The 110,258-nt window shown below is 72.3% G+C and carries 106 protein-coding genes and 8 tRNA genes (1 of these 114 running past the window's edge); 40 read left to right on the plus strand and 74 right to left on the minus strand.

Translation table 11 applies throughout. From position 1 onward, the window contains the following. Positions 1 to 161: 161 nt before the first annotated feature. The 3 genes from ACZ4XD_RS19250 to pgsA are packed head-to-tail and all read right to left on the minus strand — an operon-like array spanning position 162 to position 2,964. Positions 162 to 1,322 carry a glycosyltransferase family 4 protein gene (locus tag ACZ4XD_RS19250; protein WP_468043567.1) on the minus strand — a complete coding sequence of 387 codons (1,161 nt, stop codon included), beginning with the start codon at positions 1,320 to 1,322 and terminating at the stop codon, positions 162 to 164. Beyond that, the gene (locus ACZ4XD_RS19255; RefSeq protein ID WP_468043569.1) at positions 1,319 to 2,311 is read right to left on the minus strand and encodes a phosphatidylinositol mannoside acyltransferase; all 993 of its coding nucleotides are present in this window, start codon (positions 2,309 to 2,311) and stop codon (positions 1,319 to 1,321) included. The genes ACZ4XD_RS19250 and ACZ4XD_RS19255 overlap by 4 nt, the downstream gene beginning before the upstream one ends. After that, the gene (gene pgsA, locus ACZ4XD_RS19260) at positions 2,308 to 2,964 is read right to left on the minus strand and encodes a phosphatidylinositol phosphate synthase (RefSeq protein ID WP_042156930.1); all 657 of its coding nucleotides are present in this window, start codon (positions 2,962 to 2,964) and stop codon (positions 2,308 to 2,310) included. Before pgsA ends, ACZ4XD_RS19255 begins: the two co-directional genes overlap by 4 nt. Positions 2,965 to 3,237: 273 nt before the next feature. On the opposite strand from pgsA, the gene ACZ4XD_RS19265 reads away from it, so the two are divergent. Beyond that, complete coding sequence (locus ACZ4XD_RS19265) at positions 3,238 to 5,436, plus strand: elongation factor G-like protein EF-G2 (protein WP_468043572.1); 2,199 nt, start codon at positions 3,238 to 3,240, stop codon at positions 5,434 to 5,436. 185 nt (positions 5,437 to 5,621) lie between these two features. Then, positions 5,622 to 7,301, plus strand: a complete 1,680-nt coding sequence (locus tag ACZ4XD_RS19270; protein WP_468043574.1) for a hypothetical protein — start codon at positions 5,622 to 5,624, stop codon at positions 7,299 to 7,301. 49 nt (positions 7,302 to 7,350) lie between these two features. On the opposite strand, the gene ACZ4XD_RS19275 is transcribed toward ACZ4XD_RS19270, so the two are convergent. The 3 genes from ACZ4XD_RS19275 to ACZ4XD_RS19285 form a co-directional block, all read right to left on the minus strand. Next, the gene (locus ACZ4XD_RS19275; protein WP_468043576.1) at positions 7,351 to 8,556 is read right to left on the minus strand and encodes a YncE family protein; all 1,206 of its coding nucleotides are present in this window, start codon (positions 8,554 to 8,556) and stop codon (positions 7,351 to 7,353) included. Further along, entirely contained in the window at positions 8,556 to 9,356 is an 801-nt protein-coding gene (locus ACZ4XD_RS19280) for a polysaccharide deacetylase family protein (RefSeq protein WP_468043578.1), read from the minus strand. Before ACZ4XD_RS19280 ends, ACZ4XD_RS19275 begins: the two co-directional genes overlap by 1 nt. Before the next feature lie 101 nt (positions 9,357 to 9,457). Further along, entirely contained in the window at positions 9,458 to 10,015 is a 558-nt protein-coding gene (locus tag ACZ4XD_RS19285; RefSeq protein WP_042156938.1) for an HIT family protein, read from the minus strand. 61 nt (positions 10,016 to 10,076) lie between these two features. On the opposite strand from ACZ4XD_RS19285, the gene ACZ4XD_RS19290 reads away from it, so the two are divergent. Next, positions 10,077 to 10,724, plus strand: a complete 648-nt coding sequence (locus ACZ4XD_RS19290) for a potassium channel family protein (protein ID WP_468043580.1) — start codon at positions 10,077 to 10,079, stop codon at positions 10,722 to 10,724. A 55-nt stretch (positions 10,725 to 10,779) separates the two neighbouring features. Here the strand turns inward: ACZ4XD_RS19290 and thrS are convergent, their stop codons facing one another. From thrS to ACZ4XD_RS19305, 3 genes are all read right to left on the minus strand, one after another. Further along, on the minus strand, positions 10,780 to 12,759 hold the full coding sequence (gene thrS, locus ACZ4XD_RS19295; protein WP_468043582.1) for a threonine--tRNA ligase: 1,980 nt from the start codon (positions 12,757 to 12,759) through the stop codon (positions 10,780 to 10,782). Between the two features lie 112 nt (positions 12,760 to 12,871). Further along, positions 12,872 to 14,050: a hypothetical protein gene (locus ACZ4XD_RS19300; RefSeq protein WP_468043584.1), complete on the minus strand. Its 1,179-nt coding sequence runs from the start codon at positions 14,048 to 14,050 to the stop codon at positions 12,872 to 12,874. After that, complete coding sequence (locus tag ACZ4XD_RS19305) at positions 14,050 to 14,616, minus strand: DUF4365 domain-containing protein (protein WP_042156947.1); 567 nt, start codon at positions 14,614 to 14,616, stop codon at positions 14,050 to 14,052. Before ACZ4XD_RS19305 ends, ACZ4XD_RS19300 begins: the two co-directional genes overlap by 1 nt. 199 nt (positions 14,617 to 14,815) lie before the next feature. On the opposite strand from ACZ4XD_RS19305, the gene ACZ4XD_RS19310 reads away from it, so the two are divergent. Continuing rightward, complete coding sequence (locus tag ACZ4XD_RS19310; RefSeq protein ID WP_386685799.1) at positions 14,816 to 15,541, plus strand: exonuclease domain-containing protein; 726 nt, start codon at positions 14,816 to 14,818, stop codon at positions 15,539 to 15,541. A 114-nt stretch (positions 15,542 to 15,655) separates the two neighbouring features. On the opposite strand, the gene ACZ4XD_RS19315 is transcribed toward ACZ4XD_RS19310, so the two are convergent. The 4 genes from ACZ4XD_RS19315 to ACZ4XD_RS19330 form a co-directional block, all read right to left on the minus strand. Further along, positions 15,656 to 15,727, minus strand: a tRNA-Val gene (locus ACZ4XD_RS19315). 117 nt (positions 15,728 to 15,844) lie between these two features. Continuing rightward, entirely contained in the window at positions 15,845 to 16,306 is a 462-nt protein-coding gene (locus ACZ4XD_RS19320; RefSeq protein WP_468043587.1) for an SRPBCC family protein, read from the minus strand. 86 nt (positions 16,307 to 16,392) lie between these two features. Continuing rightward, a tRNA-Val gene (locus ACZ4XD_RS19325) sits at positions 16,393 to 16,464 on the minus strand. 54 nt (positions 16,465 to 16,518) lie between these two features. After that, positions 16,519 to 16,974, minus strand: coding sequence for a TIGR02611 family protein (locus ACZ4XD_RS19330; protein ID WP_468043589.1), 456 nt, complete (start codon positions 16,972 to 16,974; stop codon positions 16,519 to 16,521). Positions 16,975 to 17,163: 189 nt separating this feature from the next. On the opposite strand from ACZ4XD_RS19330, the gene ACZ4XD_RS19335 reads away from it, so the two are divergent. Both ACZ4XD_RS19335 and ACZ4XD_RS19340 read left to right on the plus strand, forming a co-directional pair. Next, the gene (locus ACZ4XD_RS19335; protein WP_003959770.1) at positions 17,164 to 17,577 is read left to right on the plus strand and encodes an SsgA family sporulation/cell division regulator; all 414 of its coding nucleotides are present in this window, start codon (positions 17,164 to 17,166) and stop codon (positions 17,575 to 17,577) included. Between the two features lie 225 nt (positions 17,578 to 17,802). Beyond that, on the plus strand, positions 17,803 to 18,369 hold the full coding sequence (locus ACZ4XD_RS19340) for a CGNR zinc finger domain-containing protein (RefSeq protein WP_468043592.1): 567 nt from the start codon (positions 17,803 to 17,805) through the stop codon (positions 18,367 to 18,369). Positions 18,370 to 18,390: 21 nt separating this feature from the next. On the opposite strand, the gene ACZ4XD_RS19345 is transcribed toward ACZ4XD_RS19340, so the two are convergent. Together ACZ4XD_RS19345 and ACZ4XD_RS19350 are read right to left on the minus strand one after the other, a co-directional pair. Then, complete coding sequence (locus ACZ4XD_RS19345) at positions 18,391 to 18,546, minus strand: hypothetical protein (RefSeq protein WP_181018640.1); 156 nt, start codon at positions 18,544 to 18,546, stop codon at positions 18,391 to 18,393. 68 nt (positions 18,547 to 18,614) lie between these two features. Continuing rightward, complete coding sequence (locus ACZ4XD_RS19350) at positions 18,615 to 19,073, minus strand: hypothetical protein (protein ID WP_468043595.1); 459 nt, start codon at positions 19,071 to 19,073, stop codon at positions 18,615 to 18,617. Positions 19,074 to 19,269: 196 nt separating this feature from the next. Here ACZ4XD_RS19350 and ACZ4XD_RS19355 point away from each other — a divergent pair, with 196 nt between their 5' ends. Continuing rightward, positions 19,270 to 19,800 (plus strand): DsbA family protein, encoded by a 531-nt coding sequence (locus ACZ4XD_RS19355; protein ID WP_468043597.1) that lies wholly within the window; start codon positions 19,270 to 19,272, stop codon positions 19,798 to 19,800. Positions 19,801 to 19,833: 33 nt separating this feature from the next. Here the strand turns inward: ACZ4XD_RS19355 and ACZ4XD_RS19360 are convergent, their stop codons facing one another. From ACZ4XD_RS19360 to ACZ4XD_RS19370, 3 genes are read right to left on the minus strand one after another with little or no spacing between them, the layout of a single operon-like run. Beyond that, positions 19,834 to 20,664 (minus strand): GNAT family N-acetyltransferase, encoded by an 831-nt coding sequence (locus ACZ4XD_RS19360; RefSeq protein WP_468043599.1) that lies wholly within the window; start codon positions 20,662 to 20,664, stop codon positions 19,834 to 19,836. A gap of 35 nt (positions 20,665 to 20,699) precedes the next feature. Further along, a complete protein-coding gene (locus ACZ4XD_RS19365) occupies positions 20,700 to 21,524 on the minus strand; it encodes an aminotransferase class IV (protein WP_468043601.1) in 825 nt (274 codons plus the stop codon). Beyond that, a complete protein-coding gene (locus ACZ4XD_RS19370) occupies positions 21,521 to 22,588 on the minus strand; it encodes a chorismate-binding protein (protein WP_468043603.1) in 1,068 nt (355 codons plus the stop codon). The genes ACZ4XD_RS19365 and ACZ4XD_RS19370 overlap by 4 nt, the downstream gene beginning before the upstream one ends. Before the next feature lie 177 nt (positions 22,589 to 22,765). Between ACZ4XD_RS19370 and ACZ4XD_RS19375 the strand changes: the two genes are divergently transcribed. The 5 genes from ACZ4XD_RS19375 (at position 22,766) to ACZ4XD_RS19395 (ending at position 23,228) form a co-directional block, all read left to right on the plus strand. Further along, positions 22,766 to 22,838 (plus strand) — tRNA-Gly (locus tag ACZ4XD_RS19375). Between the two features lie 35 nt (positions 22,839 to 22,873). Beyond that, positions 22,874 to 22,947 (plus strand) — tRNA-Cys (locus tag ACZ4XD_RS19380). A gap of 1 nt (position 22,948) precedes the next feature. After that, a tRNA-Val gene (locus ACZ4XD_RS19385) sits at positions 22,949 to 23,020 on the plus strand. Positions 23,021 to 23,050: 30 nt separating this feature from the next. After that, positions 23,051 to 23,122 (plus strand) — tRNA-Val (locus ACZ4XD_RS19390). Between the two features lie 34 nt (positions 23,123 to 23,156). Beyond that, positions 23,157 to 23,228, plus strand: a tRNA-Val gene (locus ACZ4XD_RS19395). A 64-nt stretch (positions 23,229 to 23,292) separates the two neighbouring features. On the opposite strand, the gene ACZ4XD_RS19400 is transcribed toward ACZ4XD_RS19395, so the two are convergent. The 3 genes from ACZ4XD_RS19400 to ACZ4XD_RS19410 form a co-directional block, all read right to left on the minus strand. After that, positions 23,293 to 23,580, minus strand: a complete 288-nt coding sequence (locus ACZ4XD_RS19400; RefSeq protein ID WP_468043605.1) for a TFIIB-type zinc ribbon-containing protein — start codon at positions 23,578 to 23,580, stop codon at positions 23,293 to 23,295. Positions 23,581 to 23,652: 72 nt separating this feature from the next. Continuing rightward, positions 23,653 to 24,702 (minus strand): phosphotransferase, encoded by a 1,050-nt coding sequence (locus ACZ4XD_RS19405; protein ID WP_468043607.1) that lies wholly within the window; start codon positions 24,700 to 24,702, stop codon positions 23,653 to 23,655. A 244-nt stretch (positions 24,703 to 24,946) separates the two neighbouring features. Then, entirely contained in the window at positions 24,947 to 25,156 is a 210-nt protein-coding gene (locus ACZ4XD_RS19410; RefSeq protein ID WP_468043609.1) for a hypothetical protein, read from the minus strand. 611 nt (positions 25,157 to 25,767) lie between these two features. Between ACZ4XD_RS19410 and ACZ4XD_RS19415 the strand changes: the two genes are divergently transcribed. Then, complete coding sequence (locus ACZ4XD_RS19415) at positions 25,768 to 27,087, plus strand: serine/threonine-protein kinase (RefSeq protein ID WP_468043611.1); 1,320 nt, start codon at positions 25,768 to 25,770, stop codon at positions 27,085 to 27,087. A 121-nt stretch (positions 27,088 to 27,208) separates the two neighbouring features. On the opposite strand, the gene ACZ4XD_RS19420 is transcribed toward ACZ4XD_RS19415, so the two are convergent. From ACZ4XD_RS19420 to ACZ4XD_RS19455, 8 genes are all read right to left on the minus strand, one after another. Continuing rightward, on the minus strand, positions 27,209 to 28,024 hold the full coding sequence (locus ACZ4XD_RS19420) for a TrmH family RNA methyltransferase (protein ID WP_190140855.1): 816 nt from the start codon (positions 28,022 to 28,024) through the stop codon (positions 27,209 to 27,211). 53 nt (positions 28,025 to 28,077) lie between these two features. Continuing rightward, on the minus strand, positions 28,078 to 29,310 hold the full coding sequence (cobA, locus tag ACZ4XD_RS19425) for a uroporphyrinogen-III C-methyltransferase (protein WP_468043613.1): 1,233 nt from the start codon (positions 29,308 to 29,310) through the stop codon (positions 28,078 to 28,080). 158 nt (positions 29,311 to 29,468) lie between these two features. Then, a complete protein-coding gene (cobT, locus tag ACZ4XD_RS19430) occupies positions 29,469 to 33,701 on the minus strand; it encodes a nicotinate-nucleotide--dimethylbenzimidazole phosphoribosyltransferase (protein ID WP_468043615.1) in 4,233 nt (1,410 codons plus the stop codon). Between the two features lie 236 nt (positions 33,702 to 33,937). Continuing rightward, complete coding sequence (gene cbiE, locus ACZ4XD_RS19435; protein WP_468043617.1) at positions 33,938 to 35,158, minus strand: precorrin-6y C5,15-methyltransferase (decarboxylating) subunit CbiE; 1,221 nt, start codon at positions 35,156 to 35,158, stop codon at positions 33,938 to 33,940. Positions 35,159 to 35,311: 153 nt separating this feature from the next. Further along, complete coding sequence (locus ACZ4XD_RS19440) at positions 35,312 to 35,947, minus strand: GNAT family N-acetyltransferase (RefSeq protein ID WP_468043619.1); 636 nt, start codon at positions 35,945 to 35,947, stop codon at positions 35,312 to 35,314. Between the two features lie 366 nt (positions 35,948 to 36,313). Beyond that, entirely contained in the window at positions 36,314 to 37,195 is an 882-nt protein-coding gene (locus tag ACZ4XD_RS19445) for a MetQ/NlpA family ABC transporter substrate-binding protein (RefSeq protein WP_078885881.1), read from the minus strand. Positions 37,196 to 37,265: 70 nt separating this feature from the next. After that, entirely contained in the window at positions 37,266 to 37,988 is a 723-nt protein-coding gene (locus tag ACZ4XD_RS19450) for a methionine ABC transporter permease (RefSeq protein WP_190841283.1), read from the minus strand. Then, complete coding sequence (locus ACZ4XD_RS19455; RefSeq protein ID WP_468043622.1) at positions 37,985 to 39,079, minus strand: methionine ABC transporter ATP-binding protein; 1,095 nt, start codon at positions 39,077 to 39,079, stop codon at positions 37,985 to 37,987. The genes ACZ4XD_RS19450 and ACZ4XD_RS19455 overlap by 4 nt, the downstream gene beginning before the upstream one ends. A gap of 675 nt (positions 39,080 to 39,754) precedes the next feature. Here ACZ4XD_RS19455 and ACZ4XD_RS19460 point away from each other — a divergent pair. Together ACZ4XD_RS19460 and ACZ4XD_RS19465 are read left to right on the plus strand one after the other, a co-directional pair. Continuing rightward, positions 39,755 to 40,123 (plus strand): hypothetical protein, encoded by a 369-nt coding sequence (locus tag ACZ4XD_RS19460; RefSeq protein ID WP_468043624.1) that lies wholly within the window; start codon positions 39,755 to 39,757, stop codon positions 40,121 to 40,123. After that, positions 40,116 to 40,568, plus strand: a complete 453-nt coding sequence (locus ACZ4XD_RS19465; protein WP_468043626.1) for a hypothetical protein — start codon at positions 40,116 to 40,118, stop codon at positions 40,566 to 40,568. Before ACZ4XD_RS19460 ends, ACZ4XD_RS19465 begins: the two co-directional genes overlap by 8 nt. Positions 40,569 to 40,687: 119 nt before the next feature. On the opposite strand, the gene ACZ4XD_RS19470 is transcribed toward ACZ4XD_RS19465, so the two are convergent. Continuing rightward, a complete protein-coding gene (locus tag ACZ4XD_RS19470) occupies positions 40,688 to 41,203 on the minus strand; it encodes a GNAT family N-acetyltransferase (protein ID WP_468043628.1) in 516 nt (171 codons plus the stop codon). A 321-nt stretch (positions 41,204 to 41,524) separates the two neighbouring features. Further along, on the minus strand, positions 41,525 to 42,661 hold the full coding sequence (locus ACZ4XD_RS19475; RefSeq protein WP_468043630.1) for a glycerophosphodiester phosphodiesterase: 1,137 nt from the start codon (positions 42,659 to 42,661) through the stop codon (positions 41,525 to 41,527). A 298-nt stretch (positions 42,662 to 42,959) separates the two neighbouring features. On the opposite strand from ACZ4XD_RS19475, the gene ACZ4XD_RS19480 reads away from it, so the two are divergent. Continuing rightward, entirely contained in the window at positions 42,960 to 43,628 is a 669-nt protein-coding gene (locus ACZ4XD_RS19480) for a lysophospholipid acyltransferase family protein (protein ID WP_042157001.1), read from the plus strand. 74 nt (positions 43,629 to 43,702) lie between these two features. Here ACZ4XD_RS19480 and ACZ4XD_RS19485 read toward each other — a convergent pair whose 3' ends face one another. The 6 genes from ACZ4XD_RS19485 to ACZ4XD_RS19510 all read right to left on the minus strand — a co-directional run bounded on the left by ACZ4XD_RS19485 (position 43,703) and on the right by ACZ4XD_RS19510 (position 51,431). After that, positions 43,703 to 45,673: a bifunctional metallophosphatase/5'-nucleotidase gene (locus ACZ4XD_RS19485; RefSeq protein ID WP_468043632.1), complete on the minus strand. Its 1,971-nt coding sequence runs from the start codon at positions 45,671 to 45,673 to the stop codon at positions 43,703 to 43,705. 232 nt (positions 45,674 to 45,905) lie between these two features. Next, positions 45,906 to 47,543 (minus strand): MFS transporter, encoded by a 1,638-nt coding sequence (locus tag ACZ4XD_RS19490; protein WP_468043634.1) that lies wholly within the window; start codon positions 47,541 to 47,543, stop codon positions 45,906 to 45,908. Next, positions 47,540 to 48,091: a TetR/AcrR family transcriptional regulator gene (locus tag ACZ4XD_RS19495; RefSeq protein WP_468043636.1), complete on the minus strand. Its 552-nt coding sequence runs from the start codon at positions 48,089 to 48,091 to the stop codon at positions 47,540 to 47,542. Before ACZ4XD_RS19495 ends, ACZ4XD_RS19490 begins: the two co-directional genes overlap by 4 nt. 119 nt (positions 48,092 to 48,210) lie before the next feature. Next, positions 48,211 to 49,653 (minus strand): argininosuccinate lyase, encoded by a 1,443-nt coding sequence (gene argH / locus ACZ4XD_RS19500; protein WP_468043638.1) that lies wholly within the window; start codon positions 49,651 to 49,653, stop codon positions 48,211 to 48,213. 89 nt (positions 49,654 to 49,742) lie between these two features. Then, on the minus strand, positions 49,743 to 50,936 hold the full coding sequence (locus tag ACZ4XD_RS19505) for an argininosuccinate synthase (RefSeq protein ID WP_468043640.1): 1,194 nt from the start codon (positions 50,934 to 50,936) through the stop codon (positions 49,743 to 49,745). A gap of 117 nt (positions 50,937 to 51,053) precedes the next feature. Beyond that, positions 51,054 to 51,431, minus strand: coding sequence for a DUF488 domain-containing protein (locus tag ACZ4XD_RS19510; protein ID WP_468043642.1), 378 nt, complete (start codon positions 51,429 to 51,431; stop codon positions 51,054 to 51,056). A 142-nt stretch (positions 51,432 to 51,573) separates the two neighbouring features. On the opposite strand from ACZ4XD_RS19510, the gene ACZ4XD_RS19515 reads away from it, so the two are divergent. Then, positions 51,574 to 51,647: transfer RNA gene (locus ACZ4XD_RS19515), tRNA-Pro, on the plus strand. A gap of 101 nt (positions 51,648 to 51,748) precedes the next feature. Here ACZ4XD_RS19515 and ACZ4XD_RS19520 read toward each other — a convergent pair. From ACZ4XD_RS19520 to argC, 7 genes are all read right to left on the minus strand, one after another. After that, on the minus strand, positions 51,749 to 52,234 hold the full coding sequence (locus ACZ4XD_RS19520; RefSeq protein ID WP_468043644.1) for an SAM-dependent methyltransferase: 486 nt from the start codon (positions 52,232 to 52,234) through the stop codon (positions 51,749 to 51,751). 147 nt (positions 52,235 to 52,381) lie between these two features. Then, entirely contained in the window at positions 52,382 to 53,467 is a 1,086-nt protein-coding gene (locus tag ACZ4XD_RS19525) for a mechanosensitive ion channel family protein (protein WP_468043646.1), read from the minus strand. A gap of 262 nt (positions 53,468 to 53,729) precedes the next feature. Continuing rightward, positions 53,730 to 54,272, minus strand: a complete 543-nt coding sequence (locus ACZ4XD_RS19530) for an arginine repressor (RefSeq protein WP_042157018.1) — start codon at positions 54,270 to 54,272, stop codon at positions 53,730 to 53,732. An 8-nt stretch (positions 54,273 to 54,280) separates the two neighbouring features. Next, positions 54,281 to 55,516, minus strand: a complete 1,236-nt coding sequence (locus tag ACZ4XD_RS19535; protein ID WP_468043648.1) for an acetylornithine transaminase — start codon at positions 55,514 to 55,516, stop codon at positions 54,281 to 54,283. Continuing rightward, a complete protein-coding gene (argB, locus tag ACZ4XD_RS19540; protein WP_468043650.1) occupies positions 55,513 to 56,442 on the minus strand; it encodes an acetylglutamate kinase in 930 nt (309 codons plus the stop codon). Before argB ends, ACZ4XD_RS19535 begins: the two co-directional genes overlap by 4 nt. Beyond that, positions 56,439 to 57,635 (minus strand): bifunctional glutamate N-acetyltransferase/amino-acid acetyltransferase ArgJ, encoded by a 1,197-nt coding sequence (argJ, locus tag ACZ4XD_RS19545; protein WP_468043652.1) that lies wholly within the window; start codon positions 57,633 to 57,635, stop codon positions 56,439 to 56,441. Before argJ ends, argB begins: the two co-directional genes overlap by 4 nt. Positions 57,636 to 57,699: 64 nt before the next feature. Further along, the gene (gene argC, locus ACZ4XD_RS19550) at positions 57,700 to 58,728 is read right to left on the minus strand and encodes an N-acetyl-gamma-glutamyl-phosphate reductase (protein ID WP_468043654.1); all 1,029 of its coding nucleotides are present in this window, start codon (positions 58,726 to 58,728) and stop codon (positions 57,700 to 57,702) included. 140 nt (positions 58,729 to 58,868) lie between these two features. Here argC and ACZ4XD_RS19555 point away from each other — a divergent pair, with 140 nt between their 5' ends. Genes ACZ4XD_RS19555 through ACZ4XD_RS19575 form a run of 5 tightly spaced genes read left to right on the plus strand, consistent with a single transcriptional unit; the run spans position 58,869 to position 63,049 of the window. Beyond that, entirely contained in the window at positions 58,869 to 59,429 is a 561-nt protein-coding gene (locus ACZ4XD_RS19555; protein WP_026169289.1) for an RNA polymerase sigma factor, read from the plus strand. Then, positions 59,426 to 60,250, plus strand: coding sequence for a zf-HC2 domain-containing protein (locus ACZ4XD_RS19560; protein WP_468043656.1), 825 nt, complete (start codon positions 59,426 to 59,428; stop codon positions 60,248 to 60,250). Before ACZ4XD_RS19555 ends, ACZ4XD_RS19560 begins: the two co-directional genes overlap by 4 nt. Before the next feature lie 32 nt (positions 60,251 to 60,282). Next, positions 60,283 to 61,092 carry an ABC transporter ATP-binding protein gene (locus ACZ4XD_RS19565; RefSeq protein ID WP_468043658.1) on the plus strand — a complete coding sequence of 270 codons (810 nt, stop codon included), beginning with the start codon at positions 60,283 to 60,285 and terminating at the stop codon, positions 61,090 to 61,092. Further along, positions 61,089 to 62,486 (plus strand): hypothetical protein, encoded by a 1,398-nt coding sequence (locus tag ACZ4XD_RS19570; RefSeq protein WP_468043660.1) that lies wholly within the window; start codon positions 61,089 to 61,091, stop codon positions 62,484 to 62,486. The genes ACZ4XD_RS19565 and ACZ4XD_RS19570 overlap by 4 nt, the downstream gene beginning before the upstream one ends. Further along, positions 62,483 to 63,049: a hypothetical protein gene (locus ACZ4XD_RS19575; RefSeq protein ID WP_468043662.1), complete on the plus strand. Its 567-nt coding sequence runs from the start codon at positions 62,483 to 62,485 to the stop codon at positions 63,047 to 63,049. The genes ACZ4XD_RS19570 and ACZ4XD_RS19575 overlap by 4 nt, the downstream gene beginning before the upstream one ends. Before the next feature lie 129 nt (positions 63,050 to 63,178). Here the strand turns inward: ACZ4XD_RS19575 and ACZ4XD_RS19580 are convergent, their stop codons facing one another. Then, a complete protein-coding gene (locus ACZ4XD_RS19580) occupies positions 63,179 to 63,370 on the minus strand; it encodes a DUF1059 domain-containing protein (protein WP_423665162.1) in 192 nt (63 codons plus the stop codon). 124 nt (positions 63,371 to 63,494) lie between these two features. Between ACZ4XD_RS19580 and ACZ4XD_RS19585 the strand changes: the two genes are divergently transcribed. The 3 genes from ACZ4XD_RS19585 to ACZ4XD_RS19595 all read left to right on the plus strand — a co-directional run bounded on the left by ACZ4XD_RS19585 (position 63,495) and on the right by ACZ4XD_RS19595 (position 66,072). Further along, positions 63,495 to 64,583 carry a class I SAM-dependent methyltransferase gene (locus ACZ4XD_RS19585; RefSeq protein WP_468043664.1) on the plus strand — a complete coding sequence of 363 codons (1,089 nt, stop codon included), beginning with the start codon at positions 63,495 to 63,497 and terminating at the stop codon, positions 64,581 to 64,583. A gap of 87 nt (positions 64,584 to 64,670) precedes the next feature. Continuing rightward, positions 64,671 to 65,420 (plus strand): helix-turn-helix transcriptional regulator, encoded by a 750-nt coding sequence (locus tag ACZ4XD_RS19590; protein ID WP_468043666.1) that lies wholly within the window; start codon positions 64,671 to 64,673, stop codon positions 65,418 to 65,420. A 199-nt stretch (positions 65,421 to 65,619) separates the two neighbouring features. Next, positions 65,620 to 66,072, plus strand: coding sequence for a YybH family protein (locus ACZ4XD_RS19595; protein WP_468043668.1), 453 nt, complete (start codon positions 65,620 to 65,622; stop codon positions 66,070 to 66,072). A gap of 19 nt (positions 66,073 to 66,091) precedes the next feature. On the opposite strand, the gene ACZ4XD_RS19600 is transcribed toward ACZ4XD_RS19595, so the two are convergent. From ACZ4XD_RS19600 to ACZ4XD_RS19620, 5 genes are all read right to left on the minus strand, one after another. Further along, on the minus strand, positions 66,092 to 66,454 hold the full coding sequence (locus ACZ4XD_RS19600; protein WP_468043670.1) for a DUF4333 domain-containing protein: 363 nt from the start codon (positions 66,452 to 66,454) through the stop codon (positions 66,092 to 66,094). 5 nt (positions 66,455 to 66,459) lie between these two features. Further along, positions 66,460 to 67,164 (minus strand): hypothetical protein, encoded by a 705-nt coding sequence (locus tag ACZ4XD_RS19605; protein WP_468043671.1) that lies wholly within the window; start codon positions 67,162 to 67,164, stop codon positions 66,460 to 66,462. Positions 67,165 to 67,383: 219 nt separating this feature from the next. Then, on the minus strand, positions 67,384 to 67,953 hold the full coding sequence (locus ACZ4XD_RS19610; protein ID WP_468043673.1) for a histidine phosphatase family protein: 570 nt from the start codon (positions 67,951 to 67,953) through the stop codon (positions 67,384 to 67,386). 43 nt (positions 67,954 to 67,996) lie between these two features. After that, entirely contained in the window at positions 67,997 to 68,449 is a 453-nt protein-coding gene (locus ACZ4XD_RS19615) for a GNAT family N-acetyltransferase (RefSeq protein WP_468043675.1), read from the minus strand. A 97-nt stretch (positions 68,450 to 68,546) separates the two neighbouring features. After that, on the minus strand, positions 68,547 to 70,052 hold the full coding sequence (locus ACZ4XD_RS19620) for an aminotransferase-like domain-containing protein (protein ID WP_468043677.1): 1,506 nt from the start codon (positions 70,050 to 70,052) through the stop codon (positions 68,547 to 68,549). On the opposite strand from ACZ4XD_RS19620, the gene ACZ4XD_RS19625 reads away from it, so the two are divergent. Together ACZ4XD_RS19625 and ACZ4XD_RS19630 are read left to right on the plus strand one after the other, a co-directional pair. Further along, complete coding sequence (locus tag ACZ4XD_RS19625) at positions 70,051 to 71,040, plus strand: DMT family transporter (protein ID WP_468043679.1); 990 nt, start codon at positions 70,051 to 70,053, stop codon at positions 71,038 to 71,040. The two genes, ACZ4XD_RS19620 and ACZ4XD_RS19625, sit on opposite strands and share 2 nt — an antisense overlap. 209 nt (positions 71,041 to 71,249) lie before the next feature. Next, positions 71,250 to 71,459 (plus strand): DUF1918 domain-containing protein, encoded by a 210-nt coding sequence (locus ACZ4XD_RS19630; protein ID WP_042157046.1) that lies wholly within the window; start codon positions 71,250 to 71,252, stop codon positions 71,457 to 71,459. A gap of 100 nt (positions 71,460 to 71,559) precedes the next feature. On the opposite strand, the gene ACZ4XD_RS19635 is transcribed toward ACZ4XD_RS19630, so the two are convergent. Beyond that, entirely contained in the window at positions 71,560 to 72,792 is a 1,233-nt protein-coding gene (locus ACZ4XD_RS19635) for a glycoside hydrolase family 10-like protein (protein WP_468043682.1), read from the minus strand. Between the two features lie 158 nt (positions 72,793 to 72,950). On the opposite strand from ACZ4XD_RS19635, the gene ACZ4XD_RS19640 reads away from it, so the two are divergent. From ACZ4XD_RS19640 to ACZ4XD_RS19665, 6 genes are all read left to right on the plus strand, one after another. Then, positions 72,951 to 73,808 (plus strand): 3-hydroxybutyryl-CoA dehydrogenase, encoded by an 858-nt coding sequence (locus ACZ4XD_RS19640; RefSeq protein ID WP_387246618.1) that lies wholly within the window; start codon positions 72,951 to 72,953, stop codon positions 73,806 to 73,808. A gap of 225 nt (positions 73,809 to 74,033) precedes the next feature. Continuing rightward, positions 74,034 to 74,504 carry a DUF4334 domain-containing protein gene (locus tag ACZ4XD_RS19645; RefSeq protein ID WP_468043684.1) on the plus strand — a complete coding sequence of 157 codons (471 nt, stop codon included), beginning with the start codon at positions 74,034 to 74,036 and terminating at the stop codon, positions 74,502 to 74,504. A gap of 109 nt (positions 74,505 to 74,613) precedes the next feature. Then, entirely contained in the window at positions 74,614 to 75,705 is a 1,092-nt protein-coding gene (locus ACZ4XD_RS19650; RefSeq protein WP_468043686.1) for an NAD(P)-dependent alcohol dehydrogenase, read from the plus strand. Between the two features lie 219 nt (positions 75,706 to 75,924). Next, positions 75,925 to 76,620 (plus strand): zinc metalloprotease, encoded by a 696-nt coding sequence (locus tag ACZ4XD_RS19655; protein ID WP_468043688.1) that lies wholly within the window; start codon positions 75,925 to 75,927, stop codon positions 76,618 to 76,620. Positions 76,621 to 76,700: 80 nt separating this feature from the next. Continuing rightward, on the plus strand, positions 76,701 to 77,783 hold the full coding sequence (locus ACZ4XD_RS19660) for a protein kinase family protein (RefSeq protein ID WP_468043690.1): 1,083 nt from the start codon (positions 76,701 to 76,703) through the stop codon (positions 77,781 to 77,783). Positions 77,784 to 78,147: 364 nt separating this feature from the next. Then, entirely contained in the window at positions 78,148 to 78,405 is a 258-nt protein-coding gene (locus ACZ4XD_RS19665; protein ID WP_042157058.1) for a hypothetical protein, read from the plus strand. 30 nt (positions 78,406 to 78,435) lie between these two features. On the opposite strand, the gene ACZ4XD_RS19670 is transcribed toward ACZ4XD_RS19665, so the two are convergent. From ACZ4XD_RS19670 to ACZ4XD_RS19680, 3 genes are all read right to left on the minus strand, one after another. Beyond that, a complete protein-coding gene (locus tag ACZ4XD_RS19670; RefSeq protein ID WP_468043693.1) occupies positions 78,436 to 78,966 on the minus strand; it encodes an NUDIX domain-containing protein in 531 nt (176 codons plus the stop codon). Positions 78,967 to 79,034: 68 nt separating this feature from the next. Then, on the minus strand, positions 79,035 to 80,372 hold the full coding sequence (locus ACZ4XD_RS19675) for a transcriptional regulator (protein WP_468043695.1): 1,338 nt from the start codon (positions 80,370 to 80,372) through the stop codon (positions 79,035 to 79,037). A 126-nt stretch (positions 80,373 to 80,498) separates the two neighbouring features. Next, entirely contained in the window at positions 80,499 to 81,086 is a 588-nt protein-coding gene (locus tag ACZ4XD_RS19680; protein WP_468043696.1) for a TetR/AcrR family transcriptional regulator, read from the minus strand. A 135-nt stretch (positions 81,087 to 81,221) separates the two neighbouring features. Between ACZ4XD_RS19680 and ACZ4XD_RS19685 the strand changes: the two genes are divergently transcribed. Continuing rightward, positions 81,222 to 82,154, plus strand: coding sequence for an oxidoreductase (locus tag ACZ4XD_RS19685; protein WP_468043698.1), 933 nt, complete (start codon positions 81,222 to 81,224; stop codon positions 82,152 to 82,154). Here ACZ4XD_RS19685 and ACZ4XD_RS19690 read toward each other — a convergent pair. The 8 genes from ACZ4XD_RS19690 to infC all read right to left on the minus strand — a co-directional run bounded on the left by ACZ4XD_RS19690 (position 82,135) and on the right by infC (position 91,291). Continuing rightward, complete coding sequence (locus ACZ4XD_RS19690) at positions 82,135 to 83,349, minus strand: PP2C family protein-serine/threonine phosphatase (RefSeq protein ID WP_468043700.1); 1,215 nt, start codon at positions 83,347 to 83,349, stop codon at positions 82,135 to 82,137. The two genes, ACZ4XD_RS19685 and ACZ4XD_RS19690, sit on opposite strands and share 20 nt — an antisense overlap. 380 nt (positions 83,350 to 83,729) lie before the next feature. Further along, the gene (pheT, locus tag ACZ4XD_RS19695) at positions 83,730 to 86,255 is read right to left on the minus strand and encodes a phenylalanine--tRNA ligase subunit beta (protein WP_468043702.1); all 2,526 of its coding nucleotides are present in this window, start codon (positions 86,253 to 86,255) and stop codon (positions 83,730 to 83,732) included. Further along, positions 86,255 to 87,379, minus strand: a complete 1,125-nt coding sequence (pheS, locus tag ACZ4XD_RS19700) for a phenylalanine--tRNA ligase subunit alpha (RefSeq protein WP_262041175.1) — start codon at positions 87,377 to 87,379, stop codon at positions 86,255 to 86,257. Before pheS ends, pheT begins: the two co-directional genes overlap by 1 nt. Before the next feature lie 190 nt (positions 87,380 to 87,569). Then, positions 87,570 to 88,730 carry a sensor histidine kinase gene (locus ACZ4XD_RS19705; protein ID WP_468043705.1) on the minus strand — a complete coding sequence of 387 codons (1,161 nt, stop codon included), beginning with the start codon at positions 88,728 to 88,730 and terminating at the stop codon, positions 87,570 to 87,572. A gap of 83 nt (positions 88,731 to 88,813) precedes the next feature. After that, entirely contained in the window at positions 88,814 to 89,668 is an 855-nt protein-coding gene (locus ACZ4XD_RS19710; RefSeq protein ID WP_468043707.1) for a TrmH family RNA methyltransferase, read from the minus strand. Positions 89,669 to 89,801: 133 nt separating this feature from the next. Then, a complete protein-coding gene (gene rplT / locus ACZ4XD_RS19715) occupies positions 89,802 to 90,185 on the minus strand; it encodes a 50S ribosomal protein L20 (protein ID WP_018087732.1) in 384 nt (127 codons plus the stop codon). 101 nt (positions 90,186 to 90,286) lie between these two features. Further along, positions 90,287 to 90,481 (minus strand): 50S ribosomal protein L35, encoded by a 195-nt coding sequence (gene rpmI / locus ACZ4XD_RS19720; RefSeq protein ID WP_016576627.1) that lies wholly within the window; start codon positions 90,479 to 90,481, stop codon positions 90,287 to 90,289. A gap of 123 nt (positions 90,482 to 90,604) precedes the next feature. Further along, complete coding sequence (infC, locus tag ACZ4XD_RS19725) at positions 90,605 to 91,291, minus strand: translation initiation factor IF-3 (protein WP_219819209.1); 687 nt, start codon at positions 91,289 to 91,291, stop codon at positions 90,605 to 90,607. A gap of 334 nt (positions 91,292 to 91,625) precedes the next feature. Between infC and ACZ4XD_RS19730 the strand changes: the two genes are divergently transcribed. Beyond that, on the plus strand, positions 91,626 to 92,006 hold the full coding sequence (locus tag ACZ4XD_RS19730) for a DUF1844 domain-containing protein (RefSeq protein WP_042157078.1): 381 nt from the start codon (positions 91,626 to 91,628) through the stop codon (positions 92,004 to 92,006). 91 nt (positions 92,007 to 92,097) lie between these two features. Here ACZ4XD_RS19730 and ACZ4XD_RS19735 read toward each other — a convergent pair whose 3' ends face one another. The 4 genes from ACZ4XD_RS19735 to ACZ4XD_RS19750 all read right to left on the minus strand — a co-directional run bounded on the left by ACZ4XD_RS19735 (position 92,098) and on the right by ACZ4XD_RS19750 (position 96,272). Beyond that, entirely contained in the window at positions 92,098 to 92,859 is a 762-nt protein-coding gene (locus tag ACZ4XD_RS19735; RefSeq protein WP_468043710.1) for an MIP family channel protein, read from the minus strand. 116 nt (positions 92,860 to 92,975) lie between these two features. Further along, complete coding sequence (locus tag ACZ4XD_RS19740) at positions 92,976 to 93,707, minus strand: SseB family protein (RefSeq protein WP_468043712.1); 732 nt, start codon at positions 93,705 to 93,707, stop codon at positions 92,976 to 92,978. 67 nt (positions 93,708 to 93,774) lie between these two features. Further along, positions 93,775 to 94,944, minus strand: a complete 1,170-nt coding sequence (gene mycP, locus ACZ4XD_RS19745; RefSeq protein WP_468043714.1) for a type VII secretion-associated serine protease mycosin — start codon at positions 94,942 to 94,944, stop codon at positions 93,775 to 93,777. Further along, on the minus strand, positions 94,941 to 96,272 hold the full coding sequence (locus ACZ4XD_RS19750; protein ID WP_468043716.1) for a hypothetical protein: 1,332 nt from the start codon (positions 96,270 to 96,272) through the stop codon (positions 94,941 to 94,943). The genes mycP and ACZ4XD_RS19750 overlap by 4 nt, the downstream gene beginning before the upstream one ends. 203 nt (positions 96,273 to 96,475) lie before the next feature. Here ACZ4XD_RS19750 and ACZ4XD_RS19755 point away from each other — a divergent pair, with 203 nt between their 5' ends. Next, positions 96,476 to 97,696, plus strand: coding sequence for an amino acid deaminase/aldolase (locus ACZ4XD_RS19755; protein ID WP_468043718.1), 1,221 nt, complete (start codon positions 96,476 to 96,478; stop codon positions 97,694 to 97,696). Between the two features lie 42 nt (positions 97,697 to 97,738). Here the strand turns inward: ACZ4XD_RS19755 and ACZ4XD_RS19760 are convergent, their stop codons facing one another. From ACZ4XD_RS19760 to ACZ4XD_RS19775, 4 genes are all read right to left on the minus strand, one after another. Further along, positions 97,739 to 99,010 (minus strand): HAD family hydrolase, encoded by a 1,272-nt coding sequence (locus ACZ4XD_RS19760; RefSeq protein ID WP_468043720.1) that lies wholly within the window; start codon positions 99,008 to 99,010, stop codon positions 97,739 to 97,741. Positions 99,011 to 99,122: 112 nt separating this feature from the next. After that, a complete protein-coding gene (locus ACZ4XD_RS19765; RefSeq protein WP_018087741.1) occupies positions 99,123 to 99,908 on the minus strand; it encodes a 3-oxoacyl-ACP reductase in 786 nt (261 codons plus the stop codon). A 92-nt stretch (positions 99,909 to 100,000) separates the two neighbouring features. After that, positions 100,001 to 101,380, minus strand: coding sequence for an aldehyde dehydrogenase family protein (locus ACZ4XD_RS19770; protein WP_468043722.1), 1,380 nt, complete (start codon positions 101,378 to 101,380; stop codon positions 100,001 to 100,003). A gap of 10 nt (positions 101,381 to 101,390) precedes the next feature. Further along, complete coding sequence (locus ACZ4XD_RS19775) at positions 101,391 to 102,758, minus strand: glutamine synthetase family protein (protein ID WP_468043724.1); 1,368 nt, start codon at positions 102,756 to 102,758, stop codon at positions 101,391 to 101,393. Positions 102,759 to 102,831: 73 nt separating this feature from the next. Between ACZ4XD_RS19775 and ACZ4XD_RS19780 the strand changes: the two genes are divergently transcribed. The 3 genes from ACZ4XD_RS19780 to ACZ4XD_RS19790 all read left to right on the plus strand — a co-directional run bounded on the left by ACZ4XD_RS19780 (position 102,832) and on the right by ACZ4XD_RS19790 (position 105,965). Next, a complete protein-coding gene (locus ACZ4XD_RS19780) occupies positions 102,832 to 103,563 on the plus strand; it encodes a FadR/GntR family transcriptional regulator (RefSeq protein WP_468043726.1) in 732 nt (243 codons plus the stop codon). Positions 103,564 to 103,695: 132 nt separating this feature from the next. Continuing rightward, on the plus strand, positions 103,696 to 105,162 hold the full coding sequence (eat, locus tag ACZ4XD_RS19785; RefSeq protein ID WP_468043728.1) for an ethanolamine permease: 1,467 nt from the start codon (positions 103,696 to 103,698) through the stop codon (positions 105,160 to 105,162). Between the two features lie 104 nt (positions 105,163 to 105,266). Continuing rightward, positions 105,267 to 105,965 (plus strand): gamma-glutamyl-gamma-aminobutyrate hydrolase family protein, encoded by a 699-nt coding sequence (locus ACZ4XD_RS19790; RefSeq protein WP_042157101.1) that lies wholly within the window; start codon positions 105,267 to 105,269, stop codon positions 105,963 to 105,965. Positions 105,966 to 105,988: 23 nt separating this feature from the next. Here ACZ4XD_RS19790 and ACZ4XD_RS19795 read toward each other — a convergent pair whose 3' ends face one another. Further along, a complete protein-coding gene (locus ACZ4XD_RS19795) occupies positions 105,989 to 106,921 on the minus strand; it encodes a LysR family transcriptional regulator (RefSeq protein WP_468043730.1) in 933 nt (310 codons plus the stop codon). Between the two features lie 86 nt (positions 106,922 to 107,007). On the opposite strand from ACZ4XD_RS19795, the gene ACZ4XD_RS19800 reads away from it, so the two are divergent. Then, positions 107,008 to 108,153, plus strand: coding sequence for a TDT family transporter (locus ACZ4XD_RS19800; protein ID WP_468043732.1), 1,146 nt, complete (start codon positions 107,008 to 107,010; stop codon positions 108,151 to 108,153). Between the two features lie 70 nt (positions 108,154 to 108,223). Here ACZ4XD_RS19800 and ACZ4XD_RS19805 read toward each other — a convergent pair whose 3' ends face one another. The 3 genes from ACZ4XD_RS19805 to ACZ4XD_RS19815 form a co-directional block, all read right to left on the minus strand. Further along, positions 108,224 to 108,961 carry a helical backbone metal receptor gene (locus tag ACZ4XD_RS19805; protein ID WP_468043734.1) on the minus strand — a complete coding sequence of 246 codons (738 nt, stop codon included), beginning with the start codon at positions 108,959 to 108,961 and terminating at the stop codon, positions 108,224 to 108,226. Positions 108,962 to 109,013: 52 nt separating this feature from the next. Next, positions 109,014 to 109,454 carry a hypothetical protein gene (locus ACZ4XD_RS19810; RefSeq protein ID WP_468043736.1) on the minus strand — a complete coding sequence of 147 codons (441 nt, stop codon included), beginning with the start codon at positions 109,452 to 109,454 and terminating at the stop codon, positions 109,014 to 109,016. A 246-nt stretch (positions 109,455 to 109,700) separates the two neighbouring features. Next, positions 109,701 to 110,258 carry the 3' portion of an ABC transporter permease/substrate binding protein gene (locus ACZ4XD_RS19815; RefSeq protein WP_468043738.1) on the minus strand. It continues 2,043 nt past the right edge of the window, so 558 of the gene's 2,601 nt are visible here — the last part of the coding sequence; its start codon lies beyond the right edge, outside the window; its stop codon occupies positions 109,701 to 109,703.

Raw genomic sequence — 110,258 nt, forward strand, 5'->3', positions numbered from 1 at the left:
GGGGGGGGTGGGGGGGGTGTGCGTCTTGCGTGGGAAGGACGAACCCCCCCCCCCCCCCCCCCCAGCCCCCGGAGGCCCGTCACCGCACCCACAAACCACCCGCCCGCCGCAGGCGCAACGGCGACAAACCACCACGGCGGGAAAGACAAAAACGTGGGAGGTCAATCCTTCGCCGGCCAGAGGCGATTCCGTGGGCCGACCCGCTCATCCGTGGCCACGGACGCCGCCCCGGTGGTAACCGTCTCGTATACGGCGAGGATATCGGCGCCAACAGTCGCCCAATCGAAGCGGCGCACATGCCGGGCGCCACGCTCACGCAGTTCGGCGAGGCGCGCCGGGGCACCGAGAAGTCGTACCGCCGCAGCGGCGAGCGCATCGGCGTCCTCGTTGGTGAAGAGTTCGCCGGCCTCGCCCTGGTCGAGGACCTGGGCGAAGGCGTCGAGGTCGCTGGCCAGGACGGGCGCCCCGGCCGACATTGCCTCCACGAGGATGATGCCGAAGGATTCGCCGCCCGTGTTGGGCGCTACGTAGAGGTCGACGCTGCGCAGCAGGCGGGCCTTGTCCTCGTCGCTGACCATGCCGAGGAATTCGACCCGGGAGCGCAGGTCGGCGGGCAGCTCCGCGACGGCCTCCGCCTCGTCGCCGCGGCCGGCGACCAGCAGCCGGGCGTCCGGTACCGCGGCGAGGATCGTGGGCAGCGCCTTCATCAGGACCGGCAGGCCCTTGCGCGGCTCGTCGATCCGGCCGATGAAGCCGATGGTCCGTCCCTGCCACTCGGCCTTGGGCTCGGCGGTGGCGAAGAAGTCGACGTCCACGCCGTTGGGGATGACCACCGCGTCGCCGCCGAGGTGTTCGACGAGGGTACGGCGGGCGTATTCGCTCACCGCGATCCGTGCGCTGATCTTCTCCAGCGCGGGCTGGAGGATCGGATACGCGGCGATCATCGCCCGCGAGCGCGGGTTGGAGGTGTGGAAGGTCGCCACGATCGGCCCCTGGGCCGCCCAGCAGGAGAGCAGGCCGAGCGAGGGCGAGGCCGGCTCGTGGATGTGGATGACGTCGAAGGCGCCGTGCTGGAGCCAGCGGCGGACCCGGGCGGCGGAGAGGAACCCGAAGTTGAGGCGGGCGACCGAGCCGTTGTACGGGACGGGGACGGCGCGGCCGGCGGAGACCACGTACGGCGGCAGGGGGGTCTCGTCGTCCGCGGGGGCCAGGACGGAGACGTCGTGGCCGAGGCGGATCAGGTGGTCGGCCAGGTCCCGGATGTGGAACTGCACGCCGCCGGGGACGTCCCAGGCGTACGGGCAGACGATGCCGATCTTCACACGGACTCCGTTCCGGAGGTTCCGGAGGTTCCGGAGGTCCCGGTGCCGCCCGGGGCGCCGGGCTGCTCGCGCGGTTCCAGGTCGGCGAGCCAGAGCCGCTGGAGCATGTGCCAGTCCTCGGGGTGGTCGGCGATGCCGGAGGCGAAGGCGTCGGCGAGCGCCTGGGTCATCAGGGCGGCCTTCTCGGCGCGGGTGCCGGTCTCGGGGACCTCGATCTCCGGGTGGACCCGGCCGCGCATGACGGGGGTGTCGTCGTACCAGAGGGTGACGGGCAGCAGCATGGCGCCGGTCTGGACGGCGAGTACGGCGGGGCCGGCCGGCATCTTCGTGGCCTCACCGAAGAACTTGACCTCTATGCCGGAGGCGGAGAGATCGCGGTCCGCGACCAGGCAGACCAGTCCGCCGGCCCGCAGCCGCCGGGCGAGCGTGCCGAAGGCGGCGCCGCCGGTGTGCGGCAGGACCTCCATGCCCAGGCCCTCGCGGTAGGCGACGAAGCGGTCGTAGAGGGTTTCCGGCTTGAGGCGCTGGGCGACGGTGGTGAAGGGGACCCCGAGTTTGGTGGTGACCCAGGCGCCCGCGAGGTCGTAGTTGCCCATGTGGGGCAGCGCCAGGATGACGCCACGGCCGCTTTTGAGCCCGTCCTCCAGGTGGTGCACGTCCTCGGGGGTGAAACCCGTCCTTATCCGGTCCTTGCTCCAGGCCGGCAGCCGGAAGGACTCCATCCAGTAGCGCATGTACGAGCGCATCCCGGCCCGGGACAGCTCGGCGAGCCGCTGCGGCGTGGCGTCCGGCACGACGCGGGCGAGGTTCGACTCCAGGCGGAGGACGCCCTTGCCGCGGCGCTTCCAGGCGGTGTCGGCGATCCGGCGGCCGAGGCGTACGGCAGCGCCCTCGGGCAGTTTCTTGACGGTGCTCCAGCCCAGCGCGTAGAGCGCCTCCGCCAGCTTCTCCGTATCGATCAACGGCCGGCCGTTCCTGCGCGGGCTCATGCGCTGTTCCCCCCTTGTGCCATGGCGTCGGCCTCGGCCGACTCCCGTCGTACCGTCACCACGCGCTGGCCCAGGGTGACGGCGCTGCCGATGCCGACGATCCACAGGGCGATCGGCAGCAGGATCTCGACGCCGGGCACCCCGAAGGCGTGCAGGCCCGACAGGCCGCAGGCGACCAGCGTGATGACCAGCCGCTCGGCGCGCTCCACCAGGCCGTTGACGTCCACCGGCAGCCCGATGGCCTCCCCGCGGGCCTTGGTGTACGAGACCACCTGGCCGCTGGCCAGGCAGAAGATCGCCATCCCGCAGAGCATCAGGCTGTCGCCCCGGCCCGCGTACCACAGGGCGAGCCCGCCGAAGATCGCCGAGTCGGCGACCCGGTCGAGGGTGGAGTCGAGGAAGGCCCCCCAGCGGCTGGAGCGGCCCAGCTGCCGCGCCATGTTGCCGTCGACGAGGTCGGAGAAGACGAACAGCGTGATGACGATCGTGCCCCAGAAGAACTCGCCCAGTGGGTAGAAGATCAGGGCGCCGGCCACCACGCCCCCGGTGCCGACCAGAGTGACCGCGTCCGGGCTGACGCCGATCCGGATGAGCAGGGCGGCGAACGGCGTGAGAACACGCGTGAAGAACGCACGCGCGTACTTGTTCAGCATGGCCTTCCCGGGAGTCGATACGGGCCGTGCGGTCTGACGGCCACCGGCGGGCCCATCGTAGCCAGGAGGTCACGGGGCACCACGAACGCATCGCGGCGCGGGGTGCGTCCCGCGGCTCGGCACCCCCGGCGCGCGCCGGCGGACGCGCCCGCGGGCCCCACCAGGGACGTCCGGGCCCTTGGGAGCACCGGGCCCGTGTGCCACGTATGGACGCGGCATGGCCGCGGTGGAAAGCTCGAATCACCGCAAAGTGTCGACCTGGAGGCGAGACACATGAGCGAGAAATCGAGTACACACCCGGGAGCCGCCGGCAGGGCATCAACGGCCGACCAGCCCACGGCCCTGCGCAATGTGGTGCTGGTCGGCCACAGCGGCTCGGGAAAAACCACACTGGTCGAGGCCCTCGCGCTGGCATCCGGCGCGGTCAACCGGGCAGGACGGGTCGAGGACGGCGGCTGCCTCTCCGACTACGACGACATCGAGCACCGGCAGCAACGCTCCGTACAGCTCTCCCTGGTCCCGGTGGACTGGGGAGAAGTCAAGATCAATCTCTTGGACACCCCCGGATACGCCGATTTCGTCGGGGAACTCAGGGCCGGTCTGCGCGCCGCGGACGCGGCCCTTTTCGTTGTCTCGGCGGCCGACGGCGTGGCCGGCGCGACCCGTATGGTCTGGGACGAGTGCGCGGCCGTCGGAATGCCGCGCGCGCTGGTCATCACGCACCTGGAGGCGTCCCGCGCCGACTTCGACGAGATGACCGAGCGCTGCCGCTCCGCTCTCGGCGGCGAGGACCCGGATTCCGTCCTGCCCCTCTACCTCCCGCTGTACGGGACGCCGGGCGCCGACGGCCACGCCCCCGTGCACGGCCTGATCGGCCTGCTCTCACAGCGGGTCTTCGACTACTCCTCCGGCGAGCGCACCGAACGCGCACCCACGGAGGACGAGCTGCCGCTGATCGAAGCGGCCCGCAACCGCCTCATCGAGGGCATCATCGCCGAGAGCGAGGACGAGTCCCTGATGGACCGCTACCTCGGCGGCGAGGAGATCGACATCAAGACCCTCATCGGGGACCTGGAGACGGCGGTCGCCCGGGGCGCCTTCCACCCGGTGCTGGCCGCGGCCCCGGCCGTCGAGGGCTCCAAACAGGGGCTGGGCACCGTGGAGCTGCTGGAGCTGATCACCGGTGGCTTCCCGACGCCCGTGGAGCGCGAGGCGCCGGCCGTGACCACACCGGACGGCGCCCCGCGCCCGGCGCTGAGCTGCGACCCCGACGGTCCGCTCGCGGCCGAGGTGGTCAAGACCTCCTCCGACCCATACGTCGGCCGGATCTCGCTCGTCCGCCTCTTCTCGGGCACCCTGCGCCCGGACGAGACGGTGCATGTCTCGGGCCACGGACTGCAGGACCGCGGGCACGAGGACCATGACGTCGACGAGCGGGTCGGCGCGCTGTCCACCCCGTTCGGCAAGCAGCAGCGCCCGCTGTCCAAAGCGATCGCCGGCGATCTGGCCTGTGTGGCGAAGCTGTCCCGGGCCGAGACCGGCGACACCCTCTCCGGCAAGGACGACCCGCTGCTGATGGAGCCCTGGACGATGCCGGACCCGCTGCTGCCGGTCGCCATCCAGGCCCACAGCAAGGCCGACGAGGACAAGCTCTCGCAGGGCCTGGCCCGGCTGGTCGCCGAGGATCCGACGATGCGTCTGGAGCACAACCAGGACACCCATCAGGTGGTGCTGTGGTGCCTGGGCGAGGCGCATGTCGATGTCGCCCTGGAGCGGCTGCGGACCCGCTACGGCGTCCAGGTGGACACGGTCGCGCACAAGGTGTCGCTGCGGGAGACCTTCGGTGCCCCCGCAGCGGGCCGCGGGCGGCATGTGAAGCAGTCCGGCGGACACGGCCAGTTCGCGATCTGCGAGATCGAGGTGGAGCCGCTGCCCGGCGGCTCCGGTATCGAGTTCGTGGACAAGGTCGTGGGCGGTGCGGTGCCCCGGCAGTTCATCCCGTCCGTGGAGAAGGGCGTACGCACCCAGGCCGCCCGCGGGGTCGCCGCCGGGCATCCGCTCGTCGACATCCGCGTCACGCTGCTCGACGGCAAGGCGCACTCCGTCGACTCCTCGGACGCCGCGTTCCAGACGGCGGGCGCGCTGGCGCTGCGGGAGGCCGCCGGTGAGGTCCGGATCGAGTTGCTCGAACCGGTGTCCGAGGTGAGCGTGATGGTTCCGGACGATTTCGTCGGCCAGGTGATGAGCGATCTGTCGGGGCGCCGCGGCCGGGTCGTGGGCACCGAACAGTCAGGGGCGGGACGCACCGTGGTGCGCGCCGAGGTGCCCGAGGTCGAGATCGACCGGTACGCCATCGATCTGCGCTCCCTCTCGCACGGCACCGGGCGGTTCTCCCGCGTCCACCTGCGGCATGAGCCGATGCCGCCGCAGCTCGCCGACAAGTGGCGGGAAGAGGCGGAGAACGGCGCATAGTTGACGGCCGATCAACCGTTGGAGCGGCCGCTGTCCTGCTCAACTCCTCTGGGCGGGACGGCGGCTGTACGCTGAGGCCCTGCCGTTGAACCGGGGTTCGACGCCAGGATGCGAGGTCACGGGCGCGAAGACAGGCTCTCAGCAGGTGTGCCGTCAGCAGAAGTCGGGAAGAGCCGCATCATTGGATGCGTGCGGTGTGGGGGGCGGTAGTGGCAGACGGCTTTGACTTCAGTCCCGGGGCGCAGGTCCCGCTTTCGGGGAGCGCCGGGCAGACGGCGGCGACCCAGGCGCTGGCCTCGGCCGCCTATCGGGACAGCCCGCTCGCCGATATCTCCAAGGCCGACTCGGAATCCGGCAAGTCCGCCATCAAGAAGCCCAAGCTGTCGCTGTTCGCGCCCAATCTCGGCGAGGCGTTCGCGCGTGCGGTGCAGGTGCGGATGCTCGGCGGCGGGCGGGCCGCGCTCATCCAGTCCTTCGGGACCGAGCCGCAGACCATCGTCGAGCACTGTCTGTCCGCCACCCGCATCCGCAAGCAGCGGGACGCCAAGCTGACGCTGCTGATGGTGCTGTTCGGGGTGCTGTTCCTGCCCGGTGTGCTGCTGTGGCTGGGCGTCTTCCAGCTGCGGAAGATGCTCTCCAAGGACGGCGCGGGCAGGGGCCTTTCCCTGATCGGCGGGGTGCTGCTGACGGTGTTGGGCGTCCTCGGCGTGTTCTTCATGATCAAGCTGCCGTTCAACGGCTTCTGGCCGCTGTACGCCCGCGGCGCGGTCGTCGCCCCGGTGGTCGGCTGGTGGCTGGCCAAGCAGATCTGCGAGAAGACCGCGGTGGCCATGCGGGAGTCCTGGAAGGGGCTGCTGGAGGGCGGCGGGGTGGCCGCGAAGATCCCCGAGGCGGTCCCGCAGGACCCGAACCAGATCGCCGCCGAGACCCTCCGCCAGAATCTCGCCAAAATCTCCGCCGAGCAGAACAGCAACGTCGTCTTCTACGCCGGCCCCAAGGGGATACTCGGCATGGGCACCCGCTGGGGCAGCTGGCAGCTCGCCGAGGAGCTCATCCCGGCGCAGGAAGGCAGCGAGATCCATCCGTTCCGCAGCTGGGACGTGATCCGGGCGATCCACGACAAGCTGCGGCTGCTGGAGCGCAGCCCGCTGCACACCGGCGGCTTCCCCACGCCGTCCGTACGCCACTGGATCGTCTCGCCGGTCGGTGAGAAGGCCGCCGCGGTCGCCCGCCCCGAGGGCAGCCATGTGGAGGCGTTCCAGATCCGCGGGCACGAGATAGAGCGGATCTGCAACGAGCAGCAGTTCGGCAGCGGCAACCGCCACTACCTCGGTGTCCAGTTCGTCCTGTGGGACGGCCAGTTGGTGATCACCCTCATGATCACTGTCACCGTGCTCCACGAGACGCTGCGCATCGAGGTGACCGGCCACGCCCTCGGCCCGGTCAACGGCCTCTTCACGACGAAGCCGGAGCCCAAGACCAAGGACGTCGCCAAGGTCGTCAAGTTCTGGGAGACCAAGACCCAGCAGCTCCCGCTCATCGAACCGCAGGAGGTGGTCCGGCTCGCCGCCCGCGCCCCGCTGACCTGGTTCCCGCCGGTGCTGGACTTCCTCGGCGGCAAGCTGACCCTGCCCGAGCCGTTCGGCCTGCGGCACGTCTGGGCCGACAAGCCCTGGCGGCACCGCTTCATGGCCGATGACGCGCTGCGTGCCGCGACCCCGGTGCTGCGCACGGTCCACTCCGCCGCGATGAGCGTCCTCAAGGAGAACGGCGTGGACACCGAGCGCTTCACCAACCGCTCCCTGGTACTCAGCGGCATGATCCAGGGCGTGGAGCCGCAGAAGGCGGACGAGTACAACGCTTAGGGCCTGATCCACGACAGGCCCTGGGTGACGGCCCCCTGGGGCGCACCGGCTAGCGGAAGATGCCGGTGTGCCCCAGGGAGTACCGTCCCGGCTGCGGGTAGACCGCCAGCCCGTGCGGGCCCTGGCCGACCGGGATCTTGGCGAGGGTCTTGCCGGTACGGGTGTCCAGCGCGTAGACCTCGGAGTTGTAGCGGCCGGACAGCCACAGCACCTTGCCGTCGGTGGACAGACCGCCCATGTCGGGGCTGCCGCCGCCGCGGATGTGCCATTTGTCGACGAGCTTGCCGGTCCGGAAGTCGAGCAGCGAGATGGAGCCCTCGCCGCGGTTGGAGACGTACATGTGCTTCGAGTCGCGGCTGACGTAGAGGCCGTGGGCGCCCTTGCCGGTCGCCATGAGCCGGGGCCGGTCGAAGCTGTCACCGTTGAGGACCCAGATGCCGTCGGCCGTCATGTCGGCGACGTACCAGGTCCTGCCGTCCGGGGAGATCTTCACGTCCTGCGGCATCGCGCCCTCGAACGGCAGCTTCTCCTGGCCGATGACCTTCATCTTCGCGGTGTCGACCTTGAGCAGCTCGCCGGAGAACTCACAGGAGACGATGAAGTACTTCCCGTCCGGCGAGAAGTCGGCGTGGTTGACGCCGCCGCAGTTGACCGGGAGCGTCTTGCGGACCTCCATGGTGTGCGGATCGCGGAAGACCAACTGCCGGTCCATGGAGGCCATCACGACCGCGTACTTCCCGTTGGGCGTGAAGTAGAGGTTGTACGGGTCGTGGACCTTGACGGGGTCGCCGGCCTTGCCGGTGGCCGGGTCGATCGGGGTGAGGTCGTGCCCCCGGTTGTTGTTGACCCAGAGCGTCTTCAGGTCCCAGGACGGCACGACATGCTGCGGCTGGACGCCGACCGGAATGGTCTCGATGACCTTGTAGGTCTTCGGGTCGATGACGCTGACCGTGTCGGAGCCGGTGTTGGGGACGTAGATCCGCGAGGGGAAGTCCTTGACCTGCGGCGCCAGCCTGCCCGGCCGGTCCGCCGCGTAGAGGTCGTGCTCGTCCAGCAGCGGCGGCATCCCGGGCAGGCCCGGCTTGGCGGCCTTGAGCGGTGCGCGCTCGACCGGCCGCGGGCCGTGCGCCGCCCGGTCGTTCTCGTCACCGCTGCCACAGCCCGCGGCCACCAGCGCGCAGGCCACGGCGAGCAGCGTGGCCCGGTGGCGCACGCGGGGGCTCCGACGGTCGTGGGTACGGTTCCGGTCAGCCATCAGGTCACTAGCTCCGTTGTCGTCACCGCGCGCAGACCGCGCCGGCGGAGGCCGTCGAGGATCGGGGGCAGCGCGGCCACCGTGCCGGCGTGCCCGAGGTGGAGGCTCACGACCGAGCCCGGCTCGACCGCGTCCAGGACCGTGCGCTGGACGGCGGCGGCACCGGGGTCGTTCGCGTCGAGGGAGTCCACGTCGTAGGAGAGGACGTGCGGATAGCCGGCCTTACGGGCCAGCTCGGTGACCAGCGGCGTGGCCCGCCGGGTCTGCGAGGGGCGGAACCAGCTGCCGATGGTCCCGGTGAGCTTGCGCAGCCGGTCGGCACAGCCGCTGATCTCGGCGTAGGCGTCGGCGGCCGGCAGGGCACAGATATCGCGGTGGTGCAGCGTGTGATTGCCCAGCTCGTGGCCGCCGTCGAGGATCCGGCGGGCCATCGCGGGCTGCTCGTCGAGCCAGTCGCCGACGGCGAGCACGGTGACCTGGGCGCCGGCCCGCTCGGCCTCGCCCAGCAGCGCGGTCGCCATCCTGGGGTCGCCCCGGCCGTGGAAGGTCAGTGCGACCGCCCGGCCGTTCCGCGGCCCGTGTTCGATCTGTACGGGCCGGCCGGGCACCCGGGTCGGCGGCCGGGCGGCGCGCACCGGGGCGGGCGAGGCGTGGCCCGCCCCGGAGGAGCCTGGCCCGCCGGCGGAGCGGACGGCTCCGGGGTCCTGGTCCCGCGTCGGGTCGCAGCCCGTCACCAGCGCTCCGGCGGCCGCGGCCGAGGCGGCCGCACGCAGCACGGAGCGGCGATCTAGGGAAGTCACCACCCCATTAGAGGGGCAACTAATCCGAATTAGGGCGATCTATCCGATTCGTCCGGTGCGTGTCGCCCCGGACACCCGCCCCGGAGCGGGCCGGGCGGACGCTACGCGGGCCAGGCGCGCGCGAGCATCGCCCGGGTGTCGGCGAGGAGTTGGGGCAGCACCTTGGTGTGGCCGACCACCGGCATGAAGTTGGTGTCGCCGCCCCAGCGCGGGACCACGTGCTGGTGGAGATGGGCCGCGATCCCGGCCCCGGCGACGGTGCCCTGGTTCATCCCGATGTTGAAGCCGTGCGCCCCGGAGGCGGTGCGCAGCGCGGTCATCGCCCGCTTGGTGAACTCCGCCAGCTCCGCGGTCTCCGGGCCGTCCAGCTCCGGGTAGTCGGCGACATGGCGGAACGGGACGATCATGAGGTGACCGCCGTTGTACGGATACAGATTCAGCACCGCGTAGACATGCTCACCGCGCGCGATGACGAGGCCGTCCTCGTCCGACTTCTCGGGGATGGTGCAGAACGGACAGCCGTCATCGGCCCCCGGGCCGGTCGGCTTGTTCTCCCCCTGGATGTAGGCCATCCGGTGGGGCGTCCACAGGCGCTGGAAGGCGTCCTGCGTCCCGACTCCGATCTGCTGCTCCGGCTCGCTTGTCATACGGGCCAGCATATGGCTTCGCCCGTTGGCACCGTGTCGTTGGGGCGGATACCCTGCCCCGCTCCGCGATGCTGTGCCGGTGGAAACGGACGCGCGGCTACAGGAGTGGGAGAGGCGCGCACAGCCGTATCTCCTCATCGCCTCGATGCTCTTTCTCACCTCCTACTCGATCCGGGTCCTGGTCCCCGGCCTCTCCCCCGGCTGGTACATCTTCTGGGAGACCCTCACGATCGTGAGCTGGGGTGTTTTCGTGGCGGAGTATCTGGCGCGGCTGACATTCAGCAGGGACCGCTGGCACTTCGTGCGCACCCGCTGGCTGGACCTGATCGTGACCGTTCTGCCGCTGCTGCGACCGCTGCGCATGATCGATCTGCATGAGCGGATGCAGCTGCGCCGGGCGGCACCCGGGCTCGGCCTGGAGGCGCGGGTGATGGCCTACTCCGGGCTCGCCGCGCTGCTGCTGGGCTACGCCGCCAGCCTGGCGGTCTACCACGTCGAGCAGTCCGCCCCGGACGCGAACATCCGCACCTTCGGTAACGCGGTGTGGTGGGCCGCTTCCACGCTGACGACGACGGGGTACGGCGATGCCACCCCCGTCACCGCGCGCGGCCGGGTGATCGCGGTGGGGCTGATGTTCGCCGGGGTGGCCCTGGTGGGCGCGGTGGTGGGCTCCTTCTCCTCCTACCTGCTGCGTCGCTTCCGGCAGGAGGGCGAGACATGACGCGGCCCCGGAGAGCCGCTCGCTCTCCGGGGCCGGGTGCTCGGTGCTCAGGCACTCACACCTGGACGCGGCGCTCCACGACGTCGAGGAGCTCGGCGATCGCCTCCTCGCGCGGAATGCCGTTCTTCTGCGAACCGTCGCGGTAGCGGAAGGACACCGCGCCATGGGCGACATCCTCGTCACCGGCGATGATCATGAACGGCACCTTGCTCTTCTGGGCGTTCCTGATCTTCTTCTGCATCCGGTCCGACGAGGAGTCCACCTCGATCCGCAGCCCCTTGGTCTTCGCCTCGGCGGCGAACTCCTGGAGGTAGGGGACATGCGCGTCGCCGATCGGGATGCAGGTCGCCTGGACCGGGGCCAGCCAGGCCGGGAAGGCGCCGGCGTAGTGCTCCAGGAGCACCGCGAAGAACCGCTCGATGGAGCCGAACAGCGCGCGGTGGATCATGACGGGGCGCTGCTTGGAGCCGTCGGCCGAGGTGTACTCCAGGTCGAACCGCTCCGGCAGGTTGAAGTCCAGCTGGATGGTCGACATCTGCCAGGTACGGCCGATGGCGTCCTTGGTCTGCACGGAGATCTTCGGCCCGTAGAACGCGGCGCCGCCCGGGTCCGGGACCAGCGGCAGGCCCTGCTTCTCGGCCACCTTCCGCAGTACCTCGGTGGCCTCCTCCCAGGTCTCGTCCGAGCCGACGAACTTCTCCGGGTCCTTGGTGGACAGCTCCAGGTAGAAGTCGGTCAGACCGTAGTCACGCAGCAGGTCGAGGACGAAGGTGAGCGTGGCGTCCAGCTCGTCCGCCATCTGCTCCCGGGTGCAGTAGATGTGCGCGTCGTCCTGGGTGAAGCCGCGGGCGCGGGTCAGGCCGTGCACCACACCCGACTTCTCGTAGCGGTACACGGTCCCGAACTCGAAGAGGCGCAGCGGCAGTTCACGGTACGAGCGGCCGCGCGCGTCGAAGATCAGGTTGTGCATCGGGCAGTTCATGGGCTTGAGGTAGTAGTCAATGCCCTCGTCGAGCTGCATGGGGGGGTACATGCCGTCGGCGTACCAGTCCAGGTGGCCCGACTTCTCGAACAGCTTCCCCTTGGTGGCGTGCGGGGTGTAGACGAACTCGTACCCCGACTCCTCGTGCCGCCTGCGGGAGTAGTCCTCCATGACCCGGCGGATGATGCCGCCCCTGGGGTGGAAGACCGCCAGCCCCGAGCCGATGTCCTCGGGAACGGAGAACAGATCCAGCTCCGCGCCCAGCTTGCGGTGGTCGCGCTTCTCCGCCTCGACGAGGAACTCCAGATGCGCCTTGAGCTCGTCCTTGGTCGGCCAGGCGGTGCCGTAGATCCGCTGGAGCTGCTTGTTCTTCTCGCTGCCGCGCCAGTACGCGGCGGCCGAGCGCATCAGCTTGAACGCCGGGATGGCGCGGGTGCTGGGCAGGTGCGGACCGCGGCACAGGTCCTTCCAGCACAGCTCGCCGGTCTTGGCGTCGAGGTTGTCGTAGATGGTCAGCTCGCCGGCGCCGACCTCGGCGGAGGCACCCTCGGCGGCGTCCGCGGCGGAGCCCTTGAGCCCGATCAGTTCGAGCTTGTACGGCTCGTCGGCCAGCTCCTCGCGGGCGGCGTCATCGCTGACCGCACGGCGCGCGAACTTCTGGCCGCGCTTCTGGATCTCCTGCATCTTCTTCTCGATGCGCTTGAGATCGTCCGGGTGGAACGGGGTCTCGACGTCGAAGTCGTAGTAGAAGCCGTCCTTGATGGGCGGGCCGATGCCGAGCTTCGCCTCCGGGAACAGCTCCTGCACGGCCTGCGCCATCACATGCGCGGTGGAGTGCCGCAGGATGTTCAGACCGTCCTCGGAGGTGATCTCGACGGGCTCGACCGCGTCACCGTCGGCGACCTCGTACGCCAGGTCCTTCAGCTCCCCGGCCACCCGCGCGGCGACGATGCTGCGCTCGCCCTGGAAGAGGTCGGCGGCCGTAGTGCCCGTGGTCACCACGCGTTCTTCCCGCTCGGAATCGCGCTGGATGGTCACACGGACGTCTGACACCGGTCTCTCCTGACTACTGTCTCTTCACGGCAGCGATTGCTGCGCAGCCGAATCGTACCGAGCCTGCGGACCCGACCGCGAAACGGTTTCACCACCCCCGGCTCGCACGGTGTCATTCCTCGGCACCGCACGCCTCCTCGAAGAAGTCGAGATTCTCCTGGAGCGACTTCAGCAGCCGGTCCCGCTCCGCCTCGTCGACCTGTACGGGCGTGACATCGCGGCCGCCGGTGATCCGCCGGAAGCCGCCGCGGCTCTCCAGCCGCCCGCTCACCCGCACCGGCAGTCCCACCAGGTGCGCATGCCCGGCGATCCGGTAGTCCTCCTCCCCCAGCGCGACCCGTACCTGGAGCACATCCGCTCCGGAGATCACCCGCAGCCGCACCGTGCCGGGGCCGCCCGGCCGCTCCCGGCGCAGCCGTACCACCGCACCGGTCACCCGGACCGGCAGCGACGGCTCCTCGCGGACATAGCGCTGGGCGGCCTGCTGGAGGGCGGGCAGATCGCCGGGCGAGAACTCCACCGGCTCGGGGCGGGCCGGGCAGCCGGCCGGGGCACCGGCCGCCGGCGACCACTCGACCGCGATCCGCGCCCCCTCCGCGTCCCGCACCAGGGCGATCAGCGCCTGGGCCAGCTCATGGCAGACCCCCAGCCCGACGGCCGCGTCGAAGGCCTCCATACCGCCGGTGGCCCGCTGGTAGTCGGTGGCGTCGCGGACCGCGTGCAGCGCCCGCTGGAGCCCGGCGACCGCCCGGCGGCCGCCGGAGACCGGCACGAACGCGGTCACCCGGCGCCCGGCCGCCGCCGGACCGACCAGCACCTGGTTCAGAAACCCCTCGGCCTGGCGTTTGTGCCGGGCGCCGTAGTACCCGGCCCGGCCGTACGTCCCCAGCGCCCCGGCGAGCAGCATCGAGCGGGCCGCGCCGCGCAGCTGCTCCTGCGCCACCCAGTGCGCGGCCCCCGAGCCGCCGTCGGGGACCTCGCGCTCCCAGCGGACCTCGTCGCTGGGCACCGCCAGCCCCATCAGCACCTCCCGGGCGGAGGGTGCGGCGCTCTGTGCCAGCGCCGCCAGCGCCTCCGCGAGCAGTTCCCCGCTGTCGGGGAAGCGGCGGTCGTGCGGGACCAGCAGGCTGGTGCCGGCCGCGCCGCCGGGCGGGGTCCACCGGGCGTAGTGGCCCGCGGCCCCGCCCCGGCGCCGCCAGCCGTGCCGGGCCAGCAGCGCGCCGAGCACCGCCGGGTCGAGCTGCGCGGGATCCAGCAGCCGCGCGTCATATTCGTCGGTCGGCCGGTACATCAGGGTCTCCCTCCCGCGCCGACGCGCGTCATGATCTCGCAGAGCGCTCGGTCGTCGAAGATCCGCGCGGTGGGGATCCGCACAGTGGTCCTGCGCCGGCCGGTCACCGGATGGCCGGCCAGGTTGATCCAGTAGCAGCAGTGCCGCAGTTCGAGGCGGTCGTGGCCGGCCCGCAGCCAGTCGTCCGGGGTCCGCGGGACCAGCATCACGACCAGGATCTTGTGCACCGTGACGGGCGTACGGGCCAGCTTCACCAGGTGGTCGTTGTCGAGCGTGAAGGCGAACGTCGGCCCCGGCGGGCGCGGGGCGGTCTGGTAGGTGCACTTGAGCTGCACCTTGATGGTGACCTCGTCGTCGACGGTGTGGCCGGGCGCGCCATGGCTGACGTGCCAGTCGATTCCGTTGTCCGGGAAGGGCTGCGCCAGCGAGCACCCGGAGGCGGCGGCGACCGCATGGAGATAGCCCACCTGAAGGGTCTCCATGCAGGCGGTGGTGGCGAGTCCGCCGCGCTGCGGGGTGGTCCGCTGAGGCAGCAGCCCGCCCGGTTCGGGCTGCGCGAGCGTCATCGCGGAGTGGCCTTCCGGGCTGTGCCGATCGATGCGGGTGGATGACGGGGAGCAGGCGGATCGCGTCGGCCCGTCCCTCTGGTTGTCTCCGCGTCAAGTGGTCCGCAAACAAAGACGGTTCGAGCCCCCGGCGGCTCGGGTATCACCAGCTCGGATGGCGTACGTGTCATCCCCCGTACGAGCGCGAGGAGTTGGGATGATGCCGTGCTGGTATGACGGTCCGCTTGCCGCCTTCGACACCGAGACCACCGGGATCGACGTCGAGCGCGATCGCATCGTCTCCGCGGCCCTGGTGGTCCAGGAGACACCGCGCTCCGCGCCCCGGATCACCCGCTGGCTGATCAACCCGGGCGTCGAGATACCGGACGCCGCGACGGCGGTGCACGGCCTGACGGCCGACCATCTCGCGCTGCACGGCCGCTGGCCCGCGCCGGTCCTGGAGGAGGTCGCCCGCGCCCTGGCCGCCCAGTCGGTGGCCGGCCGGCCGCTGGTCGTGATGAACGCCCCGTTCGATCTCACCCTCCTGGAGCGCGAGTTGAAGCGGCACCGCGCCAGCTCGCTGAACGCCTATCTGGGGGGCCACCCGCTGCGCGTCCTGGACCCCCATGTCCTCGACAAGCACCTGGACCGCTATCGCAAGGGCCGCCGTACGCTCACGGATCTGTGTGCGCACTACGAGGTCGAGCTGACCGACGCCCATGAGGCGGCCGCCGACGCGCTCGCCGCGCTGCGGGTGGTCCGGGCCCTGGGGCATCGCTTCGCCGAGCGCCTGGAGGGGCTGCATCCGGCGGAGCTGCACACCCGCCAGGCCGTCTGGTACGCGGCCCAGGCCCGCGGACTTCAGGCGTGGTTCGCCCGCAGCGGCAATCCGGAAGTCGTTGATCCGCACTGGCCGCTGCGCCCCGAACTCCCGGCGGCGGCCTGATCCCCCCTCAGTAATTCCGCCGGGCGGCAAAGGCACCGGGCGGAATTCCCAAGGGGGCACTCTTCCAACAAAAAGAACCGGGCCGCTTTTTGGCGGCCCGGTTCTTGATCCCGGTGGGCGATACTGGGTTCGAACCAGTGACCTCTTCGGTGTGAACGAAGCGCTCTCCCACTGAGCTAATCGCCCGGGTGTCGGCGAGGTTTCCCTCGCGAACGAGCAGAACAATACAGGCCGCCCGGGGCTTCCATCAAATTCCTGTTCCCCGGCGGCCCCGGGCCGCCGCGGCCGGGTGCCCGGCGCCCCTCATCCGCGGGCCAGCCAGGCCGCCAGCCCGCGCCGCCCGGCCCGCATCATCAGCGCGTGATTGGCGAGGAACAGCGGCCGCCCCAGCAGCGCGAACCGCCGCAGCAGCGGCTTGCGGACCTCGACGTCCTGCTCGAAGACGGCACGGGTGCCGCCGGCGCCGGGCACCACCGTCCAGCGCGCCCAGCCCGCCAGATCCCCGCGCATCGTCATCTCCAGCACCCCCGCACCCGGATCCCGTACGCGCTCGCTCGCCACCACCGTCAGGTCGTACGGCAGCAGGGAACGGAACCGGGCGGTGCCGCTGCGGTCGTCGAGCGGGGTCACCTCGCGGACCTGCGGCCACCACTGCGGATACGCCTCGGCGCGTTCGAGGACGGCGTAGACGACGGTCGGTGAGGCGTTGAGCAGCCATACGCTGCGGAAGCGGTACCGGTGCAGTCGACGGGGCCAGTCGGGCATGATCCCAGTGTGCGCCCCCGGGCGCGGCGCCCGCCCAACAACTGCGAGGGCCCGGAGACTTGATGTCTCCGGGCCCTCGTCCGGGGTGGGCGATACTGGGTTCGAACCAGTGACCTCTTCGGTGTGAACGAAGCGCTCTCCCACTGAGCTAATCGCCCGGGCGCACCGCCAACATTACCGCACGTCGGCGGGCACTTCTGACCACGCCTCGGTCACTCGGAGACGTTCCACGGCATCGCGAGGCCGAACTTCCACACGTAGACCGCGAGCGCCGCTGCGATGATCACCAGGCCGATGGTGGTCAGGATGATGTTGCGCCGCCGCACCTTGGGGTCCAGCGCCCGCTGGGCCGCTTCGGTGACCTTGCGCTTGGTCCAGCGCAGCACCAGCTGCGCCCAGACGAACTCCGTCGCCCAGATCGCCATGCCGCCGAAGATCACCAGCCAGCCCGGCCCCGGCAGCGGCAGCATGATCACGCCGGCCACCACGACCGCGAGACCGACGACGAAGACTCCGACCTGCCAGCTGACATGCAGCGGCCGGGAACTCTTGATGAAGTGCGGCGCCCGCGAACCGAGCGGCTTCTCGGCCGGCTCCTCGGCCTGCTTCCCGGCCGGAGCGGCGTCCCCCTCCACCGTTCCCAGCCCCCCGTTACTCTGCGTATTCATACCTCCCAACTTACCGGACGCGACCGTCCGCCGGAATTACCGTCGGGGACGATCTCGCAATCCGCCGGAAGAGGTACCTGAAGCCACACAAAACCGTCAGAGGGGTTTACAACGGCACCGTAGGTGGCATGTCGATTTCGCCGACGTGCGAATCCCCGAGCGCACACTGAGCGAAAGGCCCTGGCGCTTATGAACACCACGGTCAGCTGCGAGCTGCACCTGCGCCTCGTTGTGTCGAGCGAGTCCTCACTGCCTGTACCCGCGGGCCTGCGGTATGACACGGCCGATCCCTATGCCGTGCATGCCACCTTCCATACCGGAGCCGAGGAGACCGTCGAGTGGGTTTTCGCCCGCGACCTCCTCGCCGAGGGCCTGCACCGGCCCACGGGCACCGGAGACGTCCGCGTATGGCCGTCCCGGAGCCACGGACAGGGTGTTGTCTGCATCGCCCTGAGCTCCCCGGAAGGCGAAGCCCTGCTCGAGGCGCCCGCGCGGGCTCTCGAGTCGTTCCTCAAAAGGACCGATGCCGCCGTACCGCCCGGTACGGAGCACCGGCATTTCGATCTCGACACCGAGCTCTCCCACATCCTCGCGGAGAGCTGAGACGCAGACCGGTTACCGAAAGCACCCACCCGCTCACACTTGCGCCCGTCCGACTCGGGGAGACGGCGCAGGACCGACAAGTTCACACGGCACACTTCGGCGTCGTCGCCGCGGACCCACCGCGGAGTCGGCGCTGAAGCTTGTTCGAGGCGCTAGAGTCGGCCACCATTCGGCCACCCACGGGGGCGGTACCCGTCCGGCCCCACCCTGCCAGGGAGCGGAACCGTGCTCATCACCCATGACACCCGGTGCGCGCTGGACGCGGTCGTCGATCTGCTGAACACCGCCCCGGAGGGCGAAGGCCCCGGGGCCCCGGACAGCCTGACCGATCTCGCGGCCCTGGAGGACTTCGTCCGGCGCAACGCCATCAGCGGCGTGGGCGCGCTCGGTGCCGGCGACCTGGCCACCGTACGGTCCGTCCGCGCGCGCTTCGCCCGGGTTTTCGCGGCCGCCGACGACCGCACCGCGGCCGAACAGCTGAACGCGCTGGTCGCCTCGGCGGGCACCACTCCGCAGCTGACCGACCACGACGGGTACGACTGGCATGTCCACTACTTCGCGCCGGGCGCGTCGGTCGCCGATCATCTGGCCGCTGACGGCGGGATGGCGCTGGCCTTCCTCGTCGTCGCCGGGGAGCGCGAGCGGCTGCGGCACTGTGAGGCGCCGGACTGCCGGCATGCCTTCGTCGATCTCTCCCGGAACCGCTCCCGGCGCTACTGCGACAGCCGTACCTGCGGAAACCGGCTGCATGTCGCGGCCTACCGGGCACGGCGGCGGGAGGCCGCGGGCTGAGCGGCGGCGCGGCGGCCGGCCTCACAGGAGGAAGAGGTCGTGGACCGCGCCGAGAAGGAGCAGAAAGCCGATCACGGCGAGGAAGAGCATCAGCGGCGGCTGGGACAGCGCGAACAGACAACCGCGTGGTCGGGGGGACGGGGCGTCGTCTTGGGCGAGGGCGCACTCATCGTTCATCTCGCGCGCATCATGACGCAGATGATCGTCCGAGTGCGCCCGATGGACGCCTCAGCAGCGGTAGTTCATCAGATCCCGTGCTTTTTCAGGATCGCTTCGATGTCCGAGAAGTCATCCTTGGGGGCGCCGCCCTTGGCCGGCGCGGCCTTCCCCTTGGCTGCCGGCTGCGCCGCCGCGCGGCCCGCGCCGAGGGAGGGGGCGGAGGCGGCGGGAGCCACCGCGTCGGGCGTGCCGGCCGCCGCGGCCCGGCGCTCCTTACGGCTGCCGACCCCGCGGCGGCGCTCCACCGCCCTGGTGGTCATGAACAGCACGAACGAGAGGGCGAGCACGCCGAAGCCGGCCCAGACCGTGGGCTTGAAGACGATCCCGGCGAGCCAGTCGATGACGCCCGTCATCACCAGTCCGATGGGGATCAGGGAATAGGCGGCGATGCGGGTCGCGGCCAGGAACCGCTTGCGGTATGCCGTGATCGCGGCGATGCCCAGGCCCGCCGCCGACACCGCGGCACAGACGGTCGAGGTCAGCATCCGGTCCTCCTGCCGATGGATGGGTGAGCAGGCAGTCTGCTCCCTTCCATCCTGCCTTGTCCCGGCACGCGGGGGCCATGTTCCGGCCCGGCCTCAGGGACATCTCGGGGTCGGGGTCCTTCCCAGGTCCCGGTTCGGCCGCCGGTCCGGGGTACCTCGCGGGACCAGCCGTGGGAAGACTGGAAGACTGGCTCTCATGAACGACGCCACCACCCCGTCCCCCGCCCGTCCCGTCCGCCCCGTGCTGGACGTGTGGTGCGAACTCCAGTGCCCGGACTGCCATGCCGCCCTGGAGGACCTGCGGGCGCTGCGGGAGCGCTACGGCGACCGGCTGGACATCCGGCTGCGCCACTTCCCGCTGCCGAAGCACCCGCACGCCTATGTCGCCGCGCAGGCCGCCGAGGAGGCCATCGAGCAGGGCCAGGGCTGGCCGTACATCGAGGCGGTGCTGGCGCGGACCGAGGAGCTCGGCAAGCGCGGGGACAAGCTCCTGCTGAAGGTCGCCGGCGAGCTGGGGCTGGACACCGAGGAGCTGGACACCGCGCTGATCGACGGGCGGCATCTGCTGATCGTCGACGCGGACCAGGCCGAGGGCAAGGCCATCGGCGTGACCGGGACCCCGACGTATGTGATCGGCGGCGAGCGGCTGGACGGCGGCAAGAGCCAGGAGGGGCTGCGCGCCCGTATCGAGGAGATCGCCGACCGGCTGCTGGCCGAACAGGACTGAGCCCGGGACCTCACCGGCCCTCGGCGAGCCCGCTCACAGGATCGGCTTCCACAGCAGATAGCCGGTGGGCCGGTAGCCCAGCGAGACGTAGAGACCCAGCGCCGGGGCGTTGCCCGCGTAGACGTTCAGACCGAGGCTGGTGCGGCGCGCCGCCAGGCTCTCCCGCTCGGCGATCCCCATCAGGGTGCGGCCGTGGCCCTGCCCGCGGTGCCCGGGGGCGACCCGCACATCGACGACATAGCCGCCGGGCTGGTCCGGCATCCGCAGGGCGACCCAGATGCTGCCGACGTCCGCGCCGCCGTGGGCCAGGACGCGCAGCGCCTGGTGGGGAGTCTCCGCCCCCTCCGGGAGCAGGGCGCGATGGCCGGCGGCCGCGGTCTCCTCGGCGCGCTCCCGGGCCATTCCCTGGCCGGTCTGCGTGCGGATGTGCTCGGCGAGCGCGGCGTCCCGCCAGGCCGGGTACTCCGCCTCGCTCAGCGCGCGGTCGGTGCTGCCGTCGGGCAGCGGGGGCGCGGCGGTGAGGTGCTTGCTCATCATGCGGCTGCGCTCGGTGTAGCCCAGCGCCGCCGCGAGCCGCCCGGCGGCCTCGGCGTCGGCCGGTACGGTCAGCTCGATCTGCCGGCAACGCCAGCCGCGCAGCACCTCTTCCGCGGCGAGCGCGGCGACCGTGGCGCGGCCCCGGTGCCGGTCCGGCTCGTCGATGACCAGCTCCGCGATCCGGCCGGCCGTGGGGCCGAACCGGGCGTCCGTCGTCAGCCGTATCCCGCCGACCCGGCGGCTGTTGACACAGACGTCGTACGAGCGGGCGCGGTGCCCGTCGTCGTGCCGTTCTTCCGGTCCCGCGGGGCGCAGCGTTGTGGTCACGAGGACTTTCTACTCGCCCATGAGCGGGCGCGTCATCACCGCGGATCGAAGTCGGCGGCCGCCTGCTCGTCGAAGATCCGCATGGCTTCCGCGGTCACCGGGCCCGGGGCGTCCGCGAGTTGACGGTCGTCGATCCGGGACACGGCCTGGACATCGCGCAGCGTGGAGGTCAGGAAGATCTCCTCGGCCCGCTCCAGGACGTCCAGCGGCAGATCGGTCTCCTTGGCGCCGGCCCAGCCGACGGTCAGGGCGCGGGTGATGCCCGCCAGACAGCCGGAGTGCAGCGGCGGGGTGTGCAGTTCACCGTCCAGGACGACGAAGACATTGGCTCCGGTGCCTTCGCAGAGCGCGCCGACGGTGTTGGCGAACAGCGCCTCGGACGCGCCCCGTTCCCGCGCGCGGGCCAGGGCGACGACGTTCTCGCCGTACGACGTGGTCTTCAGGCCGGCGAGCGCGCCGCGTTCGTTGCGGGTCCACGGGACGGTGACGGCGGCTGTGGTGTCGGGGCGGCGCCGGGTCTCGGAGAGCGCGATGACCAGGGTGGGGCCGGCGTCGCCGCGGTCCGAGCCGAGCGGGGAGACGCCGCCGGTGTAGGTGAGCCGCAGCCGGCCGAGCGCCATCGGGTTGGCCGCCATGACGGCCTCACAACCGTGCCGCACCTCGTCGAGATCGGGATCGGGCAGCCCCAGCCCGCGCGCGGAGGTGGTCAGGCGCTCCAGATGACGAGTGAGGGCGAAGGCGCGGCCGCGTTCGGCCTTGATGGTCTCGAAGACTCCGTCGCCGACCGTCAGGCCGTGGTCGAAAACCGAGACCCGGGCGCTCTCCGCGTCCTGCAGTGCCCCGTCGAGCCAGATCTTCATCGCTTTCCTCCACTCACCTCATGCAGGCCCGACGCTACCGCCAGCAGCCTGCGCGCCTTCAACTCGGTCTCGGCCCACTCCCGCTCCGGATCGGAGTCCCAGATGATCCCCGCGCCGGCGCCGAAACGCAGCACCGGGCCGCCGGGCGGGGTGCGGTCGATCCAGAAGGTCCGTATGCCCACCGCGAGCTCGCCGGTGCGGCGGTCCGCGTCGACCCAGCCGATGCCGCCGCAGTACGGGCCGCGGGGGGCGGTCTCCAGCTCCTCGATGATCCGCAGCGCGCTGGACTTGGGGGCGCCGGTCACCGACCCGGGCGGGAAGGTGGCGCCCAGCAGATCCGCCCAGGCGGTCTTCTCGTTCGCCCCGTCCAGCTCGCCGCGCACCGTGGAGACGAGGTGGACCAGGCCGGGGTGTTCCTCGACGGCGCACAGTGCCGGGACGGTGACGGTTCCGGTGGCGCAGACCCGGCCGAGATCGTTGCGGACCAGGTCCACGATCATCACGTTCTCCGCCCGGTCCTTCGCCGAGAGGTCCGCCGCGGTCCGGCCGGTGCCCTTGATGGGACCGGAGGTGACGATGCGGTCCTCGCGCCGCAGATACAGCTCCGGGGAGGCACTGGCGATCTCGACGCCGTGCGCGGGCAGCCGGATCGTGCCCGCGTGCGGCGCCGGATTGCCGCGGGCCAGCACCGCGGACAGCGCGTCGACATCGGCCCGGTCGGGGTCGGGCAGCGGCGCGGTCAGCACCCGGCAGAGATTCACTTGATAGACGTCGCCGGCCGCGATGTGTTCACGGACGCGCCGCACACCGCCGGTATAGGCGTCACGGTCCAGCGAGCTGATCCAGTCCTCGGGCGCGGGGCCCCGCCAGGCGTCGGCGGCGGGCCGGTCCGCCGCGGTAGCCGGCCGGACGTCGCCGAAGCGGGCACAGACCACTGTGCCCTCGAAGTCGGCGGCGACCGCCCACCAGCCCGTGGAGTCCAGGGCCGCGGGATCGCTGGTCACATCCCGCAGGTCAGTGGCTATCAGGCCGCCGAAGCGTGCCATCGGAGCGAAGTCGTGCACGTCAGCGAGTCTATGGCGGCGGCCCGCGGGCCGCCTGCGCCGAGCGAGCACCGCAGCACGCTGCACAAACGCGTTTTTGTACTGGCCCCGGAATCCGCTAGAGTTCAACACGTCGCCGGGACGCGCAAGCGCCCCGGAGGCGAAGTAGCTCCCGGACGTAGTCTGGGAGAGACACCTGCGGACGTAGCTCAGTTGGTAGAGCACCACCTTGCCAAGGTGGATGTCGCGAGTTCGAGTCTCGTCGTCCGCTCGATGTGGGGGATCTTCCCGAACCCCCTCACTCCTGGTGGAGTGGCCGAGAGGCGAGGCAACGGCCTGCAAAGCCGTCTACACGGGTTCAAATCCCGTCTCCACCTCCAAGGACGATTAGCTCAGCGGGAGAGCGCTTCCCTGACACGGAAGAGGTCACTGGTTCAATCCCAGTATCGTCCACTGGATCCCCGGAAACGGGGTATCCGTCCCGCGCGATTAGCTCAGCGGGAGAGCGCTTCCCTGACACGGAAGAGGTCACTGGTTCAATCCCAGTATCGCGCACGCAGCTGCGGATCTTCGTGATCCGCGGTCCCGAGGACGATTAGCTCAGCGGGAGAGCGCTTCCCTGACACGGAAGAGGTCACTGGTTCAATCCCAGTATCGTCCACACCTGATCCCGAGGGCCGGAGCATATCGCTCCGGCCCTCGGTCGTTGTTCAGGACGAGAGCGGTCAGGACGAGAAGAGCATGTGGCCGAAGCCGCGGTGATGGCCGTGGTGTCCATGGTGGCCTTGATGACCGTGGTGGCCGTGCTGCGGGGCGCCCCAGGCGGGGGCCTGCGGGTAAGCCTGCGGAGCGGGTGGCGGCGGGGCCTGCTGGGCCCATTGCGATTCGAGCCGGGTCAGCGCCTCCAGCTCCCCGTAGTCCAGGAATATCCCCCGGCAGCCGGCGCACTGCTCGATCTGCACGCCATTGCGCTGGTATGTCTGCATCGGTGCATGGCACTTGGGGCATTGCATCGTCGCTCAACTCCTGTCGTCCACTACTGCTCGCGGCGGCACCGCCGGAACGGCCTCCCGGCAGCGGGGCGTTCAGCCTACGCCGGGGCCGGCCGGCGCCAACTGCTGTGGCGGGGACGTCATCCGGGCACAGGCCTCGACGAACGCGGTCTCGGCCTCGTCCAGGGGACGGTCGGCGATGGCGGCCTTGGCGACGGCGAGCGCGCCGGTCTGCACGGTGAGCGTGCGGGCCGGAAGTTCCAGGTCGGGCCAGGGATCACCGTCCGGCCCCACGACCGGGCCGCCGGCCGCGCGGTAGGCGGCCAGGAAGCGCGTCCAGAGGTCCGGCGCCAGCAGGCCGGTGGCGAACCAGGCAGCGGGGCGGGCCAGGTCCCAGGCGCCGTCGCCCCGGCCGAGGTCGTCGATGTCGATCAGGAGCCAGGGACCGTCGCCGGCGGGGTGGCGGACGAGCTGGCCCAGGTGGAGATCGCCGTGGCAGAGGGTGCCGGCCCGCGGCGGCGCGGCCTCGCCACGGACCCAGGGCGGCAGCGCGGCCCAGGCCCGCTCGACGGCGGCCGCAGCCGCGGGCAGCGCCCCGGCGGCCGTCCGGGGTGCGTGGCGGCCTGACGGCGGGCCGCCGGCGGGAAGCGGTGCGGTACGCAGCCGGGCCAGGGCGCGGGCGGCCTTGGCGGGGCCGCGCATCGGCGGCACGGGGCCGGGAAGTTGGCGCAGGTCGACGCGGTGCAGCCGGGCCAGCAGACGGGCAGTGTCCTCCCAGGGGGCGGCATCGGGGTCGTCGGGCGGGACCGGGCTGCCGTAGGGCCAGCGGGTGAGCGCACGGCCCTCTTCGGTGCGGGTGAGATAGCCGTCGGGTGCGGTGACCGGGAGCGGGGGCAGCAGGATGCCGTGCAGGAGGGGGTGCGCGGCGATACGGAGCCGGGCGGCGAGCGCGCGGGGGTCGGCGTCGGGAGCGTGCGCCTTGGCGACCGTACGGCCGCTGCGGACGACCGTGCCGTCGGGGCGGTCGGCGAGCACCTCGGAGGAGGGGGCCGGGGCGCCTTCCCGGGTCGCCGGGGCCGGGACGCCTTCCCGGGGCGCCGTCGCGGACAGGGCGGCCAGCCGGTCGAGCAGTGAGGCGGTCATCGTTCCCCCGGGTCCGGCGCGGGCCGGATGCGCCGTGCGTGGTGGTGCGAGCCATGGGCGGCCCGGACCGGGATCGTACGCGCGGCGCGGGCGGAACGGGACGGCCGCGGTCCGGAACGCTCGAAGGCCGGGCATCTCCCCAGATGCCCGGCCGTCGTGCCGTCCGCCGCACCCCCCGTCCCCACGGGGTTTCGGCCGGAGGTCCCCCGTCCCGGGCTGCTCTCCCGGGACCGGGGCGCCAAGCTCAGCGCCCCAGCATTCCGACCACGGACGACGCCTGTGTCAGCACGGCTTCCCAGCCGCCGAAGACCACGGCGAGAACGATCGCCAGCGGCAGCACCATGGCCACCGCGACGAGGGGGTGGCGGGTACCGGCGGACGGCCGGCCCGCGAGCGCCACGGGGACTCTGCGCCCCTGCGCCCGGAGGACCCTGCGCCCGGAGGTCTGCGCCATCGTCCCGCTCCCGTCGTGTTCTGGGGCGGCGGGCGTCTGACCTCGGGGGACGAGTGCACCACCCGCCGCTTGAAGACCACCCTAGGCAGGCGGGCGGCCGCAGGCGTCATGCCGTCGTACCGAATCGGCGGCCTCCAGGAGGATGACCTCAGCGCGTCCCGTGTACTCCTCTGGGTGGAGAAGCACGTCCAGGACCTGGGGACCTCCCCGAGGGGGGACCGTCGGACGGACCGTCCCGGGCACTCCTGAGAGTGACCTCGCTCACTCCGGCCGCTCCCCCGCGTACGGCGGTCCCGCCGCCGCACCGCACCCGGCCCGGCGCCCCTTCCCGCGCCCCGGCCGTATCCCCCGCATCCCTCACCAACCCGGCCCGATCCCGTTACATCCCGTCAATCCCCCTTCCCCAGCGGATCATTGGGAGCGCACCTGGGATACCGGGCCGCCCGCCGGGAAGAAGCGCTCACGCGCGTCGAGGACCGCATGTGGCCCCGGTCAATCCACCGGCCGACGCATGCGCGGCCTCTCAGCACAGCGAGCCGTCAATCCGTAAGCTGTGCCACGTCAGACGGTTGGCAGCGGAGGGGGCTCCCCACCGCAGGTAGGGGACGGACATGGCGATGATGCGGCTCCGACGCGAGGACCCGCGTGTCGTCGGGACGTTCCGGCTGCACCGCCGGCTCGGCGCGGGCGGGATGGGTGTGGTCTACCTCGGCTCGGACAAGCGCGGGCAGCGGGTGGCGCTCAAGGTGATCCGGCCGGACCTGGCGGAGGATCAGGAGTTCCGCTCGCGGTTCGCCCGTGAGGTCTCCGCCGCCCGGCGGATCCGCGGTGGCTGTACCGCCCGGCTGGTCGCGGCCGATCTCGACGCGGACCGCCCCTGGTTCGCCACGCAGTACGTCCCGGGGCCCTCGCTGCACGACAAGGTCAACGAGGAGGGGCCGCTGTCCCCGGCGGAGGTCGCCTCCATCGGCGCCGCGCTCTCCGAGGGGCTGCTGGCCGTCCATGACGCGGGCGTGGTGCACCGCGATCTGAAGCCGTCCAACATTCTGCTCTCGCCCAAGGGCCCGCGGATCATCGACTTCGGCATCGCCTGGGCGACCGGCGCCAGCACACTGACCCATGTCGGTACGGCCGTCGGCTCACCGGGCTTCCTGGCGCCGGAGCAGGTGCGCGGCGCCGCGGTGACCCCGGCGACGGACATCTTCGCGCTGGGCGCCACCCTCGCGTACACCTGCACCGCGGACTCCCCCTTCGGTCAGGGGAGTTCGGAGGTCATGCTCTACCGCGTGGTCCACGAGGAGGCGCAGCTCGCCGGGGTGCCGGACGCACTGGCGCCGTTGCTCGCCTCGTGCCTGGCCAAGGACCCGGCGGACCGCCCCAGCACCCTGTCGCTGTCGCTGCGGCTCAAGGAGATCGCGGCCCGTGAGGCGCACGGACTGTCGGGCGGGCCGCTGGAGAACGGGTCCGGCGGCGGCGCCGGCTGGGAGCGCCGGCCCTCCGAGCGGCCGACCGGGCAGCGGGCCGAGGAGTACGCGCGCCAGCGCACCGAGCGCCGGACGGCGGGCAACTCCTCGCCGCGTCCGCACTCCTCCCGTCCCCCGGTCCCGCGGGACGGGGCGGCCCGGCCGGCCGGTCCGGCCTCGGCCGCGGGGAAGAATCCGCGGACCGGCGGGCGGAACGGGCGACGGGTCCCGGCCGGGCGGCCCACGGGGCGAAACGGTTCGCGTACCCCGGTGCGCACGACCTCCGGCGGGCGCCGGCCGGGCCCCGACCGCCGGCTGCTGCGCCAGCGCGTCATCGTGTTCGTGGTGGTGACGCTGCTGGTGGCGCTCGGTATCGCGGCCGCCCAGGGGTGCCAGGGCCCGGCCCGCGGACTCGGGGCGGAACGCTCCGCGTCGGCGGCCGCCGGGGTGGGGGTGGCGGGCCCTTAGGGGTAACCGGGCCTTACGGGGGAGCCGGGCCTTACGGGGTGGGGGAACGGAACCCCTAGGGGGTGGGGGCGCCCCTTGCGGGCCTCAACGGGGTGGGGTCAGGGGAAATTCCCCGCTGGCGTTATGCCGGGCGGCCGGTGGCCACCGCGTAGAAGGCCACCGCGGCGGCCGCGCCGACGTTGAGGGAGTCCACGCCGTGCGCCATCGGGATGCGGACCCACTCGTCGGCGGCCCGCAAGGCGCCGGTGCTCAGGCCGTCGCCCTCGGCGCCCAGCATCAGCGCGGCGCGCTCCAGGGTGTGCGGCGCGGCCTCGTCGATGGCGGTGGCCTTCTCGGCCGGGGTGAGGGCGAGCAGCTTGAAGCCCGCTTCCCGTACGGCGGCCAGGTCCCGGGGCCAGCTCTCCAGGCGGGCGTACGGCACGGAGAACACCGCGCCCATGGAGACCTTCACCGAGCGGCGGTAGAGCGGATCGGCGCAGTCCGGGGAGAGCAGCACCGCGTCCATGCCCAGGGCCGCCGCACTGCGGAAGATCGCCCCGATGTTGGTGTGGTCGTTGACCGCTTCCATGACCACGATGCGGCGGGTCCCGGCGAGGAGATCGGTGGCCGCGGGCAGGGGCTTGCGCTGCATGGAGGCCAGCGCGCCGCGGTGCACGTGATAGCCCGTCACCCGCTCGGCGAGGGCCGGGCTGACGGCGTAGACCGGTGCCGGGACCTCGTCGATGACATCGCGCATGACGTCGACCCACTTGGCCGAGAGCAGCATGGAGCGCATCGCGTAACCGGCGTGCCGGGCCCGCCGGATGACCTTCTCGCCCTCGGCGATGAAGAGCCCTTCCGCGGGCTCGCGCCGGCGCCGCAGCTCGACGTCGGTCAGGCCGGTGTAGTCGGCCAGCCGCGGGTCGTCCGGGTCGTCGACGGTGATGATTTCTGCCACGGGGAGATAGTGCCTTGTCGGTGTCGGGGTGCCAATGCCGCGTCGGGGAGCGGTTACCTGGGGTCAGGGGCGACGGCGACGACCTCGCCGATGACGATGACCGCCGGGGGACGGACGCCCTCGGCCCGTACGGTCTCGCCGAGGGTCGCCAGGGTGGCGTCCACCCGGCGCTGGGCCGCGGTGGTCCCCTCCTGGATGACGGCGGCGGGGGTGTCGGCGGCGCGGCCGTGCTCGATGAGCTTGGCGGCGATGGCGCCGCTGTTCTCCACGCCCATCAGGACGACGAGGGTGCCGCGCAGCTGGGCCAGCGCCGGCCAGTCCACCAGCGAGCGTTCGTCGTCGGGGGCGACATGGCCGCTGACCACGGTGAACTCGTGGGCGACGCCGCGGTGGGTGACGGGGATACCGGCGGCGCCGGGCACCGAGATGGTGCTGGAGATGCCGGGGACGACCGTGCAGGGGATGCCGGCCTCGGCGAGCGCCTGGGCCTCCTCCATGCCGCGGCCGAAGACGAACGGGTCGCCGCCCTTGAGCCGGACCACTGCCTTGCCGGCCTTGGCGTGCTCGATCAGCGCGTTGTTGATGGCCTCCTGCGCCATGAAGCGGCCGTAGGGGATCTTCGCGGCGTCGATGACCTCGACATGCGGCGGGAGTTCGGCGAGCAGGTCCCGGGGGCCGAGGCGGTCGGCGATGACCACGTCGGCCTCGGCGAGCAGCCGGCGGCCGCGGACGGTGATCAGGTCCGGGTCGCCGGGGCCGCCGCCGACCAGGGAGACCCCCGGGGTGTGCGGGCGGCGGTGGTGCGGGGCGGCCAGGCTGCCGTCCCGGAGGCCCTCGACGATCGCGTCACGTACGGCGGCGGAGCGGCGCGGGTCGCGGCCGGTGAGCACGGCGACGGTGACGCCCTCGCTGCGGCCGGTGGCCGGGGTCCAGGCGGTGGCCGCCTCGGCGTCGTCGGAGCGTACGCACCACACCCGGCGGTCCTCGGCCTCCTGGGACGCGGCGGCGTTGGCCTCCGGGTCGTCGGTGGAGATCAGCGCGTACCAGGCGCCGTCGAGGTCGCCGGCCCGGTAGCGGCGGCGCTCCCAGCGGACCTCGCCGGCGTCGGCCATCGCCTCGACGGACGGGGTGGCGGACGGGGAGATCAGCAGGACATCGGCGCCGGCGGCGACGAGGGACGGGAGCCGGCGCTGGGCGACCTGTCCGGCGCCCAGGACAACCACCCGGCGGCCGGACAGCCGCAGTCCGACGGGGTAGGCAGCGTGTTCGGCGACGTGCTCAGCCATGGCGGTACGGCTCCTTGTGCGGATGGTGCGGGTTCGGCGACCGGCTCAGCCGCTGCGGCTCTGGAGCGGCTGGTGGGGGTACGGCCCGGGTGGCGTACGGCCCCGGCCCACAGCCTATGGGGCTGCGGGCCGGGGGTCATGCGGAGGTCAGGGCCTGATCAGGTCTTCTCCGTCACTCCGGCGGAGTCGAAGGTGGCGACCTCGTGCATGGCGCGGGCGGCGCTCTGCACCACGGGGAGTGCGAGCAGGGCGCCGGTGCCCTCGCCGAGGCGCAGATCGAGGTCGACGAGCGGGCGCAGGCCCAGCTTGTTCAGGGCCGCGACATGGCCGGGCTCGGCGCTGCGGTGGCCGGCGATGCAGGCGGCCAGCGCCTCGGGGGCGATGGCGCGGGCCACCAGGGCGGCGGCGCCGGCACTCACTCCGTCGAGGATCACCGGGGTACGCAGCGAGGCGCCGCCGAGGATCAGGCCGACGAGGGCGGCGTGCTCCAGGCCGCCGATCGCGGCGAGGACGCCGATGGGGTCGGCCGGATCCGGCTGGTGCAGTTCCAGGGCGCGGCGGACCACATCGACCTTGCGGGCGTGGGTCTCGTCGTTGATGCCGGTGCCGCGGCCGGTGACCTCGACCGGGTCGACGCCGGTGTAGACGGCGATCAGCGCGGCCGAGGTGGTGGTGTTGGCGATGCCCATCTCGCCCGTGAGCAGCGCCTTGTTGCCGGCCGCTACGAGGTCACGGGCGGTGTCGATACCGACCTCGATCGCCTTGAGCACGTCCTCCTGGGTCATCGCCGGGCCCGCCGTGAAGTCGGCGGTGCCGGCGCGGACCTTGCGCGGCAGCAGACCGGGGGTGGCGGGCAGATCGCTCGCCACACCGACATCCACGACACAGACCTCGGCGCCGACCTGGTTGGCGAAGGCGTTGCAGACCGCGCCGCCGCCCAGGAAGTTGGCGACCATCTGGCCGGTGACCTCCTGGGGCCAGGGGGTCACGCCCTGGGCGTGCACACCGTGGTCACCGGCGAAGATCGCGACGGCGGCCGGCTCCGGGATGGGCGGCGGGCACTTGCGGGAGAGCCCGGACAGCTGCGCGGAGATGATCTCCAGCATGCCCAGCGCCCCGGCGGGCTTGGTCATCCGCTTCTGCCGCTCCCACGCCTCGCCGAGCGCCTTGGCGTCCAGCGGGCGGATGCCCTGGAGGGTCTCCTGGAGGAGGTCGTGCGGGCTCTCGCCGGGCAGCGCGCGGCGGCCGTAGGTCTCCTCGTGGACGACCCAGGACAGCGGGCGGCGCTTGGACCAGCCGGCCTGGAGCAGCTCGGGGTCCTCCGGGAACTCGTCGACGTAGCCGATGCAGAGGTAGGCGACGACTTCGAGGTGCTCGGGCAGGTCCAGTTCACGGACCATCTCCCGCTCGTCGAAGAAACTGACCCAGCCGACGCCCAGGCCCTCGGCGCGGGCCGCGAGCCAGAGGTTCTCGACCGCGAGCGCGGAGGAGTACGGGGCCATCTGCGGCTGGGTGTGGCGGCCGAGGGTGTGCCGGCCGCCGCGCGTGGAGTCGGCGGTGACGACGATGTTCACCGGCGTTTCGAGGATCGCCTCGATCTTCAGCTCGCGGAACTGCTTGGCGCGTGCCTTGGGCAGCGACTTGGCGTACGCCTCGCGCTGCGCCATCGCGAGCTGGTGCATCTTCTCGCGGGTCTCGGCCGAGCGGATGACCACGAAGTCCCAGGGCTGGGAGTGGCCGACGCTGGGGGCGGTGTGGGCGGCCTCCAGGACGCGCAGCAGCACGTCGTTGGGGATCGGGTCGCTGCGGAAGCCGTTGCGGATGTCGCGGCGTTCGCGGATCACTCGGTGGACGGCGGCGCGCTCGGAGTCGTCGTACCCGGCGGCCGGGGACAGCAGGCCGTCGGCGACGCCGGGCGTACCGGCGGGGCCCTGCTGGTCCGCCGCCCGCTGCTGGTCGCCGTCCTCGTCCGCACTCACGGCCTCGTCCTCGTCCTCGCCCTCGCCGAGCTGGACGAGTGCCGCAGCGTCCTGCTGCTGGGGGGTCTCGTCGGCGTCGGCGGTGGGCTCGGCGTCGGGGGCGGGCTCGTCGGCGGGGGCCGGGGGCTGCGGGGCCGGGGCGTCCACGGGGGTGTGCTCGCCGGACGCCTGGGCCGGGATGTGGACGGTGACGGGCCGGGCTTCGGCCGTCGGCTCGGCGGGGGCGGCGGGCGCGGCCTCCGCGGGATCGGCGGCGGGCGCGGCTTCCTCAGCGGGCTCGCCGGGGGTCGCCTCGGCCGCGGGCGCGGCCGGTTCGGCGGGGTTGTCGGCGTCGTCCGGGGCGGCCGCTGCGGGCTGCTGCTCAACGGGAGCGTCCGCGTCCTGCGTCGCGGCCTCCGGGGCGGGCTCCTGGGCGGTCTGCTGCCCCGCGGGGTCCACGGGGGCGCCGGGCTGCGGCTGTCCGGCGGCCGGCTGCTGTGCCTCGGACGGCTCTGTGACGGCCTGCTCCTGAGGCACCCCGTCGTCGGTCGCGGCCAGGGCGACCGGGTCTTGGGGAGCGGTGCCGGACATCGGGGCGACGGGCTCGGCAACCGGGGCGTCTTCGGTGGCGTCGGCCGGGGTGGCCTGGTCCGGGGCGCCCTCGACGGGGGCGGCGGCCGCGGGCTCCGGGTGGGACTCGGCCGGGGCCACGGCGTCCGGCTGGGCCTCGGCGGCGACGGGCTCGGCGGTGGCCTCGGGCTGTTCGGCGGTCTGCTCGTTCTGCGGCGCCTGGGGGGCGTCGTCGGTGGCGTCGGCAGCCGGTTGGTCCGCTACGGGCGCCGTGGCCTGGCCGGGCGCGTCGGACGGGGCCGGGGCGGCGGCGTCGGCGGGCTGCGCCGGGGCCGAGGCGTCGGCGGGCTGTCCCGCTGCCTCCGTCTCGGCGTCGGCGGGCGCGCCCTGGCCGGCGGGCTGGGGGGCCTCGGGCGCGACGGCCTCGGGCTGCTGGGCGTCCGGAGCGGGGGCCTGACCGGGCGCGTCCGGGATGGGGGCGTCGGGCGCGGGCGCTTCCGGCGCGCCGACATCCTGCACGGGCGCGTCCGCAGCGGCGACATCCTGCACGGCGGCGTCCGCAGCGGCGACATCCTGCACGGAGCCCTCCGCAGCGGAGGCATCCGCCGTGACAGCACCCGCCGCGACAGCACCCGGCGCGGTGGCCTCCACTACAGCGTCCGCCGCCCCGGGCGTTCCCTCCTGACCGGGCGCTGCCGCATCCGGCACCGCGTCCGCAGCGCCGTCCTGCGGCGGCATCGGCACATCGGCCTGCGGCTCCTGCCCGGCCCCGGTGGCGACAACGACGGGAGCACCGTCCCCGGCCGGAGCACCGTCCACGGTCTGCGCGCCGTCCTCGGCCGGCAGCGGCATCGGCTGTTCGACGGGCAGCGCCGCCTCCTGCGGGGCGGGCTGCACTGCCTCGGCGGGGGCGACGGGCACCTCGGCGGGGGCGGCAGGCGCCTCGGGGGCGACCGTTTCTGCAAGCGGGGCCGCGGGGGCCGGTGCGGCGGCGTCGTGCCACTGCGGCACCTGCGACGGGATCTCGCCGAGCTGCGGGCCGGGCAACGGGCCCTGGCCGGCGGCACCGTAGGTCTGCTCGGCGTTCAACTGCCCGCCGTAGGACTGCTCACCGTACGAGGGCGCGACGAAGCCCTGCTCGGCCGCCGCCACCTCCGCGGGAGGCTGCTCGGCGTACGGCAGGTCGGCGGCGCTCTGGGCGTCGGCCGCCGGGCCGGGGACGTCGGGCGTGGCCGGGGCCGGGGCCGGGGCGTCGAAGTATTCGGGGCCGCCCGTGGGGGGCCCGGCGTGCCGTGCGGGCACCTCGGCCGGGCCGCGGTCGGCGAGCGAACGGACCACACCGCCGGTCGGGTCGGGGACGGGCGGGCCCATGTGGAGCGGACGGCGCGGGGGCGTGGCGGGGGCGGCCGCGCGGGCCCGGTCCTGCTGCGGGGCCGCGGGCTGGGGGATGCGGACGGCGCTGAGGTCGACGGAACCGGAGTCCCGGCCGCCGCTCTCGTGGTCGCCGGCCGGGGCCGGCATCGGCTCGTAGCCGGTGGCCCCCTGGGCGGCCGCGTCGAACGGCGCGCCCTGCTGGGGCTGCGGGTCCACGCCGGGGTGGGTCTCCTGCGGCTGCGGGAGCGGCTGGTGCGCGGACTGCTCACTCCAGGCGCCCTGGGCGCCCGGCATCAGCAGATCGTCGTCCGCGACCGCGCCGTCGGTCTGGCCGAGGTAGGGGTATGCGCCCGGAGCGGGCGCCATGCCCGGCTGCTCCGTCGGTCCGGCGTCGGCAGGGGAGGGAGCGGCCGTCGGCTGCGGCTGCCCGGGATGTCCGCCTGCGTTCTCCGGCTGTCCCTCGCCCGGGACCTGGCCGGTGTCGGTCATGCGTACCCCTCGCCCATTGGTAGTGCTCCTTCCAACCGCTCGTGCGACGCGCTCGACCGGGGCGCGCCGACGCCCCGATAGCTAGAACGAGCGAGCACGCCTCGCGGCACGTCCGCTCTCCAGAGCTTCATATTCGGCCAAAACCGCAGAATTTTCCGGATATTGGCGTACGAAGCCGAATGCGGAACGGCGGCGCAACGATCCGCCAGCCTACCTCGCGCGGGTTGCCGTGCTGGTCACGGGTGAGGAACGCGATACCCGCTGAGCAGAAACACCACAGACCGTTCACGTTCGACCCAGACGGAAGTGTCCAGGTCCACGGACTGGAGCAGTGCGCACTCGACTTCGTAGCCGCCGTCGGCCAGCGCCCGGCCGAGCGCTTCGGCCTCGTCGCGGGTGGCGGCGTGGGTGACGATCCGTTCGGGACGGCGGGCCGCGCAGGCGGTGAGCACGTCCGCTCCCCCGCCGCCGACCCGGATCACGTCGGGCTCGGGCAGGTCCTCCAGGACCTGCGGTGCCCGGCCGTGCACGACCTGGAGTTGGACGCCGTGCCGGCGGGCGAGGGCGGCGGTGCGTGCGCAGGCCTCCGGGTCGGCGTCGACCGCGATGACGGCGGCGCCGAAGCGCGCGGTCTCCACCGCGGCGGCTCCGCTGCCCGTGCCGATGTCCCAGACCAGGTCGCCCACCTGCGGCCCGAGACGCGCGAGTTGTGCGGTGCGCAGCTGGACGGACTCGCCCTCGCCCAGGGCGCCGCCGTACGCGCTCGCCGGAAGTCCCCAGCCGCGCGGGCCCGTCGGGTGGCCGACCTCGTGACCGGCGATCCAGCCGGTGCCCTGCGCCGCGGCACCGGCGGGCGAACCACCGACGACAATGACGACATTGGGGTCACGCCAGACATGGTCGGCGGCCTTGTCGGAGGTGAGGACGGTCACCTGCTCCCGCTCGGTGCCCAGTTCCTCGCAGATGACGAAGGTGCGGTGGACGCCGCCGAGCAGCAGGGCGAGTTCGGCGGGGCCGGCGCCGGGCGAGGTGAGCACCGCGACCTTGGTGTGGGCGCGGCAGACGTTCACCGCGCGGCGCAGATCGCGGCTGTGGGCGACCACGACCTGGGCGTCGTCCCAGGGCATGCCGGCCTGCGCGAAGGCGGCCGCGACGGAGGAGACGGCCGGGACCACTTCCACTTCCAGGCCGTGCTCGGGGGCCCGCAGGGTGCGGACGACACCGAAGAAGCCGGGGTCGCCGTCGGCGAGCACCACGGCGGTGCCGCGGTGCTGGGCGATACGGCGGGCGGCCAGGGTCACACTGCCGAGCCGGATCCGTTCGGCGTTCGGCGGCACTTCGGGAAGGGCGAGGTGGTGGGCGGCGCCGGCCACCAGCGTGGCGGCGCCGAGCGCGGCGCGGGCCGCGGCGGTCAGTGGAGAGCCGTCCCATCCGATCACCGTGACCCGGTCGGCCATGCTCGTCAGTCTCCTGGGGCTGCTGTGGTTACGCGGGCGGGCGGCGGACAGAGCGGCCGCCGGCCGGTGGTGGTGCGCTGTTCCGCGCTGGTCGCGCAGAGGCGCGGCAGGCCGAGACTACCCCGTGCGGTACGGACCTGAGTGCGGGCGTGGTCAGTTCCACTCGGGGTAGCTGAATCCGTTCGCGTCGGCGAGCCGGCCGGGGACCCCTTCGAGGTCCTCGGGCAGCAGGCTCCAGACGATCAGATCGGTCCGGATGTCCGTCCAGCCGCCGTCCTCGGTGCGGCTGCGGGCTATGAAGGCGTTGCGCAGCACGCCCTCGCTGATGCAGCCGATCTTCTGGGCGACCTGCTGGGAGGCGGCGTTGTCGGCGGCGGTGCGCAGCTCGATACGTTCGAACTTCTGGTCCTGGAAGAGCCAGTGGGCGACGGCGAGCGACGCCTCGGAGGCGTACCCCTCACCGCGGGCCCAGGAGGCGACGACATAGCTGATCTCGCTGGAACGGATCCGCCAGTCGGTGTTGCGCAGTTGGACCACGCCGACCAGGCGCTGGGTGAGGAACTCGGTGACCGCGAAATCGATCCCGTGGCCCGCCGTCCGCTCCGCCTGGGCGCTCTCGGTGGTCCAGCGGCGCGCGGCGTCCTCGGTGTACGGCTGGGGTATCGCGGTCCAGGCCGCGACCAGCTCGTCGTTCATCATCGCGGCGAGGGACGGCACATCGGCCTCCTCGAAGGGGCGCAGCACCAACCGGTCCGTGCTGATCGAGGTGTCCGGAAAGGTGGATGTCATGCCGCTGCTCCCACGCCGTTGACTGTGGTGTCCGGACCGTCGCGGGCTGTGAGACCGCGAGGTCACGGGCCGTCTTGACCGTCTTGAATGCACCAGCATGCAGCATGGGCGTACGGGTGTGCACGTGCGTGGGCCCCGGGCGCGCGCCGGGCGCGTCCGGGGCCCTACGGGCCGCCCGTGCGGACGGACACCTTCCGGTGACCTGCGCACGGGCGACCGCGTGTCTACACCCGCCCACCCCCCGAAGGGGGGTGGGCGGCGGGGAAAAACTGGTCCGGCGGAAAACCGGCCCAACGGGACAGCCGGCCCAACGGGACAGCCGGCCCGGCGGAACCCACCCGGCCGGAAGCCCGTCCCTGACGTGCGTCAGCTCTTGGCCGGCCCGAAGGCCGGGATGACCGAGCCGTCCTTGTACTTGTCCTCGATGAACTTCTTGACCTCGGGGGAGTTCAGGAGCTTGGCCAGCTTCTTGATCCGCGGGTCGTTCTCGTTGCCCTTCTTGACGGCGAGGAAGTTGGCGTAGGGGTTGTCCTTCGACTTCTCCAGGGCCAGCGCGTCCTTGGAGGGCTTGAGGTGGGCGCCGATGGCGAAGTTGCCGTTGACGATCGCGGCGTCGACGTCGTCGATGCGCGGCGCGGTCTGGGCGGCCTCCAGCTCGGTGATCTTGACGCCCTTGTCGTCCTTGACGTCGGTCAGCTTGGCGTCGGAGCCGACACCGGGCTTGAGGGTGATCACGCCGTTGTCGGCGAGCAGCTTGAGCGCCCGGCCCTCGTTGGAGGGGTCGTTCGGGACCGAGACGGTGCTGCCGGCCTTGAGCTCCGAGAGCTTGTCGATCTTCTTGGAGTAGACGCCGAGCGGCTCGATGAGCACGTTCTGGACGGGCACGATGTGCGTGCCGTTCTCCTTGTTGAAGGTGTCGAGGAACGGCTTGTGCTGGAAGAAGTTGGCGTCGACCTGGCCGTCGTCGGTGACCTTGTTCGGGATCTTGTAGTCGTTGAACGGCTTGACGACCAGCTTGAGGCCCTCCTTGTCCGCCAGCTTGTTCTTGACGAAGTCGAGGATGGCGGCGTGCGGGGCGGGGCTCGCGGCGACGACGAGGGGGGCGTTCTTGTCGCCCTTGTCGCTGCTGGCGGTGGTGTCGGAGGGGGCCGAGCAGGCGCTCGCGCCGAGGGCGACGGCGGAGGCGGCGGCGACGGCTGCGGTGATCTTGATGGTGTTGCGCACGAAGAGTGCCTCTTTCTTGTTCACACACGGGTTCATGTGCGGTGTCCGCCCGGCAAAGGGTCCGGGCTCTTGGGTGGAGCGGGTGGCTCCGGGGTCAGGCGGCTTCGGTGACGGCGGCCGGCTCCTCGATGCGGGTACGGCGCAGGGAGGAGGCACGGGTGCCACGCTGGGCGAGCCGGCGGACGATGCGGTCGCCGAGCACCTGGACAAGGGTGACCAGGAGGATCAGTTCCACCACGGTGGCGATCATCAGCGAGGTCTCGTACTGCTGGTAGCCGTAGGTGTAGGCGAGGTCACCCAGACCGCCGCCGCCGACCGCACCGGCGATCGCGGAGTAGCCGATCAGCTGGATGACCAGGGTGGTGACGCCCGCGACCAGCGCGGGCAGCGCCTGCGGCAGCAGCACCTTGAAGACGATGGTCCAGGTGCCGCCGCCCATGGCGTGGGCGGCCTCGACGAGACCGTGGTCGACCTCGCGCAGGGCGGCCTCGACCAGTCGCGCGAAGAACGGGATGGCGGCGATGGCGAGCGGGACCACCGCGCCGGTCGGACCGATGGAGACGCCGACGAGGAGCCGGGTGAAGGGGATCAGCACCACGATCAGGATCAGGAACGGGAAGGACCGCCCGATGTTGGTGATCGCGCCGAGCACCTTGTTCACGACGATGTTCTGGAGGACGGCGCCGCGCTGGGTCAGATGCAGCAGCACGCCGACCGGGATGCCGAGGAGCACCGCGTAGAACGCGGACCACCACACCATGAAGAGGGTGTCGAGCGTGCGGTCGTACAGCAGCGGCTGCATCTCGTTCCAGGTCACTTGGCACCTTCCTTCTGGAGCGCGGCGGCGGGCTCCGGGGTGGCCGGCCGGTCGACGGGGCCGGCGGCGGTCGCTGCGGCGCTGTGGTCGACGTCCGCCACGTCCACCTGAAGGCCCTGCTCCCGCAGGAAGCCGATCGGCACGACGTTCTCCTCGAAGCGGCCGGGCAGCTCGATGCGCATCCGGCCGATCTGCTTGCCGCCGACGGTGTCCATGGCGGCGCCGAGGATCGAGATGTCGACGTTGTAGGTGCGCGACAGCTCGGAGATCACCGGGCGGGTGGCGGCATCGCCGTGGAAGGTGATGTCGACGACGGTGCGGTCGTCGGCGGAGGGCTCGCCGCCGACCGGGAACAGCTCGCGGGCCAGCTCGGAGCCGGGGGTGGCGAGCAGTTCGGCGACGGTGCCCTGCTCGACGACGCGGCCGTTCTTCATCAGCGCAGCCGAGTCGCAGATCGTCTTGACGACGTCCATCTCGTGCGTGATGAGCACGATGGTCAGGCCCAGCTTGCGGTTGAGGTCGCGCAGCAACTGGAGGATGGAGCGGGTGGTCTCCGGGTCCAGGGCGCTGGTGGCCTCGTCGGAGAGCAGCACCTTGGGGTCACCGGCCAGCGCGCGGGCGATGCCGACGCGCTGCTTCTGCCCGCCCGAGAGCTGGGCGGGGTAGGCCTTGGCCTTGTCGGCGAGGCCGACCAGGTCCAGCAGCTCCAGCGCCTTGCGGGAGCGCTCCTTGCGGTCGACCTTGAGGATCTCCAGCGGCAGTTCGACGTTGTCCTGCACGGTGCGTGAGGACAGCAGGTTGAAGTGCTGGAAGACCATCCCGATGTGGCTGCGGGCGGCGCGCAGTCCGGCGCTGGCGCGCTTGCCGCGGCCGGCGATGGCGGTCAGTTCCTGGCCGGCGACGGTGACCGTGCCGGAGGTGGGGCGCTCCAGGAGGTTGAGGCAGCGGATGAGGGTGGACTTGCCGGCGCCGCTCTGGCCGATGACGCCGTACACCTCTCCTTCGCGGACGTGCAGATCGACGCCGTCCAGGGCGGTGACTTCGCGGTCTCCGGAACGGTAGACCTTGGTCAGGCCCGTTGTGGTGATCACAGGGAATTCCGTCACTGTCGAGTGCTCGGCGGCTCGCCCGCCGGGCACGGGGCATTCTTGCGAGTGCGGCAGAGGGGAACAGGGAGCGGCGGCGGGCGCGGGGCCCGGCTCCGGGTTCCGGTGACGCGGGGCGGCCGGGGGCGTCGGGAGTCCGACGTACGGCTCATGGCAGGGTCTCGCTTCGGGGCGCGAGGCTCAGGCGGGGGCCCTCAGCGGTCACACATTCGACACAGGCAACGAGCACCGGGCGTCTGGTACGCCTCGGTCGCAGGGGTGCGGTAGCTCGTCGTGGTCATGCGGGAAGTAAACCAGACAGCAGTGCGGCCCGATCAAGCCAGTCCGGATTGCGGACACCACCGACCGACTCGTGGACAGCGCCTCGTCGGGCGGAAACGGTCTCGCCCGACCCGGCCGTGGCCTGCACGGATGCGGCCGGGCTCGGAGGGAGGGGGCGAGCGGCCGACGGCACGGGGGCCCGGTGCGCTGTGGTCAACGCCACGGCCAACGCCACGGCCGGCGTTCCGGCCGCGTGGCCGGGGCCCGGAACCCCGGCCGCGCCTCCCGCGGGCGTGCGGACCGCGGTGGGGCCGGGCGTGGCCGCCCGCCCGGCGCCGATTAGCATCGCCCCATGCCCCACAACCCCACGGCGCGCGGCCACGCCGTCCGGAGGCCCCGGTGATCGACGCGCTGACGACCGCGGTCGCGGTGACCGCTCTCGCCCTCGCCGCCTGGTGCGGCTTCGCGGCGTTCCGTGACCAGCCCACCAAGGACTGGCACTTCATCGGCATGGGCCTGGTGTCGCTGCTCGGCATCGTCCAACTGGTCATCGCCGTCGTGCAGTTGTCCCGCGGAGTCTCGCCGGACAAGGGCACCGCGCTCTTCGTCTCGTATCTGCTCGGGGCCGCCGCCTGTGTCCCGGCGACCGGCTTCATGTCGCTCTCGGAGCGCACCCGCTGGGGTTCGGCCACCGTCGCGGCGGGCGCCGTGGTGCTGGCCGTCCTGGAAGTGCGGCTGTTCGACATCTGGGGAGGCGGCAGTGCCTGAGACCACGCGGACCACCGAGCTCACCGCGGCCGCCGGCCCGGCCCGGCGCTCCCTGGGCACCGGCCCCGGCCGGCTGCTGGTCGCGCTCTACGGCATCTTCACCGTCGCGGCCGCCTCCCGCTCGCTGTACCAGCTCATCGCCCAGTTCGACCGGGCCCCGCTGGCGTACGGCCTCTCGGCGGGCTCCGCGGTCGTCTACGGGTTCATCACCTTCTCGCTGGTGCGCGGCGGCGAGGGCGCCCGCCGGGCCGCGTTCGCCTGCTGTGCGCTGGAGCTGCTCGGGGTGTTCGGCATCGGCACCTGGACGCTGCTCGACCCGTCCGCGTTCCCCGACGCCACGGTCTGGTCGGACTACGGCATGGGCTACCTCTTCATCCCCGTCTTCCTGCCCGTCACCGGGCTGCTGTGGCTGCGCCGGTCGCGTACGGAGCGAACGACGGCCTGAAGCCGCCCGGCGAGCGAGCTGGGCCATCCGGGTGAGCTCTGATCCCCGCTCTGCTCTCTGCTCCGACGAGGGCGGCTCAGGGCGGACCCGCTCCGCCCGGGGGCGGGTCCGCTCCTGCGTTATGCCTGAGCGACGAGCTCCCCCGCGCCGGCCGGCTCGGGTACTTCCTTCTCCAGCGTGACCACGTTCAGCCGGGGTGTGCGCTGCTCGGTGCCCACGGGCACATAGCCACGGCTGCGGTAGAGCCGCAGATTGCCCTCGCTGCGGTGGCCGGTGAACAGGCGGTAGCGGGTGGCCGAGTGCTCGGCCACCAGCCGGCCCTCGACGGCGTCGAGCAGCCGGCCGCCCAGGCCGTGCCGCTGCATCCGCGGGTGCACGATGAGTTTGGCTATGTGCCCGGTGCCGTCCTCGTCGACCGTGCCGCGCACGGCACCGACCACCTCCTCGCCGAGCCGGGCCACCACGACGCAGCCCTCGCCGAGTTCGGCCCGCAGCGCCTGCAGCGTCTGGGTGAGCGGCTCGATGCCGTAGTCGTCGTAGAGCGCGGCTTCCTGCTGGTAGCAGAGGTACTGGAGCTTGAGGATCTGCTCGGCGTCCTGGTCGGTCGCCGCAGAGATGGTCACACTCGTGCCCATGCGCGTATGCCTCCCCTATTCGGTTCGCTGGTCCGGGCGCGCTGAGGGTGAGAGGGGTGCGCCCGGAACGATGTGCCCTGACCGACGGCGCCGTGGGGTACCCGGCGCCGCCATGGCGGTGCTGACACCGCCTCTTCCGGAATCCCCGGCAGAGGGCGGCGGCAATCTTCGCCGCGAGCATTCTGCGCAGGCAATCGGGACAAGTGGAACGGACCGGCACCGAGCTCCCCTGTGACATTCCCAACTCAGATGAGAATGCCGGGGAGGTGGTGCCGGTCCGGGCGGCCGGACCGCCGCCGCGGCGGCGGTCCGCGGCCGGCGTCAGCGCTTGCGGAACTCCGCGGCGGCCAGCAGCGCGGTGTCGGGGTTGTCGGAGAACAGGCCGTCGATGCCGGTGCCGAGGTACGCCTTGAAGACCCCGAGGGCGTCGCCGTAGGCGTTGGGGTCGGTGCCGCGGCGGTAGTCGGCCGGCAGGAAGCTGTTCTCGTTGCGGACCGTATACGGGTGCAGGACCAGTCCGGCGGCGTGCGCGTCCTTGACGACGGACGTGGGCTCGCCGAGCTTGCCGTCCTTGTCCCGCGGGATGATCACGGTCAGGTCCGGCCCGATGCCCTGGGCGAAGCCGGCGAGCCACTTCAGGCCCTCGGGCTTGATGAGATCGGCGACCTTGCGCGGGTCGCCCGCCTCGGTGAAGTCCCAGGGCCGGGAGTCGAGCGTGGAGAGCAGCACGACCTTGGGGCAGTCGACGAGCTTGTCCAGCCGCTGGATGCTGCTGGGCTCGAAGGACTGGAGGAAGTTCGGGGAGTTCTTACGGTGCCGGCCGTGCGCGCGCAGCGCCTTGGCCAGCCGCTCCTCCAGGCCGAGGCCCAGCTTGCGGAAGTACGTGGGGTGCTTGGTCTCGATGTGCAGCCAGACGCGGCGGCCCCGCTTGCGGCCCTCGCGCTCGGCCCACCGCAGCACCTCCTCGAAGGTCGGCACCTCCCACACCCCGTCATAGAGGGTGTTGTGCTGCCGGGTGCCCGGTATGCGCTCCTTGGCCCGCAGCGTCTTGAGTTCGGCGAGCGTGAAGTCCTCGGTGAACCAGCCGGTCAGCTTCACCCCGTCCACGGTCTTGGTGGTCTTGCGGTCCGCGAACTCGGGGTGCGCGGAGACATCGGTGGTGGCGGTGATGTCGTTCTCGTGGCGGCAGACCAGATGCCCGTCCTTGGTGGGGACGAGGTCCTGCTCGATGACGTCCGCGCCCATGTCCAGGGCGAGTTGGTAGGAGCCGAAGGTGTGCTCGGGGCGGTAGCCGCTGGCGCCGCGGTGGCCGACGATCAGCGGTACCGGCAGTTCCTGGGGCGTCCCGGGCCGCCCGGCCGCGCTCGCCTGGCCGGCTCCGCCGAACACCGCCGCTCCCGCGCCGAGGGCCGCGGCCCCCAGTACCGTCCGACGTCCCGGCTGCTGGCGCTTGTGCATGCGCACGCTCCTTGTCTGAGGCATTCGCTGGTCTTCCGGGTGCTTCCGGGTGTTTTCCGGCGTGCGGTGAGGCGTGTTGCACACCGGCCCGCGCAACCCGGCCGATCGTAGGCACGGACGGGTCACGCCGGGGAGCCGGACGACGACATCGGGGGGAAGATGGCGGTAACACACGTCAACTGTGCGTATCGACCTCGTGAACCCGATGTGCGCGCGGGAGTAACCCGCGAGTATGGTCCTTGGCTGCGCACAGTTCTGCGCCTGCTTGACGTTGACCAGTCACGACCCGGAGGGCCCGTTGTCCCGCATTGTGCTGAAGGCGATTCTCGGATTCGTCATGCGTGTCCTGTACCGCCCGAAGGTCGAGGGCATGGAGCGCATTCCGGCGACCGGGCCGGTGATCCTGGCCGGTAATCACGTCACCTTCATCGACTCGCTGTTCCTGAGCCTGGTGGTCAAGCGCCCGGTGTACTTCATCGGCAAGGACGAGTACGTCACCGGCAAGGGCCTCAAGGGCCGGCTGATGGCCTGGTTCTTCACCAGCGCCGGCATGATCCCGGTGGACCGGGACGGCGGACACGGCGGGGTCGCGGCGCTGATGACCGGCCGCCGGGTCCTGGAGGAGGGCAGCGTCTTCGGCATCTACCCGGAGGGCACCCGCTCCCCCGACGGCCGTCTCTACCGCGGCCGTACCGGCATCGCCCGGCTCACCCTGATGACCGGTGCGCCCGTCGTCCCGTTCGCGATGATCGGCACCGACAAGGTGCAGCCCGGCGGCAAGGGCCGCCCGCACATCGCGCCGGTGACGGTGCGCTTCGGTGAGCCGCTGGACTTCTCCCGCTACGACGGCATGGACCGTGACCGCTATGTCCTGCGGGCCGTCACCGACGAGGTGATGAGCGACGTGATGGAGCTGTCCGGTCAGGAGTACGTCGACATCTACGCCACCAAGGCCAGGGCCGCCTGACCCGTCCGCCGTGTGCCGGGCCCCATCCGTTCTCCGGATGGGGCCCGTCGCGTATCCGCTGCGGTGCGGGCGGTTCAGCAGGGCACCCGGAAGCCGCCGGGGGCACGCTGGCCCTCGGCGCCGCCGGTCAGCGCCGTACGCAGGGCCGCCTCGGGCCGCGGCACCACGCTGCCGTCGGGCTGGAGCAGCTGCTGGCGCTGGGTGATGGTGCCGGTGCGGGCGCCGGGCACCCCCGCGTTCTTGACCGCCACCCGGTTCAACGGGGCGGGATTCAGCTGTTTCCTGGCGCGGATGAAGGAGACGAAGCTCTCGAAGTCACGGGTGTGCCGGACCGGTGCGGTGAAGCCGGTGAAGGCGCTGAAGCCGTCCTGGTTGATGAGGGTGTAGGAGGGGGCGGCGAGCCGGTAGCGGCGGGTGAGGTCGAGGGCGGTGCCGTCGATGAACACCTCCGCCGGGTCGATCCGCCGGCCGACCGCTCCCGCGGCGTCGAAGGTGTAGCGGACATTGGCGGAGACGGCCAGCGGGGAGAAGCCGAGGCCGCCGCCGGCGGTCGGGGCCCACTGCTCCTCCAGGGCGTCGTGCAGCTGCCGGCCGGTGACGGTGACGGTCATGATCGGGTCGCCGAAGCCGACGGAGTTCCAGGCCTGCGCGAAGGTGACGGCGCCGCCGGTCTCCTCGTCGCGGATCAGATCGCCGGCGATCACGGTCTGGCCGACGCGTGGCGCGACCGCGATGACGGCGAGGTCCGCGGGGGTGTTGGGGTGGTCGGCCGGATCGTCCATCGGGCCGAGCGGCTGCCGCCCCGCCCACAGCGCCCAGTCGGCGACGAGGTTGCCCATGGTGCTCTCCCCCACCGCGTTGCGCCGCCGGGTGAAGGAGGCGCTCTGGGTGCCCAGGCGGCTGCGGGCGCGCCGGCTGCCGTAGTCCGCCCAGTAGCCGGCGATCGATTTGAGCTCCGGGTCCGGTGTGACGTCCCGGGTGTTGGGGTGGTTGGTGGCGGTGGTCAGCTCCCGGATCACCGCGCCGGTGTCGGGGTCGAGGCGCAGATTGATCTCGTTGACGAGCTGGCCGTAGCAGCCGGCCTCGACGAACGGCCGGGGCACGCCGTCGGGGTCGGGCAGCATCATCGTGAAGGCGGTGTGCCAGTGGCCCGTGACGATGGCGTCGATGTCCGGGGAGGCCCGCAGGGCCAGTTCGTAGGCGGGGCCCGAGGGGTTGCGGCCGCTGGAGAAGTCGCCGCCGGCCACCGCGCCGTCGTGCATGCTGAGCACGATCGCCCGGACACCGCGGGACCTGAGCTCCGCCGCGCAGCGGTTGGCGGTCTCCAGCTCGTCGAGGGTGCGCAGTCCCGGCTGGTAGGAGCCGGGGAAGGACTCGGTGCCGATGGCGGTCAGATGGATGAAGCCGACCGGCAGCCGGCGGCCGCCGCCGGCGTCCACGTACTCGATGTTGTACGGCGGCAGTACGAGCTCGCCGTTCCCGTTCCACACCATGTTGGCGCTGTAGTAGGGGAACTTCGCGCCCTGGAAGCGGCGTCCGGTGGAGTCCTCGAAGTCGTCGTCGCGGCCGACCACGGGGAAGCCGTCGCCGACCTCCATGTGGGCGGTGAGGAACTTCGCGGACTTGTCGAACTCGTGGTTGCCGGCCGAGGCGAAGTCCAGGCCCATGGCGTTGAGCGCCTCGATGGTGGGCTCGTCGGCGAAGGTGGCGGCGTCGAACTCCCAGCCGGAGAAGAGGTCGCCGGGGGCGAAGAAGAGGGAGTTGCGGTGGCCGGCGCGCAACCGCTCCAGGTGGGCGGCCATATAGGCGACGCCGCCCACGGTGTAGGTCTTTCCGCCGGCGCCGGTGATGATCGAGTGGGCGCCCGGGGCGCCCTGGAGATAGCCGTGCAGGTCGGTGATGTTGAGGAGCTGGACGTCGACGTATTCGTCGGCGGTGGCCGCGTCGCGGGCGTGGCCGGTGGCGTAGGCGTTGCTGCCGATGGCGCTCGCGGTGGCGAGGGCCCCCGCGGCGGTGAAGAAGGAGCGTCGTCCGATGTCGCGCACTGCGTCACTCTCCTGAGCGGGCCGTCCGTGAGGGGACGACGGGAGAGTCAAGCAGGCCGCTCCGGACGGTCGGTCACCACGATGCGGACCGGGCGTGAACGGGCGGGGGACAGTCGCCCCCGGGGCGTGTCCCGTGGATCATGGCGCGCGCGGGGGCCGTGATCCACAGGACACGCCCTGGGGCACGGTGGGTGCCCGCCGTCCGGCGGAGCGGCGGAGCGGCGGTACCGCGTTACGGGCGGTCCGCCGGGCCGCCGGCCACCGGGCCGGAGTCGCTCCCCGGCTTCGCACCGGCCGTGGAGAGCGCCGCGGGCCCGGCCGGGGCGGGGCCGGAGGCCAGCTCCTGGCCGCGGAGCAGGAACCACGCGGCGACCGCGGCGGACAGCAGGACCACCGCACCCACCCCGGCCGCGACGTCGACCCCCGCGACGAAGGAGTCCTGTGCGGCGCTGACCAGCGCCGCGCCCTGGTCGGCGGGGAGTTGGCCGGCCGTCTCGACGGCGCCGCCGAGCGATTCGCGGGCGGCGTCCGTGGCGGGCCCGGGCACCTCCGGCGGGGCCTCGAAGCCGCGGTAGATGCTGGTCACGATGGAGCCGAGCAGGGCGATGCCGAGCGCGGCGCCCAGTTCGTAGGCCGTCTCGGAGACCGCGGAGGCGGCGCCCGCCTCCTCCTTGGGCACGCTGGAGAGGATCACATCGGCGGTGACGGTGAACGAGAATCCGGCGCCGACGCCGACCACGAAGAGGATGACGCACAGCGCGGCGGTGCCGGTGTCGGCGTGCAGCGTGGTGCAGCCGACCAGCGAGAGTCCGACCACGGCGAGGCCGCCGGCGACCACGAGCCGTACGGACAGCCGCCGGGCGACCCAGCCGGCGGCCAGACCGGCGCCCACCGCGCCGACCGCCGCCGGGAGTTCGACGAGCCCGGCGTTCAGCGGCGAGCGCAGCTGCACCATCTGGAGGAACTGGGAGAGGAAGAAGACCAGCCCGGAGAGCCCGAGGATGGTCAGCAGGTCGGCCAGTACCGCTCCGGAGAAGCCCCGGTGGTGAAAGAGCTTCATGTTCAGCAGCGGCGAGGGGAGGGTGAGCTGCCGGCGGACGAACACGAACAGGGTGAGCACACCGACGACGGCGGCCAGGGCGATGTCCCAGCGGTAGCCGTGCACCGCCGCTTCCTTGATGGCGTAGACGACACAGACGATGCCCACCAGGGCGAGCAGGACGCTGGGGATGTCCCAGGGGCCGGGGTCCGGGTTGCGTGACTCCGGGATGACCTTGGCACCGACGGCCACCAGCAGCGCCATCACCGGCAGGTTGATCAGGAAGACCGAACCCCACCAGAAGTGCCCCAGCAGAAAGCCGCCGAGGACCGGGCCGACGGCCATACCGGCCGAGGCCATGGCGCCCCAGATGCCGACGGCCAGACTGCGTTCCTTGGGGTCGTGGAAGAGGTTGCGGATCAGCGCCAGCGTGGACGGCATCAGCGTCGCACCGGCGACGCCCTGGAGCGCCCGGGCCAGGATCATCATCTCGGGCGTGGTGGCGTACGCGGCGAGCACCGACATCGCGCCGAAGCCGACGGAGCCCAGCAGCAGCAGCTTCTTGCGGCCGATGCGGTCGCCGAGGCTGCCCATGGAGACCAGCAGTCCGGCGATGACGAAGGAGTAGATGTCACCGATCCACAGCAGCTGCGTGCCGGACGGCTGGAGGTCTTCGCTGAGGAAGGGGGTGGCGAGGCCGAGGACCGTGGCGTCGACGCCTACCAGGAGGACGGCCAGGACGAGGACGGCGAGCGCGAGCCAGCGGCCCGGCCGGGGCTGATCGTCCACATGAGCCGAACCGGCCGGTCCTGACGCTATGGTCTCGGTCATTTCTCCATGCTCCGTCGGATGCCGCCGAGCAGCAGCTCGGCGATCGAGTGGTGAAGGTCGTTACGGGCGACCCGCCCTTCGTGTACGGCCCAGGCGCCGGCGCCGATCAGTCCGTAGAAGGCCTCGGTGAGCCAGGCGGCGCTCAGATCGATCCGGAAGTCGCCCTCTTCCTGGCCGCGTCGGAAGAGGGCGGCGAGGCGGGCGTCGAGTTCGGCCCAGCCGGCGTTGATCTCGCCGTCCTCGAAGAGCTGGTTCTCGGTGAAGAGGAAGGCCAGTACGGCGGCGACCGGTTCGGCTTCGGTGATCAGCCGGCGCAGCGCGTCGGCGGCGTCCCCCTCGTCCAGCCGGGCGGCGTCCATCGCCTGCCCGCACTGTGCGATGCCGTAGTCCTCCAGCGCTCTGATCAGCGCGTCCCGCCCGGCGAAGTGCCGGTGGAGGGTCGCGCGGCTGATGCCTGCGGCGCGGGCGATCTCGTCCATCGGTGTCGAAGCCCGCCGCGTGAGCAAGGCGGCGGCTTCCTTGAGTACCCGTTCACGGTCCAAGGCCATGAGACATACATTAGCCGAATGAGACATCAATGTCTCATCCAGCTCCTTCCACGCACACGACGACGGCCCGCCCCCGGGTCTCGTCCCGGGGGCGGGCCGCCGTCGTTCAGCTCTGCCCGCTAGGCCAGCTTGGTGGCCTGCTTCGCCGTCGCCCACTCCTGCTGGGTGACCAGGTCGGCCCGTACCTCGGCGAGCTGGACCGCCACCGCCGAGGGTGCGGTGCCGCCGCGGCCGCTGCGCGAGGCGAGCGCGCCGGGGACGTTGAGGACGCCACGGACCTCGGGGGTCAGATGCGGCGAGATCTTCGCGAACTGCTCGTCGGTGAGCTGGTCCAGCTCGATGCCGTGCGCCTCGCACTCCTTGACGCACTCGCCCGCGACCTCGTGCGCCACCCGGAACGGCACACCCTGCTTGACCAGCCACTCCGCGATATCGGTGGCCAGCGAGAACCCGGCCGGGGCCAGCTCCTCCATGCGCTCGCGGTTGACGGTCAGGGTGGCCATCATCCCGGTGAACGCCGGGAGCAGCACCTCCAGTTGGTCGCAGGAGTCGAAGACCGGCTCCTTGTCCTCCTGGAGGTCGCGGTTGTACGCCAGCGGCAGCGCCTTGAGCGTGGCCAGCAGCCCGGTCAGATTGCCGATGAGGCGCCCCGACTTGCCCCGCGCCAGCTCGGCGATGTCCGGGTTCTTCTTCTGCGGCATGATCGACGAACCGGTCGAGAAGGCGTCGTGGAGCGTGACGAAGGAGAACTCCTTCGTGTTCCAGAGGATGATCTCCTCGGCGATCCGGGAGAGGTTCACCCCGATCATCGCCGTGATGAAGGCGAATTCGGCGACGAAGTCACGGGAGGCCGTGCCGTCGATGGAGTTGCCGGCCGAGCCGTGCTCGAAGCCGAGGTCGGCGGCGACCGCCTCCGGGTCGAGACCGAGCGAGGAGCCGGCCAGCGCGCCCGAGCCGTACGGGGAGACGGCGGTGCGGTCGTCCCACTGCCGCAGCCGCTCCGCGTCCCGGGACAGCGACTGCACATGCGCCAGCACATGGTGGGCGAAGAGCACCGGCTGGGCGTGCTGGAGATGGGTGCGGCCCGGCATCGCCACGTCCGGGTGGGTCTCGGCGAGCCCGACCAGCGCCTCCTGGAGGTCGGCGATCAGCCCGCCGATGATCCGGGCGTGGTCGCGCAGATACATCCGGAAGAGCGTGGCGACCTGGTCGTTACGGGACCGGCCGGCCCGCAGCTTGCCGCCGAGGTCCGGGCCGAGCCGCTCCAGCAGCCCGCGCTCCAGAGCGGTGTGCACGTCCTCGTCGGCGACGGTGCCGGTGAACGAGCCGTCGGCGACATCCGCGGCGAGCTGGTCGAGCCCGGCGAGCATCCGGGTCAGCTCGTCCTCGGTGAGCAGGCCCGCCTTGTGGAGCACCCGGGCGTGCGCACGGGAGCCGGCGATGTCGTACGGGGCCAGCCGCCAGTCGAAGTGGACGGACGCCGACAGCTGGGCCAGCGCCTCTGCCGGGCCGTCGGCGAACCGGCCGCCCCAGAGCCGGACGTCACCGCTGTTGCTGCTCACTGCTGCTCCTCAAGGCTGCGGTAGATGTGCCACCGCCTCCCCGCCTCAAGGGCAGGGAGGCGGCAGCCTGATGAATCCAACGAGTCGGCTCAGGCCAGGTCGCGCTTGGCCGCGATCTTGCTCGACATACCGAAGAGCTCGATGAAGCCCTTGGAGAGCGACTGGTCGAAGGTGTCGCCGGTGTCGTACGTGGCGAGGTTGAAGTCGTACAGCGACTGGTCGGACTTCCGGCCGGTGACGACCGCGCGGCCGCCGTGCAGCGTCATCCGGATGTCGCCGCTGACCTGCTGGTTGGCCTCGTTGATGAAGCCCTCCAGGGCCCGCTTGAGCGGCGAGAACCACAGGCCGTCGTAGACCAGCTCGCCCCAGCGCTGCTCGACCTGCCGCTTGTAGCGGGCCAGTTCGCGCTCGACGGTGACGTTCTCCAACTCCTGGTGCGCGGTGATCAGCGCGATGGCGCCGGGCGCCTCGTACACCTCACGGGACTTGATGCCGACCAGCCGGTCCTCGACCATGTCGATCCGGCCGATGCCCTGGGCGCCGGCCCGCTCGTTGAGCTGCTGGATGGCCTGGAGGACGGTGACGGGCTTGCCGTCGAGGGCGACCGGGACACCCTCCTTGAAGGAGATGATGACCTCGTCGGCCTCGCGCTGGGTGGCCGGGTTCTCGGTGTACTCGTAGACGTCCTCGATCGGCGCGTTCCAGATGTCCTCCAGGAAGCCGGTCTCCACGGCCCGCCCGAAGACGTTCTGGTCGATCGAGTACGGGGACTTCTTGGTGGTCGCGATCGGGAGGTTCTTCTCCTCACAGAACGCGATCGCCTTGTCCCGGGTCATCGCGTAGTCACGGACCGGGGCGATGCACTTCAGGTCGGGGGCGAGGGAGGAGATACCGGCCTCGAAGCGGACCTGGTCGTTGCCCTTGCCGGTGCAGCCGTGGGCGACGGTGGTGGCGCCGTGCTTCTTCGCGGCGGCCACCAGGTGCTTGACGATGGTCGGCCGGGAGAGCGCCGAGACCAGCGGGTAGCGGTCCATGTACAGGGCGTTGGCCTTGATCGCCGGGAGGCAGTACTCGTCGGCGAACTCGTTCTTGGCGTCCGCGACCTCGGCCTCGACCGCACCGCAGTCGAGCGCACGCTTGCGGATGACGTCCAGGTCCTCGCCGCCCTGGCCGACGTCCACGGCAACGGCGATGACCTCGGCGCCCGTCTCCTCGGCGATCCAGCCGATACAGACAGAGGTGTCCAGGCCGCCCGAGTAGGCGAGTACGACGCGCTCGGTCACGGGTTTCTCCTTACGGTGCATTCGCTGATGGGTATAAGTATGCACTCCACCGTATGTTTCGTCAACGCGTCGATGAATATGCAGGTCAGCGGCGGGTCGTCGGCGTGGCGCGGAGCCTCAATGACCCTCTTGAAGCACCTCGGCCAGCACGTTCACATGGCTCGCGGACAGATCCTTGGTGGCCGTCAGCAGCGTCAGCGGCCCCTCTTCGGCGTACTCCCGCAGCCGTTCCAGCGCCCGCTGCGCGGTCTCCTGCGCCAGCTCCTCGCGATAGCGCGCGGCGAAGACCTCGAACCACTCCCCCTCGTGCCGGTACCAGCGCCGCAGCTCGGACGAGGGCGCCGCATCCTTGCACCACTCGGTGAGCTGCGCATCCTCCTTGGACAGCCCGCGCGGCCACAGCCGGTCGACCAGCACCCGGGCCCCGTCCGCCGGCTCCGGGGGCTCGTACACCCGGCGCACCCGGAGGTTCTCCTTCGCGGATATTTCACCCATAAGGCCATCGAACCATGACAGTCGTGTGCCCGCCGGGAGCCCGGGAGCGCCTCTGCGAGCACCCGCTTTGGATTCATGGCCCGGGACAGGGTATTTTTCTTCTGCACGCCCCGGCCGGGAGTTCTCCGGTCGGCACGAGCACCGGGACGTGGCGCAGCTTGGTAGCGCACTTGACTGGGGGTCAAGGGGTCGCAGGTTCAAATCCTGTCGTCCCGACGGTGCAGTAAGGGCTTTCAGCCCAGGTCAGGGCCTTGCTTCGGATCACTGAAGCAAGGCCCTTGATCGTTTCCGGGGTTCCTCGGCCCGGACTCCCCGGGTTACTGGGCGCGCGGGGTCGTGTAGTAGTCGGCCAGCATCTCCGAGGGCCAGTCCGGCTCGCGCACATCGCCCTGCGGGCCCATCACGCTGAACCAGGGCTTGATGTCGAGCACCGGTGTGCCGTCCACCGCGTCCAGGGCCTCCACATGCAGGTCCAGGCCGTCCACCCTGACCAGGCAGCACCGCGAGACACCCAGCCGGTTCACCCGCCGCATGTTGCGATGGGCGAACGTGCCGCCCACGGGCCAGTCCGGGTTGCCCCGGGGCCGTCGCAGCTCGGGAGGCAGGTCGCCGGGGTCGGTCAGGTGGAAGACGAAGACGACCTCGATATGGGAGAACGCCTCCAGGCCGACCACCGAGTCCTCGGTGTACCGCTCGGGGTCGATGCGGATGACGGAGCGGGTACCGCCCCAGTAGTCATCCGTCGGTTCCACGCGTCCGCCGATCACGTGGGCGACGGGCACGACGGTTAATTCTTCTGACACGGTGCTGAGCTCCTCGGGAGGTGGGGTGGGGGCAGGGCCGGCGGAAAAGCCCCGGCCCGGTGGGATCACCGGCCGGGGCTTTTCCGTCGTACGCGCGCCGCGCGGCGCCGTGGTGCCGTGGTGCCGTACTGCCGTGGTGCCGTACTGCTACGGAACCGGCGGCACCACGTCCGACAGGTCGCGCTGGTGCGGGATCACGATCTCTTCCGGCTTCTGAAGTGCCACGGTGCGTGCCGGGGAGGGAATCCGGATGCCCTCGTCCCGGTAGCGCTGGTGCAGACGCTTGATGAACTCGTGCTTGATCCGGTACTGGTCGCTGAACTCGCCGACGCCCAGGATGACCGTGAAGCCGATACGGGAGTCACCGAAGGTGTGGAAACGGACGGCCGGTTCGTGGTCCGGGTCACCGCCGTTGATGTCCTTCATGACGCTCTCGATGACCTCGGTGGTGACCCGCTCGACGTGGTCGAGGTCGCTGTCGTAGGCGACGCCCACCTGCACCAGGATCGTCAACTTCTGTTCCGGGCGGGTGAAGTTGGTCATGTTGGTGCCGGCCAGCTGGGTGTTGGGGATGATCACCAGGTTGTTGGAGAGCTGCCGCACCACGGTGTTACGCCAGTTGACGTCGACGACATAGCCTTCCTCACCGCTGCTGAGCCGGATGTAGTCACCGGGCTGCACGGTCTTCGAGGCGAGGATGTGCACGCCCGCGAAGAGGTTGGCGAGGGTGTCCTGGAGCGCCAGGGCGACCGCGAGGCCGCCCACGCCGAGCGCGGTGAGCAGCGGGGCGATGGAGATGCCCAGGGTCTGGAGGACCACCAGGAAGCCCATCGCCAGCACGATGATGCGGGTGATGTTGGCGAAAATTGTGGCCGATCCCGCCACCCCGGACCGGGACTGCGCCAGGGACTTCACCACACCGGTGCTCACCCGGGCCACGGTGAGCGTGACGACCAGGATGAGCAGCACGATCAGCGACCGGCTGACGGTGTGTCCGATCGTCGGCGTCAGCGGCAGCGCCGCGGCGGCCGCCGCCAGGCCACCCGTGATCGCCGCCCAGGGCACCACGGCCCGCAGTGCGTCGACGAGGATGTCGTCCCCGCTCCACCGGGTTTTGAGGGCGTGTTTGCCCAGCCAGCGCAGGGCCACCCGCAGCAGCAGGCCGGCCACGATGCCGGCGGCCAGCGCCGCGCCGGCCACGATCAGGTCGTGCAGTGTCACAGCGCGGTTCACCGGCCGGTTCCTCCCGCGACCGGAAGGAGCGGACGTGCTATGAGCCGGATGTGATGTCTCGTCACCATGCCACCTGCTTGTCTCTAGGGCTGTGAAGGCGCCGGGACATCCGTGGACGTCCCGGCGCGAACTGCCATCCTGCCGTATGGGGTTCGGCAGGGAGAGAGTGGCTCGGGTGGATGCTCCGCACGACCGCCGGCGGGGGCGTGACGAGGTGCTCCGGGGAGGGACAAGTTGCTCCGGGGAGCGCGTGCGGAGGGGCTCAGTGCGCCTTCTGCGCCAGCCGCAGCAGATGGTCGGCGAGTGCCTGGCCGCCCGCCGGGTCGCGGCTGATCAGCATCAGGGTGTCGTCGCCGGCGATGGTGCCGAGGATGTCGTGGAGTTCGGCCTGGTCGATGGCCGAGGCCAGGAACTGGGCCGCGCCCGGTGGAGTGCGCAGGACCACGAGGTTGGCGGATGCCTCGGCGGAGATGAGGAGTTCGCCGGAGAGGCGGCGCATCCGCTCCTCCTTGGCGGACTCCCCCAGGGGCGCCCGTGGCTTGCGGTCGCCGCCCTCGCTGGGCACCGCGTAGATCAGCTCACCGCCGGTGTTGCGGATCTTCACCGCGCCCAGTTCGTCCAGATCGCGGGAGAGCGTCGCCTGGGTGACGGACAGGCCGTCGTCGGCGAGCAGCTTGGCGAGCTGGCTCTGGGAGCGGACCGGCAGCCGGTTGAGGATGTCCACGATCCGGCGGTGGCGGGCGGTGCGGGTCTGCGGCACGGCCTGGCCGCCGTTCTGCGCCTCGTTGTCCTGCGGCTCGGTCATCGTTGTCGTCAGTCTCCGGCTCGTCGTTCCCCGTCGGCCCCTTGGCGGGCCGTGTTGAGGACGGCGGGCAGCTTCCGGAGGAACTCCTCCGCCTCCTCGTCGGAGACGATCAGCGGCGGGGCGAGCCGGATGACGTCCGGCGCGACCGCGTTCACCAGGAGGCCCGCGTCCTGAGCCGCCTGCTGCACCTGCGGCGCGAGCGACTCCGTCAAGACGATACCCAGGAGCAGCCCCACACCGCGGACCTGGCTGACCAATGGGTGGCCCAGCTCCTCGGTCCCGGTACGCAGCCGCTCGCCGACGCGCTTGACGTTCTCCAGGATGCCGTCCGCCTCGATGGTGTCCAGAACGGCGAGCGCACCGGCGCAGACGACCGGGTTGCCGCTGAACGTCGAGCCGTGCGCACCGGGCGTGAGCAGCTCGGCGGCCCGGCCGAAGGCCAGCGTCGCGCCGATCGGCAGTCCCCCGCCGAGGCCCTTGGCGAGGGTGACGATGTCCGCCTCGACGCCCTGGGCCCGGGATTCCAGCCAGTGCCCGGTCCGGCCGATACCGGTCTGGATCTCGTCGAGGACGAGCAGGGTGCCGGTGGCGGCGGTGATCTCGCGGGCGGCCTGGAGGTAGCCGGGCGGCGGGACGATGACACCGTTCTCGCCCTGGACGGGCTCCAGGATGACGAAGGCGGTGTCAGTGGTGACGGCGGCGCGGAGGGCCTCGACGTCCCCGTACGGGACGTAGTCCACATCGCCGGGAAGCGGGGCGAACGGGGCCTGCTTGGCGGGCTGGCCGGTGAGTGCGAGGGCGCCCATAGTGCGGCCGTGGAAGCCGCCGGCGGTGGAGACCATATGGGTGCGCCCGGTCAGCCGGCCGATCTTGAAGGCGGCCTCGTTGGCCTCGGCGCCGGAGTTGGAGAAGTAGACCCGGCCGGGGCGTCCGGCCAGCGCGAGCAGGCGCTCGGCGAGGGCCACGGTGGGCTCGGAGACGAAGAAGTTCGAGACATGACCGAGGGTGGCGACCTGGTCGGAGACCGCGCGGACCACCGCCGGGTGGGCGTGCCCGAGGGAGTTGACCGCGATGCCGCCGAGGAAGTCGAGGTAGGCGTTGCCGTCGGCGTCCCAGACGGTGGCGCCCTCGCCGCGGACCAGCGGGATACGCGGGGTGCCGAAGTTGTGCATCATGGCGCCCTGCCAGCGCCCGGTGAGGCCGGCGTTGGTCGCCGGGCCGTGGGTGTGTGCCACGTCGCTCATGTCGCCCCCTCGATCGTGTTCGCGTCCGGCACGACCATCGTGCCGATTCCCTCGTCGGTGAAGATCTCCAGCAGGATCGAGTGCTGGACCCGCCCGTCGATGACCCGGGCGGTGTGCACCCCGTTGCGGACGGCGTGCAGACAGCCCCGCATCTTGGGGACCATGCCGCTGGCCAGGTCGGGCAGCAGCTTCTCCAGTTCGGTGGCGGTGAGGCGGGAGATCACCTCGTCGCTGTTCGGCCAGTCCTCGTAGAGGCCCTCGACGTCGGTGAGCACCATCAGCGTCTCGGCGTCGAGCGCGGCGGCCAGCGCGGCCGCCGCGGTGTCGGCGTTGACGTTGAAGACACCGGAGGCCCCGGAGGCGGCGTCCTCCTCGTCGCTGCTGCGGGCGATGGAGGAGATGACCGGGATGCGGCCGTCGTCCAGGAGCGCCTGGACCGCGCCGGGGTCGATGGAAGTGATCTCGCCGACCCGGCCGATGTCCACCCGCTCACCGTCGACCTGGGCGAAGTGCTTGGTCGCGGTCATCAGATGGGCGTCCTCGCCGGTCATGCCGACGGCGAGCGGGCCGTGCTCGTTGAGGAGTCCGACCAGCTCACGCTGCACCTGGCCGGCCAGCACCATCCGTACGACGTTCATCGCCTCGGGGGTGGTGACCCGCAGGCCGCCCTTGAACTCCGACTCCAGGCCGAGCAGGTCCAGCTGGGCGCTGATCTGCGGGCCGCCGCCGTGCACGACGACGGGGCGCAGCCCGGCGTGCCGCAGGAAGACCACGTCCTGGGCGAAGGCGCGCTTGAGCTCCTCGTCGATCATGGCGTTGCCGCCGAACTTGATGACCACGGTCTTGCCGTGGTGACGGGTCAGCCAGGGCAGCGCCTCGATGAGGGTGCGGGCCTTGGGCAGCGCGGTGTGCTTGCGGGCGCTCATGACGAGTACGCGCTGTTCTCGTGGACGTAGTCGGCGGTGAGGTCGTTGGCCCAGATGACCGCGGACTCGGTGCCGGCGGCGAGGTCGGCGGTGATGCGGACCTCCCGGTAGCGCATGTCGACCAGCTCGCGGTCCTCCCCCACGGAGCCGTTCTTGCAGACCCAGACGCCGTTGATGGCGACGTTCAGCTGGTCGGGCTCGAAGACGGCGGACGTGGTGCCGATGGCGGAGAGCACCCGGCCCCAGTTGGGGTCCTCACCGTGGATGGCGCACTTGAGGAGGTTGTTACGGGCGATGGAGCGGCCGACCTCGACCGCGTCGTCCTCGCTCGCGGCGTTGATCACCTCGATGCGGATGTCCTTGCTCGCGCCCTCGGCGTCCCCGATCAGCTGCCGGGCGAGGTCGTCGCAGACCGCCCGGACCGCCTCGGCGAAGTCGTCGGCGGCCGGGGCGACGCCGGAGGCGCCGGAGGCGAGCAGCAGCACCGTGTCGTTGGTCGACATACAGCCGTCGGAGTCGACCCGGTCGAAGGTGGTGCGGGTCGCGGCCCGCAGCGCCGTGTCGAGCTCGGCGGCCGGCACATCGGCGTCGGTGGTCAGGACGACGAGCATGGTGGCCAGGCCCGGGGCGAGCATGCCGGCGCCCTTGGCCATACCGCCGACGGTCCAGCCGTCCTTGGTGACGACCGCGGTCTTGTGCACGCTGTCGGTGGTCATGATGGCGAGGGCGGCCTTCTCGCCGCCGTGCGGGCCGAGTTGGGCGACGGCCTTGTCGACGCCGGGCAGCAGCTTGTCCATCGGCAGCGTGACGCCGATCAGGCCCGTCGAGCAGACCGCGATCATGCCGGCGTGGTGCCCGCCGGTCTCGTCGTACCCCGCGGTGTTCAGCGACGCGGCGACCTTCTCCGCGGTGGCGTGGGTGTCCTGGAAGCCCTTCGGGCCCGTACAGGCGTTGGCACCGCCGGAGTTGAGGACGACGGCGGACAGCTCGCCGCCCTTCAGCACCTGTTCCGACCAGAGCACCGGCGCCGCCTTGACGCGGTTGGAGGTGAAGACACCGGCGGCCGCGGTCCGGGGCCCGTTGTTCACCACGAGGGCGAGGTCGGGGTTGCCGCCACTCCCATTGGCAAGAGGGGCCTTGATCCCGGCCGCGATGCCCGCCGCCGTGAATCCCTGTGCTGCCGTCACACTCACTGCTCGTCCTCCGTCGCTTCTCCGGTCCCGCCGGTCCCGCCCTGCTGCCCCGTGCCGTTCCGGGTCATGGCGCGACCCCGACCTTCGGGAGCCCCGTCCCCTCGGGGAGGCCCAGGGCGATGTTCATGCTCTGCACGGCGCCGCCCGCGGTCCCCTTGGTGAGGTTGTCGAGGGCGCTGATCGCGATGATCCGGCCGGCCGCCGCGTCGAGGGTCACCTGGATCTGCGCCGTGTTGGAGCCGTACACGGCGGCGGTCGACGGCCACTGCCCCTCGGGCAGCAGCTGGACGAACGGCTCGTCGGCCAGCGCCTTCTCGTACGCGGCCCGTACGGCGCCGGCGTCCACACCGGGCTTCGCCCTCGCCGAGCAGGTGGCGAGGATGCCGCGGGACATGGGGGCCAGCGTCGGGGTGAAGGAGACACTGATGCGCTCGCCGGCCACCGCGCTCAGGTTCTGGATCATCTCGGGGGTGTGCCGGTGGCCGCCGCCGACGCCGTACGGGCTCATCGAGCCCATGACCTCGGAGCCCAGCAGATGCGGCTTGAGGGCCTTGCCCGCGCCGGAGGTGCCGGTGGCCGCGACGATCACGGCCTCGGGCTCGGCGAGCCGGTCCGCGTACGCGGGGAACAGGGCGAGCGAGACGGCCGTGGGGTAGCAGCCCGGGACCGCGATGCGCCGGGTCCCCTGGAGCGCGGCGCGCCCGCCGGGCAGCTCCGGGAGGCCGTACGGCCAGGTGCCCGCGTGGTCCGAGCCGTAGAACGCCTCCCAGTCCGTGGCGTCGCTCAGCCGGAAGTCGGCACCGCAGTCCACGACGAGGACATCGGGCCCGAGCTCCTCGGCGACCGCGGCGGACTGCCCGTGCGGCAGCGCGAGAAAGACGACGTCGTGCCCGGCCAGGGCCTCGGTGGTGGTCGCCTGGAGCTCCCGGTCGGCCAGCGGGGCCAGATGCGGCTGGAGCGCCCCCAATCGCTGCCCGGCATTGGAATGCCCGGTCAGCGCCCCGATCTCCACCTCCGGGTGCCCCAGAAGCAGGCGCAGCACCTCACCCCCGGCGTATCCGCTCGCACCGGCCACTGCTGCTCGTACCGTCATGGGCCCTCCTCCTTGATGGCATGACTATACGGAAGCCAGCAGTTTTATGCAATGGCCGGGCGTGAGGCCCCCGCGGGGCGACTGTGACTCAGTTCACAGTAGATCCAGAACCTGCGCGCCGCACCGGGCGTCTGGCTGGTGTGAGATCACGCAGGAGAGCACTGGACGAACTGGACGAGGAACGCCTTGTCCGGCTGGTGGCCAGAGGTGACCGCGGGGCGTTCGACGAGTTGTACCGGCGCACCTCGCCGTGGCTGGCGGTGCGGTTGCGCCGCCGCTGCGCGGACGAGCAGATCGTCGCCGAGGTCATGCAGGAGACCTATCTGGCGGTGTGGCGCGCGGCCGGCGCGTTCGCCGGGAGCGCGGTCGGCGGGACGGCCGTCGGGTGGCTGTGGACGATCGCGGCGCGCCGCCTCGTCGACGCGTTCCGGCGCCGTGCCCACCACGCCGAACCGCCGGTCGCCGCCGCCGAGCGGGCGGTGGTGCCCGCGGCGGAGGAGGAGGCACTCGCCGGGACCGTGGGCGGCGACGTCGGCGACGCCCTGCGGCGGCTGGCGCCGGAACTCCGGGAAGTGCTGCGGGCCACGGTGCTCGACGGGCTCTCCATACGGGAGACCGCCGTCCTGCTCAGACTGCCCGAAGGCACGGTCAAGACCCGCGCCCGCCGGGCCCGGATCGCGATGCGGGAGGCGCTGACATGAGCGGGGAACACGCGTCGAGGCAGTTGATCGACGACTACGCACGGGGTGACGCGGCGATGGCCGCGGACACGGTATGGGCGTTGGAGGCCCATCTGGAGACCTGCGCGTGGTGCCGGAGCCACCTGGCGGCCTGTGTGGCCACCGAGGCGCCCGGCATCGCCGCGCTCGTCGACACCGTCCGGGCCGGTCTGGAACCGCAGTTGGACGCGGCCGTCAGGGCGCCCTCGCGGCGACACCGCCCGAGGTGGGGCGCTGCCTGGCTGACGCCGGTCATGGCCCCTTGGTTGGCCATGACCGTCCTCGTCGCCCTGATGGCGCTGCTGCTGGACGCGGTCGCGCGGCCCATGTTCCTCGGCGGCGTCTCTCCCGTGTTGGCGATCGCACCCGTGCTGCCGCTGTGCGGTGTCGCCGCATCGTGGTCGCGCGGCCTGGACCCGGCGCACGAACTGACGGCCTCGACCGCCCGAGCCGGCCTGCCCCTGCTCCTCCGGCGTACCACGGCGGTTCTCGTGGTGGTCCTGCCCGCGCTCCTGGTGGAGGGATGGCTGACCGGAACGATGTCGGCCGCGCAGTGGCTGCTGCCCTCCCTGGCCTTCACCTCCGCCGCCCTGGCGCTGGGCAGCGTGGTCGGCGTGACCCGCGCCGCCACCGGGCTGGTGGGCGCCTGGGGCGTCGTCGTGGTGCTCGCGTGGGCCACCGACCACGGCCCCGTGGACCTGGAGCGTGTACTGCAGCCGGACCAACTGCCCGCGTGGGGGCTGTTCCTGGCGCTCGGCACCGGCGCCGTGATCGCCCGCAGAAACGCGTACGCAACGCTGTGAAACCATCGTCGACCCTCGCAAGGGACTACCGCATGACGCCCACCACGAGCGCGGCCGACACCGCGCCGAAAACCTACGCCTGGCAGATCCGGGCCAGTGGCCTGAGAGTACGCGTCGGACGGAAGAAGATGGCCGTCGACGGGCTCGACCTCTCCCTGGGCATCGGCACCCACGGCCTCCTGGGGCCCAACGGCGCGGGAAAGACCACCCTGATCCGGGCGCTGGCCACCGTGCTGCGCCCCACCGAGGGCGAACTGGAGCTGCTCGGCACCTCCCTGGGCAGGATGGTCGACCACCGGGACCTGCGTCGCCGGATCGGCTACCTGCCGCAGGACTTCGGCTACTACAAGCGCTTCACGGTGCGCGAGTTCGTCGAGTACATGGCCTGGCTGAAGGAGGTCCCGAAGGCGGACGTCCCCGCGGCCGTCCAGCGGGCCGTGGAACGGGTGGGCCTGGCGGACCGCGCCGACCACCGGATGAAGACCCTGTCCGGCGGCATGGTGCGGCGGGCCGGCATCGCCCAGGCCATCGTCAACGACCCCGCGGTGCTGCTGCTGGACGAGCCGACGGCCGGCCTGGACCCGGCGCAGCGACTGCGCTTTCGCGAGCTGCTCCAGGAACTGGGCCGCGACACCTGTGTGGTCGTCTCCACCCACCTGGTCGAGGACGTCGCGGCCGCCTGCTCCGACGTGGTGCTCTTCGCCGACGGCCGCCTCGTCTTCCAGGGCACGCCGGAGGAACTGGCCGCGGCGGGCAGCACCGATTTCCCGGGCGACAGCCCCCTGGAGCGCGGCTACTCGGCGCTGCTCCGCAACTCCGGGCAGCGGGGAGGCACCTGGTGACCGGACGTGTGCTGCGCATCGAGCTGAAGCGCTCCGCCGCCCCGTGGCCCGGCATCGTCGTCCTGGGCGGCAGCCTGGCGATCTTCTGTCTGTACGACGGGCTCTGGTGGAGGGGCACCGCGGGGTGGACGGCCCAGTGGACCTCCATGGCCCTGTGGACCCGGTCCCTGCTGACCTTCCTGTGGCCGCTCGCGGTGGGCACGGGAGCGGTGTACGGGCTGCGCGAACCCCGCTCGCGGATGACCGAACTGCTGACGACCGTGCCGCGGCCGGCCTGGCGCCGTGCGGCGCTGCCGGCCGGTGCGATGGCGCTCGCGCTGGCGTCGGGCTTCGGCCTCCTGGTCCTCGTGGGCGGGGTCCAGGTGGCACTCGGCCGGACCACCTACACGCCGCTCGACTGGCTGCCGATCTCACTCGTGGCGGCGCTGGCCCTCGTCGCGGGGGCCGTGTTCGGCATGGGCGTCGCGCGGGCCCTGCCCTCCGTGCTCACCCCGCCGGGCCTGGTCCTGTTCTTCCTCATGCTGACGGCCCTTCTCCAGCAGAACAGTGACGACACACTGCCGTCGGGCATCGCGCCGAACCGGCTCGCCCAGCTGCTCCCGGTGACCGCGGAGCCGCGGGAGATGCTGCTGACCCTGTCCGGCTCCGTGCACCTCGGTCAGACACTCTGGCTGCTCGGCCTGCTCGCCACCGGCTTCGCACTGCTGTCGGCCGTGACCCGCCGGGCCCGGCTGCTCGCGGTGATCCCCGTCCTGGCCGGTGCGGCCCTGGCCCTGCTGGTCCTCCCGGCCGCTGCCCGCGACACCTACGTCGTCGACAAGGCCGCCGCCGCCCTGGTCTGCGACGGACCGGTGTGCGTGACGCAGGCGAACCGCTCACGCCTGCCCGAGCTCACGCGGCGCGGCAAGGAGGCGCTGCGCGTGCTGCACGAGGTCCTGGGCGACAAGGCGCCGAACGCGGTGCGGGAGGACACCAGGCTGCGCGCGATCGCCGACAAACGCGAGCCCTCCGGCGACGTGGTGCTGGTCGACTTCGACGACCGGCTGCTCGCCGATGCGACAGGGGAGAAACTGACCCGCGCGCTGATCGCCCAGGGTCTGGTACCCAGCTGCTACGGGAACGACGACCGGGAGGGCGGGGGGCGAGGCAATGTCCCTGTCCAGAGCGTCGCCGTGAGCTGGGCCCGGCACGATTCCCGGCTCCAACCGCTGGCGGAGAAGGGCAGCGACCCGTACGTGCGCACGATCTGGCCGGACGCCGACGTCGCCTGGCAGCGGCTGACGGCGCTGTCACCGGGCGAGCAGCGCGCGCGGATCGCCGAACTGCACACCGCCGCCCTCTCCTGCGCGGCGGACCGCCGGCTCGCGGTGCTGGCGGGGAAGGCGACGCGATGAGGTGGCTGCTCCTGTACGCCCGTTCACGGCAGGTGCCCGCCTCGGCCGCCGCGGTCGCGCTCGTCGCGCTGGCGTTGTGGGCCCTCCACGGCCCAGGGCCGGTGGATCAGGCGATGGCGGTCCTGGTCCTCACCGCGAACGTGGCGGCCGCCTCCGTCGGGCTCGGTGGGTGGGACGTCGTGCTGGAGAGGACGGCCGCGATCCGGTGGGTGCCCCGCCGGGCGGCGCATGTGCTGCTGGCCGGCGCGTGCGCCGGTGCGGCGCTGCTGACGGTCCAGGCGGCGGGAGTGCGGCTCGCCCCCGCCGAGGTCGTCGTCCGGGACAGCGCGGGCCTGGTCGGTCTGGCCGCGCTCGGGGCGGCGCTGTGCGGGGCACAGTTCGCATGGACCCTGCCGACCGGCTGGCTCGCGTTCACCCTCTTCGGACCGCATCCGGGCGGCACCGCGGGAGACGTGGTCATGTGGATGATCTGTTCCCCCGCCACGACGGCGTCCACCGGGACCGCGTGCGCCCTGTTCGCGATCGGCACCGTGGTGTACGCCCTCGCAGGACCGAGACGGTAACGGACACGCACCGCGCCGAGCGCTTCAGCCGGCGAAGCTCGCCGACGGAAGCGCTCGGTCAGCGCGACGACGCCCGGGCACCGCGCGACCGCCGCCCCGGCTCCGGGACGGCGGGTCCGTGCCCGTGCCTCAGGCGTGCTGGGGTATCTCGTTCTTCAGGGACGACCTGATCTGTTCGCGCAGCTCCGGGCTGTCGGTGTGGCCGTGGACGGAGACGGCGTGCTCGGTGGCGGCACGGACGACTTCCTCCTCCTCGCCGATGATGACGAGGGTGCAGTTCATCTCGCTCGGGTAGTCCCGGCAGTCGACCTTCTTTCGCATGGTGCACCTCCTGCCTCTTCCTCAAGTGTCGGACGGTCGCCGCCACCGGCCGTATACGGCGAATCCCGTATGGCGCGCGGAGTGGCCGGACTGTTGCAGTGAAGAGGACGAGGAGGTGACAGCCATGGCGACGTCCGCCGGGGCCGGCTCGGGCGGGACCCTGGACCAGGACCGGGTGCAGGCGTTCCTGGAGCGGGTGATCACCGACAGCGGGGCCGCGGTCGCCGGTCTGTGCACCTCGCTCGGTGACCGGCTCGGCCTGTACACGGCCATGGCCGGTGCCGGGCCGCTCACCTCCGCGCAGCTCGCCGCCCGCACCGGGCTGGTCGAGCGCTACGTCCGCGAATGGCTGGCCGCGCAGGTCGCCGGCGAGTACGTCAGCTACGCGCCTGACACCGACACCTACCTGCTGCCCGCCGAGCACGCCGCGGTCCTGGCGGACCCGGAACTGCCCACGTACGCGGCGGGCTTCTTCACCGCGATGCAGGCGCTCTACGCCACCGAGGACGCCCTGATGGAGGCCTTTCGTACCGGTGAGGGCGTCGGCTGGGAGGAGCACAGCACGGCGCTGTTCGCCGGCACCGCGAAGTTCTTCCGCCCCGGCTACGCGGCCGCGCTGGTCCCGGAGTGGCTGACCGCGCTGGAGGGCGTGCGGGAGAAGCTGGAGCGCGGCGCGCGCGTCGCGGACGTCGGATGCGGCTACGGCTACTCCACGACGCTGATGGCACGGGCCTTCCCCCGGTCGCGGTTCCACGGCTTCGACTTCCACCGCCCGTCCATCGAGGCGGCCCGCGGTATCGCGGACGAGGAGGGACTGGCCGACCGGGTCAGCTTCGAAGTCGCCACCGCCCAGGACTACCCGGGCGAGGACTTCGACCTGATCACCTTCTTCGACTGTCTGCACGACACCGGCGATCCGGGCGGTGCGCTGCACCACGCCGAGGAGGCGCTGGCCGACGGCGGGACCTGCATGGTCGTCGAGCCGAACGCCTCGGCGAACGCCCAGGAGAACGCCCACCCCATCGGCCGGGCGCTGACCGCCGCCTCGGTCGCCGTCTGTCTGCCGTCCGCGCTGGCCCAGCACGGTCCGCGGGCACTGGGAAACCACGCGGGTGAGGAGACGATGCGGGAGATAGCCGACGAGGCCGGACTCCACCATTGGCGACTCGCCGCCGAGAGCCCCCTCAACCGCGTCTATGCCGTCGGGCGTTAGCGCGCCTGACGCGCCCGGCCGGTCTTCCCCCGGCCGGCCGGGTGGCCCTCATTTGACGGGCTCACGCCCCCTCGGCACGCTGGACATATGAGCGCGGCCGCGGAGGCCGGCCTGCGACGCATTCTCGCCGTCGTGGACCTCCTGATCGATGCCGTCGACGAGGAAACCCTTGTTCCGGCACTGCTTCCGCTGTTGCTCGGCGCCGTCCCCGGCGACAGCATCATCTGGTCCCCCCGCGCCGGCACCGCCGACCGGCCGCTCACCCTGCCCGCCGGTCTGCTGACCCCGGACGTGCAGGCGGCGTTCGCCCGGGAGGCGGCGGCGGACTCCCTCGTCACCCACACCACCCTCGGCTCCGGCACCCCGATGCGGCGCTCGACGCTGCAGACCCGCGCCGAGTTCCATGCCCTCGCCGCCTACGCCGAGGTCTACCGGCCGTTCGGCGCCGAGCAGCAGCTGGCGATGTCATTCCCCGCGGGCTACGCCGCCGGCCTGCCGCGGAAGGTCTGTGTGGCGATCAGCCGTAACGGCAGCGATTTCTCCGACGACGATGTGGCGGCCGCCGCCCTGCTGCGTACCCGGCTCAGCCACGTGCTCCACCGGCTCGCCCCGCCCACGCCCCCGCCCTCCCTCGTCACCCGGCGCGAGTCGGCCGTACTCGCCCTGCTCGCCCGGGGCCTGACGAACCAGCAGATCGCCCGCCGGCTGGAGATCAGCCCGCGCACCGTCGACAAACACCTGGAGCACGCCTACGCAAAACTGCGGGTGAGCAGCCGGGTCGAGGCGGCCAATGCCTGGCTCACGCGCGGGCGGACGGCGGTGCCTCTCGGGCCGTAGGCGGCGGGCCCACACGTCCCGCCCGGCTCGCGCCGTTCTCGCCGCTCTCGCCGCTCTCACCGCTCTCACCGCTCTCACCGCTCTCACCGCTCTCACCGCTCTCACCGATGAGTTTCCGTACGTGCCGGGGTCTACCCGTCGGACAGAGATTCCGGGGCGCCGCGGCGGCGTCCGGGAGGATCCGACAGGAGGAGCACTCATGACCACCGACATCGACCGTGCGACGGACGAGGCACGGATCCGGGAGCTGCTGGCGGACCGGGCGGCCGCGACGAAGGAGCGGGACGCCCGGCGTTTCCTGGCGTCCAGTGCGCCGGACCTGGTGGATTTCAGTCTCGCTCCCCCGTTGCAGTACAAGGGGCCCGAGGCACGGGACCAGCGGGCCGTCGAGGCCTGGTACGCGACCTGGGACGGACCGATCGAGGTGACCGTGACCCAGCTGGAGATCACGGTCGGCGACGATGTGGCGTTCGGCCACAGCATCAACCGGATGCACGGGACGAAGACCGACGGCGTCGAGGTGGAGCTGTGGAGCCGGGCCACCGTCGGCCTGCGCAAGATCGACGGCACCTGGAAGATCACCCATACCCATGACTCGGTGCCGTTCCTGATGGACGGGTCGGGGCTGGCCGCCCTGGATCTCACGCCGTAGGGGCCGGAGTCCCGCCCTGTCAGCGGGGCAGGGTGTGGCGCCGGTAGGTGACCAGGTTGTGGCGGACGCGGGTGACCTCGACGGTCAGATGGCGGTCCGGGCCGATGGGGAAGTGTGCCGTACAGCGCACCTCGTCGTACCGCACCGGCCGCAGGTCGCCGGAGCAGTGCACCGCGTCGGGCCCGTTGCGGAACGGCAGGGTGAGCTGGCCGCTGATCGTCCGGGCGATCTCGGTGCGCGGCACGGTGTGGGTGCCACCGTCGACCTCACTGGTGGCGTCGCGGGTGCGGAACCGGGCGGCGGTCAGCGCGAGCACACCCGCCACGGCGAGGGCCGTGAGGAGACCGAGGAGGAGGATGCGCCGGGGCGGATGTGCGCTCACCGCCGTCAGCTCCGTTCGCCGCGGGCGCGCCGGCGGCGGACCAGGGCGCCCCCGCCGGCCGCGGCCAGCAGCACCACTCCGCTGAGCGCCGTGGCCGCCCGGCCGGATCCGGCCGCGCCGCCGAGGCCGGTGTCCGCGCCGCCCTGCGGGACGGCCTCCGTGGCGTCACCGGAGACGACCATGGTGCCGGTGAGCGTCCGGCGGCCGTCGCCGGAGCCCCTTCCACGCTCTCCGCCGTCGCTGTCGCCGTGCTCCGTGCCGTATGCCTCGCCGTATTCCCCGGTGCCGGCCCGGTCCGCTTCCGCGGCGCTCCGCCGGGCTCCGGACGCCCCGCCGCAGGTGATGGTGACCTGGTACGAGCCGGGCGCGGTGCCCTCCGGCATGATCGCGCTGCCGCCCATCCGGTCGTTCCGGGAGGTCAGCTGGATCGCGGGGATGTCCGCGCCGTCGAAGGTGGCCTCCGCGCTGTCGCCGGAGCAGGTGCCGCCGTCGTGGACGGAGAAGGCGCCGCCCGGTGCCACCGGGTCGGGCTCGACCACCACCGCCCGCGAGGTGTCCACGGCGGGGCCGGCCTCGGTGACGGTGTCGGTCACCGCCCCGGGGGCGGCCTCGGTGGCGGCGTCCGCACCGTCGCCGTCCCCGAAGAGCAGGACGGACACCGCCAGCGCGCCGGCCGCCAAGGCATACAGAGGAATGTGGCGTATATGCATAAACCGAGCGAAGCGCCAGCCCCGGCGGAGCGCACCTCGATGGCGTCCGCCGCCCGGGGCCAACTGCCCCCGAAGTCGCCTGCCTTCCTGGTCTTTGCGCAGGTCAGACGGGTGCGTACGCCCCGGACGGCGGAACCCGGCGGCTGGGCTTTCCGGGTGGTGCGGCCGGGCGTCCCGGGCACGCGCCGGGCGGGCGGCGGCGGGTGACCGGGCGTCGGCTCACGCCTCCAGCAGGAGGTCCCACTTGCCGGACCGGCCGGTAAGGGTGGTCACCGAGAGCGGCTGGACGTCGATCCGCCAGTACGCGTGCGGCGGCGCCTGGAGCACATAGACCAGGGCGGCGCGGACGACGGCGGGTTCGGCGACCGCGAGCAGCCCGGCGGCGTCCTCGGCCGGCCGGGTGTCCAGCCAGCTGCCGATCCGGGTGATGAACTCCAGCAGCGATTCCCCGCCGTGCGGCGCGGAGCGCGGATCGGCCAGCCACGCCTCCACCCCACGGGGTTCGGCGGCGGTCACTTCGCCCAGGGTGCGGCCGCGCCAGCGCCCCATGTCACAGTCGCGCAGCGCCGGCTGGGCGAGCGGCCGGAGCCCGAGGGCCTCCCCGGTCTGCCGGCAGCGGGCGGACGGCGAGCAGTAGCGGAGTTCGGCGGCGGCGAGCCGGCACAGGACGGGGGCCGCCCGCTCCGCCTCGTGCCATCCCGCGGCGTCCAGCGGGCGGTCGTCGTCGAACCGTGTCTCCAGCAGGGTGGAGTTCCGGGCCGCGGCGAGCAGCTTGAGTCGAACGCTCATGCGCCGATGGTAAGAGCAGCACCGCCCGCGCGGTCCAGGTTGATCAGATATCGACAGGGCCCGGGTCGATCAGCCCGAGGGTCATCCACTGCTCGGGGGACACCAGGGTGCGGAAGCCGACCTTCTCGTACACCCCGTGGGCGTCCTTGGTGGCGAGCGTCAGCCGGCTCAGCCCGCAGGGCGTCAGATGGTCGGCGATGGCCTCGATCAGCGCGGTGCCCAGGCCCTTGCCGCGGTCGTCGCGGCAGATGTAGACGTCGCAGAGCCAGGCGAAGGTGGCGTGGTCGGTGACCACCCGGGCGTACCCGGCCTGGCGGCCGGAACCGGAGGCGTACAGACCGAAGTTGAGCGAGCCCGCGACGGCACGGTCATGCAGCTCCCGGGGGCGGTCCACGGCCCAGTAGGCGTCGGTGGCGAGCCAGTAGTGCACCAGGTCGGCGTCCAGGCGGGCCCGGTCGGTGGAGATCTCGTAGCCGTCGAGGGCGTGATCATTCATGCCGGGAGGTTGGCAGAAGGGCGGGTCCGGCGTCGAACCGGTATGCGAAGGGCGAGGCCGGGGGCCGGCGGCAGGCCCCCGTCGCCCCTCCCCGCCGTCAGCGCACCGGCACTCCCAGCTCCTCGCACGCCGTCCGGAGCCGGCGCACGCCCTCGGTGATCTCGCCGGTGCCGGACGCCGACGCGAAGCTCAGCCGCAGATGCGCGGCGGGCGGCTCGGCGGCGAAGTACGGGCGGCCGGCCGCGACCGCGACGCCCGCCCGCAGTGCCGCGCCGGTCAGGGCCGCCTCATCGGTACCGTCCGGCAGCCGCAGCCAGAGGTGGTAGCCGCCCGGCGGGACGTACAGACCGCCGGGCACCGGGTCGTGGCCGTACGCCGGCCCGGGCCCCGCCTCCGGCCCGGCGAGCGCGGGCAGCTCGTGGTGCAGCGCGGCGGTGAGGGCGTTCCGGCGTGCGGTCAACTCCCCCGCGATCAGCCGCAGATGGCGCCCCCAGGCGGGCGCGCCGACGAGCTCCAGGGCGGCTTCCTGAAGCGGCCGGGGCACGAAGAAGCTGTCCACGACCTGGATGGCGCGCAGCCGGTCGAGCACCGGTCCGCGGGCCGCCAGGGCGCCCACCCGCAGATTGGCCGAGGTGGCCTTGGTCAGCGAGCGGACATGGACGACCGTGCCGTCCCGGTCGTCCGCGATCAGGGTCGGCGGCGGCGTGGGCGCGTCACCGTGGACCAGCAGCCGCGCGAAGTCGTCCTCGATCACGAAGGCGCCCGCCGCGCGCGCCACCCGCAGCACCTCGCGCCGCCGCTCCGCGGCCAGCACCGCACCGGTCGGGTTCTGGAACAGCGGCTGGCACACGAAGAGCCGTGCGCCGCTGGCGCGGAAGGCTTCGGCGAGCAGATCCGTACGGACTCCGTCCGCGTCGAGTGGTACGGGCACCGTCCGCAGCCCGGAGGCGCGGGCCACGGCCAGCATGCCCGGGTAGGTCGGGGACTCGACCAGCACCGGGGCGCCGGGCGCGGCGAGGGCCCGCAGCGCGGCGGTCAGCGCGCTCTGGCCGCCCGCGGTGATCAGGACATCGCTGGCGGCGAGCGGGCCGCCGGACCCGGCGATCTCCCGCGCGAACCAGGCCCGCAGCTCCGGCACCCCTTCGACCGGCGGCCGCCCCCAGACGCCCGGCCGGCGTCCGGCCCGGGCCAGCGCGGCGCCCAGGGCGCGTTCGGGCTGGAGATCGGCGTGCAGATAGCCGCCGTTGAGCTCGATGACGCCGGGGCCGGGGACACCGAGGGTGGCCACCACGCCCGAGGCGTCGACGCTGCGCGGCACCTGGTCGCCGGCCGGCTCCGCGCTCAGCGCGATCTCCTGCCAGGAGGTGTCCACCGGCCGGGGCGCCTCGCTGCGCGGCTCGGCACGGTAGGCACCGGCCCCCGGCCGGGTGGTGACCAGTCCCTCCGCCGCCAGCTCGGCGAGCGCCCGGGAGACGGTCACCGGGCTCACCCGGTGCCGCTCCACCAGCGCACGACTGGAGGGCAGCTTCTCACCGGGAGAGTAGCGATTCAGCTCCGTACGCAGGATCGCGGCCAGTTCGGCACCACTGCTACGCTCTTGCATGAGAGCAAATGATAGCGCTACTGCCACCGCCACGATAGCGGTCAGCACCCCGGACCCCGCCGCGCAGGACACCCGGGCCACCGCCGGGCAGGAGCCCCCGACGACCGCCGCCACCCCCGCCCGTGGCGCCCTCGTCGGCCGTGGCGCCCTGCTGGCCGCCCTGGGCGTGGCCGCCTTCTCGCTCACCTTCCCCGGGACCGCCTGGGCGCTGGAGGGCATGGGCCCCTGGACGGTGGTGATGCTGCGCAGCGTGCTGGCCGCCGTAGTGGCCGGTGGCGCGCTCGCCGTCTTCCGGGTGCGGCTGCCGGAGCGCCGCCACTGGGCGGGAATCGCGGTGGTCGCGGGCGGTGTCGTCCTCGGCTTTCCGCTGCTGACCACCCTGGCGCTGGAGACCTCCACCACCTCGCACGCGGCCGTCGTGGTCGGCCTGCTGCCGCTGACCACGGCCGCCTGCTCGGCCCTGCGGACCGGGGTGCGGCCCTCCCGTACCTTCTGGATCGCCTCGCTGGTCGGCGCCGCCGTCGTCATCGGCTTCGCGGTGCAGCAGAGCGGCGGGGCGCCGGGCCGCGGCGATCTGCTGCTGTTCGCGGCGCTGCTGGTGTGCGCGGCCGGCTACACCGAGGGCGGCCGGCTCGCCCGCCATATGCCGGGCTGGCAGGTGATCGGCTGGGCACTGGTCCTGGTACTGCCGGTGACGGTGACGGGTGCCGCGCTGGCGCTGTCCACCGAGCCGTTGCGGCTCACGGTGCACTCCGTCAGCGGACTGCTGTGGCTGGCGTTCGGCTCGCAGTTCCTCGGGATGGTCGTCTGGTACCGCGGAATGGCCGCGATCGGCATCCACAAGGCGAGCCAGCTCCAGCTCGCCCAGCCGCTGCTGACCCTGGTCTGGTCCGTACTTCTGCTGGGCGAACGGCTGCCGCCGGCCGCTCCGGCGGCGGCACTGGCGGTCCTGGCGTGCATCGCGGTCACCCAGCGGACCCGCGGCTGACCGGCACCGGGCGCCGGGCGGAACGGGATGGCTCAGGACTTACCGGGTGCAGCCGTCCCCTACGGACGTAAACTTGCCGCGAAGGCGGATACCGCCGTCCGGGCTGCTCCAGGCCCGTAAACCGTTGAAACCGTTGGCCGTTCAACCGTTGGCCGGCACGCCGTCGGCCGAACCGGTCGCGCGGCCGCCCCGAAGCGGGGAGGACCCTCATGCACGCAAGCAGGGGCGACCGGCTGGTGGTGCACGGCAGGACCGTCGGGCATCACGACCGGGTTGTCGAGATCATCGAGGTACTGGGCACGAACGGCGACCCGCCCTACCGTGTCCGCGCCGAGGACGGGCATGAGGCGATCATGTCGCCCGGCCCCGACTCCGTCGTCCGGCACGGCAAGACCAACGACGTGGACACCGGCCGGTAGCCGGACCCCGTACACGGAAGCCCACCACGGCCGCGCGGACGGTGCCACCGCCCGCGCGGTCCGCCACCGGGGCGGGCGGTCCGTCGCGCCGTGGAGACCTCTAGGCCCGCGCCGCGCTGCCGTAGTGGTCGCGTACGACCCGCGCCATGGCACCGGCCCGGTCCCTGGCCACCTCCTTCGCCGAGAAGTAGACATGGCCGCCGACCTGCGGGTAGCGGCGGGCGAAGGTGAGGTGACGGGAGAGTTCGGCCGGGTCCTTCCAGGCGGCGGGCTGGGTGTCACCGGCCTTGTAGAGGGCCTCGCCGATGTAGAGGTCCACATCGGTGCCGTCGACGGTCCGCGCCCACCAGGGCACGAGTTCGGCGTAGTCGGCGGGCGCGGAGCCGAGGGGCCAGTAGACCTGCGGCACGATGTAGTCCAGCCAGCCCTCGCGCACCCAGCGGCGGGTGTCGGCGTACAGATCGTCGTAGGTCTGCACCCCGGCCTTGGTACGGGACCCCTGCGGATCGGTGCCCTGATTGCGCCAGACCGCGAACGGGCTGACCCCGAACCGCACCGTGCGCCCGGACCGCTCGTTCCCGTCCCGCAGCTTCTGCGCCATCTCGTACACCAGCCGGTCGATGTTGTCCCGCCGCCAGGCGGCCCGGCTCGCGAAGCCGCTGCCGTACTCCTCGAACTCCGCATCGTCGTCGAAGCGCTGCCCGGCGGCCGGATACGGATAGAAGTAGTCGTCGAAGTGCACCCCGTCGACGGGGTAGCGCCGCACCGCGTCGAGCATCGCGTCCTGGACGAAGTCGCGGACCTCCGGCAGGCCCGGGTTGTAGTAGAGCTTGCCGCCGTACGGGAGCACCCAGTCAGGGTGCCGGCGGGCGGGGTGGCCGGAAACCAGACGGTCGGGATCGGTGTGGTTGGCGACCCGGTACGGGTTGAACCAGGCGTGCAGCTCCAGATCCCGCCGGTGGGCCTCGCGGACCGCGAAGTCCAGCGGGTCCCAGCCGGGGTCGCGGCCCTGCTGTCCGGTCAGATACTGCGCCCAGGGCTCGTACGGCGACGGCCACAGGGCGTCCGCGGTGGGCCGCACCTGGAAGAACACCGTATTGAGCCGGCGGGCGACGGCCGTGTCGAAGTGGGCGCGCAGTTCGCGCTGTTGCTCGGCGGGCCCGAGCTTGGCGCTGGAGGGCCAGTCGAGGTTGGCGACGGTCGCCAGCCACATGCCGCGCAGCTCGCGGCGCGGCGCCCGGCTCCCGGACGGCGCCGCCGCACCCGTGGCGAGCAGCGCGGACGCCGCCCCCACCGCGGCGGTGGCAAACGTTCTGCGTGTCATCCGTCTCATCAAAAGTCCCCAAGTTGTCCGGTTCATCCCGTCTGGGGGCTCAGAATGCCCGCCCCGGCACCCGTGGCCCAGCACCGCGCGGAGTAACGTCGGGGTCGAGGCGGGTGCCGGACCCTTACGGCGTACCGCCGGTCCTGAAGATCAGCGAAAGGCACGATGTGACCGACATCGAACGCGTCGGAGTGGTCGGCTGCGGCCAGATGGGCGCAGGCATCGCCGAGGTGTGCGCCCGCGCCGGACTGGACGTCATGGTCGCCGAGACCACCGGCGAAGCTCTGGAGCTGGGTCGTACCCGTTTGACCAACTCTCTCGGCAAGGCCGCCGAGCGCGGCAAGATCACCGCCGCGGAGCGCGATGCGACGCTCGGCCGGCTCAGCTTCACCACCGACCTCGGGGAGTTCGCCGACCGCGACCTCGTCATCGAGGCCGTAGTGGAGAACGAGCAGGTCAAGACCGAGATCTTCCAGGTCCTCGACCAGGTGATCACCCGGCCGGACGCCATCCTGGCCTCCAACACCTCGTCGATCCCGCTGGTGAAGCTGGCGGTCGCCACCTCCCGCCCCGACCAGGTCATCGGGATCCACTTCTTCAACCCGGCACCGGTGCAGAAGCTCGTCGAGCTGATCCCCGCCCTGACCACCGCCGAGGAGACCATCAAGCGCTCCGAGGCGCTGGTGCAGGACGTGCTGGGCAAGCACGCGATCCGCGCCCAGGACCGCTCGGGCTTCGTCGTCAACGCGCTGCTCATCCCGTATCTGCTCTCCGCGATCCGGATGTTCGAGTCGGGCATCGCCAGCCGCGAGGACATCGACAACGGCATGGAGATGGGCTGCGCCCACCCGATGGGCCCGCTCAAGCTGACCGACCTGATCGGCCTGGACACCGTCGCCTCGGTCGCCGAATCGATGTACCACGAGTACAAGGAGCCCCTGTACGCCGCTCCCCCGCTGCTCGCGCGGATGGTCGACGCGGGCCGACTGGGGCGGAAGTCGGGGTCGGGCTTCTACTCGTACTGAGCGGGCCCGGGGACGCCGCCAAGTACCGCCGCACACCGCCTGATTCCCGAGCGCAGCACCGACGAAGGTGCTGCGCTCGGGCGGTTGTGGGCGGGGCGGCCGGGCCGTGGCCCGGGCAGCGGTGCCCGGCGTGCTGCGGACGAGGACACGGCCCGGCAGGCGTCCTTGATCGCTGGCAGACTGGCCCCGACCTGGACATGGTTCACGAAGGGGAGTGAGCGCCACATGGATGCCGAAGAGGCCCGTGCCCGAATTGCCGCCCTACAGGCGGCTGATGACGCGGTGTCGGACACCGGTGAGTGCGACCGGTTGTGGGCGGCGCTGGAGACCGTACGGCCCGAGGAGATCCTCGGCACCTGGAAGGGCACCGGGATCAGCACCGGCCACCAGGTGGAGGGCCTGCTGGCCCAGGCCCGCTGGTACGGCAAGACCTTCCACTCCGTCGACCGGGTCGAGCCCCTGATCTGCCGGGACGAGGACGGCGCGCTCTTCTCCCACACGGAGCTGGCCAAGGGCGAAGCGAGCCTGTGGATGGTGGAGTTCCGCGGGGAGACGACCGCCACGATGGTCTACGACGGCCAGCCCGTACTCGACCATTTCAAGCGGGCCGGCGACGACACCCTCCTGGGCGTCATGAACGGCAAGAACGTCCTCGATGACGGACGCCACTTCTACTTCCTCCTCGAACGCGCCTGAAGCCCCGCGCCTGAAGTCCCCACCACTTGCCCTGCCGACGGCGCCCCGTGCGGGAGACGCCCCCTCGCGGCCGGCGCGCACGGCAGCCACGAGCTCAAGGAAGACGTACGTGCGGATACAAGCAGCCCTGGTGGAGTCCCCCGGCGGCCCCTTCACCCTCCACTCGCTCCACCTCGACGTGCCACGGCCGGACGAAATCCTGGTCCGTCTCACCGCCACCGGCATCTGCCACACCGACCTGGCCATGCGGCAGGTCTGGCCCCGGGAACGGCTGCCCATGGTCTTCGGGCATGAGGGCGCCGGCGTCGTCGAGGCCGTGGGAGACGCCGTGACCACTGTCGTGCCCGGTGACACCGTCTGCCTCACCTACCGCAGCTGCGGAGGCTGCGACCCGTGCACGACCGGGGGCCCGGCCTACTGCGAGCAGTCCGGCGCCCTCAACGCCCTCGGCTCCCGGCCCGACGGCAGCACGCCCCTCTCCCGCACCGACGGCACCCCGGCCTACGGCAGCTTCTTCGGCCAGTCCGCCTTCGCGACACACTGCCTGACCACCGCGAGCAACACCGTCAAGGTCCCCGCGGATCTCCCTGCGACCCTGGTCGCCCCCTTGGGATGCAGCGTCCAGACCGGGGTGGGCACGGTCCAGAACGTCCTCCGGCCGTCCCCGGGCGCCACCCTGGCCGTCTTCGGAGCCGGCAGCGTCGGGCTCAGCGCCCTCATGGCCGCCGTCGCCGACGACCACACCGTCGTCGTCATCGAGCCCCTCGCCACGCGCCGCGCGCTGGCGAAGGAACTCGGCGCCGCGGCCGTCATCGATCCCACCGCGGAGGAGGACGTGGCGACGGCTGTCCGCGACCTCACCCACGGTGGACCGCAGTACGCCCTCGACACCACCGGCCAACCTGCCGTGGTGTCCCAGGCCATCGGCGCCCTGCGCCCACGGGGAACGCTCGCCCTGGTCGGCATCGGCTCCGCACAGTTCGACACCCTGCCCGTGCTGACCAAGGGCCTCACCCTCCGGGGCGTCACCGAGGGGGACGCCCTCCCCGCCGTGACCATCCCCCATCTGATCGGCCTTCACCGGGAGGGGAAGCTCCCCCTCGAAAAGCTCGTCACCACCTTCCCCTTCGCCGACATCGAGACCGCCGCCACGGCCTCGCTGGCGGGCCACGTCGTCAAACCGGTACTCACCTTCGGCTAGCCGTACGGGCCGCTCCGACCGCCCCCTCCGCTCACTCCGCCTCGCGCCTTCCGGTGCGAGGCGTTGTGCTGTGCCCTGACCTCCCCCGCGCCCGGCTCCCGTCATCCCCCAAATCCCCCTGTAAACGATCTAGTTGCTGATGTATCCATTTACCGGTCTCATGCGTCTCACTTGTGAAAGGACCCTCACACTCCCCCCACAACTACATACGGAGGACCCATGCACAAGGCCCTGCCCGTGGCCGCGGCGCTCGCGGTGTGCGCGCTCGCCGCCGTACCCACACAAGCGGCGACGCTCACCACGAAGGGAAGGGGGTGGAAGTTGACGACCCAGCTCGGCGTCACCAGCCTCAGCCCCGGCCGCCAGTACACGATCACGTTCGCCACGTCCGCCATGAAGACCCGCTACACGCCCTACCTGACGGCCGCGGTGTCCCAGGCCAAGGGCGCCGGGCTGAAGCTCGCCATCGGCGGCGTCGAACCCGTCAACCCGGCGAAGTGCGGGCCCGTGGGGCACATCCAGTTCACCGAGCTCTACCGGCCGCTGGGCCGCGCCGGCTACAGCCAGGGCATGCCCTGCCCGAACCCGTCCAAGGGCGTCGGCACCGGCGGCATCGTCGCCATCGACTCCGAGTACTGGGACGGCACCTGGCCGATTCCCGCGTACAAGCTGCGGAACACACTGGTGCACGAGCCGCTCCACGCACTCGGCCTGGACCACCCCAACCTGGACCTCAACAAGGACGGGAGGACCGCCGACTACGAATGCGTGGCCACCCCCTCCGGCGAGACCCCGATCATGTGCTCCCCCAACGGCGGCTACCGGACCGCCCCCGGCACGGGACGCCTCACCGGCTTCGACCTCGACGGCCTGAAGGCGCTGCTGGCCAACGCCCGCGCCCAGGGCATCAAGTAGAGCGCCGGGCGCGCGGCCCGTAGGGTCCGTCCCGTACGTACCAGCACCGAGGCCCTGGTGAGGGCACCGAGGAGCGGTTGATGCCGGACGGGGACCAGCTGGATACCGCGCGCCGGGCCGGTTACGGGACGGTGGCCACGGCGCTCTCCTTGCTGAGCGACCAGCGGCTCAAGCACCTGGTGGCCTCCGCCGTGCCGCTCGGGTCCGGTATCGGCGGCAGGTCGGCGGAGCTGGAGATCGCGGGGACCCGCGTCTTCGTCAAGCGGGTGCCCCTGACGGAGGTCGAGTCGCGGCCGGAGCATGTGCGGTCGACGGCGAACGTCTTCGGGCTGCCGACGTTCTACCAGTACGGGGTGGGATCGGCCGGGTTCGGTGCCTGGCGGGAGCTGGCGACGCACACCCTGACCACCCACTGGGTTCTCGGGGGCGCGTACGCGGGCTTCCCGCTGATGTATCACTGGCGGGTCCTGCCCGACTCCCCTCCCGAAGGGTTCACCGATGAGTTCGGGGGTGTGGACGGGGCCGTCGCCCATTGGGAAGGATCACCGGCGGTGCGCGACCGGCTGGAGGCCATCGGTCGCTCCTCGTCCAGCCTGGTGCTCTTCCTGGAGCATGTGCCGCACACCCTCGCCGGATGGCTGGCCGAGCACCGCGACGCCACTGTGACGGACGGCGGACAGGGCCCGCCCCACTCCTGGGTGGAGGAGGCTCTGGTGCGCGGGACCGCCGTCATGAGCGCGCGCGGACTGGTCCACTTCGACGCCCACTTCGCCAACATCCTGACCGATGGCCGCCGGCTCTACTTCGCCGACTTCGGACTCGCCCTGAGCTCCCGCTTCGACCTCACGGCCGACGAGACCGCGTTCCTCGCGGACCATCTCGCGTACGACCGCTGCTTCACCGTGACCCATCTGCTCCGTCAGCATCTGCTCGACGGCGGGCGCGGTGCCACGGAACGCGCGGCCTTTCTGCGCGACTGGATCGCCGGCCGGCGGCCCGGCGGCCTCCCGCCCGGGATCGCCGCCCTCCTGGACCGGCACGCCCGCCCCGCCGTCATCCTGGACCGCTTCCACCGCCGGCTGCTCACCGAGAGCAAGCGGACGCCCTTCCCTGCGGCGGAGATCGCACGTGCCCTGGGTGCCGGGTCCACAGGCGTGAGCTGAGGTCACGCCGGCCCCGGCAGTCCGGAGGCGGCGCACGGGCCGTCCGCCCGCCGCTCGGGGGAGATACCGGCGGGCGGACCCCGGGCCGGCGGGCGCCCGTCCGCCGGCGTCGGCCCCCGTGGCATCTTCGAGTGAAGCGCGAGGCGGGCGCGTACGGGAGCGTGTGAACCGGGCCGGTCGGGGTGCGCGGTTCACACCCCGTGTGAAGGGCCGCCGCGCCGTCACCCCGGGTCACTTCACACGGGGTGTGAAGACCGGACCCGTATCTCCCCGCCGCACACGCTCCCGCCCTCCGCCGCAGCACAGTTGACTTAAGGCCCGTACGGACCCCGAAGCAGCCGACCGAAGGAATGAGGAGCGGACCGTGACCGCCCACCCCGAACCCGACCTGGTAACCGCCGACTTAGCCGAGCTGCGGCGTCAGCTCGATGTCCGCACCGCCCGGGTCGACGGCCACCTCGCGCTGCTCGCCCAGCGCTCCACGCAGTACGAGCGGGACGCGGAGGACCTGCAGGCCCGCGTCACACGGCTGGAGAGCACCCGCTGGCCACTGCCGTCCCTCGCCGCGCTCACGGGGCTCGCGGCGCTGGTGGTGGCGGTGTGGCAGGCCCTGGGCCGATGACCGCCGGCCACGGCCATCGGCCCATGCCGGTCAGCCCGACCGGAGGTGATGCAGCATCAGCAGCGCGGCGGCCATGTTGGCGGCCGGCACCTCCCCCCGCGCCACCATGTCGGGCACCAGCTTCAACGCCACCCACTCCCGCCGGTCGGACTCGAAACCGTCCTGGGGCGGACCGGTGTACTCGCCCTGCTCGGACCAGTAGATGTGATGCCGCGCGTCGGTGAGGCCGTTGGACGGTTCCACCGAGAGCAGATGGTGGAGGGGCCCGGGGCGCCAGCCGGTCTCCTCCTCCATCTCGCGGGCGGCCGCAGCCCGCGGGTCCTCGCCGTCCTCGACGACACCCGCGGCCAGCTCCCAGCCCCAGGTGTCGGTGATGAACCGGTGGCGCCACAGCAGCAGCACCTCGTTGGCCTCATTGACCACGGTCGCCACGGCGACGGGCCGCATCCGGATCAGATAGTGATCCAGCCGGCGGCCGTCGGGCAGCTCCACATCGGCCAGATTGACCCGGAACCAGGGATTCGCATAGACGGGCTTTTCGCTGAGATTGTTCCAACGCACGTAACTGCCACCTTCCGCTGTAGGGCCGGCAAGGTGACACGAGCCCGGTCAGGGGCGTGTCTTACGCCCTACAGCGGAACGCGCAGCACCTCGTCGATGAGATCGGCAGCCTCGTCCGTCGCGGAGCTCCCGGTCTCCGCCAGATGTTCGCGCACCGCCCGCAGCCGGTCCCGCAGCCGTTGCGACTCCATGCCGCGAGCCTGCTCCGTCATCTCCGCGGCATTGGCCACGGCCCGGTCCGCATCGCCTTGACGCAGCTCGATATGGGTGAGCATGGCCAGCCGGTGGACCCGGCCGCGGTCGTGTGCGGGGGTGTCAACGGCGGCGTCCGCCTGTTCCCGGGCCGACCGTAAGTCGCCCAGGCTGAGCAGCGCCTCCGCCACCTGTACGTTCACCAGGCCGGGCTGGACATAACCCGTCTCCGCCGGTTCGAGACCGGGCCGGATACGCTCCGCGGCCGCCTCCGCACGCCGGATGCACGACAGCGCACCGGCACCGTCGCCGAGCCGGGCGTAGGACTTGGCCTGCATCGCGTAGAGGTCCGCGGAGAGCGCCGGGGTGATCTGCGGACCCGCGGCCCGCAACGCCGCCTCCGCGAAGGCGACCGCCTGGCGGTATTCCCGTACGAAGAGGGACTGATTGACCAGCAGCGCGATGACATACGCGCCGAGGCCGCGGTCCCCGCTGGCCTTGGCCAGCCGGAGCGCCTGATGGAAGTAGCGCTGGGCCAGCCCGAGAGCGTCCGAGTCGTACGCGCAGATGCCGGCGACCGCGACCAGTCCGCCGGTCGCCCGGTGGAGCTGACGCCCCGTCGCATCGCTGTAGCTGCCCCGCAGCAGCGGCGCCGCCTCGGCGTTGAGGAATCCCACGATGCGTGCTCTGGTAGCGATACCACCCGCCTTCCGGTACATCGTCTCGTAGTGCGTCCGCGCGGTGCGCAGCATCTCGATGTCGGCCATGCCGACCCGGGTCAGCCCGTCACGCGAGACATCGGAGTCCTCGGGCGGGTTCTCCCACTCCCATACGGGGATGACCGCTGAGGTGCCGGTGAGCGCCGGGGCGTCGAGGATGTGCGGCCGCTGCTGCTCATCGGACCGCCACAGCGCGGTGGCGCGCTCGACGAAGCCGGAGAGCGGGGTGTCGGCGGCCCGCCGCGCCCCCGGACCGCTGAAGCCGATGTCGGCGAGCCCGACCGGCCGGTGCAGCCGTTCCCCCAGGATCTCGCAGATCAGGTCGGGCACCTGGCCCCGCGGCCGCTGGCCCTTCAACCACCGGGCCACCGCGGTGTGTTCGTACCGCAGCGCCAGACCGCGGCGCCGGCCGAGCTGGTTGATCCGCGCGGCCAGCCCCGCATGCGAGATACCGGACTCGTCGAGCATCGCGTCCAGCAGGGTGTTGGGCTCCATACCGGCCTCCCGGTGAGCCGGGCCCGTGCCGCGGACCGCCGGCTCATGGCCTCGTCGACAGGACCACTCCGTCAGTTGAGCGTAGTGAACGCCCCTTCACACGGGGTGTGAAGAGCCGCGGCGCCCTCACGGGGCACAGCCCCGCAGCATGTACGCGATCACCGCGTCGAGGCCGGAGTCGACCTCCTCCGGGGAGAGCACTCGGCTCATCGCGAAGCTGGCGAAGCCGTGCAAGGTGGTGAACACCGGAATGGCGATGCTGTCGACGGGGCCCTCCCGCACCTCCCCGGCACGCTGCCCCTCCGCGACCACGTCCTCCGCCATCGCTCCCAGCCGTTGCGCGGCCTTGACCAGCGCCTCGGACGCCGCCGGGTCGTGCTTGATCGTGTACATGAGGTCGATCAGCTGCGCGTTGTCGACGGCGAAGTCCACATAGGCGCGCACGAACCCGCCGAGCCGGTCGGCGAAGGTCGCGCCCGGCTCCCGGGACGCCGCCAGGGTCTCGTCCAGACGGTCGAAACCGGCCAGCGCCAGCGCGTCGAGCAGCGCCTGCTTGTCCTTGAAGTGCCGGCTCGGGGCGGCATGGCTGACGCCGAGGTCGCGGGCCAGCTCCCGCAGGGACAGGGCGCCCGGCCCCTTCTCGCGGAGCGTCTGCTCGGCGCGGGTGAGCAGCGCGGCGCGCAGGTCTCCGTGGTGGTAACGACGAGTCTGCATGGCCGCCATCCTATCCCCCATGTATTCACTGGCTACATTGTTGCCACTGCCATCATTGTTGGCGTTGACATCATTGTTGGCGTTGACATCATTGTTGGCGTTGACATCATTGTTGACGTTGCCTACATTGAAGCCATGACGCACACCCCGAAGTGGAACACCACCGACATACCCGACCAGACCGGCCGCACCGCCATCGTGACCGGCGCCAACAGCGGACTCGGCATCGCCACCGTCGAAGCCCTCGCCCGGGCGGGCGCTCATGTCGTCCTCGCCGTACGGGACCTCAAGCGCGGCGAGTCCGCCGCCGCCACCGTGCGGGGCGCCCGCGGCACCGTCGAAGTCCGCCGCCTCGACCTGGCCGACCTCGCCTCCGTCCGCGCGTTCGCCGCCGCCTGGCAGGACCCGGTCGATCTGCTGGTCAACAACGCCGGAGTCATGAACATCCCGGAGTCCCGGACCAAGGACGGCTTCGAGATGCAGTTCGGCACCAACCACCTCGGCCACTTCGCGCTGACGAACCTGCTGCTGCCGCGCCTCACCGACCGCGTGGTGACCGTGTCGTCCGGCGCCCACCGGCTGCCCGGCAACCACATCCACTTCGACGACCTGAACCTGACCGGCGGCTACCGCCCCGTCACCGCCTACAGCCAGTCCAAGCTGGCCAACCTGCTGTTCACCCTGGAACTGCAACGCCGTCTCGCCGCCGCCGGATCGCCGGTGCGCGCCCTCGCCGCACACCCGGGCTGGGCCGCCACCAACCTCCAGGGCGCCGACGCCAGCGTGTTGCGACGCGCGGTGATGCGGGTGGGCAACCGGCTGGTCGCGCAGGACAACAAGGCCGGCGCGCTCCCCACGCTCTACGCCGCCACCCAGGACCTGCCGGGCGCCTCGTACGTCGGCCCGGACGGGCTCGGGGAGATGCGCGGCGCACCGACGCTGGTCGGCAGGACGGCCGCGGCCAGCGATCCGGAGAGCGCCCGGCGTCTGTGGCGGGCCTCCGAGGAGCTGACCGGCGTCACCTTCCCGTCGCCGATCGGCCGGGAGGTCACGGAAGGCGCACGGTAGGCGGGGCGGTGCCGGCCGCCCGCGCCGGCACCCGCACCCGGTCGTTGCTCAGCATCAGCAGCGCCACATCGTCCGTCAGCCGTCCGCCCGCATGCCGCAGCAGTGCCCTGCGCACATTCCCGACCACCCCCGCCGGCGAGGGCCCGCCCGGGGCCGCGGCCGCCTGGACGCTGCTGCGCAGCTCCTGGGTCAGCGGAAAGAACTCCCCCGCCGCGTCCCGCGCGTCGGCCGCCCCGTCGGTGTGCAGAAACAGCCCCTCCCCGGGCCGCAGCTGCCCACAGCGCACCGCCGACAGCTCGGCCGGTAACGGGAACAGTCCCAGCGGCGGCATCGGATCGGCCGGGGCGACCGGCGCGACCGCCTGCCGGGCGATGCGATAGGGCCACGGATGCCCGCAGTTGAGCGCCGTGACGGACCCGTCCGGGGCCACCTCCACCAGCAGCAGCGTCACGAACTCCTCGGCGAGCGGGCCGCCCGGCTCCCCGCCGGCCGCGGGCCGTCCGGGGCGCGCCCGCTCCCACAGGTGCCGTTGGTGCGAGCGCTCCAACCGGCGCAGCACATCCCCCAGTTCGGGCTCGTCGTGCGCCACTTCGCGGAAGCTGCCGAGTATCGCCGCGACCGTGCCCATGGCGTCCAGCCCGTGCCCGCGCACATCCCCGATCACCGCCCGGACCCCGTGCCGGGTCCCCACGACCTCGTACAGATCCCCGCCGACCACGGCCCCCTCGCTCGCGGAGAGGTGGTCGGCCGCCAGCAGCACCCCGTCGATCCGCCGCGGTAACGGGCGCAGCAGCACCCGCTGCGCGGTAGCGGCGACCTCCCGGGTCCGCTCCAGCTCCCGTACGAGCCGCAGCCGCCGCCCGGCAGTCAGATAGCTGGCACCGATCACCGCGAGGACCGCACCACAGGTCATCAGGCGGGTGCCCCACCCGGCCCCGGGCTCCACCTCGCCGAACGGCACCAGCGCGAGCAGCGCGCACAGCCCGCCGAGCAGCACGCACTGGCGGCGGCCGGTGCCCGCGCAGGCGATGGCCGGTGCGGCGGCGAGGAGTTGCAGCAGCCGGCCGCTGGTCGGGTGGCTCAGCTCCCAGGCCACCACGCCGAGGACCCAGAGGCCGGGCAGAACGAAGACGAAGGCGCGCCGGGCGCTTGCCGCCCCGGCGCGCGCGCCACGCCTCGCCCGGTGTCGGATCATGCCGATGGCCCCCCTAGGGCGCGTCGTTCGGATCATGGCGGGCTCGCGGAGTCCGGCACGCACGCTCGCCGGTGGTCCCCAGGTCCTGAGCGGATCGGTCCGGCCCGCTGTCGCGGTCACACGGGCCCTGCCGACCCGGTCGATTCTCGCGACGTTCCGTGTCCATCCGACGACGATACGTACATCATCACCCGATGGGGTGATGGTGTACGGATCCGATCGTCTCCCTCACAGCCCCGGCCGTCGCACGCGGCCCGCCGCGCCCCACCGCCTCCGCGGAACCCGTCCGCCGCCCACCGAAAAGGGTGAGGGCGCGGACGGTCGGTACCGTCCACGCCCTCACCCCGTTGTGCACGCCGTCGCGGCGCCACGGGCCACGCTCAGCCGCGCAGCACCGCTCCCGTCCGCTCCACGGCCGCCGCGACCGCCGCGTCCCGGGCCGCCGAGGCCTCCTCGGCGGTCAGCGTCCGGTCGGCGGCGCGGAAGCGCAGCGCGTACGCCAGCGACTTCTTGCCCGCGCCGATCTGCTCACCGGTGAAGACGTCGAACAGCCGCAGCGACTCCAGCAGTTCCCCCGCACCATCACGCAGCGCGCCCTCGACCTCCGCCGCCGGGACACCGGTGTCGACCACGAGGGCGACGTCCTGGGTCGCGACCGGGAAGGCCGAGATCTTCGGGGCGCGCAGCGGGCCGGTACCGGCCCGCTCCAGACGGTCCAGGTCGATCTCCATCGCGCAGGTGCGCTCCGGCAGGGCCAGCGTCTTGATGACCCGCGGGTGCAGCTCACCGGCGTTGCCGACGAGGATCTCCTCACCGTCGGCGACCGCGAGCAGCGCCGCACAGCGGCCCGGGTGGAACGGCGCGTGCTGGTCCTGCCGGACGATCAGCTCCACACCCGCCTCCCGTGCGACCGTACGGCCCGCCTCGATGGCGTCCGCCCAGTTCGCGGGGCGTGCGGGGCCCCACCAGCCGTCCTGCTCGCGGCCCCCGGCGAGCACCACGGCGGCGCGCCGCGGCTGCTGCGGGAGGGAGGCGTCCAGCGAGGCGATCTCGTCGTCGGTCGGCCGGCGGTCGACGACCAAGCGGCTGGCCGGCTGCTCGTCGCCGGTCGCCCGGAAGACCGGTCCGGTCTCGAAGAGCGCCAGATCGTGGGTGCCGCGCCCGTAGTTGCGGCGCAGCGCGTTCAGCAGGCCCGGGATCAGCGTCGTACGGAGATCGGGCTCCTCGTCGGAGAGCGGGTTGACGAGGGTGACCGCGGCGCGGCGCGGGTCGTCCGGCTCGATGCCGAGCTGGTCGAGCACGTGCGAGCCGGTGAACGGGTAGTTCAGCGCCTCGACGTAGCCCGCACCGGCCAGCGCCCGGCCGACCCGGCGGTGCAGCCGCTGACGCTCGGTCAGCCCCCGGCCGGCGGGCGGCTTCGGGAGGGTGGAGGGCAGGTTCTCGTAGCCCTCCAGCCGGATGACCTCTTCGGCCAGGTCGTTGGGCTCGCTGAGGTCCGGCCGCCAGGACGGCACGGTCACGACCAGCTCGTCCTGGCCGTAGACGTCGCAGCCGACCTGCTGGAGGCGGCGGACGACGGTCTCCCGGCCGTAGGCGACACCGGCGACCTTGTCCGGGTGGCCGGCGGAGAGGGTGATCGTGCGCGGCCCGCTGGGCGTGACGACCTCGGTGACGCCCTCCCCGGCGGTTCCGCCCGCGAGCAGCACCAGCAGGTCGACGGTCCGCTGCGCCGCGGCGGACGCGGCCTCCGGGTCCACCCCGCGCTCGAAGCGCTTGGCGGCCTCCGAGGAGAGCTTGTGCCGGCGGGCCGTGCGGGCGATGGACAGCGCGTCGAAGTGCGCGGCCTCGATGACGACGTCGGTGGTGCCGCGCACCTCGCCGGTCCCGGCGTCCGCGGCCGGGGCCGCGATCTCGGTGTGCGCGCCGCCCATGACGCCCGCGAGGCCGATCGGGCCGCGGTTGTCGGTGATGACCAGGTCAGCGGCGTCCAGCACCCGCTTGGTGCCGTCCAGGGTGGTCAGCTTCTCACCGGGGGCCGCCCGGCGGACGCCGATCGGGCCGTCCACGCTGGTGCGGTCGTAGGCGTGCAGCGGCTGGCCGATCTCCAGCATCACGTAGTTGGTGATGTCGACGGCCAGCGAGACCGGACGCATCCCGGCCTTCTGAAGACGGCGCTGGAGCCAGAGCGGGGAGCGCGCCTCGGGGTTGAGACCGGTGACCGTACGGGCGGTGAAGCGGTCGCAGCCGAGGGGGTCGGAGACCTGGACGGGGTAGCCGGTGGAGTTCGGCGGCGGCACGTCCAGCAGCGCCGGGTCGCGCAGCGGCAGACCGTACGCGGTGGCGGTCTCGCGGGCGACGCCGCGCATCGACAGGCAGTAGCCGCGGTCCGGGGTGACGGCGATGTCCAGCACCTCGTCGACGAGCTCCAGCAGCTCGATGGCGTCGGTGCCGACCTCGTACTCGGGCGGCAGCACGATGATGCCGTGCGAGCCGTCGTCGCCCATGCCCAGCTCGTCGCCGGAGCAGATCATGCCGTGCGACTTCTTGCCGTACGTCTTACGCGCGGCGATCTTGAAGTCGCCGGGCAGCACGGCGCCGGGAAGCACGACCACGACCTTGTCGCCGACGGAGAAGTTCCGCGCGCCACAGACGATTTCCTGCGGCTCGCCGGTGCCGTTGGCCTGGCCGACGTCCACCGTGCAGAAGCGGATCGGCTTCTTGAAGCCCTCCAGCTCCTCGATGGTCAGGACCTGGCCGACGACCAGCGGGCCCTTGAGGCCCTCGCCGAGGCGCTCGACGGTCTCGACCTCCAGGCCGACGGCAATGAGCTTGGCCTGTACGTCACGGCCGGTCTCCGTCGCCGGCAGGTCGACGTACTCCCGCAGCCAAGAAAGCGGGACCCGCATCAGATCTCCATCCCGAACGGCCGGGTGAACCGGACGTCGCCTTCGAACATGTCACGCATGTCTTCCACGTTGTGCCGGAACATCAGCATCCGGTCGATGCCGAACCCGAAGGCGAAGCCGCTGTACTTCTCGGGGTCGACGCCGCAGGCGATGAGCACCTTGGGGTTGACCATTCCGCAGCCGCCGAGCTCGATCCAGCCCTCGCTGGAGCACGTACGGCAGGGCCGGTCGGGGTTGCCCACGGACTCGCCACGGCAGACGTAGCAGACCATGTCCATCTCGGCGGACGGCTCGGTGAACGGGAAGTAGTTCGGCCGCAGCCGGGTCTTCATGTCCGGACCGAACAGCGCCCGGACCATGTGGTCGAGGGTGCCCTTGAGGTCGGCCATGGTCAGGCCCTCGTCGACGGCGAGCAGCTCGATCTGGTGGAAGACCGGGGAGTGCGTGGCGTCCAGCTCGTCGGTGCGGTAGACCCGCCCCGGGCAGACGACGTAGACCGGCGGCTCGCGGTCGACGAGCGTACGGGCCTGGACCGGCGAGGTGTGGGTGCGCAGCACGACGCCGGACTCATCGCCCTCGGTGCTGTTGCCCTGGACGAAGAAGGTGTCCTGCATCTGGCGCGCCGGGTGGTCGGGCACGAAGTTGAGGGCGTCGAAGTTGAACCACTCCGCCTCGACCTCGGGGCCCTCGGCGACCTCGTAGCCCATGGCCACGAAGACGTCCGCGACCCGCTCCATGAAGGTGGTGAGCGGGTGCCGGGCGCCGGCCGGGGTGCGGTCGTAGGGCAGCGTGACGTCCACGGCCTCCTCGACCAGCACGCGGGCGTCGCGCTCCGCCTCCAGCTCCTCCTGGCGGGCCTTGAGCGCCTGGTTCACCCGGCCACGGGCCTGGCCGACGCGCTTGCCGGCGTCCGCCTTGGCGTGCGGGGGCAGCGCGCCGATCTCACGGTTGGCGAGCGCGAGCGGCGAGCGGTCGCCGGTGTGCGCGACCTTCACCTCACGCAGCTCCTCAAGATCGGCCGCGGCGGCGATGGCGGCCAGCGCCTCGTCCAGCCGTGCGGCGATCTCTTCCGGTTTCAGGGCTTCGACCTCGACAGGGTCGTACGACTTATTGGGTGCGGACATCTCTTCCCGTGCTTCCGGTGGACTGGCTTGGCTTGGCTCGCTTCGCCTCGGCTCCTCGATCACAAAGGTCGGATGCCGAGCCCGCGCTGTGCCCGCGATGCCTGTGCGCCAAAGGTGCCAAAGGTCAAGTCTAAGGGGGACGGGCCGCGCGGCCGGTCCGCGCCCCCGCGGGGCGCCCGCCGCGGAGTGCTCAGGCCATGAAGGCCGGCGTCGCGACGGGCAGGCTAAATCGGAACTGCGCGCCGCCGGCCGGCGCCCGGCCGACCGTGATCGTCCCGCCGTGCGCCTCGACGATGCCCTTGACGATGTAGAGGCCCAGGCCGGTGCCACCGCGCTTGCTGCCCCGCCAGAAGCGGGTGAACACGCGGCTCATCGATTCCTCCGGGATGCCGGGGCCCTCGTCGCTCACGGTGACGCTCGTCCCCTCCGTGCTGGTCGCGTCCGATACCGGTCCGACCTCGATGGTGACCGTTCCCTCGCCGTGGCGCACCGCATTTTCCAGCAGGTTGCCCAGCACCTGGTCCACCTTGTCCGGGTCCGCCCACAGATCGGGCAGCGGCTCCAGCATCCGGATCAGGAAGCGGTCCGGGCGCTGGCCGGCGGTGGTCTGCGCCTGGACGTGGCGGCGGACCGCGGCGCTCATGTCGACCCGCTGGCGGCGCACCTCCAGCCGCCCGGAGTCGATCCGGGAGATGTCCAGCAGCTCGGCGATCAGCCGGGTGACGCGGTTGGCGTCGGCGTCCACCGTCTCCAGCATCAGCCGCTTCTGGTCGTCGGTGAAGCGTTCCCACTTCTGGAGGAGGGTGGCGGTGAAGCCCTTGACGGAGGTCAGCGGCGAGCGCAGTTCATGGGCGACGGTGGCGATCAGCTCGGCGTGGCTGAGCTCCGTACGCCGCCGGGCCTCAGTACCGCGCAGCGCGATCACCAGCCGCTGGACGGGGCCGGTCGGGCGGCTGCGGACATAGCGGGCGGAGACCAGCACCTCGCGGCCGCCGAGCAGCAGATTGCGCTCGGGCTGGCCGCGGCGGATGGCGAGCCCGCCGTAGGGGTCGGTGAGCCGCCACCAGCGGCGGCCCTCGATGTCCTGGAGCGGCAGGGCGTGTTCGAGGGGGCGGCCGACGGCGTCCTCGGGGGCGATGTCGGTGATCCTGGCCGCGGCGGCGTTGAAGCAGATCACCAGGCCGGTCTCGTCGGCGACGACCAGGCCGTCGGGCAGATCGTCGGGGTCCAGTCCGAGACCGGTCCCCAGGGCCGCCGGCTCTCCGTCCGGAGCGGGCGGCTGACCGCCCACGAGCCCCTCGGACCGGCGGCTGTCCGCGGTGGTTGTGGTGCCGGAAGTCCTCACACTCATCCCCGTTACCCCCTTCCGGGCCCCCGAGCACGCAAGCCTACTAGCTCGTACCGGAAGTGCCCCGAAGATCAGGGAGACACCCCTCAGGCGGGTGACACCGCGCGGCAGCCGCCGGGGCTGCGCTGGGCGCGGGCGGATGCGTAGAGGCAGACCGCGGCGGCCGTGGCGAGGTTGAGGCTCTCGGCCCTGCCGTGGATCGGGACCCGCACCACGGCATCCGCCAGCGCCCGGGTCTCCTCCGGCAGTCCCCAGGCCTCGTTGCCGAAGACCCAGGCGGTGGGCCCGCCCATGGAGCCGGTGTCCAGTTCGGCGTCCAGGTCGCGGTCGCCCGCGCCGTCGGCGGCGAGGATCCGTACGCCGGCCGACCGCAGTCCGCTCACCACCCGCTCGACGGGGACGCCCACCGCGACCGGCAGGTGGAAGAGCGAACCGACCGAGGCCCGTACGGACTTGGGGTTGTACAGGTCCACGGAGGCGTCGGTCAGCACCACCGCGTCGGCGCCCGCGGCGTCCGCGCAGCGCAGCACGGTGCCGGCGTTGCCGGGGTCACGGACGTTGGCGAGCACCGCGACCAGCTGCGGACGGGCGGCGAGGATCTCCTCGAACGGCGAGTCGAGGAACTCGCAGACGCCGAGCAGCCCTTGAGGGGTGACGGTCTGGGAGATATCGGCGACGGTCTTGTCGTCGGCGTGGTGGATCCGCACCCCGGCCGCGCGGGCCGCCTCGATGATCTCGGTGTGCCGCTCGGCGGCCTCGACGGTGGCGAACAGCTCGATGAGCGTGGGCGTACCGCCGGTGCGGTGCGCGATGGCCTCCCGTACGGCCTGCGGGCCCTCGGCGATGAACCGGCGCTCCTTGCCGCGGAAGGCGCGGCGGGCCAGCCGCCGGGCGGCGGTGACACGCGGGGAACGCGGGGAGATCAGCTCGGGGGTGCCCATGGGCGGCGGCTCGCTTCTGTTGTTCGGTGCGTGGGGGTCCCGGTCCGTGCGCACGGGCCGGGCCGGGTCCGGAAAAGCGGCGGACCCGCAGGCCGGGGCCTGCGGGTCCGTCATCACGTCGTCAGGCTGAAGTTCAGGCAGCCTTCGGGGCGTTGACGTCGCTCGGAAGCGCCTTCTGCGAGGCCTCGACGAGCGCGGCGAACGCGTTGGCGTCGTTGACCGCGAGGTCGGCCAGGATCTTGCGGTCCACCTCGATGTTGGCGGCCTTCAGACCCTGGATGAAGCGGTTGTAGGTCATGCCGTTGGCGCGGGCAGCGGCGTTGATGCGCTGGATCCACAGCTGACGGAAGTCGCCCTTGCGCTTCTTGCGGTCGTTGTAGTTGTAGACGAGGGAGTGGGTGACCTGCTCCTTCGCCTTGCGGTACAGGCGGGAGCGCTGGCCACGGTAGCCGCTGGCCTGCTCGAGGATCGCCCGGCGCTTCTTGTGGGCGTTGACTGCCCGCTTGACGCGTGCCACTTGTTAACTCCTTGTAGCGGGGCCGTGGTTGTCGTCACAACGGCCCGAATCGATTGGGTCCCGGTCCGAGTCGCGCGCCCCCGGCAGTGGGGCGCGTCGGCTCACTTGCCGAGAAGCTTCTTGATCTTCGCGGCGTCGCCCGGGGCCATCTCGGCGTTGCCGGTGAGGCGACGCGTCACGCGGGACGACTTGTGCTCGAGCAGGTGGCGCTTGCCGGCGCGCTCACGCAGCACCTTGCCGGAACCGGTGACCTTGAAGCGCTTGCTGGCACCGCTGTGCGTCTTGTTCTTCGGCATGCGCCGTTCTCTCCTCGTCATTGGCGCTCCCGCAGGCACGGACCGGCGAGCGGGAGCGTCATGTATATCGATTGATGTCCGGGGCGGGGCGCCCCGGCGCGAACCGGGGCCGACGCCTCGGGGTCACGCCCCGGTGGGCTCCTCGGCGGGCTCCTCCGCGGAAGCTCCACCGTGGCGCTCGGCCTTACGGGCGGCCTGCGCCTCACGGGCCTCGGCCATCGCCTCGGTCTTCTTCTTGTGCGGACCGAGGACCATGATCATGTTTCGGCCGTCCTGCTTCGGATTCGACTCGATGAAGCCGAGGTCCTCCACGTCGGACGCGAGCCGCTGCAGCAGCCGGAAGCCCAGCTCGGGGCGGGACTGCTCGCGACCACGGAACATGATCGTGATCTTGACCTTGTCACCCTGCTTGAGGAACCGGACGACGTGACCCTTCTTGGTGTCATAGTCGTGCGGGTCGATCTTCGGCCGGAGCTTCATCTCCTTGATGACCGTGTGCGCCTGGTTCTTGCGCGCCTCACGGGCCTTCATGGCCGACTCGTACTTGAACTTTCCGTAGTCCATGAGCTTGCAGACCGGCGGACGGGCGTTCGCCGCCACCTCGACCAGGTCGAGGTCGTACTCCTGCGCAAGCTCCAGGGCCTTGGCAAGCGGCACAATGCCGACCTGCTCGCCACTGGGACCGACGAGTCGCACCTCGGGGACGCGAATCCGGTCGTTGATGCGGGGCTCGGCGCTGATGGATCCTCCTCGGTAGCACCACGCGACGGCCTGGCGGACTGCCGCGTAACGTCTTTTCGGTGTGACCAACCGCGCCGGGTACACGAAAAACGCCCCGGACGGGACACAGGCGGGGCTCCACGTGGATCTGGAGCACCGCCGCGAAGTCTCCGCGGGGCGCAGCCGGACCGTTGACCCGCCAACCGTGAGGTCGGTCGGGTGGGAGATCGGAGCCTCCACTTGTGGGCCGGTCACATGCGTGTCCGGCCGGTCGGAACACCAGAATACACGAGTCAAGGGGTGGCACCCACTTCTGTGCTGACGCGAACCCGCCCCGGGACCGGGATGGCGCTCCCGGCCGCGGGGTCCGGGCGCGCTGCCCATAGGCTGGAGGCGTCCCCTCAGCAGGAAGAAGCCCGAAGACATGAGTGACCAGACCCCGCAGCAGCCCGACGCAGCGCACGCGGCGAATCCCGACTTCGACGCCATGACCCGTGATATCGCGGAGGTGCCGGCGGTCGAGGTGATCACCACGGTCGCGGTGCATCTGATGAGTTCGGCGGCGGTCAACCTCGGGCTCGCCGAGGAGGGCGCGGCGCACAAGGACCTCGACGAGGCGCGCAAGCTCATCCAGGCGCTGGCCGGGCTGGTCACCGCCAGCGCCACCGAGATCGGCTCGTACCACGCGGCCCCGCTGCGCGACGGTCTGAAGTCGCTCCAGCTGGCGTTCCGCGAGGCGTCGGTCGTGCCGGACGAGCCGGGCCAGGGTCCCGGGGAGAAGTACACCGGCCCCGTTTTCGGCTGAGCCGGGCGGCGGAGCGCCGCACACACGCGAGGACGGGCCCCGGCCGGGATGCGGCCGGGGCCCGTCGTGTGCGCGGTGGGGGCGCTGCGCCTCAGGGCCCGTCGTCGGCGGGCTCGTAGGGCATCGGCTCGTCGGCGACGAGGACCGGCTCGTGCGGCGGATGGGTGATCTGGTGGACCACCGCCGCGATGGCGGCGCCGATCAGGGGCGCGACGATGAACAGCCACAGCTGGGTGATGGCCGCACCGCCCGCGAAGAGCGCCGGGCCGATGGAGCGCGCCGGGTTCACGCCGGTGCCGTCGAGCGGGACCCCGACGAGGTGGACGGCGGCCAGGGCCAGACCGATGGCCATGCCGTTGAAGCCGATCACGGCCACCTTGTGGGTGACCGACAGCCAGACGTAGACCAGCAGGAAGGTCATCAGTATCTCGGCGACGAAGGCACCGCCGAGGTTGAGGTGGACCGCCGAGCGGTCGCCCCAGCCGTTCGTGCCGAAGGAGGCATCGGTCTGGAGGCCCGGGATCTGCTTGGCGACCAGGAAGAGCAGGGCCGCGCCGGCGATGGCGCCGACCACCTGGGCGATCCAGTACTCGGTGGCCGTCCGCAGGGTGATCCGGCGGGCCAGCAGCATGCCCAGGGTCACCGCGGGGTTGAAGTGGCTTCCCGAGATCGGGCCGAGGGCGTAGGCCAGCGCCACCATGGTGAAGCCGAAGGCCAGGGCGATGCCGAAGGTGCCGATGTACTCGCCCGCCAGCACTGCCGAGCCGACGGCGAAGAACACCAGGAGCAGGGTGCCGAGGAACTCGGATACGACCGTGCGGGTCAGTACCGACGAGATCTCCGTTTTCTCCATGGGGGCTCTCCTCGCGTGGATCTTGAGCTCTCCTCGCATTGTGCGGCCCTGGAGACGAACCCGCCCGTTGACGGCCGCGGGCCCGGTCGTCGGCACCGGGCCCCGGCCGTGGAGTGTCAGCGCCGGTAGAAGGGCTCCCCGGCCGTCGCGCCACCGGGCGGCAGAAGGGCCAGGTCCAGGCCCCGGACGAGCCGGGCGCGCAGCACCTCGTCGGTGGCCAGGGCCTGCGCCAGCCGCTGGGCGACGTCCGCGGTCGGGGCGTCGGGCGCCAGTCCGAGGGCGAGGGTGGCGTCGGTTTCGGCGGACGGTGCGAGGTGGGCGACGAGCACGCCGGGCTCGGCGTCGAGGAGGGTGCGCAGGGCGTCGGTGACGGCCGGGTCCGCGAGCGGGTCGGCGGTGGTGCGGCCCTCGGCGAGCGCGCGCAGGGCGGGGCCGGTGAGCTGGTAGGTGACCGGGCCCGCCAGGTCGACGACCACGGTGTCGGCCTGCTCGTGGGAGGCGGCGAGCAGCGCCTGCGGCAGCGGGACCGCGACCGGGCGGGCGTCGGGGCGCCAGCGCTGGAGGGTCTCCATGGAGGTGAAGGCGGGGAGGGCGCGGCGGCCGTCCGGGGCCTGGAGGGTGGGGACGGCCATATCGCTGGTCTTCTCCCGGCGCAGGCCGTCGGGTCCGGTCTCGACCTCACCGAGGACGGCCACCACGGGCACCAGGACGCGTGCGCCGGCCAGCGCCGACAGCAGCTCGGGCTCGGCGCTCCGGTCCCGGTCGTAGGCCGCCAGGGCCGCGGCCAGGGCCGGGTCGGCGGAGCCGTCGTCGTCGCCGAAACCGGGGTCGGGAATGTTCTTCTGCACGCGCCCGAGCGTATCGGGTGGGGTGACGGCGTCACCGGGTGCGGGGGCCCCGGTGAACGGCGACGGCTCAGTGGTCGCGGGGCCGGCCGCGCCAGAGGACGGCGGCGGCCGCGAGGAGGGCCACGCCCGCGGCGCCGGCGGTCCAGGGGAGCCAGGAGGTGCCGGTGTCCGCGGCGTCGTCCGCGGTGGGGCCGGGGCCGAAGTAGCGGTCGGCGTAGGCGGCGGGGGACGGCTTCTGCGCGGTGGGCCGGAGATCCGTCGCCGCTTGCAGGGCGGCGGCGGGGTCGATCAGGCCCGCGCCGTAGTCGTCGTCGCGGCCGCCTTCGGGGCTGTCCTGGGCGGTGGAGGTGAGCAGCCGGCGGATCTGGGCCGGGCTCAGGTCGGGGTGCGCGGAGCGGATCAGGGCGATGGCGCCGGAGACGAAGGCGGCGGCGGGGCTGGTGCCCCAGCCCGAGAGATAGTCGTCCTCGGGGTCGGCCATGATGATGTCGTAGCCGGGGGCGCTGACCGTCGCGTACCAGTGGCGGGTGGAGAACCGGGCGCGGCCCCCCAGGTGGGTGACGGCGGTGGCCGTGATGACGCCCGGGTAGGCGGCGGGGTAGGAGACGCGGTTGCCCTTCTCGCCGCCGTTGCCCGCGGAGGCGACGACGGGGATGCCCTTGCCGAGGGCGTACTGGATGGCGGCGTCCTCGCGGGGCTCGGGGTGCGCGGATTCGCTGTCGTCGCCCAGCGACATGTTGATCACGTCGGCGCCGTGGTCGGCGGCCCAGCGGATGCCGTCGGCGAGCGCGCCCGCTTTCTCCGTGCGGGCTCGCCCGCGCTGCGGGTCGTCGTCCTCCAGGATCACCCGGACCGGCAGGATCCGGGCGGCCGGGGCGAGGCCCAGCACACCGTCCTCGCGGCCCGCACCATGGCCGTGACCTGCGATGATGCTGGCCATTCCGGTGCCGTGCCGGGCCCAGGCGGCGTCCCCGGGGCCGGCCCCGAAGCCGACCAGGTCCCGTTCGGGCTCCACCTGTCCCTCCAGGTCGGGGTGGTTGGCGTCCACACCGGTGTCCAGGACCGCGACGGTGACGCCCTCGCCCTTGGTGGTGCGCCAGGCCTGCTGGGCGTGGACGGCCTGGAGGGCCCATTCCTGGGCGCGCAGGGCATCGGCCCGGGCGGGGACGGCGGGCAGTACGGCGAGCGCCGCAGAGGCCAGCGCGAGGGCGGTGCCGCGCAGCACGGTGTGCGTCATGACGAGGCCTCCGTCGTCTGCGTGGGGCTGCCGGCCGCCTTGCGGAAGTCCGTCCCGATGCGGTCCGCCAGGCCCTTCGCGTCGTGGCCCAGGCCGGACTCGGCCGGGGCGGTGGTGACGCCGGGCCGGACCGCGGCCTCGGCGGGCTGCGGCTCGGTGACGGTGCGGCCGTCGGCGAAGCCGGAGACGGCGTAGACCACGACCGGGATGTCGGTGAGGATCCGGACGGTCCAGCTGGCCCGCTGGGCGCGCCCGAAGCCCTCGGCCGGAGTGCCCTTCGCGGCGTACGGCAGCGGCAGCAGGTCGGTGCGGGTACCCAGACTCCTGGTGCTGAAGCGGGTGTTGAGGGCCATCATCCCGGGCTGGTCGGCCTTGGCGATCTGCGCTCCGACCGTGATGACGCTGCTGCGGGTGGCGTCGGCGTAGGTGGCGCGCAGCAGCCGGGTGCAGCCGGCGCGGGCGAGCGCGGCGGCGAGCTTCGGGTCGTAGGCGTGGCCGCAGCCGCCGTCCGGGGCGACGGCGATCCGGGTCCAGGTCCGGTCGGCGCCGCCGGGTCCGACGCCCAGGCCGTTGACGGTGCGCGGGAAGAGCCGGTCGACCGGGGTGTTGTGCCAGACGTCGCGGCCCTGGGCGAAGACGGCCTCGGCGGTGGGCGGGGCGGCGTCGGCCTCGTCGGTGAGCCAACTCCCGGCCGCGGCACCGCCGGTGAGGCCGATCCCGAGGACGAGGCAGGCCGCGGCGCCGAGCAGCCGGGGGCCGGGGCGGCGGACGGACCCGGGCCGGCCCGGCGCGCCGGGGGCGTAGCCAACTCCCGGGTGCGGAGCGGCGGTCGGTGGCCAGGGCAGGTGGGGCGGGCGCTGCGCGGCGGGCCGGGGCGGCTCGCTGCCGGGGGCCGCCGAGGGCCCGGCGGCCGGGTGGCGGGGAGCCGGCGGGGCGGCCGGTCCGCTGCCGGCGGCGGGTTCACGGGAGTCGCTCCACAGCTTCTGACTGTTGGCCAGGTGGAAGGCGGCGGTGTCGCGGAACGCGGCGGGGCGGCCGGCGGGCGGCGGCGGGGTGGGGGCGGCCGGTGCGGCGGGGGCCGGGGCGCCGGGCGCACGGTCCGGGTGGGGTGGCGGCTGCGCACCGGCAGGCGGCGGGACGGTGGGGCGCGGCGGGACGGGGTGCGCCCCGGGAGCCGGTGGCGACGGCTCGGCCGGCACCCGGCGCAGCACGGTCGTCCGCGGGTCCCCCTCGGGCTCCGGCATGCCGGCCGGGGCGGGCTGCCGGGGCGGCTGCGGGGGTATCGGTGGAATGTGCCGGGCATCGGCGAATTCGGCGTCGGTGCTCACCCGCGCTCCCCCTTGCACCGCTGACCCCCGGGCCCGATCCGCAATCGGGGCACGGTGGTTCGTATCCGGACAACACGCCGCTGACCTGCTGGTTGCGGTGTCGAGCCACTGTAAGGGCTGGCGCCGTCGGTGCTCCAACCCCTGTCCGCTCTGTCGCAATCTCTCCCCTACCCAGTGGTAGTGGGGTCTGGCAGGCTGCGGCCATGCCCCCGTACACATCCGGCGCGGATGCCGACAAAGCCGCCTACGACCGGGCCACCGCCTCCCTCGACGCCCCGCTCGCCGTCGTCGACCTGCGGGCCTTCGACGCCAACGCCGCCGATCTGGTGCGCCGCTCCAGGGGCAAGCCGATCCGGGTGGCGAGCAAGTCCGTGCGCTGCCGGGCGCTGCTGGAACGGGTACTGGCGCGGGACGGCTTCGCGGGGATCATGAGCTTCACGCTCGCCGAGTCGCTGTGGCTGGCGCGCTCGGGCTTCCGGGACGTCCTGCTGGCGTATCCGTCGGCGGACCGGGCGGGCTTCGCCGAACTGACCGCCGAGCCCGGGCTCGCGGCCGCGGTGACGGTGATGGTCGACGACCCGGTGCAGCTGGATCTCATCGACGCCGCCCGGCCGTCCGGCGGGGCGGGCGAGGAGGTGCGGGTGTGCCTGGAACTGGACACCTCCTACCGGCTGCTGGGCGGGAAGGTGCGGGTCGGCGCCCGCCGCTCCCCCCTGCGGACGCCCGACCGACTGGCCGCGCTGGCCCGGTCGGTGGTGCGCCGCCCCGGGTTCCGGCTGGTGGGGCTGATGGCGTACGAGGGGCATGTGGCGGGGGTCGGTGACGAGGTCGCCGGCAAGCCGGTGTTCTCGCGGACGATCCGGGTGATGCAGGCGGCGGCGCGCAAGGAGCTGGCGCAGCGGCGCTGGGCGGCCGTCCGGGCGGTGCGGGAGGTGGCGCCGCGGCTGGAGTTCGTCAACGGCGGCGGCACGGGCAGTGTGCAGCACACCGCGGCGGAGGCGGCGGTCACCGAGATCGCGGCCGGGTCGGGACTGTATGTGCCGCGGCTGTTCGACAACTTCCGTTCGTTCAGCGGGCGTCCGGCGGCGCTGTTCGCCCAGCCGGTGGTGCGCCGGCCGGGCCCCGGGGTGGTGACGGTGCTGGGCGGCGGCTATCCGGCGTCGGGGGTGGCGGGCCCGGACCGGCTGCCGGTTCCGTATCTGCCCGCCGGGCTGCGCTACGACCCGCAGGAGGGGCCCGGCGAGGTGCAGACCCCGCTGCTGGGGCCGGCCGCGGACCGGCTGCGGATCGGCGACAAGGTGTGGTTCCGGCACGCGAAGGCCGGTGAGCTGTGTGAGCGGTTCTCCGCGCTGCACCTGATCGACGGGGACCGGGTGGTGGACACGGTGCCGACGTACCGGGGGGAGGGGCACGCCTTCCTGTGAAGGCGCGCCCCTCGTCCGGTCGTTGCCGTCAGCTTGTTGCCGTCAGCCGTGGACGCGGTCCTGCTGGTCGGGCACGATGCTGCCGTCCGGGCGGCGGACCGGGCCCAGGGTGCCGTCCGGCCGGGTGTAGCCGGTGGTCGCGCACGGGTACGGGTCGGCCTGGCGCTTCTTCGGCTCGATGAACATCGGGTTGACCAGCCAGCGGTGGTCGGCGTTGTCGTACGCCCGGCACATCAGCTCGGGCTTGTTGCGGTTGATGGCCAGGTGCCCCGCGGTGGCGTCACCGACGAAGGTCACGTCCGTCTCGGCGTCGCCCGCGGCGAAGGCGGGACGGTGTGCCCGGTCCTGCTGCTGCCAGGCCTTGGCGCCCTTGACGTGGAAGATCTCCTGGTTGATCCAGCAGCGCTTGCCGTCCATGTACGTCAGGACCTCGCCCTGGGTGTCCTTGACGTCGCCGCAGCCCTGAACGCCCGTGGTGAGCTTGCCGTCACGGACGAGGTTGCGGATGCCGATGGTGTGGTGGCGGTCGATGCCCACCCCGGGCGCCCAGGCCCGTACCAGCGGCTCGGCCGACGCGGAGACGATGTAGACGTCGAAGCCGGCCTTCTGGAGGGTGCCGATGAGGTCGCGCTGCTGGTCGTAGTAGCGGACGTACCCCTCCATCGTGTGCGTGCCGACCTTCTGCTCCGACCCGATCGGCGCGGCGAGGCTCTCGGCGCGCGCGGCGCGGGCGTAGCCGGTCAGCCGCGCCGGGCTGTGACCGGCGAACAGCTGGGTGATCCAGACGTATTCGGGAACCGTGCGGCGGTGGTTCCAGGTGCCGGTGAACGCGGTCTTGCCGGTGGAGGTCTTGGCGTCCTGGTAGATGTCGAGGATCTCGTCGGTGCAGCCGGTGTCCGTCGACGTCGGCAGCGGCCGGCCGACCGGTACGGACGTGCCGCAGGCCTTGGTCAGCGCGCGGGCGGCGTCATCCGTCATCCACTTGTTGGTGGCCTTCCAGCTCGCGGGGCGCAGCACCTTGTCGTGGCGCAGCATCCAGGCCAGCGTGGCGTCGGAGATGTCGTTCTTGACGACGGTGTTGTCCCAGTCGAAGGTCGCGACCGGACGCGCGCCCCCGGTTCCCGAGCAGCTGCCGCTCTCGTCGATCATCTTCTGCAGCTTGGCACGGTTGTCGCCGTACCAGCCCTTGGTCACATGGAGGGTGGGGCAGTGGCGCGGGTTCGGGCCCGCCGTGGCCGTCTGAGCGACCGCCACCCCGCCACCCAGAACCGCGAGGGCGGCACCCGCCGCCAGCCAACGACGCTTGTTGCGCATGGATCACACTCCTGTCGAACGAAGAACCGAAGCCGGACGCTAGCGCATGGTGGCCGGGCGTCGTGTGACGTCCGGCCACCGGGGCGCTGATGTGGAGGTGAACGGCGGGTGGTTAGAGCGGGGTGACGTACGCGCCCGCGATGCCTCCGTCGACCAGGAACTCGGCGGCGTTGACGAACGAGGAGTCGTCGCTGGCGAGGAAGGCGACCGCGGAGGCGATCTCCTCGGGCTCGGCGAACCGGCCGACCGGGACGTGCACCAGACGGCGCGCGGCGCGCTCGGGGTCCTTGGCGAACAGCTCCTTCAGCAGCGGGGTGTTGACCGGCCCCGGGCACAGGGCGTTGACCCGGATGCCCTCGCGGGCGAACTGCACGCCCAGTTCGCGGGACATGGACAGCACGCCGCCCTTGGAGGCGGTGTAGCTGATCTGGGAGGTGGCGGCGCCCATGACGGCCACGAAGGACGCGGTGTTGATGATGGAGCCGCGGCCCTGGCGCTGCATGTACGGCAGTGCGTGCTTGCAGCAGAGGTAGACCGAGGTGAGGTTGACCTCCTGGACGCGCTTCCAGGCGTCCAGGCCGGTGGTGAGGATCGAGTCGTCGTCGGGCGGGGAGATCCCGGCGTTGTTGAAGGCGATGTCGACCGAGCCGTAGGTGTCGAAGGCGGTCTTGTAGAGCGCCTCGACCTGCTCGGAGTCGGTCACATCGACCTGGACGTAGGTGCCGCCGACCTCTTCGGCGGCGGCCTTGCCCGCCACTTCGTCGATGTCGGCGCAGACGACGTTGGCGCCTTCGGAGGACAGTCGGCGGGCGGTGGCCAGTCCGATGCCGCTGCCGGCTCCGGTGATCACGGCGGTACGGCCGACGAGGCGGCGGCAGACTGCGGTCTGGTCGGTCACTTGGCGGGCCTTTCTTCGGTACGGGCAGTGCGGGCGGTGCGGGCGGTGCGAGCTGTCCGGGCGGACCCGGAAGCGGCCGGCGTTCCGGGGAATCACTCCCCGGGGGTGGCGGCCTCGGTGTTGATGAAGACGTTCTTGGTCTCGGTGAAGGCGGTCAGTGCGTCCGGGCCCAGCTCACGGCCGAGTCCGGACTGCTTGAACCCGCCGAAGGGGGTCCAATACCGCACACTGCTGTGGGAGTTGACGGAGAGATTGCCGGCCGCGACGGCGCGCGAGACCCGCAGCGCCCGGCTCACGTCACGGGTCCACAGCGAGCCGGACAGACCGTAGTCGGTGTCATTGGCGATCCGGACCGCCTCGGCCTCGTCATCGAAGGGGAGGACGACCGCGACCGGGCCGAAGATCTCCTCGACGGCCGTACGGTCGCCGGGGCGCCCCTCCAGGACGGTGGCCGGGTACCAGAAGCCCTTGCCGGCGGGGGCCTCGCCGCGGATTGCGGCCGGGGCGTCCTCGGGGACGTAGGACCGTACCCGCTCGCGCTGGGCGGCGGAGATCAGCGGACCCATCTGGGTGGCGGGATCGGCCGGGTCACCGACGGTGAACGCCTTGACCGCGGGCTCCAGCAGCTCCATGAAGCGGTCGTACACGGAGCGCTGGACGAGGATGCGGCTGCGGGCGCAGCAGTCCTGGCCGGTGTTGTCGAGGAAGGAGCCGGGGGCGGCGGCCGCGGCGGCCTCGATGTCGGCGTCGGCGAAGACGATATTGGGGCTCTTGCCGCCGAGTTCGAGGGTGAGCCGCTTGGTCTGAGTGGCACAGCGGGCGGCGATCTGCCGGCCGGTGGCGGTGGAGCCGGTGAAGACGACCTTGGCGACGCCGGGGTGGTCGACCAGGACGGTGCCGGTGACCGGCCCCTCGCCGGGCAGGACCTGGAAGAGGCCCTCGGGGAGCCCGGCCTCCAGGGCCAGCTCGGCGAGCCGGAGCGCGGTGAGCGGGGTGGTCTCGGCGGGCTTGAGGAGGACCGCGTTGCCGGCCGCGAGCGCGGGGGCGGTGCCCCAGGCGGCGATCGGCATCGGGAAGTTCCAGGGGGCGATGACGGCGACGACGCCGAGCGGCTCCTGGATGGTGATGTTCAGTCCGCCCGCCACCGGGATCTGGGTGCCGGTCAGCCGCTCCACTCCCCCGGCGGCGTAGTGCAGCAGATCGCGGACGTTGCCCGCTTCCCACCGGGCGTTGCCCAGCGGGTGGCCGGCCTCCTTGAGTTCGAGTTCGGCGAGCGGGTCGAGGTGGGCGTCGACGACCTCGGCGAACCGGCGCAGGATCCGGGCCCGGTCGCCGGGTGCCACGGCGGCCCAGGCCTCCTGGGCTCCGGCCGCCCGCCGGACCGCGGCGTCGACCTCTTCCGGGGAGGTGGTGGGAACGGTGGCCACCACTTCCTCGGTGGCCGGGTTGATGATCTTCAGCTCGTGCAGCACGGGTGGTTCCTTACATGCGCTCGAAGGAGCGGAAACGCTCCCAGTCCGTGACGGCGGCGTCGTAGGCGTCCTGCTCGACGCGGGCCATGTGGCGGTAGTGGTCGACGACCTCGTCGCCGAACGCCGCCCGGGCGATCGGGCTCTGATCCCACAGCTCGGCGGCCTCGCGCAGGGTCGTGGGGACATGGGCGGCGTCGCCGGTGTAGGCGTTGCCGGTGGTCGCCTCGGGGAGCTCCAGCTCGTGCTCTATGCCGTACAGCCCCGCCGCGACCATGCCGGCGACCGCGAGGTAGGGGTTCACATCGCCGCCGGGCAGCCGGTTCTCCAGGCGGTGGGCGCGGCCGTGGCCGACCACCCGCAGGGCGCAGGTGCGGTTGTCGGGGCCCCAGGCGACGGCGGTGGGCGCGAAGGAGCCGGGGCGGAAGCGCTTGTAGGAGTTGATGTTGGGCGCGTAGAGGAGGGTGAAGTCACGCATCGCGGCGACCTGGCCCGCCAGGAAGTGCTGCATGGTCTTCGACATGCCGTACGGGCCGTCGTCGTCGGCCAGCACCGGCCGCCCGTCCGCGTCCTGGAGCGAGAGGTGGATATGACAGGAGTTGCCCTCGCGCTCGTCGTACTTCGCCATGAAGGTGAGCGACATGCCCTCCTGGGCGGCGATCTCCTTGGCGCCGGTCTTGTAGATCGCATGCTGGTCGCAGGTGGTGAGCGCCTCGTCGTAGACGAACACGATCTCGTGCTGGCCGAGGTTGCACTCGCCCTTGGCGGACTCGACGGTCATGCCGGCCGCGCCCATCTCGTTGCGGATCCGGCGCAGCACGGGTTCGACGCGGCCGGTGCCGAGGACGGAGTAGTCGCCGTTCCACTGGTTCGCGGGGTTCATCTCGCGGTAGCCGCGGGACCAGGCGTCCTCGTAGGAGTCCTTGAAGAGCATGAACTCCAGCTCGGTGCCGGCGTAGGCGCTCCAGCCCCGCTCGGCGAGCCGGTCGAGCTGGCGGCGCAGGATCTGCCGGGGCGAGGCGACGACCGGGGAGCCGTCGTGCCAGGCGAGGTCCGCGGTGATCAGGGCGGTGCCGGCGTTCCAGGGGGTGCGGCGCAGGGTGCCGGGGTCGCCGTGCATGGCGAAGTCGCCGTAGCCACGTTCCCATGAGGACATGGCGTAGCCCTCGACGGTGTTGAGGTCGACGTCGACGGCGAGGAGGTAGTTGCAGCCCTCCGTACCGTGGTCGAGGACGGTGTCGAGGAAATATCGGGCCGCGAACCGCTTGCCCTGGAGCCTGCCTTGCATATCGGTGAAGGCGAGGACGACAGTGTCGATCTCCCCGGCGTCGACGAGGACTCTGAGCTCCTCGACGGAGAGTGGGGGCGTGCGGTCTGCCACGGTATTGCCTCCTGTCACTGCATCCGGAGGTCATAAGGTAGGCACACGAACCATTGATTGGGAAGGGGTATCGATGGAGAGTGCGGCTGATCGGCTGGCACCGGTGCTGCGGCCGGTGCGCGCGGGCAACGGTTTCGAGGAAGCCCTGGAGCAGATACTCCAGATCGTCCGGCTCGGCCTGGTGCCCCAGGGTGAACGGCTGCCCGCGGAACGGGAGTTGGCCGAGCGGCTGCAGATCAGCCGGGTCACCCTGCGCGAGGTGCTGAAGGTACTCCAGGACGAGGGCCTGGTGGAGAGCCGGCGCGGGCGCTACGGCGGCACGTTCGTCCGGGTGCGCACGGAGAACCACGGCGAGGCCGAGCTGCGGCGCCGGATCGAGAAGGTCGACGTCGAGGACACCCTGCGCTTCCGGGAGGTGCTGGAGGTGGGTGCGGCCGGGCTGTGCGCCGCCCACGGGCTGACCGACGCGCAGAGCGACCGGCTGCGCACGGCGCTCGCGGCGACCCAGGACGCCCCGCTCGCCGACTACCGCAGGCGGGACACCCTGCTGCATCTGACGCTCGCGGAGCTGTCCGGCTCACCGTCGCTGGCGGCGCAGTACGCGGCGGTCCGGGCCCGCGTGAACGATCTCCTGGACTGCATTCCGCTGCTGGTCAGGAATCTGGAGCACTCCCAGACCCAGCACACCGCGCTGGTCGAGGCGGTACTGGAGGGCGATGCGGACGGGGCGCGCGAGGTGATGCGGGAGCACTGCTGCGGGACCGCGGCGCTGCTGCGCGGCTTCCTGACCGCTCCGTCACCCTGAGCACCCGTACGGGGACGGTGCGCGCGTGTTCACCATTCTTTTACGTACAGGTCTTGCGCTGCGCCGACCCGGCAGCAAAGGTATGCGGCTAAACCTTTGCTCGTTATCCCCTCGGCGAGGCAGGAGCGGCTCATGGCCGACAACACGGAAACGCAGACCGCACCGCCCGGGTCCGCGGGCGCCACATCCCCCGACGAGACCTATCTGGAGCGGCGGACGCTGCGCCGGGGCAGCGCGGGGCCCCTGCTGCTGACCGGCCTGGGCGTCGCCTATGTCGTCTCCGGCGACTTCTCCGGATGGAACAACGGTCTGGCGCAGGGCGGCTTCGGCGGCCTGGCGATCGCCGCCGTCCTGATGGGCCTGATGTACACCTGTCTGGTCTTCGCGCTGGCGGAGCTGGCCTCGATCCTGCCGACCGCGGGCGGCGGCTACGGCTTCGCCCGACGCGCCCTGGGCACCTGGGGCGGCTTCCTGACCGGCACCGCGATCCTGATCGAATATGTGCTGGCGCCCGCCGCGATCTCCATCTTCATCGGTGACTACGTCGAATCGCTCGGCCTGTTCGGTCTGCACTCCAGCTGGCCGGTCTATCTCGCCTGCTTCGCGATCTTCATCGGCATCCATCTGTGGGGCGTGGGCGAGGCACTGCGCTTCAGCCTGATCGTCACCGCCATCGCGGTCGCCGCGGTCGTCGTCTTCGCGATCGCCGCACTGACCGACTTCCATGTCGACTCGCTCAACGACATCCCCGTCAAGGCCGGCGCCTTCGGGGCCAACTCCTGGCTGCCGTTCGGCATCCTGGGGATCTGGGCGGCCTTCCCGTTCGGTATGTGGTTCTTCCTGGGCGTCGAGGGCGTCCCGCTGGCGGCCGAGGAGACCAAGGACCCGGCCCGTTCGCTGCCCAAGGCGATGGCCGCCGCGATGGGCATCCTGCTGGTGCTCGCCCTGATCACCTTTGTCGCGGCGACCGGTGCGCGCGGCTCGGCGGCGATCCAGTCGGTGGGCGATCCGCTGGTCCAGGCGCTCCAGCCGGACGGCAAGCCGACCACCGTCAGCCGGATCGTCAACTACGCGGGGCTCGCGGGCCTGGTGGCGTCCTTCTTCTCCCTGATCTTCGCCGGTTCCCGCCAGCTCTTCGCGCTCTCCCGGGCCGGCTATCTGCCCCGCTTCCTCTCCCTGACCAGCCGCCGCAAGGCCCCCTACCTGGGCCTGCTGGTGCCCGGCGCGCTGGGCTTCGCGCTGGCCGCGGCCACCGGCGACGGCGCCCGGATGCTCAATGTCGCCGTCTTCGGCGCCACCATCTCCTATGCGCTGATGGCGCTCTCGCACATCGTGCTGCGCCGTCGCGAGCCCGGCCTGCCCCGCCCCTACCGCACCCCCGGCGGCATGCTGACCTCGTCGGTCGCCTTCGTCCTGGCCTGCTCGGCGCTGGTGGCGACCTTCCTGGTCGACAAGGAAGCCGCCTTCATCGCCCTCGGCGTCTACGTCGTGGCGCTCGCCTACTTCGCCTTCTACTCCCGGCACCGGCTGGTGGCCGCGGCCCCCGAGGAGGAGTTCGCGGCGCTGGCGGCGGCGGAGGCGGAGCTCGAACGCACCTGACCGGAACCCTCGGGACACGCCCCACGGCCGGCCGGGACCTCCCGGCCGGCCCCGGCCGTCCCCGCACCGCACCCACCCCCCATACGCACGGAGGACCACACCCCATGTCCCAGCCCCTCATCGGCATCAGCACCTACCAGGAAGAGGCCCGGTGGGGGGTCTGGTCGCTGCCCGCCGCGCTGGTGCCCGCCGGGTACCCCAAGCTGGTGCAGCGCTCGGGCGGGCTGGCCGCGCTGCTGCCGCCGGGCGATCCGGCCACCGCCGCCGCGGCCGTCGCCCGCCTGGACGGTCTGGTGATCGCCGGCGGCGCGGACGTCCAGCCGGCGCGCTACGGCGCCGAGCCGCACCCCAGGACCGGCCCGCCCGCCCTGGACCGGGACGCCTGGGAACTGGCCCTGATCGAGGCCGCGTTGGCGGGCGGCGTCCCGCTGCTGGGCATCTGCCGCGGGCTCCAGCTGCTGAACGTGGCGCTGGGCGGCTCCCTCATCCAGCACCTCGACGGGCACGCCGGAGCGCCCGGGGTCTTCGAACAGCACGAGATCAAGCCGGTCCCCGGGACGCTGCTGGGCCGTACCCTCCCCGAACCGGTCGCCGTGCCGACCTACCACCACCAGGCCGTGGACCGGATCGGCCGCGGGCTGCTGGCCTCGGCGTACGCGGAGGACGGCACCATCGAGGCACTGGAACTCCCGGGCGCCTACGGCTTCGCGCTGGCGGTGCAGTGGCACCCGGAGGCCGGGGACGACACCCGGGTGATGGACGCGCTGGTCGCGGCGGCACGCGGGGCGTCCCCGGCGGAGTGAGACCGGCCGGGCCGGCCCCGGCCTCAGGGCGTGCCGCGGGTCAGCCCGAGCAGGTCGCGGGCCGGGCCCGCGGGCCGCTGACCGGTGGGCCACACGGCGCGCAACTCCCGGCCCAGACGCAGTCCGCGCACCGGAATCTCCACCAGCCGGCGCGCGGTCAGCTCCTCACCGACGGCGAGTTCGCTGAGCACGGACGGCGCCGCCTCGCTCACCACCGCCGCCTTCACCGCCGTGGTGGAGGCGAGTTCCAGCAGCGGTTCGGCCAGGCCGCCGTGCCGGGCGAGCGCCGCGTCCAGCACCTGGCGGGTCCCCGAACCGCGCTCGCGCAGGATCAGCGGGGTGGCGGCCAGTTCGGCGGCGGTCAGCTCGGTACGGCGCCGGGACCAGGGGTGGGACGGCGCGGCGACCACGATCAGCCGGTCCTGCCCGATCACCGTCCCGTCCAGCCCCGCCGGCACCTCCAGCCCCTCGACGAAACCGAGATCCGCCGCGCCGCCCAGCAACCGCTCGGCCACCGCACTGGAGTTGCCCGCCAGCAGCGAGACGGCGGTGCCGGGCCGCTGGGCGCGCAGGGCGATCAGCCAGCCCGGCAGCAGGTACTCGGCGATGGTCATGCTGGCCGCGACCCGCAACCGGGAATCGCGCCGCCCGCGCAGCGCCTGCGCCCCCGCGTCGAACGCCTCGGCCGCCTCCACCACCCGCCGCGCCCAGTCCGTGACCAGCGCACCGGCATCCGTCAGCCGGGAGCCGCGCGGCGAGCGCTCCACCAGCGCCACCCCCAACTGCCGCTCCATCGACCGGATACGGCTGCTGGCGGCGGGCTGGGTGATGCCCCGCGCCCGGGCGGCCCGCCCCAGACTCCCGAGCCGGGCGACGGCGAGCAGCAGCTCCAACGCGCCGAGATCCGGGACCCGGTGCGCCAGCGATACGGCGACGGACTCGTCCTCAGCACCCATAAATCCCCCTGCACATAACCCCAGCTTATGCCCTCATAGACAGCGGGTCCCTGGTGGCGGCCGTCCGCGGCGGCAAGGCTGTTCTCATGGCAACCCTCGCGCAAGCACCTTCCCGCACCGGCGCCCCGGCCCCCGGCGCCCCCCGCCCCCCGGCCCGGGCCTCGGTCCGTCATCTCGGGCCGAACTGGTACGCCGCCGTCATGGGCACCGCGATCGTCGCCAACGCCGGTGCGGTCCTGCCGTTCACCGGCCCCGGGGTGCGCACCGGGTACCAGGCGGTCTGGGCGCTGTCCGTGCTGATGCTGCTGACGCTGCTGGCCGCCAGAACCGTGCACTGGGTCCGCCACGGCGACCAGGCACGCCGCCAGCTGCTGGACCCGGCCGTCGCCCCGTTCTACGGCTGCCTCGCCATGGCCCTGCTGGCGGTCGGCGGCGGCACGCTCGCGGTGGGCCGGGACGTCATCGGCACACCGGCCGCGGTGGCCGCCGACGCCGTCCTGTGGACCGTGGGCACCCTGACCGGACTGGTGGGCGCCGCGGCCCTCCCGTATCTGATGGTGACCCGGCACCGGATCGAGCCCGGCAGCGCCTCCCCCGTCTGGCTGCTGCCGCTGGTCGCCCCGATGGTCTCGGCGGCGCTCGGCCCGGCGCTGGTGCCGCAGCTGCCGGCCGGCCAGTGGCAGCGGGCCCTGCTGTTCGGCTGCTACGCCCTGTTCGGCATGTCGCTGCTGGCCACGCTGCTCGTCCTGCCGCTGGTGCTGTCCCGGCTGATCCACCACGGCCCGCTCCCCCTGGCGCTCACCCCCACGCTGTTCCTCGTCCTCGGCCCGCTCGGCCAGTCCACCACCGCGGTGAACAACCTCGCCGACGCCGCACCGGGCGTCGTGGACCCCGCCACCGCACACGCCATGGGCGCCTTCGCGGTGCTCTACGGCGTCCCGGTGACGGGTTTCGCACTGCTCTGGCTGGCGCTCGCCACCGCGATGGTGCTCCGCGCCGTCCGCCGGGGCATGGGCTTCTCGATGACCTGGTGGGGCTTCACCTTCCCCCTGGGGACCTGCGTCACGGGCGCGGCCGGCCTGGCCCGGCACACCGGTCTGAACGCCTTCGGCTGGCTCGCCGCGGCGCTGTTCGCGGCCCTCGTGACGGCGGTGGCGGTGGCCGGCACCCGCACTGCCGTGGGCCTGGCCCGCGGCCGGCTGCCGGCCCCGCCCCGGCCGGTCACGCCGTAGGGTGCGCCGTTCCGTTCAGGGGCTCGCGGGGACCGGCACGCAGACTCCCCCCCCAGCCGACCCCGCGCCCTCACCGGGCCCCGGCCAGCGCCTGTGCCAGCTCGGCCGGGGCCGTCACCAGCGACGGCCCGTACCAGGTCAGACTGCGGCCGCTGACCAGTGCGGCGGGCAGGCCGGGGAACGCCTCGGGGCCGTCCTCGGCGCTGAAGCGATAGGGCTCGTCGGGCAGCACCACGAGATCGGCGGCCCCGGCGTTGAGCTCGTCGAGCGGGATACGGGGATAGCGCTCGGTGTGGTCCGCGTACCGGTTCCGTACGCCCAGACGGGACAGGACATCGCCGGCGAAGGTGTCCCGGCCCAGCACCATCCACGGCCGGCGCCAGACCGGCACCACCGCCGTATGCTCCGCCGCCGGGGCCGGCAGCTCGCGCCAGGCGGCCTCGGCGGCGTCCAGCCACGCGGGCCGGGGCAGTCCGCAGCCGGTCACCAGCACCCGCGCCAGTTCGCGCCACGCCTGGTCCAGCGTCCGCACCTCGGTGACCAGGACGGTGAGCCCGGCGGACCGCAGCGCGGCCAGGTCCTGCGGGCGGTTCTCCTCCTCGTTCGCGATCACCAGCTCCGGTGCCAGTGCCGCGATCCGGCCGACGTCGGGATTCTTGGTGCCGCCGATACGGGGGACGTCGAGCCCGGCGGGGTGGCTGCACCAGTCGGTGACCCCGACCAGCAGCTCGGGCGCGCTCGCCGCCACCGCCTCGGTGAGGGAGGGCACCAGGGACACCACGCGCCGGGGGGAACGCTGACCGGTCATCCGCTCACGGTACGCACCCGCCCCCGAGCGGCCGGCACCCGCGGCCCGGTGCTCAGGACCGTCCGCCGACCGTGCGCCGCAGCCAGAACGCGGCCCCCGCGGCGAGCGCCAGCAGCGCCAGACCGCCCGCCGCCTGGGCGGCGCTCAGCCCCTCGACCCGGCCGTCGCGCACCGTGACGGTCTCGGTGAAGCTCGCCCCGCCCGACGCACAGTGGATGGTGACCGGGTAGCGGCCCGGCGCGGCCCCGTCGGCGACCCGGGCCTGGGCACCCATCCCGCCCTCCCCCGGCCGCAGCACCACCGGGCCGAACAGCCGCGACGACACCCGCGCCGCACCGTCCCGAGCACACTGCCCGCCGTCGCTGATACGCACCCGTTGCCCGGCCACCACCGGATCGGGCTCGACCCGGGCGACGGCGGTGGGCGCGGCGAGCCCCAGGACGGTGAGGCCGAGCAGGGCGACGGCGGCGGAATGCGCGGGCTTCACGATCATCTCCTTCGCCGGCCGCGACCACGGCGGCCCCGCAGGAAAAACGGGCACACAGCAGAGCGAACCACCTGTCCCACCCCGCCGCGCAGCAAACGCCGCCGGTCGGGTGATCCACCGCTGCCGTGCCGCACCGGCCTCGCGCAGCAATGAGCCCCGCCACCCGGCAACTGCCGGGGACGGGGCTCACCGCACCACAGGGGCGATACGGCCGCGCGGCGCGGAGCCGCGCGAACTACGCGCCCGGTCCGCCTACTTCACCGGCGCCATCTTGTCGACGATGCCCGGATGGTCGGCGATCCACTTCTCGACGCCCTTGTTCTCGTTGCCCTTACCGGCGTCCTGGATGTCCTGCTCCAGGCTGCCGAGCTCGTCGGCGCTCATCTTCCAGTTCTTCAGCCAGCCGTGGAACTCCGGGAACTTCTCCGGGAAGCTCTTGTTGCCGAGCGTCTTGATCTGGTTGTTGGCGCCCCAGGTGCCCTTGGGGTCCTTGAGCTTGGTGAGCTTGTACTTGCTGTAGGCCCAGTGCGGCGACCACAGCACCACCGCGACCGGCTCCTTCTTGTGGTACGCCCGGTCCAGCTCCGTCAGCATCGCGCTGGTGCCGGCCGAGGTGACCTCGAAGTCCTGCAGGCCGTACGCGGGAGCGACGGTGTCCTTGAGGCGCTTCATCTCGCCGGTGCCCGGCTCAATCCCGATGATCTTGCCCTGGAACTCGTCCTTGTGCTCCCGCAGATCGTCCAGGGTCTTCACACCCTTGACGTAGGACGGCACCGCGATCTCCAGCGAGGTCTTGTCGTACCAGGCCCC

It is taken from the genome of Streptomyces sp. NPDC029466 (genome assembly GCF_055574515.1).

Excerpts from the sequence above, each read along its gene's own strand:
- ACZ4XD_RS19255 (WP_468043569.1), bottom strand. The coding sequence starts at position 2,311 with ATGAGCCCGCGCAGGAACGGCCGGCCGTTGATCGATACGGAGAAGCTG.
- pgsA (WP_042156930.1), bottom strand. The coding sequence starts at position 2,964 with ATGCTGAACAAGTACGCGCGTGCGTTCTTCACGCGTGTTCTCACGCCG.
- ACZ4XD_RS19265 (WP_468043572.1), top strand. The coding sequence starts at position 3,238 with ATGAGCGAGAAATCGAGTACACACCCGGGAGCCGCCGGCAGGGCATCA.
- ACZ4XD_RS19270 (WP_468043574.1), top strand. The coding sequence starts at position 5,622 with ATGCGTGCGGTGTGGGGGGCGGTAGTGGCAGACGGCTTTGACTTCAGT.
- ACZ4XD_RS19275 (WP_468043576.1), bottom strand. The coding sequence starts at position 8,556 with ATGGCTGACCGGAACCGTACCCACGACCGTCGGAGCCCCCGCGTGCGC.
- ACZ4XD_RS19285 (WP_042156938.1), bottom strand. The coding sequence starts at position 10,015 with ATGCTGGCCCGTATGACAAGCGAGCCGGAGCAGCAGATCGGAGTCGGG.
- ACZ4XD_RS19300 (WP_468043584.1), bottom strand. The coding sequence starts at position 14,050 with ATGTACCGGCCGACCGACGAATATGACGCGCGGCTGCTGGATCCCGCG.
- ACZ4XD_RS19305 (WP_042156947.1), bottom strand. The coding sequence starts at position 14,616 with ATGACGCTCGCGCAGCCCGAACCGGGCGGGCTGCTGCCTCAGCGGACC.
- ACZ4XD_RS19310 (WP_386685799.1), top strand. The coding sequence starts at position 14,816 with ATGCCGTGCTGGTATGACGGTCCGCTTGCCGCCTTCGACACCGAGACC.
- ACZ4XD_RS19320 (WP_468043587.1), bottom strand. The coding sequence starts at position 16,306 with ATGCCCGACTGGCCCCGTCGACTGCACCGGTACCGCTTCCGCAGCGTA.
- ACZ4XD_RS19330 (WP_468043589.1), bottom strand. The coding sequence starts at position 16,974 with ATGAATACGCAGAGTAACGGGGGGCTGGGAACGGTGGAGGGGGACGCC.
- ACZ4XD_RS19335 (WP_003959770.1), top strand. The coding sequence starts at position 17,164 with ATGAACACCACGGTCAGCTGCGAGCTGCACCTGCGCCTCGTTGTGTCG.
- ACZ4XD_RS19345 (WP_181018640.1), bottom strand. The coding sequence starts at position 18,546 with ATGAACGATGAGTGCGCCCTCGCCCAAGACGACGCCCCGTCCCCCCGA.
- ACZ4XD_RS19350 (WP_468043595.1), bottom strand. The coding sequence starts at position 19,073 with ATGCTGACCTCGACCGTCTGTGCCGCGGTGTCGGCGGCGGGCCTGGGC.
- ACZ4XD_RS19355 (WP_468043597.1), top strand. The coding sequence starts at position 19,270 with ATGAACGACGCCACCACCCCGTCCCCCGCCCGTCCCGTCCGCCCCGTG.
- ACZ4XD_RS19365 (WP_468043601.1), bottom strand. The coding sequence starts at position 21,524 with ATGAAGATCTGGCTCGACGGGGCACTGCAGGACGCGGAGAGCGCCCGG.
- ACZ4XD_RS19400 (WP_468043605.1), bottom strand. The coding sequence starts at position 23,580 with ATGCAATGCCCCAAGTGCCATGCACCGATGCAGACATACCAGCGCAAT.
- ACZ4XD_RS19405 (WP_468043607.1), bottom strand. The coding sequence starts at position 24,702 with ATGACCGCCTCACTGCTCGACCGGCTGGCCGCCCTGTCCGCGACGGCG.
- ACZ4XD_RS19410 (WP_468043609.1), bottom strand. The coding sequence starts at position 25,156 with ATGGCGCAGACCTCCGGGCGCAGGGTCCTCCGGGCGCAGGGGCGCAGA.
- ACZ4XD_RS19415 (WP_468043611.1), top strand. The coding sequence starts at position 25,768 with ATGGCGATGATGCGGCTCCGACGCGAGGACCCGCGTGTCGTCGGGACG.
- cobA (WP_468043613.1), bottom strand. The coding sequence starts at position 29,310 with ATGGCTGAGCACGTCGCCGAACACGCTGCCTACCCCGTCGGACTGCGG.
- cobT (WP_468043615.1), bottom strand. The coding sequence starts at position 33,701 with ATGACCGACACCGGCCAGGTCCCGGGCGAGGGACAGCCGGAGAACGCA.
- cbiE (WP_468043617.1), bottom strand. The coding sequence starts at position 35,158 with ATGGCCGACCGGGTCACGGTGATCGGATGGGACGGCTCTCCACTGACC.
- ACZ4XD_RS19440 (WP_468043619.1), bottom strand. The coding sequence starts at position 35,947 with ATGACATCCACCTTTCCGGACACCTCGATCAGCACGGACCGGTTGGTG.
- ACZ4XD_RS19470 (WP_468043628.1), bottom strand. The coding sequence starts at position 41,203 with ATGGGCACGAGTGTGACCATCTCTGCGGCGACCGACCAGGACGCCGAG.
- ACZ4XD_RS19475 (WP_468043630.1), bottom strand. The coding sequence starts at position 42,661 with ATGCACAAGCGCCAGCAGCCGGGACGTCGGACGGTACTGGGGGCCGCG.
- ACZ4XD_RS19490 (WP_468043634.1), bottom strand. The coding sequence starts at position 47,543 with ATGACCGAGACCATAGCGTCAGGACCGGCCGGTTCGGCTCATGTGGAC.
- ACZ4XD_RS19495 (WP_468043636.1), bottom strand. The coding sequence starts at position 48,091 with ATGGCCTTGGACCGTGAACGGGTACTCAAGGAAGCCGCCGCCTTGCTC.
- ACZ4XD_RS19510 (WP_468043642.1), bottom strand. The coding sequence starts at position 51,431 with ATGGGTGAAATATCCGCGAAGGAGAACCTCCGGGTGCGCCGGGTGTAC.
- ACZ4XD_RS19530 (WP_042157018.1), bottom strand. The coding sequence starts at position 54,272 with ATGACCGAGCCGCAGGACAACGAGGCGCAGAACGGCGGCCAGGCCGTG.
- ACZ4XD_RS19535 (WP_468043648.1), bottom strand. The coding sequence starts at position 55,516 with ATGAGCGACGTGGCACACACCCACGGCCCGGCGACCAACGCCGGCCTC.
- argB (WP_468043650.1), bottom strand. The coding sequence starts at position 56,442 with ATGAGCGCCCGCAAGCACACCGCGCTGCCCAAGGCCCGCACCCTCATC.
- argC (WP_468043654.1), bottom strand. The coding sequence starts at position 58,728 with ATGACGGTACGAGCAGCAGTGGCCGGTGCGAGCGGATACGCCGGGGGT.
- ACZ4XD_RS19560 (WP_468043656.1), top strand. The coding sequence starts at position 59,426 with ATGAGCGGGGAACACGCGTCGAGGCAGTTGATCGACGACTACGCACGG.
- ACZ4XD_RS19565 (WP_468043658.1), top strand. The coding sequence starts at position 60,283 with ATGACGCCCACCACGAGCGCGGCCGACACCGCGCCGAAAACCTACGCC.
- ACZ4XD_RS19575 (WP_468043662.1), top strand. The coding sequence starts at position 62,483 with ATGAGGTGGCTGCTCCTGTACGCCCGTTCACGGCAGGTGCCCGCCTCG.
- ACZ4XD_RS19580 (WP_423665162.1), bottom strand. The coding sequence starts at position 63,370 with ATGCGAAAGAAGGTCGACTGCCGGGACTACCCGAGCGAGATGAACTGC.
- ACZ4XD_RS19585 (WP_468043664.1), top strand. The coding sequence starts at position 63,495 with ATGGCGACGTCCGCCGGGGCCGGCTCGGGCGGGACCCTGGACCAGGAC.
- ACZ4XD_RS19590 (WP_468043666.1), top strand. The coding sequence starts at position 64,671 with ATGAGCGCGGCCGCGGAGGCCGGCCTGCGACGCATTCTCGCCGTCGTG.
- ACZ4XD_RS19595 (WP_468043668.1), top strand. The coding sequence starts at position 65,620 with ATGACCACCGACATCGACCGTGCGACGGACGAGGCACGGATCCGGGAG.
- ACZ4XD_RS19605 (WP_468043671.1), bottom strand. The coding sequence starts at position 67,164 with ATGCATATACGCCACATTCCTCTGTATGCCTTGGCGGCCGGCGCGCTG.
- ACZ4XD_RS19610 (WP_468043673.1), bottom strand. The coding sequence starts at position 67,953 with ATGAGCGTTCGACTCAAGCTGCTCGCCGCGGCCCGGAACTCCACCCTG.
- ACZ4XD_RS19615 (WP_468043675.1), bottom strand. The coding sequence starts at position 68,449 with ATGAATGATCACGCCCTCGACGGCTACGAGATCTCCACCGACCGGGCC.
- ACZ4XD_RS19625 (WP_468043679.1), top strand. The coding sequence starts at position 70,051 with ATGAGAGCAAATGATAGCGCTACTGCCACCGCCACGATAGCGGTCAGC.
- ACZ4XD_RS19620 (WP_468043677.1), bottom strand. The coding sequence starts at position 70,052 with ATGCAAGAGCGTAGCAGTGGTGCCGAACTGGCCGCGATCCTGCGTACG.
- ACZ4XD_RS19630 (WP_042157046.1), top strand. The coding sequence starts at position 71,250 with ATGCACGCAAGCAGGGGCGACCGGCTGGTGGTGCACGGCAGGACCGTC.
- ACZ4XD_RS19635 (WP_468043682.1), bottom strand. The coding sequence starts at position 72,792 with ATGAGACGGATGACACGCAGAACGTTTGCCACCGCCGCGGTGGGGGCG.
- ACZ4XD_RS19645 (WP_468043684.1), top strand. The coding sequence starts at position 74,034 with ATGGATGCCGAAGAGGCCCGTGCCCGAATTGCCGCCCTACAGGCGGCT.
- ACZ4XD_RS19655 (WP_468043688.1), top strand. The coding sequence starts at position 75,925 with ATGCACAAGGCCCTGCCCGTGGCCGCGGCGCTCGCGGTGTGCGCGCTC.
- ACZ4XD_RS19660 (WP_468043690.1), top strand. The coding sequence starts at position 76,701 with ATGCCGGACGGGGACCAGCTGGATACCGCGCGCCGGGCCGGTTACGGG.
- ACZ4XD_RS19675 (WP_468043695.1), bottom strand. The coding sequence starts at position 80,372 with ATGGAGCCCAACACCCTGCTGGACGCGATGCTCGACGAGTCCGGTATC.
- ACZ4XD_RS19680 (WP_468043696.1), bottom strand. The coding sequence starts at position 81,086 with ATGCAGACTCGTCGTTACCACCACGGAGACCTGCGCGCCGCGCTGCTC.
- ACZ4XD_RS19685 (WP_468043698.1), top strand. The coding sequence starts at position 81,222 with ATGACGCACACCCCGAAGTGGAACACCACCGACATACCCGACCAGACC.
- ACZ4XD_RS19690 (WP_468043700.1), bottom strand. The coding sequence starts at position 83,349 with ATGATCCGACACCGGGCGAGGCGTGGCGCGCGCGCCGGGGCGGCAAGC.
- pheT (WP_468043702.1), bottom strand. The coding sequence starts at position 86,255 with ATGCGGGTCCCGCTTTCTTGGCTGCGGGAGTACGTCGACCTGCCGGCG.
- pheS (WP_262041175.1), bottom strand. The coding sequence starts at position 87,379 with ATGTCCGCACCCAATAAGTCGTACGACCCTGTCGAGGTCGAAGCCCTG.
- ACZ4XD_RS19705 (WP_468043705.1), bottom strand. The coding sequence starts at position 88,730 with ATGAGTGTGAGGACTTCCGGCACCACAACCACCGCGGACAGCCGCCGG.
- ACZ4XD_RS19710 (WP_468043707.1), bottom strand. The coding sequence starts at position 89,668 with ATGGGCACCCCCGAGCTGATCTCCCCGCGTTCCCCGCGTGTCACCGCC.
- rpmI (WP_016576627.1), bottom strand. The coding sequence starts at position 90,481 with ATGCCGAAGAACAAGACGCACAGCGGTGCCAGCAAGCGCTTCAAGGTC.
- ACZ4XD_RS19730 (WP_042157078.1), top strand. The coding sequence starts at position 91,626 with ATGAGTGACCAGACCCCGCAGCAGCCCGACGCAGCGCACGCGGCGAAT.
- ACZ4XD_RS19735 (WP_468043710.1), bottom strand. The coding sequence starts at position 92,859 with ATGGAGAAAACGGAGATCTCGTCGGTACTGACCCGCACGGTCGTATCC.
- mycP (WP_468043714.1), bottom strand. The coding sequence starts at position 94,944 with ATGACGCACACCGTGCTGCGCGGCACCGCCCTCGCGCTGGCCTCTGCG.
- ACZ4XD_RS19755 (WP_468043718.1), top strand. The coding sequence starts at position 96,476 with ATGCCCCCGTACACATCCGGCGCGGATGCCGACAAAGCCGCCTACGAC.
- ACZ4XD_RS19760 (WP_468043720.1), bottom strand. The coding sequence starts at position 99,010 with ATGCGCAACAAGCGTCGTTGGCTGGCGGCGGGTGCCGCCCTCGCGGTT.
- ACZ4XD_RS19780 (WP_468043726.1), top strand. The coding sequence starts at position 102,832 with ATGGAGAGTGCGGCTGATCGGCTGGCACCGGTGCTGCGGCCGGTGCGC.
- eat (WP_468043728.1), top strand. The coding sequence starts at position 103,696 with ATGGCCGACAACACGGAAACGCAGACCGCACCGCCCGGGTCCGCGGGC.
- ACZ4XD_RS19790 (WP_042157101.1), top strand. The coding sequence starts at position 105,267 with ATGTCCCAGCCCCTCATCGGCATCAGCACCTACCAGGAAGAGGCCCGG.
- ACZ4XD_RS19795 (WP_468043730.1), bottom strand. The coding sequence starts at position 106,921 with ATGGGTGCTGAGGACGAGTCCGTCGCCGTATCGCTGGCGCACCGGGTC.
- ACZ4XD_RS19800 (WP_468043732.1), top strand. The coding sequence starts at position 107,008 with ATGGCAACCCTCGCGCAAGCACCTTCCCGCACCGGCGCCCCGGCCCCC.
- ACZ4XD_RS19805 (WP_468043734.1), bottom strand. The coding sequence starts at position 108,961 with ATGACCGGTCAGCGTTCCCCCCGGCGCGTGGTGTCCCTGGTGCCCTCC.
- ACZ4XD_RS19810 (WP_468043736.1), bottom strand. The coding sequence starts at position 109,454 with ATGATCGTGAAGCCCGCGCATTCCGCCGCCGTCGCCCTGCTCGGCCTC.